At 65.2% G+C, this 109,431-nt stretch carries 121 protein-coding genes and 1 tRNA gene (2 of these 122 only partly in view); 64 read left to right on the plus strand and 58 right to left on the minus strand.

From position 1 onward, the window contains the following. On the minus strand, window positions 1-245 hold the beginning of the coding sequence (locus FJ418_RS11865; RefSeq protein WP_140865648.1) for a tyrosine recombinase XerC. The gene continues 694 nt to the left of window position 1, outside the view; 245 of the gene's 939 nt are visible here — the first part of the coding sequence; the start codon lies at window positions 243-245; its stop codon lies beyond the left edge, outside the window. A gap of 98 nt (window positions 246-343) precedes the next feature. Between FJ418_RS11865 and rimM the strand changes: the two genes are divergently transcribed. Continuing rightward, window positions 344-943: a ribosome maturation factor RimM gene (gene rimM, locus FJ418_RS11870; protein WP_140659924.1), complete on the plus strand. Its 600-nt coding sequence runs from the start codon at window positions 344-346 to the stop codon at window positions 941-943. Further along, on the plus strand, window positions 940-1,641 hold the full coding sequence (gene trmD, locus FJ418_RS11875) for a tRNA (guanosine(37)-N1)-methyltransferase TrmD (protein ID WP_140659925.1): 702 nt from the start codon (window positions 940-942) through the stop codon (window positions 1,639-1,641). The genes rimM and trmD overlap by 4 nt, the downstream gene beginning before the upstream one ends. On the opposite strand, the gene FJ418_RS11880 is transcribed toward trmD, so the two are convergent. Then, window positions 1,623-2,375 (minus strand): sulfite exporter TauE/SafE family protein, encoded by a 753-nt coding sequence (locus FJ418_RS11880; RefSeq protein WP_140646028.1) that lies wholly within the window; start codon window positions 2,373-2,375, stop codon window positions 1,623-1,625. The two genes, trmD and FJ418_RS11880, sit on opposite strands and share 19 nt — an antisense overlap. 358 nt (window positions 2,376-2,733) lie before the next feature. Here FJ418_RS11880 and rplS point away from each other — a divergent pair, with 358 nt between their 5' ends. From rplS to leuC, 7 genes are all read left to right on the plus strand, one after another. Then, window positions 2,734-3,270: a 50S ribosomal protein L19 gene (gene rplS, locus FJ418_RS11885; protein WP_140646029.1), complete on the plus strand. Its 537-nt coding sequence runs from the start codon at window positions 2,734-2,736 to the stop codon at window positions 3,268-3,270. Between the two features lie 390 nt (window positions 3,271-3,660). Then, window positions 3,661-4,080 (plus strand): organic hydroperoxide resistance protein, encoded by a 420-nt coding sequence (locus FJ418_RS11890; protein WP_140659915.1) that lies wholly within the window; start codon window positions 3,661-3,663, stop codon window positions 4,078-4,080. Continuing rightward, a complete protein-coding gene (locus FJ418_RS11895; RefSeq protein ID WP_140865650.1) occupies window positions 4,077-4,577 on the plus strand; it encodes a MarR family transcriptional regulator in 501 nt (166 codons plus the stop codon). Before FJ418_RS11890 ends, FJ418_RS11895 begins: the two co-directional genes overlap by 4 nt. Before the next feature lie 231 nt (window positions 4,578-4,808). Next, a complete protein-coding gene (locus tag FJ418_RS11900; protein WP_140865652.1) occupies window positions 4,809-5,606 on the plus strand; it encodes a transporter substrate-binding domain-containing protein in 798 nt (265 codons plus the stop codon). 260 nt (window positions 5,607-5,866) lie between these two features. Then, the gene (locus tag FJ418_RS11910; protein WP_140865654.1) at window positions 5,867-6,676 is read left to right on the plus strand and encodes an amino acid ABC transporter permease; all 810 of its coding nucleotides are present in this window, start codon (window positions 5,867-5,869) and stop codon (window positions 6,674-6,676) included. Window positions 6,677-6,798: 122 nt separating this feature from the next. Continuing rightward, window positions 6,799-7,449, plus strand: a complete 651-nt coding sequence (locus FJ418_RS11915; protein ID WP_140865656.1) for a methyltransferase domain-containing protein — start codon at window positions 6,799-6,801, stop codon at window positions 7,447-7,449. A gap of 557 nt (window positions 7,450-8,006) precedes the next feature. Further along, complete coding sequence (gene leuC / locus FJ418_RS11930) at window positions 8,007-9,416, plus strand: 3-isopropylmalate dehydratase large subunit (RefSeq protein ID WP_140865658.1); 1,410 nt, start codon at window positions 8,007-8,009, stop codon at window positions 9,414-9,416. A gap of 63 nt (window positions 9,417-9,479) precedes the next feature. Here leuC and FJ418_RS11935 read toward each other — a convergent pair whose 3' ends face one another. Continuing rightward, entirely contained in the window at window positions 9,480-9,785 is a 306-nt protein-coding gene (locus tag FJ418_RS11935) for a hypothetical protein (protein WP_140707157.1), read from the minus strand. A gap of 160 nt (window positions 9,786-9,945) precedes the next feature. On the opposite strand from FJ418_RS11935, the gene FJ418_RS11940 reads away from it, so the two are divergent. Further along, a complete protein-coding gene (locus FJ418_RS11940) occupies window positions 9,946-11,142 on the plus strand; it encodes a GGDEF domain-containing protein (protein ID WP_140865660.1) in 1,197 nt (398 codons plus the stop codon). A 28-nt stretch (window positions 11,143-11,170) separates the two neighbouring features. After that, window positions 11,171-11,392, plus strand: coding sequence for a hypothetical protein (locus tag FJ418_RS11945; RefSeq protein WP_140865661.1), 222 nt, complete (start codon window positions 11,171-11,173; stop codon window positions 11,390-11,392). Here FJ418_RS11945 and FJ418_RS11950 read toward each other — a convergent pair. Further along, entirely contained in the window at window positions 11,376-11,732 is a 357-nt protein-coding gene (locus tag FJ418_RS11950) for a hypothetical protein (RefSeq protein ID WP_140865663.1), read from the minus strand. The genes FJ418_RS11945 and FJ418_RS11950 overlap by 17 nt on opposite strands. Before the next feature lie 364 nt (window positions 11,733-12,096). Between FJ418_RS11950 and FJ418_RS11955 the strand changes: the two genes are divergently transcribed. The 8 genes from FJ418_RS11955 to FJ418_RS11990 all read left to right on the plus strand — a co-directional run bounded on the left by FJ418_RS11955 (window position 12,097) and on the right by FJ418_RS11990 (window position 18,143). After that, window positions 12,097-12,597, plus strand: a complete 501-nt coding sequence (locus FJ418_RS11955; protein WP_140865665.1) for a hypothetical protein — start codon at window positions 12,097-12,099, stop codon at window positions 12,595-12,597. Between the two features lie 226 nt (window positions 12,598-12,823). Next, window positions 12,824-13,246, plus strand: a complete 423-nt coding sequence (gene sdhC, locus FJ418_RS11960) for a succinate dehydrogenase, cytochrome b556 subunit (RefSeq protein ID WP_140684948.1) — start codon at window positions 12,824-12,826, stop codon at window positions 13,244-13,246. Continuing rightward, window positions 13,246-13,641 carry a succinate dehydrogenase, hydrophobic membrane anchor protein gene (sdhD, locus tag FJ418_RS11965; protein ID WP_140659903.1) on the plus strand — a complete coding sequence of 132 codons (396 nt, stop codon included), beginning with the start codon at window positions 13,246-13,248 and terminating at the stop codon, window positions 13,639-13,641. The genes sdhC and sdhD overlap by 1 nt, the downstream gene beginning before the upstream one ends. A 4-nt stretch (window positions 13,642-13,645) precedes the next feature. Then, window positions 13,646-15,481, plus strand: a complete 1,836-nt coding sequence (gene sdhA, locus FJ418_RS11970; protein ID WP_140865667.1) for a succinate dehydrogenase flavoprotein subunit — start codon at window positions 13,646-13,648, stop codon at window positions 15,479-15,481. A gap of 2 nt (window positions 15,482-15,483) precedes the next feature. Continuing rightward, complete coding sequence (locus FJ418_RS11975) at window positions 15,484-15,918, plus strand: DUF3052 family protein (RefSeq protein ID WP_140832512.1); 435 nt, start codon at window positions 15,484-15,486, stop codon at window positions 15,916-15,918. Then, complete coding sequence (locus tag FJ418_RS11980) at window positions 15,918-16,697, plus strand: succinate dehydrogenase iron-sulfur subunit (protein ID WP_140865669.1); 780 nt, start codon at window positions 15,918-15,920, stop codon at window positions 16,695-16,697. The genes FJ418_RS11975 and FJ418_RS11980 overlap by 1 nt, the downstream gene beginning before the upstream one ends. Before the next feature lie 7 nt (window positions 16,698-16,704). Continuing rightward, the gene (locus FJ418_RS11985) at window positions 16,705-17,514 is read left to right on the plus strand and encodes a nucleotidyltransferase domain-containing protein (RefSeq protein ID WP_140865671.1); all 810 of its coding nucleotides are present in this window, start codon (window positions 16,705-16,707) and stop codon (window positions 17,512-17,514) included. Beyond that, entirely contained in the window at window positions 17,511-18,143 is a 633-nt protein-coding gene (locus tag FJ418_RS11990; RefSeq protein WP_140865673.1) for a DUF480 domain-containing protein, read from the plus strand. The genes FJ418_RS11985 and FJ418_RS11990 overlap by 4 nt, the downstream gene beginning before the upstream one ends. A 12-nt stretch (window positions 18,144-18,155) precedes the next feature. On the opposite strand, the gene FJ418_RS11995 is transcribed toward FJ418_RS11990, so the two are convergent. The 3 genes from FJ418_RS11995 to FJ418_RS12005 form a co-directional block, all read right to left on the minus strand. Then, entirely contained in the window at window positions 18,156-18,629 is a 474-nt protein-coding gene (locus tag FJ418_RS11995; protein WP_181166908.1) for a hypothetical protein, read from the minus strand. Between the two features lie 64 nt (window positions 18,630-18,693). After that, window positions 18,694-19,107 (minus strand): hypothetical protein, encoded by a 414-nt coding sequence (locus FJ418_RS12000; protein ID WP_181166909.1) that lies wholly within the window; start codon window positions 19,105-19,107, stop codon window positions 18,694-18,696. Beyond that, window positions 19,104-19,256 carry a hypothetical protein gene (locus FJ418_RS12005; RefSeq protein ID WP_140658655.1) on the minus strand — a complete coding sequence of 51 codons (153 nt, stop codon included), beginning with the start codon at window positions 19,254-19,256 and terminating at the stop codon, window positions 19,104-19,106. Before FJ418_RS12005 ends, FJ418_RS12000 begins: the two co-directional genes overlap by 4 nt. Before the next feature lie 247 nt (window positions 19,257-19,503). Between FJ418_RS12005 and FJ418_RS12010 the strand changes: the two genes are divergently transcribed. Next, window positions 19,504-20,469, plus strand: coding sequence for an AraC family transcriptional regulator (locus tag FJ418_RS12010; RefSeq protein WP_140865675.1), 966 nt, complete (start codon window positions 19,504-19,506; stop codon window positions 20,467-20,469). A 27-nt stretch (window positions 20,470-20,496) separates the two neighbouring features. Here the strand turns inward: FJ418_RS12010 and FJ418_RS12015 are convergent, their stop codons facing one another. Beyond that, window positions 20,497-20,922 carry an OsmC family protein gene (locus tag FJ418_RS12015; protein ID WP_140646052.1) on the minus strand — a complete coding sequence of 142 codons (426 nt, stop codon included), beginning with the start codon at window positions 20,920-20,922 and terminating at the stop codon, window positions 20,497-20,499. A 218-nt stretch (window positions 20,923-21,140) separates the two neighbouring features. On the opposite strand from FJ418_RS12015, the gene FJ418_RS12020 reads away from it, so the two are divergent. From FJ418_RS12020 to FJ418_RS12030, 3 genes are all read left to right on the plus strand, one after another. After that, window positions 21,141-21,368: a hypothetical protein gene (locus FJ418_RS12020; protein WP_140865677.1), complete on the plus strand. Its 228-nt coding sequence runs from the start codon at window positions 21,141-21,143 to the stop codon at window positions 21,366-21,368. Beyond that, window positions 21,365-21,721: a YciI family protein gene (locus tag FJ418_RS12025; protein WP_140646054.1), complete on the plus strand. Its 357-nt coding sequence runs from the start codon at window positions 21,365-21,367 to the stop codon at window positions 21,719-21,721. Before FJ418_RS12020 ends, FJ418_RS12025 begins: the two co-directional genes overlap by 4 nt. Before the next feature lie 139 nt (window positions 21,722-21,860). Further along, entirely contained in the window at window positions 21,861-22,391 is a 531-nt protein-coding gene (locus tag FJ418_RS12030) for a hypothetical protein (RefSeq protein WP_140865679.1), read from the plus strand. A 202-nt stretch (window positions 22,392-22,593) separates the two neighbouring features. On the opposite strand, the gene FJ418_RS12035 is transcribed toward FJ418_RS12030, so the two are convergent. Further along, window positions 22,594-23,868, minus strand: a complete 1,275-nt coding sequence (locus FJ418_RS12035; protein WP_140865680.1) for a ubiquinone biosynthesis hydroxylase — start codon at window positions 23,866-23,868, stop codon at window positions 22,594-22,596. A gap of 103 nt (window positions 23,869-23,971) precedes the next feature. On the opposite strand from FJ418_RS12035, the gene tesB reads away from it, so the two are divergent. From tesB to xth, 7 genes are all read left to right on the plus strand, one after another. Then, the gene (tesB, locus tag FJ418_RS12040; protein WP_140646056.1) at window positions 23,972-24,835 is read left to right on the plus strand and encodes an acyl-CoA thioesterase II; all 864 of its coding nucleotides are present in this window, start codon (window positions 23,972-23,974) and stop codon (window positions 24,833-24,835) included. Window positions 24,836-25,083: 248 nt separating this feature from the next. Continuing rightward, window positions 25,084-25,422 carry a P-II family nitrogen regulator gene (locus FJ418_RS12045; protein ID WP_006327120.1) on the plus strand — a complete coding sequence of 113 codons (339 nt, stop codon included), beginning with the start codon at window positions 25,084-25,086 and terminating at the stop codon, window positions 25,420-25,422. Between the two features lie 94 nt (window positions 25,423-25,516). Beyond that, entirely contained in the window at window positions 25,517-26,806 is a 1,290-nt protein-coding gene (locus FJ418_RS12050) for an ammonium transporter (protein ID WP_281407567.1), read from the plus strand. A gap of 265 nt (window positions 26,807-27,071) precedes the next feature. Further along, the gene (locus tag FJ418_RS12055) at window positions 27,072-27,347 is read left to right on the plus strand and encodes a hypothetical protein (protein WP_140865683.1); all 276 of its coding nucleotides are present in this window, start codon (window positions 27,072-27,074) and stop codon (window positions 27,345-27,347) included. Between the two features lie 210 nt (window positions 27,348-27,557). Then, window positions 27,558-30,233: a DNA translocase FtsK gene (locus FJ418_RS12060; protein WP_140865685.1), complete on the plus strand. Its 2,676-nt coding sequence runs from the start codon at window positions 27,558-27,560 to the stop codon at window positions 30,231-30,233. A gap of 377 nt (window positions 30,234-30,610) precedes the next feature. Beyond that, on the plus strand, window positions 30,611-31,279 hold the full coding sequence (locus FJ418_RS12065; protein ID WP_140646060.1) for an outer membrane lipoprotein carrier protein LolA: 669 nt from the start codon (window positions 30,611-30,613) through the stop codon (window positions 31,277-31,279). Between the two features lie 142 nt (window positions 31,280-31,421). Continuing rightward, window positions 31,422-32,228: an exodeoxyribonuclease III gene (gene xth / locus FJ418_RS12070; RefSeq protein WP_140707126.1), complete on the plus strand. Its 807-nt coding sequence runs from the start codon at window positions 31,422-31,424 to the stop codon at window positions 32,226-32,228. Between the two features lie 118 nt (window positions 32,229-32,346). Here xth and FJ418_RS12075 read toward each other — a convergent pair whose 3' ends face one another. Beyond that, complete coding sequence (locus FJ418_RS12075; protein WP_140658663.1) at window positions 32,347-32,802, minus strand: cyclic nucleotide-binding domain-containing protein; 456 nt, start codon at window positions 32,800-32,802, stop codon at window positions 32,347-32,349. 243 nt (window positions 32,803-33,045) lie between these two features. Continuing rightward, on the minus strand, window positions 33,046-33,729 hold the full coding sequence (locus FJ418_RS12080) for a response regulator transcription factor (RefSeq protein WP_040991447.1): 684 nt from the start codon (window positions 33,727-33,729) through the stop codon (window positions 33,046-33,048). 84 nt (window positions 33,730-33,813) lie between these two features. Between FJ418_RS12080 and FJ418_RS12085 the strand changes: the two genes are divergently transcribed. Continuing rightward, window positions 33,814-34,410 carry a L,D-transpeptidase gene (locus FJ418_RS12085; RefSeq protein WP_140865687.1) on the plus strand — a complete coding sequence of 199 codons (597 nt, stop codon included), beginning with the start codon at window positions 33,814-33,816 and terminating at the stop codon, window positions 34,408-34,410. 73 nt (window positions 34,411-34,483) lie between these two features. Here the strand turns inward: FJ418_RS12085 and FJ418_RS12090 are convergent, their stop codons facing one another. After that, on the minus strand, window positions 34,484-34,744 hold the full coding sequence (locus tag FJ418_RS12090) for a hypothetical protein (RefSeq protein WP_140646064.1): 261 nt from the start codon (window positions 34,742-34,744) through the stop codon (window positions 34,484-34,486). A gap of 130 nt (window positions 34,745-34,874) precedes the next feature. Between FJ418_RS12090 and gcvA the strand changes: the two genes are divergently transcribed. Then, window positions 34,875-35,795, plus strand: coding sequence for a transcriptional regulator GcvA (gene gcvA, locus FJ418_RS12095; RefSeq protein ID WP_140865689.1), 921 nt, complete (start codon window positions 34,875-34,877; stop codon window positions 35,793-35,795). A gap of 10 nt (window positions 35,796-35,805) precedes the next feature. Here gcvA and FJ418_RS12100 read toward each other — a convergent pair whose 3' ends face one another. From FJ418_RS12100 to tsaD, 6 genes are all read right to left on the minus strand, one after another. Continuing rightward, window positions 35,806-36,231: a DUF1761 domain-containing protein gene (locus FJ418_RS12100; RefSeq protein ID WP_140865691.1), complete on the minus strand. Its 426-nt coding sequence runs from the start codon at window positions 36,229-36,231 to the stop codon at window positions 35,806-35,808. Between the two features lie 49 nt (window positions 36,232-36,280). Further along, window positions 36,281-36,979, minus strand: a complete 699-nt coding sequence (locus tag FJ418_RS12105; RefSeq protein WP_181166910.1) for a methyltransferase — start codon at window positions 36,977-36,979, stop codon at window positions 36,281-36,283. Beyond that, window positions 36,934-37,359, minus strand: a complete 426-nt coding sequence (locus tag FJ418_RS12110; protein WP_140646068.1) for an EVE domain-containing protein — start codon at window positions 37,357-37,359, stop codon at window positions 36,934-36,936. The genes FJ418_RS12105 and FJ418_RS12110 overlap by 46 nt, the downstream gene beginning before the upstream one ends. A gap of 94 nt (window positions 37,360-37,453) precedes the next feature. Next, entirely contained in the window at window positions 37,454-37,750 is a 297-nt protein-coding gene (locus FJ418_RS12115; RefSeq protein ID WP_140865694.1) for a YciI-like protein, read from the minus strand. A 17-nt stretch (window positions 37,751-37,767) separates the two neighbouring features. Beyond that, entirely contained in the window at window positions 37,768-38,784 is a 1,017-nt protein-coding gene (locus FJ418_RS12120) for an NAD(P)H-dependent glycerol-3-phosphate dehydrogenase (RefSeq protein WP_140865696.1), read from the minus strand. Next, window positions 38,781-39,866: a tRNA (adenosine(37)-N6)-threonylcarbamoyltransferase complex transferase subunit TsaD gene (gene tsaD, locus FJ418_RS12125; RefSeq protein WP_181166922.1), complete on the minus strand. Its 1,086-nt coding sequence runs from the start codon at window positions 39,864-39,866 to the stop codon at window positions 38,781-38,783. Before tsaD ends, FJ418_RS12120 begins: the two co-directional genes overlap by 4 nt. Window positions 39,867-40,079: 213 nt before the next feature. Between tsaD and hemC the strand changes: the two genes are divergently transcribed. From hemC to FJ418_RS12155, 6 genes are all read left to right on the plus strand, one after another. After that, the gene (gene hemC / locus FJ418_RS12130) at window positions 40,080-41,003 is read left to right on the plus strand and encodes a hydroxymethylbilane synthase (protein ID WP_140865700.1); all 924 of its coding nucleotides are present in this window, start codon (window positions 40,080-40,082) and stop codon (window positions 41,001-41,003) included. Window position 41,004: 1 nt separating this feature from the next. Continuing rightward, entirely contained in the window at window positions 41,005-41,718 is a 714-nt protein-coding gene (locus tag FJ418_RS12135) for a uroporphyrinogen-III synthase (protein WP_140865702.1), read from the plus strand. Between the two features lie 106 nt (window positions 41,719-41,824). Beyond that, window positions 41,825-43,291, plus strand: coding sequence for a COG4223 family protein (locus FJ418_RS12140; protein ID WP_140865704.1), 1,467 nt, complete (start codon window positions 41,825-41,827; stop codon window positions 43,289-43,291). Window positions 43,292-43,301: 10 nt separating this feature from the next. Next, window positions 43,302-44,870: a heme biosynthesis protein HemY gene (locus tag FJ418_RS12145; protein ID WP_140865706.1), complete on the plus strand. Its 1,569-nt coding sequence runs from the start codon at window positions 43,302-43,304 to the stop codon at window positions 44,868-44,870. A gap of 33 nt (window positions 44,871-44,903) precedes the next feature. Then, window positions 44,904-45,383, plus strand: a complete 480-nt coding sequence (locus FJ418_RS12150) for a TerB family tellurite resistance protein (RefSeq protein WP_140857881.1) — start codon at window positions 44,904-44,906, stop codon at window positions 45,381-45,383. A gap of 18 nt (window positions 45,384-45,401) precedes the next feature. Then, on the plus strand, window positions 45,402-46,118 hold the full coding sequence (locus FJ418_RS12155; protein WP_140865708.1) for a glutamine amidotransferase: 717 nt from the start codon (window positions 45,402-45,404) through the stop codon (window positions 46,116-46,118). Window positions 46,119-46,186: 68 nt separating this feature from the next. On the opposite strand, the gene FJ418_RS12160 is transcribed toward FJ418_RS12155, so the two are convergent. Continuing rightward, window positions 46,187-47,185 carry a membrane dipeptidase gene (locus tag FJ418_RS12160; RefSeq protein ID WP_140865710.1) on the minus strand — a complete coding sequence of 333 codons (999 nt, stop codon included), beginning with the start codon at window positions 47,183-47,185 and terminating at the stop codon, window positions 46,187-46,189. Then, a complete protein-coding gene (locus tag FJ418_RS12165; RefSeq protein ID WP_140865712.1) occupies window positions 47,182-48,630 on the minus strand; it encodes an aldehyde dehydrogenase family protein in 1,449 nt (482 codons plus the stop codon). The genes FJ418_RS12160 and FJ418_RS12165 overlap by 4 nt, the downstream gene beginning before the upstream one ends. 100 nt (window positions 48,631-48,730) lie before the next feature. Between FJ418_RS12165 and FJ418_RS12170 the strand changes: the two genes are divergently transcribed. From FJ418_RS12170 to FJ418_RS12190, 5 genes are read left to right on the plus strand one after another with little or no spacing between them, the layout of a single operon-like run. Continuing rightward, window positions 48,731-49,639 carry a LysR family transcriptional regulator gene (locus FJ418_RS12170; protein ID WP_140785489.1) on the plus strand — a complete coding sequence of 303 codons (909 nt, stop codon included), beginning with the start codon at window positions 48,731-48,733 and terminating at the stop codon, window positions 49,637-49,639. Window positions 49,640-49,654: 15 nt separating this feature from the next. Beyond that, on the plus strand, window positions 49,655-50,659 hold the full coding sequence (locus FJ418_RS12175) for an Ldh family oxidoreductase (protein ID WP_140865714.1): 1,005 nt from the start codon (window positions 49,655-49,657) through the stop codon (window positions 50,657-50,659). Then, entirely contained in the window at window positions 50,656-52,311 is a 1,656-nt protein-coding gene (locus tag FJ418_RS12180) for a hypothetical protein (RefSeq protein ID WP_140865716.1), read from the plus strand. The genes FJ418_RS12175 and FJ418_RS12180 overlap by 4 nt, the downstream gene beginning before the upstream one ends. Next, window positions 52,308-52,889, plus strand: coding sequence for a DUF3726 domain-containing protein (locus tag FJ418_RS12185; protein WP_181166911.1), 582 nt, complete (start codon window positions 52,308-52,310; stop codon window positions 52,887-52,889). Before FJ418_RS12180 ends, FJ418_RS12185 begins: the two co-directional genes overlap by 4 nt. Window positions 52,890-52,901: 12 nt before the next feature. Next, window positions 52,902-54,008 (plus strand): SAM-dependent methyltransferase, encoded by a 1,107-nt coding sequence (locus FJ418_RS12190; RefSeq protein ID WP_140865720.1) that lies wholly within the window; start codon window positions 52,902-52,904, stop codon window positions 54,006-54,008. A 121-nt stretch (window positions 54,009-54,129) separates the two neighbouring features. Here the strand turns inward: FJ418_RS12190 and FJ418_RS12195 are convergent, their stop codons facing one another. Next, window positions 54,130-54,396 (minus strand): hypothetical protein, encoded by a 267-nt coding sequence (locus FJ418_RS12195; protein ID WP_140646087.1) that lies wholly within the window; start codon window positions 54,394-54,396, stop codon window positions 54,130-54,132. A gap of 134 nt (window positions 54,397-54,530) precedes the next feature. Here FJ418_RS12195 and FJ418_RS12200 point away from each other — a divergent pair, with 134 nt between their 5' ends. Continuing rightward, window positions 54,531-54,761: a hypothetical protein gene (locus tag FJ418_RS12200; RefSeq protein WP_140865722.1), complete on the plus strand. Its 231-nt coding sequence runs from the start codon at window positions 54,531-54,533 to the stop codon at window positions 54,759-54,761. A 76-nt stretch (window positions 54,762-54,837) separates the two neighbouring features. On the opposite strand, the gene FJ418_RS12205 is transcribed toward FJ418_RS12200, so the two are convergent. From FJ418_RS12205 to FJ418_RS12235, 7 genes are all read right to left on the minus strand, one after another. Beyond that, on the minus strand, window positions 54,838-56,076 hold the full coding sequence (locus FJ418_RS12205; RefSeq protein WP_140707075.1) for an MFS transporter: 1,239 nt from the start codon (window positions 56,074-56,076) through the stop codon (window positions 54,838-54,840). Between the two features lie 158 nt (window positions 56,077-56,234). Continuing rightward, complete coding sequence (locus FJ418_RS12210; protein WP_140865724.1) at window positions 56,235-57,335, minus strand: aminotransferase class I/II-fold pyridoxal phosphate-dependent enzyme; 1,101 nt, start codon at window positions 57,333-57,335, stop codon at window positions 56,235-56,237. A 191-nt stretch (window positions 57,336-57,526) separates the two neighbouring features. Next, entirely contained in the window at window positions 57,527-57,988 is a 462-nt protein-coding gene (locus FJ418_RS12215; protein ID WP_140646091.1) for a MucR family transcriptional regulator, read from the minus strand. Window positions 57,989-58,196: 208 nt separating this feature from the next. Next, window positions 58,197-58,901 carry an ROK family protein gene (locus FJ418_RS12220; protein ID WP_140785481.1) on the minus strand — a complete coding sequence of 235 codons (705 nt, stop codon included), beginning with the start codon at window positions 58,899-58,901 and terminating at the stop codon, window positions 58,197-58,199. 16 nt (window positions 58,902-58,917) lie between these two features. After that, on the minus strand, window positions 58,918-60,294 hold the full coding sequence (gene zwf, locus FJ418_RS12225; protein WP_140865726.1) for a glucose-6-phosphate dehydrogenase: 1,377 nt from the start codon (window positions 60,292-60,294) through the stop codon (window positions 58,918-58,920). A gap of 13 nt (window positions 60,295-60,307) precedes the next feature. After that, the gene (gnd, locus tag FJ418_RS12230) at window positions 60,308-61,315 is read right to left on the minus strand and encodes a phosphogluconate dehydrogenase (NAD(+)-dependent, decarboxylating) (protein ID WP_140707067.1); all 1,008 of its coding nucleotides are present in this window, start codon (window positions 61,313-61,315) and stop codon (window positions 60,308-60,310) included. Between the two features lie 56 nt (window positions 61,316-61,371). After that, window positions 61,372-63,780 carry a glucan 1,4-alpha-glucosidase gene (locus tag FJ418_RS12235; RefSeq protein WP_140865728.1) on the minus strand — a complete coding sequence of 803 codons (2,409 nt, stop codon included), beginning with the start codon at window positions 63,778-63,780 and terminating at the stop codon, window positions 61,372-61,374. Window positions 63,781-63,976: 196 nt separating this feature from the next. On the opposite strand from FJ418_RS12235, the gene FJ418_RS12240 reads away from it, so the two are divergent. Genes FJ418_RS12240 through FJ418_RS12255 form a run of 4 tightly spaced genes read left to right on the plus strand, consistent with a single transcriptional unit; the run spans window position 63,977 to window position 68,433 of the window. Continuing rightward, window positions 63,977-64,993: an ABC transporter substrate-binding protein gene (locus tag FJ418_RS12240; RefSeq protein WP_140865730.1), complete on the plus strand. Its 1,017-nt coding sequence runs from the start codon at window positions 63,977-63,979 to the stop codon at window positions 64,991-64,993. Window positions 64,994-65,040: 47 nt separating this feature from the next. Next, window positions 65,041-66,504, plus strand: coding sequence for a sugar ABC transporter ATP-binding protein (locus tag FJ418_RS12245; RefSeq protein WP_140658697.1), 1,464 nt, complete (start codon window positions 65,041-65,043; stop codon window positions 66,502-66,504). 1 nt (window position 66,505) lies between these two features. Continuing rightward, entirely contained in the window at window positions 66,506-67,483 is a 978-nt protein-coding gene (locus FJ418_RS12250) for an ABC transporter permease (protein ID WP_181166912.1), read from the plus strand. A 2-nt stretch (window positions 67,484-67,485) separates the two neighbouring features. Then, window positions 67,486-68,433 carry an ABC transporter permease gene (locus FJ418_RS12255; RefSeq protein ID WP_140646099.1) on the plus strand — a complete coding sequence of 316 codons (948 nt, stop codon included), beginning with the start codon at window positions 67,486-67,488 and terminating at the stop codon, window positions 68,431-68,433. A 373-nt stretch (window positions 68,434-68,806) separates the two neighbouring features. Here FJ418_RS12255 and FJ418_RS12260 read toward each other — a convergent pair whose 3' ends face one another. From FJ418_RS12260 to FJ418_RS12290, 6 genes are all read right to left on the minus strand, one after another. Then, the gene (locus tag FJ418_RS12260) at window positions 68,807-69,733 is read right to left on the minus strand and encodes an IS110 family transposase (RefSeq protein ID WP_246683034.1); all 927 of its coding nucleotides are present in this window, start codon (window positions 69,731-69,733) and stop codon (window positions 68,807-68,809) included. 355 nt (window positions 69,734-70,088) lie between these two features. Next, window positions 70,089-70,622: an inorganic diphosphatase gene (ppa, locus tag FJ418_RS12265; RefSeq protein ID WP_140646100.1), complete on the minus strand. Its 534-nt coding sequence runs from the start codon at window positions 70,620-70,622 to the stop codon at window positions 70,089-70,091. A gap of 121 nt (window positions 70,623-70,743) precedes the next feature. After that, window positions 70,744-71,253, minus strand: coding sequence for a GNAT family N-acetyltransferase (locus FJ418_RS12270; protein ID WP_140865733.1), 510 nt, complete (start codon window positions 71,251-71,253; stop codon window positions 70,744-70,746). A 218-nt stretch (window positions 71,254-71,471) separates the two neighbouring features. Beyond that, window positions 71,472-72,110, minus strand: a complete 639-nt coding sequence (locus FJ418_RS12275; RefSeq protein WP_140785475.1) for a TPM domain-containing protein — start codon at window positions 72,108-72,110, stop codon at window positions 71,472-71,474. Window positions 72,111-72,116: 6 nt separating this feature from the next. Next, window positions 72,117-72,926, minus strand: coding sequence for a YgcG family protein (locus FJ418_RS12280; RefSeq protein ID WP_246683021.1), 810 nt, complete (start codon window positions 72,924-72,926; stop codon window positions 72,117-72,119). 203 nt (window positions 72,927-73,129) lie between these two features. Continuing rightward, window positions 73,130-73,777, minus strand: a complete 648-nt coding sequence (locus FJ418_RS12290) for a LemA family protein (protein ID WP_140658702.1) — start codon at window positions 73,775-73,777, stop codon at window positions 73,130-73,132. Between the two features lie 241 nt (window positions 73,778-74,018). On the opposite strand from FJ418_RS12290, the gene FJ418_RS12295 reads away from it, so the two are divergent. From FJ418_RS12295 to FJ418_RS12320, 6 genes are all read left to right on the plus strand, one after another. Then, entirely contained in the window at window positions 74,019-74,270 is a 252-nt protein-coding gene (locus FJ418_RS12295; RefSeq protein WP_140647049.1) for a hypothetical protein, read from the plus strand. A 12-nt stretch (window positions 74,271-74,282) separates the two neighbouring features. Then, entirely contained in the window at window positions 74,283-75,167 is an 885-nt protein-coding gene (gene pdxY / locus FJ418_RS12300; RefSeq protein WP_140865736.1) for a pyridoxal kinase PdxY, read from the plus strand. Continuing rightward, entirely contained in the window at window positions 75,164-75,928 is a 765-nt protein-coding gene (locus FJ418_RS12305) for a DUF429 domain-containing protein (protein WP_140865738.1), read from the plus strand. Before pdxY ends, FJ418_RS12305 begins: the two co-directional genes overlap by 4 nt. Window positions 75,929-76,075: 147 nt before the next feature. Next, on the plus strand, window positions 76,076-76,717 hold the full coding sequence (locus tag FJ418_RS12310; RefSeq protein ID WP_140647046.1) for a carbonic anhydrase: 642 nt from the start codon (window positions 76,076-76,078) through the stop codon (window positions 76,715-76,717). Window positions 76,718-76,727: 10 nt separating this feature from the next. Next, the gene (locus tag FJ418_RS12315) at window positions 76,728-77,144 is read left to right on the plus strand and encodes a nuclear transport factor 2 family protein (protein WP_140658706.1); all 417 of its coding nucleotides are present in this window, start codon (window positions 76,728-76,730) and stop codon (window positions 77,142-77,144) included. A gap of 81 nt (window positions 77,145-77,225) precedes the next feature. Further along, window positions 77,226-79,280, plus strand: a complete 2,055-nt coding sequence (locus FJ418_RS12320) for a M3 family metallopeptidase (RefSeq protein ID WP_140865931.1) — start codon at window positions 77,226-77,228, stop codon at window positions 79,278-79,280. Between the two features lie 4 nt (window positions 79,281-79,284). Here FJ418_RS12320 and FJ418_RS12325 read toward each other — a convergent pair whose 3' ends face one another. The 4 genes from FJ418_RS12325 to FJ418_RS12340 all read right to left on the minus strand — a co-directional run bounded on the left by FJ418_RS12325 (window position 79,285) and on the right by FJ418_RS12340 (window position 83,829). Then, the gene (locus FJ418_RS12325; RefSeq protein WP_140865740.1) at window positions 79,285-80,784 is read right to left on the minus strand and encodes a M81 family metallopeptidase; all 1,500 of its coding nucleotides are present in this window, start codon (window positions 80,782-80,784) and stop codon (window positions 79,285-79,287) included. Between the two features lie 24 nt (window positions 80,785-80,808). After that, window positions 80,809-81,633, minus strand: a complete 825-nt coding sequence (locus FJ418_RS12330; RefSeq protein WP_140659273.1) for a carbohydrate ABC transporter permease — start codon at window positions 81,631-81,633, stop codon at window positions 80,809-80,811. Beyond that, a complete protein-coding gene (locus FJ418_RS12335; RefSeq protein ID WP_140865742.1) occupies window positions 81,630-82,499 on the minus strand; it encodes a sugar ABC transporter permease in 870 nt (289 codons plus the stop codon). The genes FJ418_RS12330 and FJ418_RS12335 overlap by 4 nt, the downstream gene beginning before the upstream one ends. Before the next feature lie 100 nt (window positions 82,500-82,599). Beyond that, entirely contained in the window at window positions 82,600-83,829 is a 1,230-nt protein-coding gene (locus FJ418_RS12340; protein ID WP_140659275.1) for a sugar ABC transporter substrate-binding protein, read from the minus strand. Window positions 83,830-84,000: 171 nt separating this feature from the next. Between FJ418_RS12340 and FJ418_RS12345 the strand changes: the two genes are divergently transcribed. Genes FJ418_RS12345 through FJ418_RS12355 form a run of 3 tightly spaced genes read left to right on the plus strand, consistent with a single transcriptional unit; the run spans window position 84,001 to window position 86,732 of the window. Next, window positions 84,001-84,771: an SDR family oxidoreductase gene (locus FJ418_RS12345; protein ID WP_140865744.1), complete on the plus strand. Its 771-nt coding sequence runs from the start codon at window positions 84,001-84,003 to the stop codon at window positions 84,769-84,771. Between the two features lie 2 nt (window positions 84,772-84,773). Next, on the plus strand, window positions 84,774-85,841 hold the full coding sequence (ugpC, locus tag FJ418_RS12350; RefSeq protein ID WP_140865746.1) for a sn-glycerol-3-phosphate ABC transporter ATP-binding protein UgpC: 1,068 nt from the start codon (window positions 84,774-84,776) through the stop codon (window positions 85,839-85,841). A 9-nt stretch (window positions 85,842-85,850) separates the two neighbouring features. Then, window positions 85,851-86,732, plus strand: coding sequence for a MurR/RpiR family transcriptional regulator (locus FJ418_RS12355; RefSeq protein ID WP_140659278.1), 882 nt, complete (start codon window positions 85,851-85,853; stop codon window positions 86,730-86,732). A 430-nt stretch (window positions 86,733-87,162) separates the two neighbouring features. Here FJ418_RS12355 and FJ418_RS12360 read toward each other — a convergent pair whose 3' ends face one another. Then, window positions 87,163-87,474, minus strand: a complete 312-nt coding sequence (locus FJ418_RS12360) for a DUF167 family protein (RefSeq protein WP_140865748.1) — start codon at window positions 87,472-87,474, stop codon at window positions 87,163-87,165. Then, complete coding sequence (locus FJ418_RS12365) at window positions 87,474-87,773, minus strand: YggT family protein (protein ID WP_127876481.1); 300 nt, start codon at window positions 87,771-87,773, stop codon at window positions 87,474-87,476. The genes FJ418_RS12360 and FJ418_RS12365 overlap by 1 nt, the downstream gene beginning before the upstream one ends. A 168-nt stretch (window positions 87,774-87,941) precedes the next feature. Here FJ418_RS12365 and FJ418_RS12370 point away from each other — a divergent pair. From FJ418_RS12370 to FJ418_RS31890, 3 genes are all read left to right on the plus strand, one after another. Beyond that, window positions 87,942-88,017 (plus strand) — tRNA-Ala (locus FJ418_RS12370). A gap of 176 nt (window positions 88,018-88,193) precedes the next feature. Beyond that, entirely contained in the window at window positions 88,194-88,637 is a 444-nt protein-coding gene (locus FJ418_RS12375) for a hypothetical protein (RefSeq protein WP_140710919.1), read from the plus strand. A gap of 234 nt (window positions 88,638-88,871) precedes the next feature. Next, a complete protein-coding gene (locus tag FJ418_RS31890; RefSeq protein ID WP_181166913.1) occupies window positions 88,872-89,048 on the plus strand; it encodes a hypothetical protein in 177 nt (58 codons plus the stop codon). 447 nt (window positions 89,049-89,495) lie between these two features. Here the strand turns inward: FJ418_RS31890 and FJ418_RS12380 are convergent, their stop codons facing one another. The 12 genes from FJ418_RS12380 to exbB form a co-directional block, all read right to left on the minus strand. Further along, complete coding sequence (locus FJ418_RS12380) at window positions 89,496-89,990, minus strand: hypothetical protein (RefSeq protein WP_140865750.1); 495 nt, start codon at window positions 89,988-89,990, stop codon at window positions 89,496-89,498. A 96-nt stretch (window positions 89,991-90,086) separates the two neighbouring features. Further along, window positions 90,087-91,481, minus strand: a complete 1,395-nt coding sequence (locus FJ418_RS12385) for a multicopper oxidase family protein (RefSeq protein WP_140865751.1) — start codon at window positions 91,479-91,481, stop codon at window positions 90,087-90,089. Between the two features lie 130 nt (window positions 91,482-91,611). Continuing rightward, window positions 91,612-93,432, minus strand: a complete 1,821-nt coding sequence (locus FJ418_RS12390; protein ID WP_140865754.1) for an ABC transporter ATP-binding protein — start codon at window positions 93,430-93,432, stop codon at window positions 91,612-91,614. Continuing rightward, complete coding sequence (locus tag FJ418_RS12395) at window positions 93,429-94,373, minus strand: acetamidase/formamidase family protein (protein WP_140865756.1); 945 nt, start codon at window positions 94,371-94,373, stop codon at window positions 93,429-93,431. The genes FJ418_RS12390 and FJ418_RS12395 overlap by 4 nt, the downstream gene beginning before the upstream one ends. Then, window positions 94,363-96,006: an ABC transporter substrate-binding protein gene (locus FJ418_RS12400; protein WP_140647029.1), complete on the minus strand. Its 1,644-nt coding sequence runs from the start codon at window positions 96,004-96,006 to the stop codon at window positions 94,363-94,365. The genes FJ418_RS12395 and FJ418_RS12400 overlap by 11 nt, the downstream gene beginning before the upstream one ends. 34 nt (window positions 96,007-96,040) lie before the next feature. Next, window positions 96,041-96,961: an ABC transporter permease gene (locus FJ418_RS12405; protein WP_140710929.1), complete on the minus strand. Its 921-nt coding sequence runs from the start codon at window positions 96,959-96,961 to the stop codon at window positions 96,041-96,043. 13 nt (window positions 96,962-96,974) lie between these two features. After that, window positions 96,975-97,880: an ABC transporter permease gene (locus tag FJ418_RS12410; RefSeq protein ID WP_140647027.1), complete on the minus strand. Its 906-nt coding sequence runs from the start codon at window positions 97,878-97,880 to the stop codon at window positions 96,975-96,977. Next, window positions 97,858-98,460, minus strand: a complete 603-nt coding sequence (locus FJ418_RS12415) for an ANTAR domain-containing protein (protein ID WP_140659288.1) — start codon at window positions 98,458-98,460, stop codon at window positions 97,858-97,860. The genes FJ418_RS12410 and FJ418_RS12415 overlap by 23 nt, the downstream gene beginning before the upstream one ends. Further along, a complete protein-coding gene (locus tag FJ418_RS12420) occupies window positions 98,457-99,551 on the minus strand; it encodes a transporter substrate-binding protein (protein WP_140659289.1) in 1,095 nt (364 codons plus the stop codon). Before FJ418_RS12420 ends, FJ418_RS12415 begins: the two co-directional genes overlap by 4 nt. A 152-nt stretch (window positions 99,552-99,703) precedes the next feature. After that, on the minus strand, window positions 99,704-100,693 hold the full coding sequence (locus tag FJ418_RS12425; RefSeq protein ID WP_140865757.1) for an energy transducer TonB: 990 nt from the start codon (window positions 100,691-100,693) through the stop codon (window positions 99,704-99,706). After that, entirely contained in the window at window positions 100,690-101,193 is a 504-nt protein-coding gene (gene exbD / locus FJ418_RS12430; protein ID WP_140865759.1) for a TonB system transport protein ExbD, read from the minus strand. The genes FJ418_RS12425 and exbD overlap by 4 nt, the downstream gene beginning before the upstream one ends. 5 nt (window positions 101,194-101,198) lie before the next feature. Beyond that, complete coding sequence (gene exbB / locus FJ418_RS12435) at window positions 101,199-102,155, minus strand: tonB-system energizer ExbB (RefSeq protein WP_140865934.1); 957 nt, start codon at window positions 102,153-102,155, stop codon at window positions 101,199-101,201. A 404-nt stretch (window positions 102,156-102,559) separates the two neighbouring features. Here exbB and FJ418_RS12440 point away from each other — a divergent pair, with 404 nt between their 5' ends. The 3 genes from FJ418_RS12440 (at window position 102,560) to FJ418_RS12450 (ending at window position 104,601) form a co-directional block, all read left to right on the plus strand. Further along, on the plus strand, window positions 102,560-103,234 hold the full coding sequence (locus FJ418_RS12440; RefSeq protein ID WP_140786164.1) for an isochorismatase family cysteine hydrolase: 675 nt from the start codon (window positions 102,560-102,562) through the stop codon (window positions 103,232-103,234). Between the two features lie 129 nt (window positions 103,235-103,363). Further along, entirely contained in the window at window positions 103,364-103,678 is a 315-nt protein-coding gene (locus tag FJ418_RS32360; RefSeq protein WP_140865761.1) for an antibiotic biosynthesis monooxygenase, read from the plus strand. 8 nt (window positions 103,679-103,686) lie between these two features. Then, window positions 103,687-104,601 carry a sigma-70 family RNA polymerase sigma factor gene (locus FJ418_RS12450; protein WP_246683022.1) on the plus strand — a complete coding sequence of 305 codons (915 nt, stop codon included), beginning with the start codon at window positions 103,687-103,689 and terminating at the stop codon, window positions 104,599-104,601. An 11-nt stretch (window positions 104,602-104,612) separates the two neighbouring features. Here the strand turns inward: FJ418_RS12450 and FJ418_RS12455 are convergent, their stop codons facing one another. The 3 genes from FJ418_RS12455 to FJ418_RS12460 all read right to left on the minus strand — a co-directional run bounded on the left by FJ418_RS12455 (window position 104,613) and on the right by FJ418_RS12460 (window position 106,105). Continuing rightward, complete coding sequence (locus FJ418_RS12455; protein WP_140865765.1) at window positions 104,613-105,551, minus strand: LLM class flavin-dependent oxidoreductase; 939 nt, start codon at window positions 105,549-105,551, stop codon at window positions 104,613-104,615. 153 nt (window positions 105,552-105,704) lie between these two features. Continuing rightward, a complete protein-coding gene (locus tag FJ418_RS31895; protein WP_181166914.1) occupies window positions 105,705-105,860 on the minus strand; it encodes a hypothetical protein in 156 nt (51 codons plus the stop codon). Window positions 105,861-105,913: 53 nt separating this feature from the next. Beyond that, window positions 105,914-106,105: a hypothetical protein gene (locus tag FJ418_RS12460; RefSeq protein WP_140659295.1), complete on the minus strand. Its 192-nt coding sequence runs from the start codon at window positions 106,103-106,105 to the stop codon at window positions 105,914-105,916. A gap of 52 nt (window positions 106,106-106,157) precedes the next feature. Here FJ418_RS12460 and FJ418_RS12465 point away from each other — a divergent pair, with 52 nt between their 5' ends. Beyond that, a complete protein-coding gene (locus tag FJ418_RS12465; RefSeq protein WP_140865767.1) occupies window positions 106,158-106,925 on the plus strand; it encodes an SDR family oxidoreductase in 768 nt (255 codons plus the stop codon). 223 nt (window positions 106,926-107,148) lie between these two features. Here FJ418_RS12465 and FJ418_RS12470 read toward each other — a convergent pair whose 3' ends face one another. The 3 genes in view from FJ418_RS12470 to FJ418_RS12480 are tightly spaced (each overlapping or abutting the next) and all read right to left on the minus strand, a layout consistent with a single transcriptional unit that may run on beyond the window. Further along, a complete protein-coding gene (locus FJ418_RS12470) occupies window positions 107,149-108,093 on the minus strand; it encodes an ABC transporter permease (RefSeq protein ID WP_140865769.1) in 945 nt (314 codons plus the stop codon). Next, window positions 108,090-109,145: an ABC transporter permease gene (locus FJ418_RS12475; protein ID WP_140865771.1), complete on the minus strand. Its 1,056-nt coding sequence runs from the start codon at window positions 109,143-109,145 to the stop codon at window positions 108,090-108,092. The genes FJ418_RS12470 and FJ418_RS12475 overlap by 4 nt, the downstream gene beginning before the upstream one ends. Continuing rightward, window positions 109,145-109,431, minus strand: partial view of an ABC transporter ATP-binding protein gene (locus tag FJ418_RS12480; protein WP_140865773.1) — the 3' portion only. The gene runs 1,234 nt beyond the window's last position; only the last 287 of its 1,521 coding nucleotides appear in the window; the start codon falls outside the window, past its right edge; the stop codon is at window positions 109,145-109,147. The genes FJ418_RS12475 and FJ418_RS12480 overlap by 1 nt, the downstream gene beginning before the upstream one ends.

Below are 109,431 nucleotides of genomic sequence, written 5' to 3' on the forward strand. Positions count from 1 at the left end.
CCAGCGCCTTCATTGCGGCGCTTGGCGAGGAAGCCGCGCAAATCGGCGGGGCGCAGGTCGGCAATGTCCGAGATGCCTGGAGAGCAGCCGCGATGTTCGGTCAAGAAATGCAGGAACTGGCGGGTGTCGCGCTCATAGGCCTCGACCGTCTCCGGCGACAGCCGGCGCTCATGCGCCAGCGTCTTCAGCCAGGTCTGGCGCGCCGCCTGGAGGTCGGGTTTGGCCGGGATGAGGAATTCCTGCATGGCGGCAGTTTCGGGCATGCGGGTTAGGAAGCGGTGAAGAGGCGATCATTGAAATGATGGCCTCAGGAGGGTAGAGCAGGGCAAAGGAAGCGCCGCCGATGTCGAAGCTCGAAAACCCCGTACAGATGGCCGTTATCGGCGCCGCGCACGGCATCAAGGGCGAATTGCGGGTGAAGACCTTCACCGGGGACCCGCTGGCGCTGGCCGACTACGGTCCGCTTTATGCCAAGGATGGCCGCGCCTTCCAGATCCTGGACATCCGGCCGGCCGGCACGGTCGTGGTCGTGCGCTTCAAGGGCATCGGTGACCGCAACGCCGCCGAGGCTTTGGCCGGCACCGAGCTGTTCGTCGACCGCTCGGTGCTGCCCGACGACGGCGAGGAGGACGAGTTCTATCACGCCGATCTCATCGGTCTCGACGTCAGGGACGATACGGGCGTCATCGGCAAGGTCGTCGCCGTGCATAATTTCGGTGGCGGCGACATCCTCGACGTCACGCTTGCCGGCCGCAAGGGCGTGCTGATCCCGTTCACGCAGGCCGCCGTGCCGCATGTTTCGATCGCCGACGGATTCGTGGAGGTCAACCCTCAGGCGGCGGGGCTGGTTGAAGACGAAGAAGACGGCGAAGCGCCCAGGGATGCCGGCTTCGACCCGAAAGGCCGGCCGCGCGGACCGAAGGATGCCGGGGGCAACCGTTGAGCTTTGCCGCTTCGGTGCTGACGCTCTATCCGGAGATGTTCCCGGGCGCGCTCGGCCTGTCGCTGGCCGGCCGCGCGCTGGAGGCCGGCACCTGGTCGCTCGAGGCGATCCAGATCCGCGATTTCGCCGCCGACAGGCACCGCACGGTCGACGACACGCCGGCCGGCGGCGGCGCCGGCATGGTGATGCGCGCCGACGTGCTGGCCAAGGCGATCGACCACGCCGCGCCGCCGGGCGATGAGCGTCCAAGGCTGCTGATGAGCCCGCGTGGAAAACCGCTGACGCAGGCGCGCGTGCGCGAACTGGCCGCCGGGCCGGGCGCCGTCATCCTGTGCGGCCGTTTCGAAGGCGTCGACCAGCGGCTGATCGAGGCGCGGGGTCTGGAGGAGGTGTCGATCGGCGATTTCATCCTGTCGGGCGGCGAGCCGGCGGCGCTCGTGCTGCTCGACGCCGTGGTGCGGCTGTTGCCCGGCGTCATGGGCAATGCGGTGTCGGGCGAGGAAGAGAGTTTCGAGAACGGCCTGCTCGAGCATCCGCATTACACGCGGCCGCAGGAATTCGAAGGCAGACCGATCCCTGACGTGCTGATCTCCGGCAACCACAAGAAGATAGCCGAATGGCGGCGCGCCGAGGCCGAGAAGCTAACACGGGAGCGTCGGCCGGACCTCTTGGCAGCGGATCAGCCTTTGGTGAAATAGTAAAAGGCGAGGAACAGGCCGACGGCGACGACGAAGCCGCGCACGAGACCTTGCGGCACGCGCTTGGCGATCCAGACGCCGGCATAGCCGCCGAGCGCGCCGCCCGGGATCATGACGATCGCCTGCGGCCAGGCGACGACGCCGCCCGAAACGAAGACCAGGATGGCGATGGCCGCGATGACCACGGCCAGCATGTTCTTCAGCGCGTTGAGCCGGTGGTAATCGCCGGCTTGGGTCAGGCCGAGCGTGGCCAGCATCATCACGCCCATGCCGGCGCCGAAGAAGCCGCCATAGATCGAGGTCACGAACTGGGCGAGCGACCCGGCGAACGAGCCGACCCTGGCTTCGGCGCCGGGTTTGGGCGCCGGTTTCAGCCATGGCCCGGCGGCGAACAGCGCGGTCGCGGCGATCAGCAGCCAGGGCACCAGCGCGCGAAAGGACGGGTTGGAAAGCGCAAGCAGGATGAGCGAACCGACCAGCGCGCCGAAGGCCGAGATCACGCAGAGCAGCAGCGCCTGGCGCCAGAAATGCCTGATGTCGTCGATATAGGCCAGCGTCGAGGTGATGTAGCCGGGAAACTGCGTCACCGAGGAGGTGGCGTTGGCGACGATCGGCGGCACGCCGACCAGCGTCATGGCGCCGAAGGTTACGAAGGTGCCGCCGCCGGCGACGGCGTTGACCGCACCGGAGACAAAACCCGAGAGAAAGAGCAAGGCGGCATCGAAAAAAGTCATTTTCCCCGCTTAGGAAGCTTACAAGCCGCGCGCAACCCGGCACGGCCGCGGTAATGTGGGGCCATGGGGGCAAAAAATATGCCTCAAGGTCTTTTTTGATGCATGAGGCCGTGCCAGAACCGCTCACACTTCCTGGCGACATGCATTAGGGCGTGACAAAGCGGCAAAATGCCTGTATGTGCCCGCCCGAACCGGAAGAACGATCTTTCGGACCCGTCAACAAGTGCGGTGTAGCCGTCCCTGCCCGATGTTCCCCGATACAATTTGGGGACTGGGGGCATAGCCGAGCGGTCATTGGAACTGCAAGGCGAGCGTTGGACGCTCTGACTGTCGGAAGAACAAGAAGTGGATATTTGAGATGGATCTCATCCGTCAGCTCGAGGCCGAACAGGCCGCCAAGATCGAAGCCAAGCGCAAGCTGCCAGAATTCCAGCCGGGCGACACCGTGCGCGTCCAGGTGCGCGTCACCGAAGGCACCCGCACCCGCGTCCAGGCCTATGAGGGCGTCGTCATCGCCCGCGCCGGCTCGGGCTTCCAGGAGAATTTCACCGTACGCAAGATTTCCTACGGCGAAGGCGTCGAGCGCGTTTTCCCGGTCTACTCGCCGATGGTCGAGGGCGTCGAGATCGTGCGCCGCGGCAAGGTGCGCCGCGCTAAGCTCTATTACCTGCGCGACCGTCGCGGCAAGTCGGCTCGCATTTCGGAAAACACCGGCGTGCGCGCCCGCAAGCTGAACGACGAAGAGCGTGATGCTTTGGCCGCCGAGCGCGCCCGCATCGAGGCCGAGAAGGTCGCGGCCGCCCAGGCGCTGGCCGCCGAGACGGCCGCCAAGGAAGCCGCCGAGAAGAAGGCCGCCGCTGAGGCTGCTTCGGCCGAGGCCGCCTCCGCCGAATAAGGTTTCGTCGAAACAGGTTTTGGAAAGGCGGCTTCGGCCGCCTTTTTCATTGGGCGGAAGAGCCAGGGCTTTCGGCTCCCGATCAAGTCCTATCCTACCCGCTTTCTCGGACTGCATGTCTTGGCGATTGGCTGAAACATCTGAGCGTCGTCATCCACGGGCGGAGCAAGGAGCGCAGCGACGCGCGCAGACCCGAGGATCCATTCCGTGACTTTGAAGCACCGCTACGGTGCAGAATTCTGCTCCGTCGCACCCTACGACAGTGGTAACGGAATGGATCCTCGGTGCCTCTCATCCATCCTCACACAAGTGAGGGACGCACATCGCGGCTCTTGACAGTCAATTATCTTGTACACTAAATAATCGTGTACAAATCAAATGGAGACAAAAATGTCGGCACTTTACAGCACTCAGGCTCACGTCACCGGCGGCCGCAACGGTCACGGCGAGACGAGCGACGGCCTGCTCAAGGTCGATCTGGCGATGCCGAACGAACTCGGCGGCAAGGGCGGCGCCACCAATCCCGAGCAGCTTTTCGCCGTCGGCTATGCCGCCTGCTTCGAGAGCGCGGTGCGCTTCGTCGCGCGCCAGCAGAAGCTGCCGCTTGAGGACGCTTCGGTCACCTCCACGGTGAGCCTCTATCCGAACGACCAGGGCGGCTTCAGGCTCGGCGTTTCACTGGCGGCCGAGATCAAGGGACTTGATCAGGCGGGCGCAGAGGCGCTTGTATCCGAAGCGCACAAGATCTGCCCCTATTCCAATGCCATCCGGGGCAATATCGACGTGGCGCTCTCGGCAAAGGCTGCATGACGACGAAAACCGAAATCATGACCAAGCAAGCTCCGGCGCAGGGCGCCGGGGCGCTCGAGGTGCCGCGCCTCGACCAGCAGCTCTGCTTCGCGCTCTATTCGGCAAGCGGGCTGATGACAAAGCTTTACCGGCCGCTGCTCGATCCGCTCGGCCTCACCTATCCGCAATATCTGGCGATGCTGGCCCTGTGGCGGCATTCGCCGAGCACGATCGGCGAGCTCGGCGCAGCACTGGGCCTCGATTCGGCGACGCTGACGCCGCTGATCAAGCGGATGGAAGCCGGCGGCCTCGTCACCCGGCAGCGCGATAGCGCTGACGAACGCCGGGTGCTGGTCGAGCCGACAGCCAAGGGTGAAGCGCTGCGGGCGAAGATGAAGGACGTGCAGGAGGGACTGAGCTGCGGCATGCCACTAGAGCGAGCCGAGCTCAAAGCCCTGCACGGCACGCTGACGCGACTGGTCGCCGGATTGCGTGAAGCCACGGCCGATCAGGACTGATCGCCGCTAAGGCTGTCCTCGAAACCATCCCCCGAAGAGCATCGGATTGCGTGTTGGCCGGCTGCGTCAGCGCGGACCGGCTTGCAAGGCGCATGCGGCTCTATCTCTTTGTTTTTACGCAATTCCGAACGGAAAACCGCTTCACACTTTTCCTGGAATTGCTCTAAAGTCGGCACCGGATTTTTCCTGGCCGCGAGATTGCAGCGCGGCCTGCACCCTCGGAGATTTGTCATGACCAAGTCGAAACTGCTGCTGGCCGCCATGGTGGCCTGCCTTCTCGCGCCTGTCGCGGCGCTCGCCGACAATCTGCCCGATCTCGGCGGCAAAAAGGTCGTGGTGGTAACGGAAAACGCCTATCCGCCGCTGCAGTTCATCGACAAGAAGACCGGCAAGCAGATCGGCTGGGAATATGACGCGATGGACGAGATCGCCAAGCGGCTGAACTTCAAGGTCGAGTACCAGAACACCTCCTGGGACGCGATGATCCAGGCGGTTTCCGACAATCAGTACAACATCGGCATGACCGGCATCACCATCAAGGACGACCGCAAGGAGAAGGTCGACTTCTCCGACCCCTATATGCGCTCGGAGCAATTCATGCTGGTGCGCGGCGATGAAAGCCGCTTCACCGACGCCAAGACCTTCGGCGTCTTCAAAGACGGGCTGATCGGCGCCCAGCCGGGCACCACGCCCTTCTACACCGCCGTCTACAGCGTGCTCGACGGCAACGAGCAGAACCCGCGCATAAAGCTGTTCGAGACCTTCGGCGCGACCGTGCAGGCGCTGAAGACGGGCGACGTCGACGTCGTGCTCACCGACGGCACCGCCGGCCAGGGCTATGTCGATGCCTCCGAAGGCAAGCTGAAGCTGATCGGCGGGCCGCTCGGCACCGAGGATTTCGGCTTCATCTTCCCGAAGGGCTCGGACTTGGTGAAGCCGGTCAATGCCGCGATCGCCGCGCTCAAGGCGGACGGCACGTTCGACAAGCTCAACAAGAAATGGTTCCTCGATTACAAGATGGGGCAGTAGGCGCTGTTGTCGCGACGGCCGGCAAAGCTGCCAATCTCCCCCCTTGCGGGGGAGATGCCCGGCAGGGCAGAGAGGGGTGTGCAGGATCGCGACATTTCCGTTCTAAGCTTCTGCGAAGAGAATCCGGTCAGAGGCGGTGATCGCAACCAGTTGATAGGCCGGCGGGACAGCACCCCCCTCTGTCCTACCGGACATCTCCCCCACAAGGGGGGAGATCGGCAGCTCTTGCGAAGGCATCTATTCACCAGCGTTGGGAACTGATGCCACCCACATCATCCGCCAAATCCGAATTTCCCTGGTGGCTGGCCGCCGCCCTCGCGCTTGCTTTGGCCGCCGCCCTCGCCATTGCGTCCAGCGACCTCTATGCGCAAGTCTTCGCCACCGTCGCCAAGGGCATCGGCGTCACCATCTTCGTCACCGCGGTCGCTTTCGCCTTAGCCTCAGCGCTCGGGCTCGGCATCGCCCTGATGGCGCTGTCGGGGTCGCAATGGCTGCGGCAGATCGCGCGCTTCTATGTCGAGATCATCCGCGGCGTGCCGATCCTGGTGCTGTTGTTCTGGATCGCCTTTGCCGGCGCGCCGGCCTTCGTCGCCGCCTGGAATGCGCTGACCGCGCCGCTGCAGAGCGCCGGCCTGATCGGCGAACTGCTGGTGCGCGACGTGTCGCTGCTCTGGCGCGCCATCATGGCTTTGACCATCGGCTACTCGGCCTTCATCTCGGAAGTGTTCCGCGCCGGCATCCAGTCGGTCGAGAAGGGACAGATCGAAGCCGCGAAGGCGCTTGGGCTCAGCCGGGCGCAGCGCTTCCGGCTGATCGTGTTCCCGCAGGCGATCCGCATGATCCTGCCGCCGCTCGGCAACGATTTCGTCGCCATGGTCAAGGATTCCTCGCTGGTCTCGGTGCTCGGCGTCGCCGACATCACCCAGATCGGCAAGGTCTATGCCGCGGGCTCCTTCCGCTTCTTCGAGACCTATTCGATCGTCGCCTATATCTACCTCATCCTGACCGTCGGCCTGTCGCTGGCGCTGCGGACGCTGGAACAGCGGCTGCGCCGGCAGCATCAGCAATAGCGGGGGCGCCAAAGTCGGCGCTACCTCTTTGTTTCCCACGCAATTCCGGACGGAAAACCGGTTCCCACTTTTCCTGGAATTGCTCTACCTTGGTCACATGCATCCGGCGGAGGAGACGTCCCATGAATTTCGACAAGGCCAATGCGGCGCTGGACTCCGTCTATTCGGCCGACTCGCCGGAAGGACTCGCAAAGGCCTATGCCGACTGGGCTGCGACCTATGACAGCGAGACCGCCTCGCTCGGCTATCTCCTGCCTTTCCTGATCACCGCCTGGGTGGCGCGGCACGTGCCGGCGGGCGAAGGTCCGCTGCTCGACGCCGGCTGCGGCACGGGCCTGTCGGGGCCGTCGCTCAACGCTCTGGGCTATGGCGACATCGCCGGCCTCGACCTCTCCGACGACATGCTGAAGATCGCCGGCAGCCGCCAGGCCAACGGCAAGCCGGCCTATGGCGAGCTGAAGAAGGCGATGCTCGGCGGTCCGCTGCCTTGGCCCGACCGGCATTTCTGCGCCTTCTTCTCGACCGGCGTCTTCACCATCGGTCATGCCCCTGCCTCCGGCCTGCACGAACTGGTGCGCATCACCAAAAGCGGCGGCCACGCCATCTTCACCGTGCGCGACCAGGTTTTCGAGAGCGGCGGTTTTCAAACGGTGTTCGACGAGCTGACCCAGGCGAAGAGATGGCGGCTCGTAGAGCAAAGCCCGTGGTTCCGCTGCTACGCGATCGGCGACCCGGAAGCGCTGGTGAAGACATTCGTGTTCGAGGTGGTTTGAGCCGTGAGCTCGCCGATCTTGGCTCCCTTCCTCTCCCTCCGGAGGGGGGAGAGGTGGCGCTGCGAAGCAGCGACGGAGCGGGGGACGGCGGTGCTCAAATGCGCCGTCGCTAATAACTCGCCACCGGCCCCTATAAAGCCGAGGCATTGCTCGGTTTGAAATAACAATGGCCGAGCCAAGTCGACCCCCACTCCGTTTAGCTTCGCTCGCCACCTCTCCCCCGATCGGCGGGGGAGAGGAAGGGCGCGCGCTCGCCGACCTTGGCGCTCTGCCTTTGCCCTCCGAAGGTGTGGGAATGTGAGGGCGAGGAACAAGGTCCCAGCCGCTAATTGCCGAAAAGCCAAAACATTGCTATCTACGCCGCCATGGAAAAGCTTTTCAGCGATCCGGCCTATAAGGGCTTCGTGCTGCAGGACAGAAAGCGCCTGCCGTCGCGATTTGCCGCGCGGGTCTGCGGCGCGCTCACCTGCCGACTTCGCCGGGCCGACTGATCGAAGTCGCTTGCCGGCCGAAGCCACGCCAGCTTTTCCTATTCTCATATCGACGGATTTACGCACATGAGCGCACCGCGCACCCTCTACGACAAGATCTTCGACGACCACACGGTCGACCGCCAGGACGACGGCACCTGCCTGCTCTATATCGACCGCCACCTCGTCCACGAAGTCACCAGCCCACAGGCCTTCGAAGGCCTGCGCATGAGCGGCCGCAAGGTTCGCCATCCGGAAAAGACGCTGGCCGTGGTCGACCATAACGTGCCGACCTCGCCCGAGCGCAAGTTCGGCATCAAGAACGAGGAGAGCCGCATCCAGGTCGAGGCGCTGGCCAAGAACGCCAAGGATTTCGGCATCGAATATTATTCCGAGAACGATATCCGCCAGGGCATCGTCCACATCATCGGGCCGGAACAGGGTTTCACCCTGCCGGGCATGACCATCGTCTGCGGCGATAGCCACACTTCGACCCATGGCGCTTTCGGCGCGCTGGCGCATGGCATCGGCACGTCGGAAGTCGAGCATGTGCTGGCCACCCAGACGCTGATCCAGCGCAAGGCCCGGAATATGCTGGTGCGCGTCGACGGCCAGTTGCCGGAAGGCGTCACCGCCAAGGACATCATCCTCGCCATCATCGGCGAGATCGGCACCGCCGGCGGCACCGGCTACGTCATCGAATATGCGGGCGAAGCGATCCGTTCGCTGTCGATGGAGGGCCGCATGACGATCTGCAACATGTCGATCGAGGGCGGCGCGCGGGCCGGCCTGATCGCGCCGGACGAGACGACCTTCGCCTATGTCAAGGACAAGCCGCGCGCCCCGAAGGGCGCCGCCTGGGATGCCGCGCTCGCCTATTGGAAGACGCTGCAGTCCGACGAAGGCGCGCATTTCGACAAGGTCGTGGTGCTCGACGCGCAAAAACTGCCGCCGATCGTCTCCTGGGGCTCCTCGCCCGAAGACGTCGTCTCGGTGCAGGGAATCGTGCCCAATCCGCAAGAGATTGCGGACGAGAACAAGCGCACGTCGAAGATCCGGGCGCTCGACTATATGGGACTGACGCCGGGGACCAAGATCACCGACATCGCGCTCGACCGCGTCTTCATCGGCTCCTGCACCAATGGCCGCATCGAGGACCTGCGCGCCGCCGCCAAGGTGGTCGAGGGCAGAAAAGTCAATCCGCGCGTCAACGCCATGATCGTGCCCGGCTCCGGCCTGGTCAAGGAACAGGCGGAAGCCGAAGGCCTCGACAAGATCTTCGTTGCCGCCGGCTTCGATTGGCGCGAACCGGGCTGCTCGATGTGCCTGGCCATGAACGATGACCGGCTGAAGCCGCATGAACGCTGCGCCTCGACCTCGAACCGCAATTTCGAGGGCCGGCAGGGCTTCAAGGGCCGCACCCACCTGGTGTCGCCGGCCATGGCGGCGGCCGCCGCGATCGCCGGCCACTTTGTCGACATCCGCGACTGGAAGTAACAGCCGGCTGCGTCGATCAACAAAGGCCCGGACAGGACGTCCGGGCCTTTTGCTTTCAGCGCTCTATCTTCGAATGATCTCGTGAAACTCCTCGCGCCGGCCGGGCTCGTCGGCGGCGACGACCAAGGCCAACTGCCGCTCGTCGAAAATCCTGAACCACTCGTCCCACTCCACGAGCTCGTAGCCGCCGCTGTTGATCGAACGCTCCGGGCGGTCGGTGTCTTCATAGGCCTGCTGCCCAAAAACCAGCCGCAGCATGGGCTGCGTTCCCGCCTCGGGCGAGACGTCGACGATGGCCGGGAAGCCGGCGCGCGCCGCCGCCCAGGAGCGGATTTCATCGTGGTTCGTCAAAGTGATCGTGCCGGCCATCTCGATCGTCTCCCGTCTGGCGTCTCCTGTCTGGCCGGACAACGCCGCTCCGGCAGGCCGGTTCCGTGTGGCATGCGATGTGCTCGTCGGGGGCTTAACCGCTTGTTTGGGCTTAGGTCCTAGTATCTCCCCTGGGTAAGTTGGGGAAAGTCGCAGTCCTTTGGACACCGGTCTGCTCATAGCGCTGCTCAATCCGACGATAGCGCTGGCGCTTGGCGCCGCGTTCCTCGTGCTGTTTTCCTATCAGCGCCATCGCCCGTATCTGGCCGCGCTCGGCGCGAGCTACTGCCTGTCGGCGCCGGGTTTCCTGCTGCAGTATTTCACGCTTCCGATCGGCGTGGCGCTGACCAAGCTGGCTTCCAACATCTGTTTCACGATCGCGGCCTGCTGCCTCTCCAGCGCGATCGTCGCGCGCTACGGGCGGCGCGTGCCCTATGTCGGCATCGGTATCGTGACCGGAGGCGGGCTTGCCGCTTTCATCTGGTTCATGTTCGTCGAGCCGGACCTCACCTGGCGCGTGCTCGTCATGAATTTCGGCTTTGGCGCGCTCAGCCTGCTGGTCGCCGCGGAACTGAGAACGGTGCGCAACAACGGTCCGACCGAGAAAATCCTGTTCGCGCTGTCGCTGCTTTCCGGGCTGAACTTCATCGCCCGCACGCTGATCGTCGTCATCGCGCATGGACCGTTCCCCGGCTATGACGGCTTCTACGGATCGTCCTACTGGACGACGGCGCTGCTTTCGCACGCGCTGTTGTCGCTGCTGATCGCGCTTAGCCTGTTCACGGCCGCGGCGCTCGACGTGATGAGGGCGCTGAAGGCCGAGACCCATACCGATCCACTCTCGGGCATCCTCAACCGCCGCGGCTTCGAGGAGCGGGCAACCGTGTTGCTCGACCAGTGCGGCAAGGCGGGGTTTCCCGTCGCCCTGGTGCTTGCCGATCTCGATCATTTCAAGGCGCTGAACGACCAACATGGGCATGAGGCCGGCGACCGGGTGATCGCCGACTTCGCTGCCAAGCTGCGCTCCGCCACCGGCGCGCGCGGGGCCGCCGGCCGCATCGGCGGCGAAGAGTTCGCCGTGCTTCTGCCGCTCAGCGACCTGGGGGCGGCAAGGCTCTTCGCCGAAGCGATCCGCGCCTTCTATTCGGCCGGCGCGATCGAGGGCCTGCCGCCCGGCATCAGGGTGACCGCCAGCTTCGGCGTCGCCGCGCGAAGCGGCAGGGAAGGCCTGGCGCCGCTGATGCGGCGCGCCGACGAGGCGCTCTACAAGGCCAAGAAGAACGGCCGCGACAGCGTGCGGCTTTCCTATGAGAGACCTGAAACCGCCTTCGCTGCCGAGCCGCTCGCCGTCGGCTGATACATAAAGGCCCGGCGCAACCCCCTGCTTGGTCCAGAAGGCGATCGCAACGTTCGCGATTGCCCGAAGCTCCTGCAACTTCGTCATCCTCGGGCTTGACCCGAGCGCCGACTTCAGCCTGATGATCAACCTTCTCGTCGCCGGGCTGCCGGCGGCGGCATTCATGGCGGTTGTCGTCTATGACACCGGACGCGTGTCAGGCGCGCTGCGGCGGCGCCAAACGCCGACGATCTTCAACGGCAAGGGCTGAGATTGGGCATCTCGCCGTCGGAAAGCCCGTACATATAGGAGCGGCCCTTCACCAGCACCGGCGGCTGGTAGCAGCCGGGCGCGCCGGGTTCATCCGCATCGTCATAGACGACATCCGGCTGGCCGGCGCTGGTGAATTCGGAAAGCTTTTTCGCAAGCTTGCCCTCGCCGACGACGATGCGCTTGTAGCCGGCGGCGCTGTCGATGACGAGATTGCCGAAGGAATCGGCATAGACGCGGTCGTGATGGCGCAAGCCGGCTTCGGCCGGCGCGGCGATTGCCATGACAAGCCCTGCCAGCGCCGCGGCGGCAAGGCTTGCCCGCACTGAATTCGAACGCATGTCGCTCTCCCTTGATCGGCGCGACAGATCGCGCCTGGAATCCGGTTCGAATCGGAAATTAACTCTTTCTTAACCTTTGTTAAGAGGCGGGAGGCTTCCGGCACCGGTTCTTAAGGAACATGGTTAATTTTCGAGGGCCGGCTTGCCAGGCAACAGGGCGGTCGCAGTGCCGATCTGACTCCAGGTCACCTTGATCTTGCAACGTCGCGTGGCTACAGCGGTCCACCGTTTCACAGTAACGGCAAGCGGCTATCTCTTTGTTTCGACGCAATTCCGGACGGAAGGCCACGGCGAAGGCGCCGAACCCAACCGTTCACACTTTTCCCGGAATTGCTGTAGGGTGCCGCGCACGAAAGGGCAGCGTATGAGCTTTGGCCACACGGTTCGGGTCTCGATCATCATCCCGCTGCTTCTCGCGGCCGCGGCCTGCGTGCCGCAGGACGGCGCGCCCAAGTCGGCCGATGCCGCACCGCTGCCGGCTTCGCCTGCGCCGATCCAGCAGCCCGCCGCGCCAGCGGCAACGTCGATACCTGCGACGCCCCCAGTACCTGCGGCAGTGTCGGTCCCGACAGCGGCCAAGAGGCCCGCACCGCCAACCAAGATCATCACCGATCTTACGACGCCGCGATCCGGCATCGGCACGGCCACCTACAGGTGCGGCAATGGCGGCATGATCACCATCCAGAATCTGGGCAGCGCATTGCGCGTCATGCGGCCCGATGGCTCGGCCGAGGAGTTCGCCGCCTCGCCCGCCAACCAGAGCAGCCGCTACCAGGAAGCGGCGACGCATGACGCAATCGTGATCGACGGACGCGAGGCGCTGGTGATGAAGAGGGGATCCACCCCGCAGACTTGCAGAAGATAGCGCAGTTTGTTGCACTGCAGCGAACGCTGCGCCGGCTTCTAAACAGCCGCTAATCGATTGAAGCGCGCGGCCTCCAATTTGTCAGACTAAATGATGTTTCCAAAACGTTTTTCCGGCTTTGACGCGGTGCAAAAAGAGCATTAGAAACCGGCTGTCCGAAGCCATATATGAGGGCGGCAAACGCCGCATTCCCATCGCGGCTCCAGGATGCCGATCTGGGGGAGCCATGAGCAAATCACCAGCCACCCGCGCAGTTGCCAGACGTGAACGACCGCTCTCGCCGCATCTGACGGTCTACCGGCCGCCGATCACGATGACGATGTCGATCATCCATCGCATCACCGGCGGCGCGCTCTATTTCGGGACGCTGCTGGTGGCGGCGTGGCTGATCGCAGCTTCGAGCTCGCAAGCCGCCTTCGACTGGGTCAACTGGGCCTTCGGCTCCTGGCTCGGCCGGCTGGTTCTGTTCGGCTACACCTGGGCGCTGATGCACCACATGCTGGGCGGGCTGCGCCACCTTGTCTGGGACACCGGCGCGGGACTGGAAAAACACACCGCGTCGAGGATCGCCTGGGCGACGCTCGCCGGTTCGATCGTGCTGACGCTGCTGATCTGGATCGCCGGCTACATGGCGCGGGGAGCTTTCTGATGAGCGCGAACAATTCGGACATGCGCACGCCGCTGGCGAAGGTCCGCGGCCTCGGTTCGGCCCGCGAAGGCACCGGGCATTTCTGGCGGCAGCGACTGACCGCCATCGCCAACATTCCTTTGGTCCTGTTTTTCGTCGGCTTCCTGATCGCGATCAACGGCCATGACTACGCGGATGTGCGGGCGGCGCTTGCGAACCCGTTCGTGGTGGTCATGCTCGGGCTGGTGCTGATCTCGCCGCTTTACCACATGCGCATCGGCATGCAGGTGATCATCGAGGATTACGTGCATGGCGAAGGCCTGAGGTTGGCGCTGATCGCGCTCAACACCTTTTTTTGCGTGGCAGTCGGCGTCGCTTCGCTGTTTGCCCTGCTCAAACTCGCATTCGGAGGCTGACGTCTTGGCCAACGCAAATACAGCCAACACGGCTTCCGCCTACACTTTTGTCGACCATAAATTCGACGTCGTGATCGTCGGCGCCGGCGGCGCCGGCCTTCGCGCCACGCTCGGCATGGCCGAGCAGGGGCTGCGCACGGCCTGCATCACCAAGGTCTTCCCGACGCGCTCCCACACCGTCGCGGCGCAAGGCGGCATCGCCGCCTCGCTGTCCAACATGGGCCCCGATTCCTGGCAATGGCACATGTACGACACCGTCAAGGGCTCGGACTGGCTCGGCGATGTCGACGCCATGGAATACATGGTGCGCGAGGCGCCGGCCGCCGTCTACGAGCTCGAGCACTACGGCGTGCCGTTCTCGCGCACCGAGGAAGGCAAGATCTACCAGCGGCCGTTCGGCGGCCACATGATGAACTATGGCGACGGTCCGCCGGTGCAGCGCACCTGCGCCGCCGCCGACCGCACCGGCCACGCCATCCTGCATACGCTCTACGGCCAGTCGCTGAAGAACAACGCGCAGTTCTTCATCGAGTATTTCGCGCTCGACCTGATCATGGAGCCGGACGGCACCTGCACCGGTGTCGTCGCCTGGAACCTCGACGACGGCACCATCCACCGCTTCTCGGCCAAGATGGTGGTGCTGGCGACCGGCGGCTATGGGCGAGCCTATTTCTCCGCCACCTCGGCGCATACCTGCACCGGCGACGGCGGCGGCATGGCGGCTCGCGCCGGGCTGCCGCTGCAGGACATGGAGTTCGTGCAGTTCCACCCGACCGGCATCTACGGCGCCGGCTGCCTGATCACCGAGGGCGCGCGCGGCGAAGGCGGCTATCTCGTCAATTCCGAGGGCGAGCGCTTCATGGAGCGCTATGCGCCGTCGGCCAAGGATCTTGCCTCGCGCGACGTCGTCTCGCGCTGCATGACGCTGGAGATCCGCGAGGGCCGCGGCGTCGGCAAGAACAAGGACCACATCTTCCTGCATCTCGACCATCTCGATCCGGCCGTGCTGCACGAGCGGCTGCCGGGTATTTCCGAGTCGGCCAAGATCTTTGCCGGCGTCGACCTCACCAAGGAGCCGATCCCGGTGCTGCCGACGGTCCACTACAATATGGGCGGCGTGCCGACCAATTACTGGGGCGAGGTGCTCAACCCGACGGCCGAGCATCCCGACCGCGTGTCGCCCGGCCTGATGGCCGTCGGCGAGGCCGGCTGCGCTTCGGTGCATGGTGCCAACCGGCTCGGCTCGAACTCGCTGATCGACCTCGTCGTGTTCGGCCGCGCGGCGGCCATCCGCGCCGGCCAGGTGATCGACCGCAAGTCGGCGATCCCATCGCCCAACGAAGCTTCGGTCGAAAAGATCATGGAGCGCTTCGACAGGCTGCGCCACGCCAACGGCTCGACGCCGACGGCGGTGCTGCGCGAGAGAATGCAGCGCGCCATGCAGGAAGACGCCGCCGTGTTCCGCACGCAGGACTCGCTCGAGAACGGCTGCAAGCGCATTTCGGAACTCTGGGGCGAGCTCAAGGACATCAAGGTCACCGACCGCTCGATGATCTGGAATTCCGACCTCGTCGAGACGCTGGAACTGGAAAACCTGATGGCCAACGCCATCACCACGGTCTACGGCGCCGAGGCGCGCAAGGAGAGCCGCGGCGCGCACGCGCGCGAGGATTTCGACAAGCGCGACGACGCCAACTGGCGCAAGCATACGCTGGCTCATCTGAGCGAAGACGGCAAGGTGACGCTGACCTACCGGCCGGTGCACACCGAGCCGCTGCTGGCGGAAAAGGACGGCGGCATCAGCCTGGCCAAGATCGCGCCGAAGGCGCGGGTGTATTGACCATGGCATTGGCGACCACGGGATATTCCGGCACGCCCCTTCCGGCCAAGCTCGGCCTGAGGGACGGCATGGTCGCCGCCTTCATTGCGCTGCCTCCGGAGCTCGACGAGCTGACCGAGGCGGTGTCCTTTGCCGGCGTCGATCGGCTGTCCAAATGGTCGGCGATCTCGGGCCGCCGGAAATACGATGCCGTGCATGCCTTCACCCGGCAGCGCGCCGAGATCGAGGACGGCTTGGCCCACATCGAGACGGCGATCAAGCGCGACGGCATGGTCTGGGTTTCCTGGCCGAAGAAGGCATCGAAAGTGCCGACCGACGTCACCGAGGACGTCATCCGGTCGGAGGCGCTGAAGCGCGACCTGGTCGACGTCAAGGTCGCCGCCGTGAACGAAATCTGGTCCGGGCTGAAGCTCGTCATCCGAAAGGACCGCAAGTAATGGTCGAACTCACGCTTCCCAGGAATTCGAAGGTCCAGCAAGGCAAGACCTGGCCGAAGCCGGAAGGCGCCACGAACCTGCGCGAATACCGCATCTACCGCTGGTCGCCGGACGACGACGAGAACCCGCGCATGGACACCTATTTCGTCGACATGGACGATTGCGGGCCGATGGTTCTCGACGCGCTGTTGTGGATCAAGAACAAGATCGACCCGACGCTGACCTTGCGCCGCTCCTGCCGCGAAGGCATCTGCGGTTCCTGCGCCATGAATATCGACGGCTCGAACACGCTGGCCTGCACCAAGGGCGCCGAGGACATTTCGGGCGCGGTGAAGGTCTATCCGCTGCCGCACATGGCTGTGATCAAGGACCTGGTGCCTGACCTCACCAATTTCTATGCCCAGCACGCTTCGATCCAGCCCTGGCTGCAGACGGTCTCGCCGACGCCCGCCAAGGAATGGCTGCAGAGCCACGAGGACCGCGAGAAGCTCGACGGGCTCTACGAGTGCATCCTGTGCGCCTGCTGCTCGACATCGTGTCCGAGTTACTGGTGGAACGGCGAACGTTATCTCGGCCCGGCCACCTTGCTGCAGGCCTATCGCTGGCTGATTGATTCCCGCGACGAGGCGACGGGCGAGCGGCTCGACAATCTCGAAGACCCGTTCCGCCTCTATCGCTGCCACACCATCATGAACTGCGCGCAGACCTGCCCGAAGGGGCTCAATCCCGCCAAGGCGATCGCCGAGATCAAGAAGATGATGGTGGAGCGGCGGGTCTAGTCCCGCCATGTCCCTGTCTGCCGATTTTGCGCCGGAGGCGGTCGCGGCAATCCGTGCGCGCCTCGACACGGCTCGCGAGCAGGGCGCGCGAATCCTGTTCGCCATCGAAAGCGGTAGCCGCGCCTGGGGCTTTCCGTCGCCGGACAGCGATTATGACTGCCGCTTCGTCTATGTCCGCGCGGTCGCCGACCACCTGGTGCTGGAACAGGCGCGTGACGTGCTCGAATTTCCGCTGGAGGGCGAGATCGATGCCGGCGGCTGGGATCTGCGCAAGGCGCTGCTCTTGGCGCTCGGCGGCAATGCCGTCATCGTCGAATGGGCGAAGTCGCCGCTGGTTTATGAGGAGGTCGCGGGGTTTCGCCGGCGCCTGCTCGACCTGCTGACCGAAATCGTCGACCCGGCGAAGGTGTCGCGGCATTATCTCGGCCTCGCGCGCTCACACGTCGCCAGGACGGGAAGCTTCGCCGGCGAAGTAAAATTGAAGAAGCTGTTCTACCTGATCCGACCGATCGTCGCGCTGGATTGGATGGAGCAGCGCAGTTTCGCCAGTCTGCCGCCAATGAACATGGTTGATTGCCTGAACCAGACCGAGATACCGACGTGGGCTTCCAGCGAAATCCGCCGGCTGATCGAGAAGAAGCGCGAGACGCGCGAACTGGGCACCGGCCCTATCCCCGTCGAGATCGCGCGCTATCTCGAAGCGCGCTATGGTCATCATGAGATGAACCTGGCCGGTTCGGCCCGCGACGAGGCGCGACAGGTCCACAATCGCGCGCTCGCAACCGATTTCTATCGACGGGAGGCAGAAAGCCAATGACCGATCTCCCCATCCTCTCTCCCACCGAAGCCCGCGTGCTCGGCTCGCTGATCGAGAAGAAGGAGCTGACGCCGGACGTCTATCCGCTGACGCTCAACGGCGCGCACCAGGCGGCCAACCAGAAGACGGCGCGCGAGCCGGTCATGGCTCTGGAGCTCACCGAGATCCGGCGGGCGCTGAGCTCGCTCGAGCAGAAGGGCCTGGTGCGGCAGGCCTTCGCCTCGCGCGTCGAGCGCTACGAGCATCTGATGGCGCAGCGCTTTTCACTGACCACGCCGCAGATCGCGGTCATCGGCCTCTTGCTTCTGCGCGGCGCGCAGACGGCGCATGAGCTTCTGGCCCGCTCGGAGCGCATGGCGCGTTTTGCCTCGATCGAGGAGCTGCGCGACAATCTCGACCTGATGATCGGCCGCCGGCCGCCGCTGATCCAGCTGCTCGAACGCGCGCCCGGGCAGCGCGAGGAGCGCTATGTTCATCTGCTGAGCGGGCCGGTGGAAGCGGCAGCGATGGCGGCGCCCTGGCAGGCGGCAGCGTCAGCTTCGGATAGCGATCTCGAAGCGCGCGTGAAGGCGCTCGAGGAAGAGGTCGCGGCATTGCGCACGAAGATAGACGCGCTGGGCACCGGATAACAACCCGGCGTATCACCTCCTGTTGTAGATGCCGCTGGCCTCGCCCGTAGGGTCGACGAGCTGCAGTTCCCCTTCGTCCAATTGCCAGCTGAACGAAACCGGCTTCAGGTCTTCAGCGCCAAGTTTCCAGTTTCCGGTGAGGTCCGGCCGGCAGCCATTGAACGATTTGTAGGTTCCCGATCTCGGCGTAAGCACCAGCGTGGAACCGTCCACTCTTGCCGTGCCGGCCATCGACCTCAGCGACTGAACCTGACCGCAGCCTTCGACCAGCGAGGACTGAAACAGGCTGTATTCGGCACGACCGCCGACGCCGAATGTGAAGGTAATGCTGCCGCCGCTTCCCGGCGCGCAATCGCCGAGCGGGTTGCAATACTGGCCGGTCGCGGCCGCAAAACTCCACTGGCCTACGAGCGCCACCGGTATCGGGCCGCGATGCGAGCGGGTCGCCGGCCCGATTCCCTGGCCGAAGCCGTCGGTGGCTGCCAAGGCCAACGATCCCGCCAGCGCAGCCAGGCCAACAAGCCTCGCCCGCTCCAAACGCGAAAGGCCGTCAGCATCCTTTGCTCGCCACAAGCTGTTTCAGATAGGTGAGCCGGGTGGAGATGACCTGGTTGGCGATGGCCATCTTGCCGGCAGGCGCCATGCCGCCATATTTCTTTGCCGCCGGGCGCGCGCCTTGAGCCGCCGCATAGTTTGCCGTCAATTGACGCAATTCCGCGCAGGACATGCCGGCATATTTGGCCTGCTCCTGCGGCGTGATGACACCCGCCTGCGACGCGGCCGCGGAATCGGCGGCCGCCATGGTGCCGAGGCCGATCGCCGCCGAAAGCGGGTTCAACCCGCCGCCGCCGGCCATGGCGCCGACCGCGCCCATCGCAAGGCCGGCCCCCTGAGGGCTTGTGCAGCCGGCGAGAACGAAAAGGCCGACAAGCGACGATATCGGAAAGACAGGTCTCGCGGTCATGGCCGGCGCTCGCCAAGGCGAGGCGGCAGTTTCAGGTCGCGATGGTCGGCTGCGCCTTTGCCGAGCGCGAGAGACAAAAGGTAGACGCGAGGATTGAAGCCGGCTGACGACAATTGAGACAGCGTCTTGAACAGTTGCAGGTGATACATCGAACCCCCCTCGATCGTTTCCGAATGCGCTGCCGGCTTTGCCGAAGCGCGCCGCAAACTAGGCGAGGCCGGCGAGGGGCAGCTTGGACGAGGCGGCCCTTAAAGCGGCCAAAACGGCCCTGTATTGACGTTTCGGGAACCTCGGCGCATATCAGCGCGCCTCTGGAGCCGGTTCGTCCACAGCGAGAACCGGGCTCCAAAATTGGCGATGGTCCCGCGGGCCATCCGTCAGAGGCAGGGGGTGCCGATGACTGCGGCAAGGGGGCTGTCGGCTTCGTTCAGGCTGGTCACGGACATGGTCCCGGAGCGGGATCGTGTCGAGGTCATGCGCGAGGTCTATGGCCGCACGGTGCTGAAGGTCGATCTCGATCCGCTCGACCCGACGCATGTCGATATGCGGGTGCGCGCGCTGCCGGGGCTGGGCATCGCTACGGGCACCTGCTCGGCATTCCGGGTCTATCATTCGACGACGCTGATCGACAGCGACGATCTTGTCCTGCTCGCGGCACTGGACGGCGCAAGCGTAATGAAGCATCGCGGCCGTGAGGAGCCGGTCGGCGGTGGCCACGCGCTGATGATGAGCGGTGAAGAAGTCGGCCTCAACGTCATCCAGCCGGGCGGCATCCGCTTCGTCAATATGAGCTTTTCCCTCAAACAGCTTTCGCCGCTGATCGGCGATCCCGCGATCGCGCTGATGCGGCCGCTACCGACCGGCACCGGAGCGATGCGGCTGCTGATCGACTATGTCCATTCGGTCCAGGATGCGGGCGACGGGCTCAGCCCGGAAGAGCTGCATGTGGCGGCGACGCATATCTTCGATCTGGCGGCGCTTGCCATCGGCGGGACGAGGGACGCGGTGGAAATCGCGCGCGGGCGCGGCGTACGAGTGGCGCGGCTGCGTGCCATCAAGGCAGACATCATCGCCAGAGGCGGCGACCTTTCGGCCGAGGATGTCGCCAGGCGCCACCGGCTTTCGACGCGCTATGTGCGCAAGTTGTTCGAAAGCGACGGCACGTCTTTGTCGGAGTTCATGCTGCGCCAGCGGCTGCTGCACGCGCATCGCATGCTCTGCGACCCGCGCAACGCCGGGCGCAGCATCACCGTGATCGCGTTCGAGGCCGGCTTCAACGACCTCTCCTATTTCAACCGGGCGTTCCGGCGCCGCTATGACGCGACGCCGTCGGATGTCCGTGCCGCCGCTCTCAAGGGTTGACCGCCGAGGGCGACGCCGTTTCCCGTCTCACCCCAATTTCGCGTCCAACGACACCTTGATCGCGCCTAGCGCCTTCGACACCGGGCACTCGGCCTTGGCCTTCTCGGCCAGCTCCTTGAATTTCGCCGCGTCGATGCCCGGCACCTTGCCGACCAGGGTGATGGCGCTGCCGGTGATGCCGGTGCCGGGCACCAGCGTCACGACCGCCTTGGCGTCAAGCTCGGTGGCCGGCGTGCCGTTCTCGGCCAAAAAATGCGAAAGCTGCATGGCGTAGCAGCCGGCATGGGCGGCGGCGATCAGCTCTTCCGGATTGGTGCCGGACTTGCCGCTCTCGTCCTCGAAACGAGCCTTGAACGAATAGGGCGTGCCCTTCAAGGTGCCGCTCTGGGTGTCGAGCGTGCCCTTGCCCTCTTTCAGATTGCCTTTCCAGACGGCGTTTGCGGTGCGGTCCATGAAGTCCTCCTGGTCTGTCGGGGTTCTCGCCGGCAGGCGCCGGCGTTCCCTGTGACTATAGCGCGAGCGGGCCGGAAGACCATCCATGGCCTGGTATGATTGAGGTCGCGCGACGCGCTTCGAAAATTCTCCAAAAAAGCGCGTGCAAAAATGTCGGCTTTGATCTGACGGAAGCGTCCTGCGGGCGGCCACGGGTTCGTGGCCGGATGGAGGCTCGCATGGACAATCTGTTTTTCTCACTCTGGCGACGTTCGGGCGGCAAGCAGCAGCGCAAGGAGGACTTCTGGCTGGACCCGCCGCCATCCGGCTGCGGCCGGCTTTTGCTGGCGGTTGCCGTCATTGGGGTCGCCGCATGGCTTCTCGACCATGCCGCGGCAGTCAAAGGCGCGGCTGACACCGTCAAGACCGCATCCTATGGTTCATCGCAATACGGGAGCTCGAAATGAAATATGTGCTGCTGGTCTATGGCGAGGAAAAGGACCTCTTCGCGCTTACCCCGCGGGAATCGGCCAAGCTCGATGCCGATTCGCTCGCCTATGACAGGGAGCTCGACCGGCAAGGCAAGCTGATCGTCGCGCAGGCGCTGCAACCGGTGAAGATGTCGAAGTCGCTCAGGCGGCGCCAAGGCAAACGGCTGGTGACCGACGGGCCGTTCGCCGAGACCAAGGAGCAGCTGCTGGGTTTCCTCATGGTCGAGGCGGCGGATCTCGACGAAGCGCTGGCGATCGCCGACCGCGTTCCGCTGGCCGAGTTCGGCACCGTCGAGGTCAGGGCGATCTACGACATACCGGGGTCATAAGCCCGGTATGGATCCGGCGCGATTGGCGCTGTCCCTTGCGCGATCATATCTTCAGCGTTTCTTCACCTGTCGCAACCGTTGCGTGTTGAAGCAGGGCCGCGCTTCTCTTATTGTCGCCGCGATTTCGGGGGAATTCGGCATGCCTTTCCTGATCGCCATCCTCGGCCTGCTCGGAGCGGCCGCCATCTGGTGGTACCGGCTGAAATATATGAGCGACGCCGCGCGCGAGGTCGCCGATGTCGTCGGACGCGTCCAGGGCAACATCCGCCGCAAGAAATTGCGCAACCAGGCCGCGCTCTCGCCGCTGACGGCGATCGACGATCCGGTGGTGGCGGCGGCGACGCTGATCACCGCGATCGTCTCGGAGCACGGCCCGGTCCTGCCGCAGCGCGAGGCGGTCATCCGCGAGGTGATCGCGCGGATCGCCGGGAATGCGAAGAAGACCGACGAGGCGGTCGTCTACGCCAAATGGGCGGCTTCTCAGGTCGACGACACGACGCTCGTCATCGACAAGCTGGCGCCGTTCCTGCGCGAACGCCTCGATCCGCATGAGCGGGACGACCTGCTCAGGATGCTGGGCCGGGTCGCGCAGGGCGGCGGGCAGAGCCTCAAGATCGCCGACCAGCGGATGCTGAGGTTGCGGCAGAAGCTGGGCTTCGAAGTGAACTAAAGCGCGTCGCGCTGAAGCGGATTCAGGCGACGCGCTTCAGGTCGTTGCTTGATGCATGTCGTTGTCGCAAAACCGAGGTCACTTTTGCGCGACATGCATTAAGCCGAAGCTGCCGCGGCCGGATCGCCTGCCTTCATGATTGGCCGAAACGCCTCTCGCCTCGTCATTCTATGTTGAAAGGCCTAGGCCAGTCGCCAAACGCTCAGATCGCCTCGCCCTTCAACAGTCGTGGGGTTTCGCCGGAGAGGCCCGAAGCCTGGCGGATGAAGAATTCTTTCAGCCTCGGCATGCGCTCGACCAGCCCTAGGCCGAGATCGCGTACGGCGCGCAGCGGGCCGATGTCGTTGGAGAACAGCCGATTCAAAACGTCGGTGGTGACGCCCATCTGCAGCGTGTCGAAGCGGCGCCATTGCTGGTAGCGCTCGAGCACGTCGAGCGCGCCGATGTCCTGGCCGAGCCGGTCGGCCTCGACCACGACTTCGGCGAGCGCCGCGACATCCTTGAAGCCGAGATTGAGGCCCTGGCCGGCGATCGGGTGGATGCCGTGCGCGGCGTCGCCGGCCAGCGCGAAGCGCGGCGCGACAAAGGCGCGGGCGAGCGTCAGGCCGAGCGGCCAGGCGCGCGGCTTGTCGGCGACGCTTATTTCGCCGAGCTTCAGGCCGAAGCGCTGCTCCAGATCGTGCTCGAAGACGAACTCGTCGCCGTCGACCAGCGCCTTGGCATCTTGCGTGCGCTCCACCCAGACGATCGACGAACGGTTGGTGCCATCCTTGTCCGGCTTCAGCGGCAGCGTCGCGAACGGGCCGGCCGGCAGGAAATGCTCTTCCGCGCGGCCGTTGTGCGGGCGCTCATGCGCCACCGTGCAGACGATGCCGGACTGGCCGTATTCCCATTTGACGGTCTTGATGCCGGCCATGTCGCGCAGCCTGGAGTTGACGCCGTCGGCGGCGACCAACAGCCGCGCCTTCAGCGTCGCGCCGTCGGCCAAGTGCACGGTGATGCCGGCGCCGTTCACATCGAAGGCGCTGACCGCCATGCCTTCGATGATGTCGATGCCGAGCTTTTCGGCGCGGCGGCGCAGCGCGCCGTTCAGGTCGCGGTTGGCGACCATGTGGGCGAAAGGCTCGCCGGGCGCCACCTCGCCGTCGAAGGTCAGGAACACCGGACGCACCGGGTCGGCGGCGCGCGAATCGGTGATGATCATTTCAGTGATCGCCTGCGCTTCCGGCGCGATCTCTTCCCAGACGCCGAGCTGCTCCAGCATGCGGCCGGCCGCCGCCGCCATGGCCGAGGCGCGGCCGTCGCGTTGCCAGACGCCGGCGGGGGCCGCGTCGACGACGGCGATGGCGAGGCCCGGCCGCGCCTGCTTCAGCGACACGGCCGCGGTGAGGCCGACATAGCCGGCGCCGGCGATGAGCACGTCTAGAGCTTCGCCCTTTCCATTGGCCCCTGCTCCGTCCGGCTTGCGGTCGACCATGGCATCATCCTTTCACGGCTTCGGCCGGCCGCCGCTTGCGGCCTTGACTGCCCGCACGTCCTGTCCGAAACCGGCCATGGCACATACTCGAAGGATTTCAAACATGACAGCGGCCATGGACGAGCTTCTCGACATTCTCGACCTCGAACAGCTCGAACACAATCTGTATCGTGGTCGCAGCCCCAAGGTCGACTGGCAGCGGGTGTTCGGCGGCCAGACCATCGCCCAGGCGCTGGTCGCCGCGCAGCGCACCGTCGAGCCCGAACGTCACGTGCATTCGCTGCACGGCTATTTCATGCGGCCGGGCGATACCAAGCTGCCGATCGTCTACGAGGTCGACCGCATCCGCGACGGCGGCTCCTTCACCACGCGCCGGGTCGTTGCGATCCAGCATGGCCAGGCGATCTTCTCGCTGGAGGCTTCCTTCCAGCAGGACGAGGTCGGGCTCGAGCACCAGCTGCCGATGCCGCGCGACGTGCCGGCGCCCGACACGCTGCTCACCCAGCGCGAGCTGCTCGGCAAGTTCGGCGAGGCGGTTCCGGAAGGCATCAGGCGCTACTGGGAGCGCGACCGGCCGATCGAGATGAAGCCGGTGATGCTGAAGCACTACACGAGCCGCGAGAAGCTGGAGCCGCAGCAGAACATCTGGATCCGCACCACCGGCCCGGTGCCGGAAAACCGCGCGACGCAGGCGGCCGTGCTCGCCTACCTCTCCGACATGACGCTGCTCGACACCTCGACCTTCGCGCATGGCCGCGCCATCTTCGACCGCGACATCCAGGCCGCCAGCCTCGACCACGCCATGTGGTTCCACCGCAGCCATTCGCTGGACGACTGGATCCTCTACAACCAGGACAGTCCGTCGACCCAAGGGTCGCGCGGCTTCACCCGCGGCTCGCTGTTCGCGCGGGATGGAACGCTGATCGCCTCGGTCGCCCAGGAAGGCCTCATCCGGCTCAAACGCTGAGCCGGCTTCAAAGTCTGCCTGCTAAACGCGCTTTTTTGATTTTATGCCTATTTTATAGGCAATGGCTCCGCCATGCCTGTGCGCGAATGATGTGCACAGGCCACCCATTCTGTTTGTTTACAACAGGTTAACACCCTGCTTCGGCAACTGGCACGGAGCTTGAATCCTATGGGGCACTCTCCGGCTCTCCTCGGGATCGGTGAAGGTGTGCAAACGCGGGGGACCGCAACAGCAAAGGGTGAAACCTTATGAAAATCGTGATGGCAATCATCAAGCCGTTCAAGCTCGACGAGGTGCGCGAAGCGCTCACCGCCGTCGGCATCCAGGGCCTGACCGTCACCGAAGTCAAAGGCTACGGGCGTCAGAAGGGGCATACGGAAATCTATCGCGGCGCGGAATACGCAGTCAGCTTCCTGCCCAAGATCAAGATCGAGGTCGCCGTCGGCGCCGACATGGTCGACAAAGCCGTCGAAGCCATCACCGCGGCCGCCAAGACCGGCCAGATCGGCGACGGCAAGATATTCGTCTTCGGCATCGACCAGGCGGTACGCATCCGCACCGGCGAAACAGACACCGACGCGCTCTAAGCGGCGACCATCCATTCCAACGGAGAGTTCAATGAATATTCCTTCCACCTTGAAGACGACGGGACGCGCGGCCGCTTCGCTCGCGCTCGTGGCCATGAGCACCGTCGCCGCCATCGCGCAGGAAGCCGCCCCGGCAGCCACCGCCGCGGCGCCCGCCGCGCCGGCACCGGCGCTCGACACCGGCAACACCGCCTGGATGCTCACCTCGACGGCGCTGGTGCTGATGATGACCATCCCGGGCCTGGCGCTGTTCTACGGCGGCATGGTGCGTAAGAAGAACGTGCTCGCCACCATCATGCAGAGCTTCGCCATCACCTGCCTGGTGACCGTGCTGTGGTTCATGTTCGGCTATTCGCTGGCCTTCACGACCAATGAATCCGCCAGCTTGAATGCTTATATCGGCGGCTTCTCGCGGTTCTTCCACCATGGCATCACCGTCTCGACGCTTTGGCTGCCGGGCGTCTCGAACATCCCCGAGTTCGTCTTCTCGATGTTCCAGATGACCTTCGCCATCATCACGCCGGCGCTGATCGCCGGCGCCTTCGCCGAGCGTATGAAATTCTCGGCGCTGCTTATCTTCATGGGCTTGTGGCTGGTCTTCGTCTATGCGCCGATCGCGCACTGGGTGTGGGGCGGCGGCTTCCTTGGCGCGGCCGGCGTGCTCGACTTCGCCGGCGGCACGGTCGTCCACATCAACGCCGGTGTCGCGGGCCTGGTCTGCGCGCTGGTTCTCGGAAAGCGCGAAGGCTACGGCACCACCAACATGGCGCCGCACAACCTGGTCTATTCCGTCATCGGCGCCTCGCTGCTGTGGGTCGGCTGGTTCGGCTTCAACGCCGGTTCGGAACTCGCCGCAGACGGCCTCGCGGGTGCTGCCATGATGAACACGCAGGTCGCCACCGCCGCCGCGGCGCTGGCCTGGATGTTCGCCGAATGGATCGTCGCCAAGAAGCCTTCGGTTCTCGGCATCATCTCGGGCGCCGTCGCCGGCCTCGTCGCGGTGACGCCGGCTTCCGGCTTCGTCAACCCGACCGGCGCCTTCATCGTCGGCATCATCGCCGGCGTGGTCTGCTACCTCTCGGCGGTCAAGCTCAAGCATGCGCTCGGCTATGACGACTCGCTCGATGCCTTCGGCGTGCATGGCATCGGCGGTATCGTCGGCGCCCTGCTCACCGGCGCGCTGGCCGATCCGGCCATCAACGCCCTTGGCAAGAACGCTTCGGTGGGCAAGCAGCTCTACGGCATCGTCTTCACCATCCTGTGGACGGCGATCGCCACCTTCGTGATCCTCTACATCGTCAAGGCCCTGGTCGGCCTGCGTCCGTCGACCCAGGAAGAGGTGGAAGGCCTCGACGTCACCCAGCACGGCGAAGTGGTGCCGTAAGGCCGTCTTCGTCAGGGGCCGGCGGATCCTCCTCCCGCCGGCCCGAATTCCTCCCAAGATCCCGTCGTGACGCTCCCCAAAGGGGCTCACGCCTTGAGGCCCGGAACAACCTTCCGGGCCTCCTTTTTTGTTCAGCGCCAGCCAGGCGAAGTTTCGATCACATTCACTTGATCGAGCCTGCGTGAAACATCGAACCCTCAGGTTCCGTAATGGGATAGCGAGCGTCATCCAGGCGTCCGCCAAACAAGAGGGAAGGAACCAACCGATGAACTTCAAGAATATCTTCCTGGGAGCAATGGCTCTTTCGATGGTCAGCGGCGTTGCACTTGCCGGGGCTCTCGACGAGCCGGACAACATGGCCCCGTTCTTCACCGATTCCAGCATGAAGACCATGAAGCCGGAGGCCGACTTCAAGGCGGCCTGGGCTTCGACGTCGAAGGACAAGCAGGACATGATGATGAAGGAGTGCCAGGACGCGGCGATGAGCAAGCCTCACGCCGAATTCTGCGCCAACCTCAACATGTATGCCGGTCACAAGTGATTGCGCGAGGTCAGGTTCCGGAAGGGCCTGATCTTCTCGGCGTTTGAAGACAGGGAGGTGGCGGGCCGCGAGGCCTGCCATCTTTGTTCGAGCCGAGGCCCGGTAAAGGGCCATGGTTAATGCGGCCTTAACCTTCCCCCCGATAGTCTGGCGTTCGAATCTGCCGGAATGCGCCATGCGCCCGGCCAGGCAACGATCACGGGGAAGAGCATGCGTTCAGGCGCCTCAGCACCGCTCGCGCTGACCGATACGGGGCACGGCATCCAGGCATTCGCGCGGCGTCAGGTCGGGCGGCTGGTCGGCGCCGGGCTGTTCCTGTTCACCGCCTTCGGCATCGCGGCCTTGGCCACATGGAACGTCGCCGATCCGAGCTTCTCGCACGCCACCAGCAATGTCGTCACCAACGCCATGGGCTATGCCGGCGCTGTGTTCGCCGACCTCGCCATGCAGTTCTTCGGCCTTGCCGCCGTCGCCGGGCTGGTGCCGGCGGTGATCTGGGGCTTCCTTCTGTGTTCCGCGCGCGGGGTCGACAAATTGCCGAAGCGCGGCTTCGCGTGGTTCGGCTTTGCGCTCACTGCCGCGGCCATCGCCGGCTGCGTGACGCCGCCAAACACCTGGCCGCTGCCCACCGGCCTCGGCGGCGTGTTCGGCGACATGGTGCTGAAAATCCCGGGCATCGCGGTCGGCGGTTATCCGAAAGGCCTGTTCGCCAGCATCATAGCGGTCATCCTCGCAGCGCCGATGTTGTGGCTGTTCGCCTATGGCTCGGCGCTGATCGCGCGCAAGAACGGCTTTGCCGTCATGGAGCGCGCCGCTCGCCCCGATCCGCGCGAGCAGGACGAGATGCTGTTCGACGAGGATGAGGACGAGGGCGACGAAGGCATCCTCGCGCTCGGCGCCATTACCCATTGGTGGCTGTCGTTCAGGGCCTTCCTGCATCGCCGCGCCGAGCGCCGCAGGCGGGAGCGCGACGAATTCGAACCGCCGATGGAACCGAAGGCCAGCGCCTGGCGGCGCGCCGCCGAGCGTGTCGAATCGGCCGAGTTCGCCGAAGCCCGCATGAGCCCCGGCGGCCGCGCCCGCGTCGAGCCGGAATTCTTCGCCGCCATGGTCAATGACCGAAGCGTTTCAGTCGATCCGGCCGACCAGGATATCTTCGACGACGAACAGGACGAAGACGTCTACCTCGACGATTTCGACGACGAAGCGCCCGCGCAGCGGCGCGGCGCAGGCGCCAAGGTGCAGAATTTCCGCTCCGATGCCGCCACCCGCGTCGCGGCGCCGGCGGCGCGCCCCGTGCCGGGCGCGCGCGTCCAGCGCGAGGCGCAGACCTCGCTGATCGGTTCCGATACGTTCGAGATGCCGTCGCTGCATTTCCTGTCCGAGCCGAAGAACGTCGCCAAGGATCCAAGCCTGTCGAAGGACGCGCTGGAGCAGAACGCGCGCCTGCTCGAAGGCGTGCTGGAGGATTTCGGCGTCAAGGGCGAGATCATCCATGTCCGCCCCGGTCCCGTCGTCACGCTCTACGAGCTGGAGCCGGCGCCCGGCATCAAGTCCTCGCGCGTCATCGGCCTTTCCGACGATATCGCCCGCTCGATGAGCGCGATCGCCTGCCGCGTCGCCGTCGTGCCCGGCCGCAACGCCATCGGCATCGAGCTGCCCAACGCCAAGCGCGAGACGGTCTATCTCAGAGAGATCATGGCCAGCCGCGATTTCGAGACGACCAAGGCGAAGCTCGCGCTGGCGCTGGGCAAGACCATCAATGGCGAGGCGGTCATCGTCGACATCGCCAAGATGCCGCACGTGCTGGTCGCCGGCACCACCGGCTCCGGCAAGTCGGTCGCCATCAACACTATGATCCTGTCGCTGCTCTACAGGCTGACGCCGCAGGAATGCCGGCTGATCATGATCGACCCGAAGATGCTCGAACTCTCGGTCTATGACGGCATCCCGCATCTGCTTACGCCGGTCGTCACCGATCCCAAGAAGGCTGTCGTCGCGCTGAAATGGACGGTGCGCGAGATGGAGGACCGCTATCGCAAGATGTCCAAGGTCGGCGTGCGCAACATCGACGGCTTCAACGCGCGCGTCCAACAGGCCGAGAAGAAGGGCGAGAAGATCTCGCGCACGGTGCAGACCGGCTTCGACCGCCAGACCGGCGAGGCGATCTACGAGACCGAGGATCTCGATCTCGAGCCGATGCCTTACATCGTGGTCATCATCGACGAGATGGCCGACCTGATGATGGTGGCCGGCAAAGACATCGAAGGCGCGGTGCAGCGCCTGGCGCAGATGGCGCGCGCCGCCGGCATCCATGTCATCATGGCAACGCAGCGCCCGTCGGTCGACGTCATCACCGGCACCATCAAGGCCAATTTCCCGACCCGCATCTCCTTCCAGGTGACGTCGAAGATCGACAGCCGCACCATCCTTGGCGAGCAGGGCGCCGAGCAGCTGCTCGGCATGGGCGACATGCTCTACATGGCCGGCGGCGGCCGCATCCAGCGCGTGCACGGCCCGTTCGTGTCGGACGACGAGGTCGAGAAGGTCGTCGGGCATCTGAAGCTGCAGGGCGTGCCGGAGTATCTCGACGCCATCACCGAGGATGACGAGGAAGACGACGAGGACGGTCCGTCGGGCAAGGGCGGCTCCGGCGGCGGTGGCGGCGGCAATTTCGAGGATTCCGACGATCCTTACGACCAGGCCGTGGCGGTGGTGCTGCGCGACGGCAAGGCCTCGACCAGCTACATCCAGCGCAGGCTCGGCATCGGCTACAACCGCGCCGCCTCGATCATCGAGAAGATGGAGAAGGAAGGCATTGTCGGCGCGGCCAACCATGCCGGCAAACGCGAAATACTGGTGCCAACCGAAGAGGACAAGTTCTAGGGTTTGTCGATATTCAGGTGAGGCCGGCCTCCAAATGGCGGCTTCCTGCGCTTCCGGTGCTCATGTACGAAAATACGCTCCGCTCCGGCCTTCGCCGGCCGAAGCTCTCATAAGTGTCTCCGCTCTATGAAGGCTACGGTCGGCGTAGGCCGGTTCTCGGAAGTCACCATTTTCGTCTCGGCCTGACCTGAATCTCGACAAACCCTGGCCCGGCGAGACGCCGAAACGGGTCGGCAAGCAACTTGAAATCACCTTGCGCGTTTGTGCGATGGGCTGTCGCCCGCGCATATCCGGCGGATCTGTCGCGCACCCGCCAAACTTAAGCCCTAGTGGGAGTCCAGAAACTGCGGCAACACGAATCACAGGAAGCGACCGGCATGAAGACCCAGACAGAATTCGCCATCACCCGCCGCCAGGTCCTCGGCCTCGGCCTGATGCTTGGCGGAGCCGCCGCTCTCAACCTCGTGCCGGGCTACCAGCTCGTGGCCGCGGCGCAGGCCGCCGTGCCGCCGGCGGCGCAGAAGATCGCCGACCATTTCTCCTCGGTGAAGTCGATGAGCGGCGAGTTCGTCCAGTTCGGCCCGAAAGGCGAGCAGACCGGCGGCAAGTTCTTCCTCGAACGCCCGGGCAAGATCCGCTTCAACTATGACGGATCCTCGAACTTCCGCGTCATCTCCGACGGCAAGTCGGTGGTGATCCTCAACAAGAAGCTCAACACCTCCGACCTCTATCCGCTGTCGAAGACGCCGCTGAAGCTGCTGCTCGACGACCGGATCGATCTCTCCGGCGGGCGCGTCAAGGCCATCAAGGAAGAGGACGACCTGACCACCATCAAGCTTTCCGACAAGTCGGTCTTCGGCAATGCGATGATCACCATGATGTTCGACCCGAAGACCTATGATCTGCGCCAGTGGACGATCACCGATGCTCAAGGCAAGGACACCACGGTGATGATCTTCAACACCAAGGAAGGCGTCAGCTTCCCGCCGGACACGTTTGCCATCGACTATACCGCGAACCGCGAGCTGAATACGAAAACCAGATAAGCTCTTTCTCCCCGTTTACGAGGAGAGATGCCCGGCAGAGCAAAGAGGGGCAGCGCTGACCTTGGCCGTTGTCGCTTAGCTTGTTTTTGTCGCGCTTGGCTGGCACTAGTGCGGCGACTTTCGCCGTCCTGGATTCCGCCGCATGCCCTTCACCATCGCCACCTGGAACATCAACTCCGTGCGCCTGCGCATGCCGATCGTCGAGCGGCTCCTGAAGGAGCACGCGCCCGACGTGCTGTGCCTGCAGGAGACCAAGGTTCCCGACGAGCTGTTCCCGGAAAAAGCCTTCCGCAAGGCGGGCTACGAGCACATCCTGTTCCACGGCCAGAAAGGCTATCACGGCGTCGCCACCGTCGCCCGCCGTCCGATCGAGCTGGTCGAGAAGCGGCGGTTCTGCGAGATCGACGACAGCCGGCATCTGTCGGTCAGGGTGCAGGCGGGCGGCAAGTCGGTGCTGGTGCACAATTTCTACGTGCCGGCCGGCGGCGACGAGCCGGACCCGGAGATCAACCGCAAATTCCGGCACAAGCTCGATTTCGTCCATGAGATGAACGGCATGCCGGCGAGCCAGGACGAGCTATCCGCGTCGATCCTGGTCGGCGACCTGAACATCGCGCCGCAGGAGCACGACGTCTGGTCGCACAAGCAATTGCTCAACGTCGTCAGCCATACGCCGGTCGAGACGACAAATTTCGAGGCGATGCGCGAGGCCGGTGGCTGGGTCGACCTGATGCGGCTCAACGTGCCCGCCGAGCAGAAACTCTACACCTGGTGGAGCTACCGCGCGAAGGACTGGGAAGCCTCCAACAGGGGGCGCAGGCTCGATCACGTGTGGTCGTCAGCCAATCTGGTGCCGAGCTTCACCGGCTACGAGATCCTGCAAGCGGCGCGCGGCTGGGAGAAGCCGTCCGATCATGTGCCGGTTATTGCACGGTTCGACCTGGATTAGCGTGGGACGGCGGGAGGGGCGCCTGCCTTTGCGGTCGTCATTCTAGGGCGGAGCAAGGAGCGAAGCGACGCGCGCAGACCCTAGAATGACGAAGGCGCTCTCTGGCCGACGCCTACCGCTACCCCGTAAACCGCGGACCCAATTCCTCGATGCGGGCGATCATCTGCTGAAATTCTTCCAGGATGCGCGCGTGCAGTTGCACGGCGAGGTCCGGATACTCCTCCAGGATGCGGCGGAACATCTTGCGGCTCAGCCGGATCACTTCCGAATCGACCGCAGCGGAGGCGCTGGTCAGCCGGTTGGTGTCGGCGATCAGCGCCAGTTCGCTCAGCATGGTGCCCGGGCCTGCCGTACCGATCGGGACGCGTTCACCGCCCAGCTCCCGATAGAGTGCGATCAAGCCGCTGACTACAATGTAGGCAGAGTCAGCGACGTCGTCCTCGCGGTAGAGCTTATGATCGGCCTGGAGCACAGTGGTCTCGGCGCCGAAGGCGAGCAGGCGCAGCTGTTCCTGCGTGAAGCCCTGGAAAAGCTTCACGCTGGACAGGATTTGGATGTCGTCATCCAGCGCCATCCTAGCTGTGTCCCCGAGCGGTCAGTCCAGTCCCTCCTTTGGAGCGGCGCGCCCTCCTGGGCGCGCGAGAAACGCTCCACCGTGCATCGTGCGATGCGTGCAACGAGCCGATCCATCACCCTCCAGCACCAGGATCGCACCCGAAGCGGTCCCGCCCCGACCGCTCATTCCGTCTGTTTCGGCTCAATTCCGGACGGAAAACCGCCTCACACTTTTCCTGGAATTGCTCTAGATCATGAATGTTTAAGGAACCAGCTTGTAGCCGCCGCTTTCTGTCACAAGAATTTCGGCATTGGAAGGATCGCGCTCGATCTTCTGGCGCAACCGGTAGACATGGGTCTCCAGCGTGTGCGTGGTGACGCCGGAATTGTAGCCCCAGACCTCTTCCAACAGCACATCGCGCGTCACCACCTTCTGGTCGGCGCGGTAGAGATACTTGATGATCGAGGCTTCCTTCTCGGTCAGCCGCACCTTGGCGCCGCGCGGATCGATCAGCAGCTTCTGGCTGGGCTTGAACGTATAGGGGCCGACGGAGAAAGTCGCGTCCTCGCTCTGCTCATGCTGGCGAAGCTGGGCGCGGATGCGGGCTAACAGCACGGCGAAGCGGAAAGGCTTGGTCACATAATCGTTGGCGCCGGCCTCGAGACCCAGAATCGTGTCGGAATCGGTGTCATGGCCGGTCAGCATGATGATCGGCGCCTTGTAGCCGCCCTTGCGCAGGATTTTCACCGCCTCGCGGCCATCCATGTCGGGCAGGCCGACATCCATGATGAGCAGGTCGACGACGCCGCCGCGCGCCGCGGCAACGCCTTTTGCGGCGGTCGATTCCTGCTGGACGTCGAATTCTTCGTAGAGCGCCAGTTGCTCGACCAGGGTGGCGCGCAGGTCGTCGTCGTCATCGACGATCAGGATGGTGCGTGATGTCATGGATCAATCCGTTGTTTTAAAATGAATATTCAGTTGACCTCCCCCCATTTATGCGGAAGCTCACCGGCGCAACAGCCGATCACAGTGATTTGTTCCGTGAGACAATCATACAAGAAAAAACGCGCGCGCAATGAGGCGGCCGCATTTTTGCCGAAAGCCTTGCGTGTTTTGGTCGTGCGGGCACGGCCCGGCAATCCGGCGCAGGGGTTCCTGCAGGCCGGCAAAACATTGTTTCCCTGCGCTTTGGGGCGCGGCGGCATCACCGCCAACAAGCATGAAGGGGACGGCGCGACGCCGTTGGCGTCGATGCGCATCCTGTCAGGCTATTTTCGCGGCGATCATTTCGCGGGCGGGCGCAGGACGAGGCTGCCGATGGCGCCGATCGGTCCGGATCTCGGCTGGTGCGAGGTTCCGGACGACCGCAATTACAACCGGCCGGTGAAGATCCCTTATGGCGCGAGCCATGAGCGGATGCGGCGCGGCGACCGGCTCTACGATGTCTGCCTGGTGCTCGACTGGAACATCGCGCCACGCCGACGCGGCCGCGGCAGCGCGATCTTCTTCCATCTGGCCCGGCCCGGCTTCACGCCGACGCAAGGCTGCGTGGCTGTGACGGCGCGGACCATGGCAAGGCTGCTTCCGTTGCTGTCGGACAGGACGGTGGTGCGGGTAGTTAGATAGGCAGTAGGCAGTAGGCAGTAGGCAGTAGGCAGTAGGCAGTAGGGCTCTCTTTCTATTGCCTACTGCCTAATCCCTACTGCCTCTTTCCCGGTTTCTGCCAGCCCGTGCCGAGCAGGCCGATCTCGCGAAGCTCCCGGTCCATCGCCTTTGCCACATCCCGGCGCCCGGCGCCGATGTCGCGCAACTGGCTGCTGGAGAGGTCTTCGACCGACTCGTGCGGCAGTCGGGCGGCGACCCGGGCCTGGCGCAGCCAATCGCGTGCCGAACGCAGCCAAAGGGTGAGGCCGGAGGGGCGTTCCAGGGAGGTGCAGGACTTCAGGGCGATCTCAGACATGGCTCTATCCGTGTTCTCCGGATATCAAATCCGGTTTGATAGTGTTTCGATGAAGCCATGATGCTGGATTGAAAAACAAACGGGAAACGAGTAGTTCTTTTCCGATCGTCAAGTTTTATTTGGAGATCGCATGTCCAAGCTGCTGCCGGGAACGCGTGCGCTGCGGACGTTCGAAGCGGCAGCCAGGCATCTCAACTTCACCCGCGCGGCCGACGAGCTCGGCCTGACGCCAGCAGCGGTCAGCCACCAGATCAAGGAAATCGAGGATCAGCTCGGGCTGGTGCTGTTCACGCGCACCAGCCGCACCATCCGGCTGACGGAGGCAGGCAATGTGCTGCTGGAGGCCTCGGTCGATGCGCTTGACCTGCTGAACCGCGCCGTCAGCCGCGCCCGCAAGATGACCCGCGGCACGGCGCTGCTGAAGGTGACGCTCGACGCGCAGTTCGCGACGAAATGGCTGATGCGCCGCGTCGACGACTTCCGCAAGCAAAAGCCGGGCATCGAGCTGCGCTTCGACATCACCTACGATGTCCGGGATTTCGACCTCGACGACGTCGATGTCGGCATCCGCTTCGGCGCCGGCAAATATCCGGGGCTCTGCGCGCATCGGCTGTTCGAGAACATCATCATCCCGGTGTGCAGCCCGGCACTCCTTGCCTCGGGTCCGCCGCTGAAGGAGCCGCGCGATCTCTTCAACCACACGCTTGCGCATATCGAATGGTCGCGGCAGGGCGTGACATGGCCGAACTGGCGCATGTGGATGCAGGCGGCCGGCGTCGACGATTTCGACGACAGCCGCACCCTGGTCTTCGGATCGTCGACCGACGCCACCCAGGCGGCGCTCGACGGCAACGCAGTGGCGCTGGCCGATTTCGCCATGGTGGCAAACGACCTTTCGCAAGGGCGGCTGGTGCGCCCTTTCGAGCTCGGCATCAAGGTCGCGCCGGACTTCGCCTATTTCCTGGTCTACCCCGAGGCCGCGAAGGACGACGCGCGCATCGCCGCCTTCCGCGAATGGCTTACCGAGGAAGCGGCGAGGACGCCGACATAGACTATTATGGTCAGCCCGCGGGGGCGGCGGGTGCGCCGAACCAGCCGATGACGGCGCCGATGATCAGCATCACGCCCAGCCAGTGGCCGGCATCGATCAGTGTCAGGGCCCAGCCGAAGCCCTCGTAGCGGTGGTTGACGGTGAGCGTGGTGGCGATGAAGCCGAGCCAGAGCACGAAGCCGAACAGCAGTCCCGCGATCGGGTTGGGCTCGCCGCCGGTTATCGCGCCCACCACCAGTGTCAGGACAAGCGCCATGATGAGCTCGGCGACGAAGCTGACGATGAAGGGAACGGCCGAGCGTTTCATGGTCGCGGGGTCGAGCTTGGCCGCCTTCAGCCAGGGCTTGCTCAAGCCCATGTACCAGGCGGCGCCGAACAACCATGCCACGGCAGCGGCGGCGATCACCGCCAGCCAGTTCACGACCGAAAAATCCATGCTTTCCCCTCCAAGTCGATAGCGATGGAACGCTTGTTCGGCCATTCCGTCAAGCAAGGCGCCAGACAGTCGTGCGCTTGACCTCGGCGTCCTCCAGCACGCGCGTCACAGGAACCTGGTAGACGGCCAGCGATTCCAACCCGATCCTGGGGAGATAGGCGCGACCCGGATCGCCGACGAGGATCTCGGCGCCGCGCGCGTTCAGGGATTTGAACCAGGGCAGCAAGCTGTCGGCGAAAGCCTTGTCGTAGAAGACGTCGCCGGCAAGCACGACGTCCCAGCCATCGTCGGAGCCGACACAATTCGTACCGAGGATTTGCGCTTCGACGGCGTTGGCTTCGAGGTTGAGCGCGATCGCCGTCTCGCAAAACGGATCGATGTCGGCGGCGATCACCTTTGCCGCGCCGGCTTTCGCCGCCGCGATGGCAACGAGGCCGGAACCGGAAGCGAAGTCGAGCACCCGTTTGCCGCGCACGGTTCCGGGATGGTCGAGCACATAGCGGGCGAGACCCTGGCCGCCGGCCCAGGCAAAGGCCCAGAAAGGCGGCGGCAGGCCGATCTCGGCCAGCTCCTCTTCGGTGCGCAGCCACAGATCATGCGCCTCGTCGGCGAGGTGCAAAAGCACTTCCGGCACATGCGGCGGCGCCATCAGCGCCGTGTTGTCGAGGATGAATTTTTTCGCGCTCTTCGGTGTGAGCTTCGTCACGGCGCCGGGTTGAGTTCGGCCATGCGGCAGACCTCTTTCCATTCGGCCGGCGTCACCGGCTGAACGGAAAGCCGGCCGAGCCGAACCAGCGCCATCTCGGCGAGCTTGGGATTGGCCTTGACCTGTTCCAGCGTCACCGGCTTCGGCACGTCCTTGTAAGCGCGGATGTCGACGCATTCCCAGCGCGGATCGTCCGTCGTGGTGTCGGGATGGGCCAGCGCGCAGACTTCGGCGATGCCGACGATGTCGAGCCCCTCATTGGAATGATAGAAGAAGCCGAGATCGCCAATCTGCATCGCCTTCATGTTGTTGCGGGCGGCGTAGTTGCGCACGCCGTCCCACTGCGTGCCGGCCTTGCCCTTGGCCTTCAGCGCATCGAAGGAAAAGACCGAAGGTTCGGACTTGAACAGCCAGTAGTTCATATTTCTTGTCCCGTTGCCATTGTCGGCGCGCCATGCTCGGCGTTGCCGTCTATGCTTACTCTCTCGCCGGCGCGGCGGCGAGAGCAGCGAACGATCATGCGCCGGCAGGCTTCTGGAACACCCAGTTCCACGGACGGATGTGGACGCTTTCGAACAGGCCGGCCTTGGCGTAGGGGTCGGCGGCGGCCAGGGCTTGGGCGCCAGCCATGTCCGGTGCCTCGATCATCACCAGGCTGCCGTCCGGCTTGCCGTCGGCGTCGAGGAAGGGACCGGCAAAGGCAAGCTTGCCTTCGCTGATCAGGCCTTCCAGGAAAGCCGCATGCGCCGGCCGCGTGTCGACGCGCAGCTGCAGGCTGCCGGGCTTGTCCTTGCAAATCAACGCAAACAGCATTTTTCAACTCCGATGGTTCAGATGTCGGTTTCGGTCTTGAGCGGGCGTGTCATCAGCGCGGTCACCGCCTGGCCGATGGTTATCTTACCGTCGAGGATGGCGGCGACGGCCGAGATGATCGGGGCCTCGATGCCGCGCTCGGCGGCGATTCGGGCGGCAATGCCGGCCGTCGGCACGCCTTCGGCCAGCGGCAGGCCGGCAAGCGGCTTGCCCTGGCCCAGCGCCAGGCCATAGGCAAAGTTGCGCGACTGCGATGACGAACAGGTGAGCAAGAGGTCGCCCAGGCCGGAAAGCCCCATCAGCGTTTCCGGCCTGGCACCGAAAGCGGCGCCGATGCGGCGCAATTCGACGAAGCCGCGCGTCACCATCGCGGCCTGGGCGCTGGCCCCAAGCCCGGCGCCGGTGACGGCGCCGGCGGCAATGGCAAAGACATTCTTCAGCGCGCCGCCGATCTCGACGCCGATCAGGTCGTCGCTCGAATAGCAGCGCAGGTTCTCCGCCGAGAAGCGCGCGGCGAGCTCCGCTGCAAGATCGCCTTCGCGAGCGGCAACCACGACTGCCGTCGGCAGGCCGCGCGCGACATCGCTGGCGAAACTCGGACCGGACAGTGCCGCGACCGGATTGCCCGGCAGGCTTTCAGCGACGATCGCCGATAGCAGCGCGCCGGTGTCGCGCTCGATGCCCTTGGCGCAAAGCACCAGCGGCGCTCCCTGAGGCACATGGTTGCGTGCATCGGCCAGAACCGCGCGCAGCGACTGCGCCGGCGTCACGGCGAGCACGCAGTCGGCGCCGTCGAGCGCCGCGGCCATATCGCTGGTAGCGGCGATGCCCGGCGCGATCCGGATGCCGGGCAGGTACCGCGGGTTCTCGCCGCGGGCGACGGCAGCGACGGTTTCGGCGTCGCGCGCATAGAGCCGGACGTCATGGCCGGCGCGCAGCATGGCCAGCGCCAGCGCCGTGCCCCAGGCGCCGCCGCCCAGCACCGCAACGCGCCAGCTGCCTGATTGCTTGCCGCTCGTTCTCTTCGCTGTCATGCCTTGGCCCCGCGTCGGCCCGAGCCGACCAGGGGCATGGAAACGCTGTCGAGCGGCCAGCGCGAACGCGGCACGAAATCGGCGGTGTTTTCGTCGGCGATGCCGGCGCGCAGCCGCTCGATGCCGGCCCAGGCGATCATCGCCGCATTGTCGGTGCAGAGCTTTTGCGGCGGCGCGACGAAGGCGAAGCCGGCTTGCGAACAAAGCGCTTCAAGCGTTGCCTTGATGGTGCGGTTGGCGGCGACGCCGCCGGCGACGACCAGCGCCGGCTTCGCCTGGCCGGGGAATTCCTGGCGGAAGCGGACAAGCGCGCGCGCGACGCGGTCGCCCAATGCGTCGGCCACCGCCGCCTGGAAAGAGGCGCAGATATCGGCGACATCCTGGTCGCCCAGCGGCGCGATGGCGGTTGCCGCCTGGCGCACCGCCGTCTTCAGTCCCGAGAAGGAGAAATCCGGCTGCGCCGAGCCCTTCATCGGGCGTGGGAAGGCGAAGCGGCCCGCATCGCCGCTGGTCGCGGCCTTCTCGACATTCGGCCCGCCGGGATAGGGCAGGCCGAGCATCTTGGCCGTCTTGTCGAAGGCTTCGCCGAGCGCATCGTCGATGGTCGTCGCCCAGCGCTGGTAATCGCCGACGCCGCGCACCGCGACGATCTGGGTGTGGCCGCCGGAGACGAGCAGCAGCAGATAGGGGAAGTCGAGACCGTCGGTCAGCCGCGCCGTCAGCGCATGGCCTTCGAGGTGGTTGATGGCGATCAGCGGCTTGTTGGCGGCGGCGGCGATCGCCTTGGCGGTCATCAAGCCGACGATCAGCCCACCGACCAGACCCGGCCCCGCCGTCGCGGCAATCGCGTCGACCTCGTCGAGCGAGACCGACGAGTCGGCAAGTGCTGCCTCGATGATGCCGTCCAGCGCCTCGACATGGGCGCGCGCGGCAATCTCCGGCACGACGCCGCCGAAGGCCGCATGCTCCTCGATCTGGCTGAGCACGATGTTGGACAGGATTTCGGGCGCGGAGCCGCCGTCCAGCGCCACCACACTGGCCGCCGTCTCGTCGCAACTCGTCTCAATGCCCAGAACGCGGATCAATTGGTCGCTGTCCAGAAAGATTGTGTCGCCGAAGGTCTGTCGATATTCAAGTGATGCCGGCCTGCAATGGCGGTTTTCTGCGCTTCCGGTGCTCACGTACCCAAAAGTACGCTCCGCTCCGGTTCTCGAAACCCACCATTTTCGGCTCGGCCTGACCTTGAATCTCGGCAGACCTCGAGTTCACTCGGGGGTTATCACGGACCGCGCGCCATGCAAACTTTGAAAATCGGAACACGCGGCAGCCCGCTGGCGCTCGCCCAGGCGCATGAGACGCGGGCGCGGCTGATGCAGTCGCATGGGCTGCCCGAGCAGGCATTCGAAGTGATGCCGATCTCGACCAGCGGCGACCGCATCCAAGACCGGCCGCTGTCGGAAGCCGGCGGCAAGGGCTTGTTCACCAAGGAAATCGAGGAAGCGCTGCTCGACGGCCGCATCGACATCGCCGTGCATTCGTCGAAGGACATGCCGACGGTGCTGCCCGACGGATTGGAGCTTACCACGTTCCTGCCGCGCGAGGACGCCCGCGACGCCTTCATCGGCAAGAAGGTGAAACGGATCGCCGACCTGCCGCATGGCGCGATCGTCGGATCGTCGTCGCTTCGCCGCCAGGCGCTGCTTCGCCGCATGCGGCCGGATTTCGAGGTGGTGATGTTCCGCGGCAATGTGCAGACGCGGCTGCGCAAGCTGCACGAAGGCGTCGCCGAGGGCACCATCCTCGCCTATGCCGGGCTGAAGCGGCTCGGGCTCGAACATGTCGTCACCGACCTGATGCCGCTGGAGGCTTTCCCGCCGGCGCCGGGGCAAGGCGCGATCGGCATCGAAACGCGCATCGGCGACCGCGACGTCGAGAAGATGCTGGCGGCGATCCATCACGTGCCGACCGGCCAGGCGCTGGCCTGCGAGCGCGCCTTCCTCGCCGCGCTCGACGGCTCGTGCCGCACGCCGATCGCCGGCCACGCGACGGTCTTGGGCGAGAAACTGTCCTTCGCCGGACTGATCATCTCGCCCGACGGGACGGAATCGCATGAGGTCCGGCTGGAAGGCGAGGCTGCGGACGCGGCGGAGATCGGCCTCGACGCCGCGCGGACGGTTCGCGCCAGGGCCGGCGCTAAATTCTTCGACGGCTGGGCCTGACATGGTCCGCGTCCTGGTGACGAGGCCGGAGCCTGGCGCGTCGCGCACGGCACGACGCCTCGAAACCTTGGGATTCCGGCCGATCCTGCTGCCATTGACCGAGACGAGGACATTGCCGGCCGAGGCGACCATCGGCGCCGAGAGCGTCGCGGTCGCCGTCACCAGCGCCAATGCGGTGCGGCATGCGCCCGGGGCGCTGATCGCGGCGCTTGCGAGCCTGCCTTGCCACGCGGTTGGCAAAAGGACGGCCGAAGCCTGCCGCGCAGCGGCGTTCCTCTCCGTCGCGGAAGGTCCGGGTGACGCCGAAGCGCTGGCCGACGCCATCGCCGGCGGCCTTGCCGGCAAGGCAATCGTCTATCTGTGCGGCCGCGTCCGCTTCCCGGTATTCGAGCAGCGGCTGGCGGCGGCGAGCGTGCATGTCCAGGCGATCGAGACCTACGACACGACAGGGATCGACTATGGCGATGCCGACGTGGTCGCTCGCCTGTCGCGCCATCCGGTCGAGGCGGCGCTGCTCTATTCGGCCAAGGCCAGTGCCGCGCTGGTCGACCTGGCAACGCGGCCAGCCCTGCAGCATCTCTTTGGAAAAACAGAATTTTTAGCGCTTTCGGCGCGTGTCGCCGAGCCGCTGCAGGGGATCGTCCGTCAACCGATCCGCATCGCATCCAAGCCCGAGGAAGATGCGCTGCTGGCGCTTTTGTCGCTGCCCTGCTGAGCCGCGTCATCACACCGCCCCCTTTTCACCGCTTGGTGATGTGCTAGAGCATCCTGACGCTCTGGACCCATTGATCCATCCTCAAGCCATTTTGCGGAGCCCAAGCATGGTCAAGACGCCGAAGATGCGACATTCGAAGACCCGGCGCGAGCCGGTGACCATCGAACTCGAGCCCGGCGCCGTCTCGCGAATCACCGACGAGGATGCCGCCAAGGCCGAGGCCGCGCAGACCGACGAGGCGAAGGCGCAAGAGGCCGCCGCTGCTTCGCAGCCGGAGGCGCCGGAGGCGCTGGAAGAGCCGATCCATGCCGAGCAGGCCGATATCGAGCCGTGGGAGCATAGCGACGCCGCGCAGGCGGCGGCCGACAGGCCCGAGGCCGGCAAGGACGAGCCGGAGGCGCCGTACCCCGGCGGTTCCGATGCGCCGAAGAGTCAGTCCAAGGGCTTCGAGTATAATTTTGAGGACGCCTCCGCGCCCGGCGCCGGCGCCTCCACAGCGAAGCCAAGCGAGACACGGAGCGAGGATCGCGTGCCGCAGCCTTCGCGCAAGACCGGCGTCAACGCCATCGCCGCGGGCGTCATCGGCGGCGTGATCGCGCTTGCCGGCGCCGGCCTGCTGCAGGCGGTCGGCATGCTTGGCGCGCCAGGCTCGGGCGGCGGATCCCTCGATGGCGTCAATGGCGAGATCGCTTCGCTGAAGAGCGAGATCGCGGCGCTGAAGGAAAGCGGCGACACGGGTGCGTCGGCCAAGGTCGACGGCCTTTCATCGGCGCTCGACCAGGTCAAGGCCGATGTAGCGGCGCTGAAATCCTCGGCCGGACAGAGCGGCGACGGCGCCGCGCTCAAGGCGCTCGGCGACAAGGTCGGCCAGATCGAGACGGCTGTCGCCGGCCTGCAGAAGAACGGCAGCGTGGCGCCCGTCGATCTCGGGGCGCTCAACGAGAAGATCGCCGGGCTCGACGCGCTGGTGAAATCGACCGGCGACGCGGCCAAGGCCGAGGACGGCCGGGTCACGGCGCTGGAACAGTCCGTGTCGCAGCTTTCCGGCAAGGTCGAGGCGCAGGCCTCGCAGCCCAAGATCGCGCTGGCGATCGCGGCCTCGGCGCTGAAGTCGGCGCTCGATCGCGGCGCGCCCTTCGCGACCGAGCTCGACACCTTCGCGGCGATCGCGCCGGACGCGCCCGAGCTCGCGGCGCTGCGCTCCTATGCCGAAAAGGGCGTGCCGACCCGCGCCACGATCGCTTCGGAGGCCGATGCGGCCGCCAATGCCATGGTCGAGGCGGCGACACCGGTCGACCAGAATGCCGGCTTCTTCCAGAGCCTGGTGTCGAGCGCGGAATCGCTGGTCAAGGTACGGCCGGTGGGGACTATCGAAGGCAAGGGCGTGCCGGAAACCGTCGCCCGCATGGAAGTGGCGGTCAACCAGGGCGACTACGCCAAGGCGCTCGGCGAATACGATACACTGCCCGACGCGGCAAAGGCGGCCGGCGCCGATTTTGCCGGCAAACTGAAGGCGCGGCTGGACGTCGAAAAGCAGCTCGAAGCGCTGATTGCCGGCGCGACGAAGACGTGAGGACGACAAGATGATCCGCCTCCTCGTCTTCCTCGCCGTCGTCTTCGCGCTGGGACTGGGCTTCGCTTGGCTGGCCGACCGCCCGGGCGACATGATCGTTACCTTCAACGGCTACCAGTACCAGATCACGCTGATGGTGGCGGCGGTGGCGATCGTCGCCGTGGTCGCCGCGGTGATGATCGTCTGGTGGCTGATCAAGTCGCTGTGGAACAGCCCCTACACGATCTCGCGCTATTTCCGGGTGCGCCGCCGCGACCGCGGCTACCAGGCGCTGTCGACGGGCATGATCGCCGCCGGCGCCGGCGACGGCGCGCTGGCGCGCAAGAAGACCAAGGAGGCGGTGAAGCTGATCAACTCGGATCAGGAGCCGCTGATCAATCTGCTCGACGCCCAGGCCTCGCTGCTCGAAGGCGACCATAAAGGCGCGCGGGAAAAGTTCGAGCGCATGCTCGACGATCCCGAGATGCGGCTGCTCGGCCTGCGCGGGCTCTATCTCGAGGCCGAGCGCCTCGGCGACCGCAATGCCGCGCGCCACTATGCTGGCCGTGCGGCGGCGGTTGCGCCGCAGCTTGCCTGGGCGGCGGAATCGACGCTCGAGGAGCTGACCGAACGCGGCGACTGGGACGGCGCGCTGAAGCTGGTCGAGGCGCAGAAATCGACAAGGCAGATCGAGCGCGACGCGGCCAACCACCGCCGCGCCGTGCTGCTCACCGCCAAGGCGCAGGCGCTGGTCGACAGCGACCCGAACGCGGCCCGCACCGCGGCGCTCGAAGCCAACAAGCTGGCGCCGGATTTCGCGCCGGCGGCAGTGATCGCCGCCGATCTGGTTATCCGGCAAAACGACGTGCGCAAGGGCTCCAAGATACTGGAGGCCGCGTGGAAGGCTGAGCCGCATCCGGATATCGCCGAGCTCTACACCCATGCCAGGCCGGGCGATGCCGTGCTCGACCGCCTCAACCGGGCGAAGAAACTGCAGGAATTGAAGAAGAATCACGCCGAGTCGTCCATGACCGTGGCGCGGGCGGCGCTCGACGCGCAGGATTTCGCCACCGCGCGGCGCGAGGCGGAGGCCGCGATCCGCATGGATCGCCGCGAGGGCGCCTATCTGCTGCTCGCCGATATCGAGGAAGCCGAGACCGGCGACCAGGGCAAGGTGCGGCAGCTGCTGTCGAAGGCTGTGCGCGCCCCGCGCGATCCGGCCTGGGTGGCGGACGGCGTCATCTCCGAGCGCTGGGCGCCGGTGTCGCCGGTCACCGGCAAGCTCGACGCCTTCACCTGGCGCGCGCCGATGGAACGGCTTGGCCAGCTGATCGACAGCGAGACGGACGTTGCGGTGCCGGCGATCACCGCCGCGCAGCCCGCCGCACCCGCTGAAAAGGCGATCGATATTGTTGCCGACGCGCCCGCCGAGAAGCCGGTGCCGGCGAATGGCGGCGAGAGGGACGCGGCCGTTGCGGAAGCCGTCAGCGAAGCTGAAACCACCGGACGGGGTTCGGAGTTACCGCCTTTGCCGGACGATCCGGGTGTCGCGCCGGAAGAAGAAGCGGAAAAATCGCCGCGCCGGTTTCGTTTGTTCTGAGGTCGGGTTTTGGCGGGCAGGGAAAAGGTGTCGATGTTCGAGCGTGTGTTGTCCTTCTTGAGAGATTTGCCGGCTGCCGGCCATGCCAGGCCGAGCGCCGACGATCCGCGCGTCGCGGCCTCGGCGCTGCTCTACCATGTGATGAACGCCGACGGCGTGCGCCAGGACGTCGAATGGGAGCGGTTCAAGGAGATCCTGGCCGAGACCTATTCGGTGAGCGGCGAGGAGCTCGACGCGCTGGCCGCGGCCGGCGAGCGCGCCGACAATGAGGCGATCGACCTCTACGCCTTCACCAGCGTGCTCAAGCGCGATCTCGACGCCGAGGCGCGCAAGGCCTTCATCGGCCTGATGTGGGAAATCGTCTATGCCGACGGCGAGCTGCACGAGCTCGAGGACAACACGGTCTGGCGGGTCGCCGAGCTGATCGGCGTCGAGCGCCATGACCGCATCGAGGCGCGCCAAAAAGCGGCGGCCGAGGCGCCCGGCGCGCGGGGCAAGTCGAGCGACGAATAACAGGACCCTTCGCCTTCCATGCCATCAAGACCGAGGCCGAGACCAAAAATCCTGATCGTGCTGCATCAGGAGAATTCGAGCCCCGGCCGCGTCGGCCACATGCTCCTGGAAGAAGGCTTCGACCTCGACATCCGCAGGCCGCCGCTCGGCGACGGGCTGCCCTGCACACTGGATGACCATGCCGGGGCCGTGGTGTTCGGCGGGCCGATGAGCGCCAATGACGAGGACGAGTTCGTCCGCCGCGAGACCGATTGGCTGGAAATCCCGCTGAAGGAGAACCGGCCGTTCCTCGGCATCTGCCTCGGCGCGCAGATGCTCGCCAACCATCTCGGCGGCAAGGTCGAAGGCCATGGCGAGGGCCTGGTCGAGATCGGCTGGTATCCGCTGAAGGCGACCGACGCCGGCAAGAAACTGCTGCACTGGCCGGAGATGGTCTACCAGTTCCACCGCGAGGGCTTTTCGCTGCCCAGGGAAGCGACGCTGCTGGCGACAGCGGAGACCTATCCCAACCAGGCTTTCCGCTATGGCGAGAATGCCTGGGGCATCCAGTTCCATGGCGAGCTGACCCGGGTGATGATGCAGCGCTGGGTGGTGCGCGGCGCCCATCGCTTCGAGCTGCCCGGCGCGCAGCCCGGCCGCGACCATCTCGGCGGCAGGCTGATCTGGGACATGCACCTCAAGCGCTGGCTGAGCGAGTTTTTGGCGCTGATTTTTGGTAGGCCGGCCGCGGGGTAGAGCAAAACCGATTGCCCTGAACGGTCGAGCTTGACCCGAAGACGACTTACGCCTGCCGAGGCGCGCGCCTATCTGCTCGTTGCCTGCGAATCCCGAGCGGAAGGCAGGCTGGCCTCGAGGAAGCGGTGCCAGGCGCCGCCGAGAACCAGCGCGGTTTCGGCCTCACCGAATCCGGCCGGGAGAAGACCTTCCGACAGCTTCGCAAAATCGAGGTTCGATCTGAACCAGGATGGCTGACCCGGAAAGCTCGCGGTCGCCTGGATCTCGCGGGTCCAGCGGCCCTCGCGCATCCAGCGCACGACGCTGTCGGGCTGGTCCTGGCAGAGATCCGAGCCGATGCCGAGATGATCCGCCCCCATGATCCCGGCCGCTTCGGCAGCCATCTTTCCGAACTGCTCCAGCGTGGTGTCCGAGCCGTTCGGGAGGTGCAGCGGATAGAGCGAAAGGCCGAGCAGCCCCTCCTTTGCGCGCAATGCCTGCAATACGGCCCTGGAGACATTGCGGTTGCTGTCGCGCAGCCAGCGCGGATTGGCGTGGCTGATGACCACCGGCCGCTCCGAGAGCGCGATCGTTTCCAGCGCGGTCCGCTCGCCCCCATGCGACAGATCGATGATCATGCCGAGCCGGTTCATCTCGGCGATGGCCTCGCGCCCCATCCGCGTCACACCGCTGTCCTCCTTCTCCATCCAGCCGCAGCCGAGCAGCGACTGGTTGTTGTAGGTGAGCTGCATGAAGCGGATGCCGAGATCGAAAAGCATCTCGATCAAGCCGATGTCGTCCTCGATCGGCATCGGGTTCTGCAGGCCAAGCAGGATCGCCGTCCGGTTCGTGGCCCGCGCCCGCTCGATGTCGCCGGCATCGCGCGCCAGAAGGATCAGGTCCTCATTGTCGCGAAGCCAAGTGCGCCAATCGACGAGATGGCGCACTGTCTCGCGAAAACCTTCGTGATAGCCGACCGTGGCATGAACCGCGGTCAGCCCGCCCCGGCGCATCTCCTCGAAAATTTCGCGCGACCAGTTGCAGTATTGCAGCCCGTCGATCAGCACTCGCGGCGCGTCGCTGGTCATTCGGCCACGCCCGCGTGGATGTAGGACGTCTTGACCTGCGTGTAGAACTCGACCGCGGCGCGGCCCTGCTCGCGCGGGCCGTAGCTGGAGGCGCGAACGCCGCCGAACGGCACGTGATAGTCGGTGCCGGCGGTGGCCAGGTTGACCATGACGCAGCCCGAGCGCGAGGCGTGGCGAAATTTCGTCGCGCGCGCCAGCGAGCGCGTGGCGATGCCGGCCGTCAGCCCGTAAGGCGTGTCGTTGGCCAGCAGGATCGCCTCGTCGAGATCGTCGGCGGCAATGACGCAGGTTATCGGCGCGAACATCTCCTCCTGGTTGATGCGCATGCGCGAGCGACCGTTGAGGAAGACGGCAGGCGCCATGTAGTGGCCCCGATGCGCCAGGTCGAGCGCTTCGCCGCCGGTCGCAAGCTCCGCTCCTTCGTTTATGCCAAGCGTCACATAATCGAGATTGGCCGAGAGCTGCTCGGCACTGACGACCGGCCCCATCTGGACGCCGGCCGCAAGCGCATGGCCGACCTTGAGGGCTTTGGTTTTCACCAGCAGCTTGTCGACGAAGGCGTCGTGGATCGGCCGATGGACGATCAGGCGGGACGCCGCCGTGCATTTCTGCCCGGTGCCGCCGAAGGCGCCGCTCACGGCAAGGTCGACGGCACGGTCGAGGTCGGCATCGTCCATGATCACGAACGGGTTCTTCGACCCCATTTCGAGCTGCAGCTTCACGAACCGCGCAGCGGCCAATGCCGCGATGCCGGAACCGACGGCGCCGGAGCCGGTGAAGCTCAACCCTTGTATGTCGGCATTGGCGGCAAGCTCGCGGCCGATCGTCGACCCCGAACCCATCACAAGATTGAACAGGCCTTTCGGGATCGCCTGCCGGCTGATGATCTCGGTCAGCGCCCAGGCGCTGGCCGGCGTGACGCTGGCCGGTTTCCAGACCACGGCATTGCCGAAGGCGAGCGCCGGCGCGATCTTCCAGGACGCGGTGGCGATGGGGAAATTCCAGGGCGATACGATCGCGACGACGCCGAGCGGTTCGCGCTCGGTCAGCACGTCGACGCCGGCCCTGACGGAATCGGCCGAGGAGCCGAGATTGCGCAAGGCTTCAGCCGCGAAATAGGTGAAGAACTGGCCGGCGCGATAGACCTCGCCGACGCCCTCGGGAAGGGTCTTGCCCTCCTCGCGCGAAAGCAGTTCGCCGAGCTCCTTCGAGCGCGCCATCAATTCGCGACCGATGGCGTCCAGAACGGCGGCTCTCGCTTCGAGCCCGGCCGCGGCCCATTCCCGTTGCGCGCCTTGCGCCGCCGCCACGGCGTCGTGGACGTCGGAAGGCCGCGCCTGGGCAAAGCGCCCGACGATGTCGGTCACGTCGGAGGGATTGACGTCCTCGACCCAGTCGGCGCCGTCGCGCCATTCGCCTGCAACGAAGTTCTGACCGTTCAGCATCGTGTTCGACCTGCATCAATTCGGTTGACAACGACCTAACCAATGCTGTGAACTTCAATCAAGCTCAATTTTTGGCACAAATGTTCAGGCAAGCTTAACAGTGACCAAAACCATCAGCCTGACCGGCATGCGCAGCTTCGTCGCGGTCTGCGAGACCGGCGGCGTGCGCGCCGCCGCCGATCAGATCGGCCGTACCCCGTCGGCCGTGTCGATGACCTTGAAGCAACTGGAAGACGATATCGGCGCGCCATTGTTCGAGAGCGAGCGCAAGGGCGCGCTTTCGCCGGTCGGCCGCATCGTGCTCGACGAGGCGCGCGCCATGATCGCGCATTACGACCGCGCCTGCCTGGCAATGACCAGCTATGCGGCGGACCGGCAAGGCCGCTGCGACGTTGCCAGCGTGCCTTCGGTCGCCGTCACCTTGCTGCCGCGCGCGATCGCCCAGCTTCGCGCCGAGGGCAGCCGGTTCGACATCCACGTCCGCGACAGCGATTCCAGCGCCATCGTCGACGCAGTCGAAAACGGCATGGTTGAAGTGGGCCTGTGCGTGCTCGCGACCAGGCGGCCGCAGCTCAGTTTCGAGCCGCTGTTCCACGAGCCGCTCGATTTCGTCTGCCCGAACGATCATCCGCTGGCAAAATCCAAGCGCCCGCTGAAATGGTCGCAACTCGAGGGCGAGAGCTTCATCCGCAATGGCGCGGCCACGGCGCTAGGGCTTGCCGAGACCGAGGCGCTTGCCGCCGGCTCGAAACTCACCGCGACCAATGTGAGCTCCAATTTGGCGATGGTGGAGGCAGGGCTCGGCGTCACCATCCTGCCCCGGCTCTGCCGCTGGAAAAGCAGCCATGACGTGCGCTTCGTTCCCCTTGCCGATCCGCGCTCGAGCCGTACCGTCGGCTGGATCGCCAAGGAAGGCCGGAACCTGCAGCCGGCGTCGCTGCGGTTCATCGAATGCATTCGCCTACAGACGCAGGCGAGCGAAGGAGAGTTCGGCTATGCGGCGGCATGATTGGCGGATGACCGGATGACGCGCCTGACGCAAGCCCGCATCGAGACGCTCGCCCGCACCGCGCTGCTGCGCCATGGCGCAAGCGAGCGGCAGGCCGAGGCGCTCGCCGCAGCCATCGCGGCAGCCGAACGCGATGGCCTGAAGTCGCATGGGCTGATGTACCTGCCGATCTATTGCGAGCATTTGACCTGCGGCAAGGTCCTGGGGCAGGCCGAACCGCGCCTGACGCGTCCGGCTCCGGCGGTCGTCGCCGTCGATGCCGGCAACGGCTTTGCGCACGCGGCAATCGCCACCGGCATGCCGCCGCTGATCGAGGCGGCGCGCTCGCAAGGCGTGGCGGCTCTTGCCATTCGCAACTCCTACAATTGCGGCGCGCTCGGCTATCACACCGAACGTATCGCCCGGGACGGCCTGGTCGGTCTGGGCTTCACCAACGCGCCGGCCTCGATCGCGCCCTGGGGCGGCCGCAAGGCGGCGCTGGGCACCAATCCGTGGTCGCTGGCCGTCCCGGACGGGCACGGCGCCGCGCGCTTCGTCATCGACCAGAGCGCCAGCGTCGTCGCCAAGAGCGAGGTCATCAAGCGGGCCCGCGCCGGCGAGCCGATCCCGCCCGGCTGGGCTTTCGACGCAAGCGGCGAGACGACCACCGACGCCGGCGAAGCGTTGAAGGGCACGATGGCGCCGGCGGGCGGCTACAAGGGCGTCGGCTCCGCGTTGCTGGTGGAGATCTTTGCCGCGTGCCTGACAGGAGCCAATCCGGGGCTGGTCGCCAGCCCCTTCTCCGGCACGGCCGGCGGCCCGCCTGGAACCGGCCAATTCTTCTTGGCGGTCTCGCCCGAAGCGACATCGGCCGGGACATTCGCGGGCAATCTGGAAACCGTCGCCGGCGCTTTCACCGGCGATACCAGGCTTCCGGGCACAAGGCGCTTCGGCGCGCGCGAACAGAACACCAGAGACGGCATCGAGGTAGCGGCGGAAACGCTTGCCACCTTGGAAAAGCTCGCAGGGACCGCCGCATGACGGCGATCGCGCTGCGCCCGCCCGAGATCGTCATGCGCCTGCAGCGGCTGGGCGCCGCGCATCCGACGCGGCTCAGTTTTCTGCGCCAGCTGATCCGCCGCGCCACCAGGGAGAAATGGCAAGTGCGCAAGCACCTGTTCGATCTCGACGACCAGGGATTCGGGCGCGCGGTCTATGCGGTTGAGACGCCGGCAACGACCTACAGCCTGGTCGCGTTCTCGACCCCGCTCGACGACGAGAAGCGGTCCGACCGGGTGATCGCGCAGGCCTGGGACACGAGCTACGTGCTTTACGACGGATTGCCGGACGCCGCCGAAATCGCGCGGCTGGAGGCAAATGCGCCGCTGCAGGAGGCAGGCCGCTACACCAGAAGCGAACTCGTGCTGGCGCGTGCCAACAAGAGCGTGCGGCTGTTCGAGGAAGTCGCCGCGGCACTGGCACAGGGACGACAGCCGCACGAGGAGCAGTTGCTCGGCGTCGGCTATCTGCTGCGCACCACGGCGGTTTACGGCAATGGCAAGTTCGGCATCGCCGATCGCGACGAGATCGCAACACGGCCGGAGCTTGCGGGATCCTTCCAAGCGGAAATGCTCACGGTCTGGCTGATCCGATCCTTCACGCTCGATCTTGTCGACCACATCGCCTATCGCCGCAATCCGGCCGGCGCGGCAAGGCTGGCGCCGGATTTGCGCCGAGCGCTCGGCGTGGGCAATGCGACGGGACTCGGGATGGCGCCGTTTCTCGTGCGCCATCCGTTGTTGACGCATAGCTGGTTCCTGGCCCGCGAAACCGCGCTGGCGCGGGTGCGCGCCGAACCGCAAGCCGGCGCGCCGGAACGAGACGTTTTCTTGAAGGCGCTCGCCGATCTGCGGCAGCGCGTGGCTCGCTGGCACAGCGACGATGCCCGCCAGGCCGCCGCGACCTTGTCGCTGGCCGCCGATCTCGACGCGCTGGCCGAAAACCTCGACCGGCTTCTGGCGCAGCCCCGCCCCTGGGATGCGCTCTATCGCTTCGCCGAAGAGCATTTGTCGCTCGAGGGGCAGGAGGCCTGCTTATCGCTGATCCTCGAGCCGCACGGTGCCCTGATTGACGAACTCGGCGACACGATGCAGGCCGACGAGACGCCCGGCCATGCCATTGACGGCGCCATGAGGTGCGCCTCGCTTCGTCAGGCGCTTGTCGACTCCTATTCCTGGGCGGCCAAGGTCGACTTCGCTGAGCCGTCCGCCAACGCGCGCTTCTGGTATGTCTCGGCGGAGAAGCTCGAGCCCCGGCTCGGCGAACGCTTCGAGGAGGACGGCGCCGATCTCGAACAGCCCTTGGCCACCGCGCGCGACGCTCTCAGCCTGGCGGCCGCGCTGGCGCAGGAGCCACCCACGGCCAGTGTCGCGGACTTCCTGCTGCGCCGGCCCGAATGGCGCCACGCGGTGCGGCGCGCCCAGATTGTCGCCAGGTTTCCCTATGCCGAGATCCACGACAATCTGATCGGCGCCGACTTGCGGCCCATCGACATCTTGCGCGCGAAGCTCGCTTTCTTCGGCGCGCGCAGCTTCGATCCGCGCTCCGACCGCTGGCTGCGGATAGCGCTGTTCAGCGGCGAGCCCCTGATCGAGGACGTCGCCGCCATGGCGCCGGCAGGAGAGGCGGCGTGATCGACCTGTCGCTCAACGAGGTGGAAACGCTGAGCACCAAGGCGGCGCGGGGCGCCGGATTTTCATGGGGACTGGCCGAGGATATCGGCCGCGCGGCACGCCGGATTGCCGTCGAGGACGACAAATGGGGCGTGGTCATGCTGAGCCTTGCCGAAAACGCGCAGTCCTTCGCGGCGCCCGACCCTGCCCGCGCGGCGCGCTGGCGAAAAGGCGAGGCGGACAAGCCGGCCGAAACGCCGCTTTGCCCGATCCGAACCGCGGCTTTGCTGCTCGACGATCCGCTTCCAGCGAGCGCGCTGCCGCTGGCGATCATCGGTGTCGGCCTGCCTGTCTGGCTCGACGCCATGCTGCGCCGCTCGGCCATGCGCATGGCGCGGCCCGTGGGGCCGGTGACGCGCGCCGATGTCGTCATCGAACGTCGCCCCGAAATCGGGCAGCGGCCGGCCGCGGGCCGGCGCGGCGCGATCGACGAGCGGACGCTTGCGGCGCTCAATTCCTTCGCCGCGAGAACCTATGTGCCGGAAAGCGAAGGGTCGCGTGTGCGTGGTGCCGGCGGCGGCCGGGTGGACGACGAATAAGGGGAGAAAAAAATGAGCGCAGCCGACGGCCAGAAGATCGCCATGCGCGGAGCGGGTTATTACTCGGCCAACACCGTGGGCGCCAAATACGTCATCGACAAGGTCGGCGATCTCGTCGTCGAGGCCGTCGCCGGCATGCCCCGGCTGGCCGACGGCCAGCCATTCGCCATCGCCGATTTCGGCGCGGCCGACGGCGGCACCTCGATGGACATGATGCGGCGGCTGGTCGGCGCCGTTCGGGAGAGGGAACCGGACCGGGCGATATCGATCACCTACACCGACCTGCCCCACAATGATTTCTCGACGCTGTTCCGGCTCAGCCAGGGACTGCTTGGCACCTCGACGGAGGTTCCGCTGGCCGAGACGCCCGGGCTCTACATCTTCGGCAGCGGCACCAGCTTCTATCGGCAGATCGTGCCGGACAATTCGCTCTCGTTCGGCTTTTCCGCCACGGCGATGCACTGGATCAGCAAGCGGCCCTGCATGATCGCCGACCATGTCCAGGCTGTCGGCGCGACCGATGCCGAGCGCGCGCAGTTTCGCGCCCAGGGGCTGCGCGACTGGGAGACGATCCTGCTTGCCAGGGCGCGCGAGCTCAGGTCGGGCGGCAGGCTGGCGCTGGCCAATTTCTGCGTCGACGAGGAAGGGCGCTATCTCGGACACACGACCGGGGTCGATATGTTCGACGGCTTCGCGCGCCATTGGCGCGATCTGGCTCGGGCGGGGCGGATCAGCGAGACGGAATATGTCAACGCGACGTTCCAGCAGTTCTACAAGACGCCGGGCGAGTTCGCGGCACCCTTCCGCGATCCCGCTTCGCCGGTGTCGCAGGCCGGACTGAGGCTGGAAAACATCTTCACCATGGTGACGCCGTGCCCCTATGCCGAAGCCTTCCGTGTCCATGGCAATGCGCAGACCTTCGCCAGGGCCTATGTGCCGACGCTCCGCTCCTGGTCGGAAACCGTCTTTGCCAACGCGCTCGACCCGTCGCGTCCCGCGGCCGATCGTTCCGCAATCGTCGACGCTCTTTACGGCGCGTACGAAGCCGATGTCGCGCGCGCCCCCGAAGGCCATCGGATGGACTACGTCCACTGCGTGACGGAGATCGTCAAAGGATAAGTGGTACCTGTGCGCCCCGGCCTTGCGCCTGGTTTCGGTCGTGGGACGTCAAGGAGGCCACGCCGAACTTCGCGCCGCTCGGTATCAGGTGCTTGTGCGAAATCCCCGGGGTTAAAGAATTTCAAGGCACTGGTTCAGCGGTAAGTTCCTGTATTTTCCCGAGGAGATTTTTGACAAGCAGCTGGTAGACGCGCGTGAGTTCGTCCGGTGATAATTCAACTCTGATGTCGTACTTGCCGGAATAGTTCACCTGCAGATCGACGGTTCCGAACAGCGTCGTTGCGCCATCGCGAATGTCGGTCGCCACGGCCATGTTCGCCAATGGCTGATCCAGCAGAATGACGCCTGGTTCTCCGGGATGATTGTGCGTCGTCGTGCGTATTTTCACAACGTAACCCTCCTGTTAGGCCCTGCCCAAAATAGAAGCCATCCCCTCAAAACGCGAGGAACAAAAATGGATGGTATCGGCGCGGCCACGAATCTGTGTTATGCGCCGCCCGATCAATCAAAGGACGACACCCTGTGAACGAACTGACCGTGGCCGAGGCGACCGAAAGCATCTACGCCTCACTCCGAGCGGACAATGCCGACCTCGATACGCATATCGCGGCACTCAAGGCAGCGCTGGCACGAGAGGGGAAAAAACAGGCGGTGTTCGATCCAACCAGGTTGGTGCAGAACAACCGCGCCGGCCGTAAGTTGATGCAGGCCTATTTTCGGCAGCGCGGCGTTAGCGTCAGCTTTTCGGTGTAGAAGCTGCTCCTATCTCATTGAGCGGCGGCGCCTGATTGGCCCGAGCCCGGACCAGCAGCCTAGATCCAGAACGCGGTCAATTCCGGCTGTTGAGGTGCTGTACCTGGCGCAGCGCCGGGAACAGATAGGCCCACAGGCCGGCGACGGCGATGGCGCCGATGCCGCCGATCACCACGGCGGGAACCGTCCCGATCAGCGCCGCCATCGTGCCGGCGCGGAATTCGCCGACCTCGTTGGAGGCGCCGACAAAGACCTGGTTGACGGCGTTGACGCGGCCGCGCACCTCGTCCGGTGTCCAGAGCTGGATCAGCGTCTCGCGGATATAGACGCTGAACATGTCGGTGGCGCCGAGCAGGGCGAGCGCCACGATCGACAGCCAGGTGATGGTCGAGACCCCGAACAGCACGGTGAAGGCGCCGAATAGAGCGACGAAGCCCAGCATGATCTTGCCGGCATGGTCGCGGATCGGATGGCCGGCAAGCCAGACGGCGACGCAGATGGCGCCGATGCCCGGCGCCGAGCGCAGCAGGCCGAGCCCCCAGGGGCCGAGCTCCAATATGTCGCGCGCATAGACCGGCAGCAGCGCCGAGGCGCCCGACAGAAGCACGGCGAAAAGGTCGAGCGAGATCGCGCCGAGCACGATCTTCTCGCCCCAGATATAGCCGAAGCCGGCAAACAGCGTCTGCATCGTCGGCTTGTCGGTGGCCGTCTGCTGGGCGGGCTTGGGAATGGTGAAGATGAGCGCGGCCGCGGCGAGCATCAGCACTGCGGCTGTAGCGTAGGCGACTTCCGCCGAAACGCCGTAGAGCAGGCCGCCGGCGACCGGGCCGACGATGGTCGCCGTCTGCCAGGCCGACGAGTTCCAGGCGATCGCGTTGGCGAAATCCTCCTGCGGCACCAGATTGGCGAACAGCGAGGACGAGGCCGGGCCGTAAAAGGCGCGGGCGATGCCGAACATCACCAGCACGATGAAGATCGGCAGCGGGCTGGTCAGGCCGCGCAATGTCAGAAGCAGCAGGGCCAAGGCGCAGCCGGCCTCGACCAGAGTCGCCAGCGTCATGATCAGGCGGCGGCCGAAGCGGTCGGCGACCACGCCCGTGACCAGGACCAGAAGCAGCGAAGGCAGGAACTGGACGATGCCGACAATGCCGAGGTCGAACGGGTCGCGGGTCAGGTCATAGACCTGCCAGCCGACGGCGACCGACACGATCATGGTGGCGAAGGTCGTGAGGAAGCGCGCCGTCCAATAGCTGAGGAACGGGCGGTGGCGGAAAGCAGCGTAGCGCTGCTCCGGCGATATTTGTTCTGCGGTCATGGAGGTAGGCCCCGTTTCGAAAAACATTGGCCAGCGGGGCACTTCCCGAATGGGCGCTGTTCTGGCCAATGAAACTTAATAAAGTTCGCGGCGCATATGCTTCAAAATCGAGTTTGGATCAAGGGCTTTTGGACTTTTCAGCCGATTGCACGAGGAAGTTACCGCCTTAGAGCAGCCGAGATGGCCGCCAACCCGCCGCGCAACTCCGCTTCCTTCGGCCAGCCGAAGCCGAGGCGGAAGAAGCGTTTCGGCATCTCGAACCAGTGGCCGGGACCGACATAGGTGCCGTGCTCCTCCAGCAGCCTGGTGTAGAACTTGTCGAGGTTGAAGCCGGCATCGACGTTGAGCCGCGGGAAGCCGACGACACCACCTTGCGGCCGCACCCAGTCGACGAGAGGCTCGCCTTCGATCCAGGCCTGGACGATGTCGCGGCGCCTGGCCATTTCGGGCAGAAGCGAGGCGAGAAAGGCGTCACGGCTTTCGAGCGTGGCGCGCGCGATCGCCTCGTCGATGACGCTGCCGCAGATGCCGATCTGCTCCTTGGCGGCGAGGAAGGTTTCCTGCAGTTCCGGATCGCGGGTCACCAGCCAGCCGATGCGGATGCCCGGAATGCCGAACGCCTTGGACAGCGAGCAGACGCTGATCGCGCTTGGGCTGAGCGAGGCCGCCGCGGGCAGGCGTTCGCCGTAGGAGAGGTCGCGATAGGTCTCGTCGACCAGCAGCCGGCACTTGTGATGTTCGGCGAGCGTAATCAACGCGTCGAGATCGGCGCGTGTCATCATCGTGCCGGTCGGGTTGTGCGGGCAGGTGACGCTGATCAGTTTCGTGTTCGGCCGCAGCTCTGCCTTCACACGGTCGATGTCGACGGCAAAGCCCTGGTCGAAATCGAGATCGACATAGGAGATGGCGCAGCCGATCGCCTTGGGTGTCTCGATGTTGGTGGCATAGTTCGGCCGCACGACCACGAGATGGTCGCTGGCCGAAAGCAGCGCGGTGGCGATGATGAATAGCGCGCCGGCCGCACCCGCTGTCACAAGAACATCGTCGGGAGAAAGGCCCCTGTCGTGCCCGGCGATCAGCGCCCGCAAGTCCTTGTCGCCGCGATGCTCGCCATAGAACAAGGTGAGGTCGGGCAGCGCGAGGCCGATGTCGGACAGTTTCTGGTCGGCGATCGAGCTTTCGGAAAGGTTGTAGCGGATGCGGCCGTAGCCGTATTCCTCCGGCGCTTCCTTCTCGATCACCATCCTGGCGTAGTTCATGGCTATGTCCCCCAGCGGTTGATCGTTCATGGAAACGACAAACCGATCGTCCTGTTTGCAATTCCGGACGCTTCACGCTTTTTCCTGGAATTGCTCTGGTCTCCGGCCGTATCCAAGCCATAAAAGCAGGAAGCCTGCCAAGGCGGATTCCTCGGCAGGCTTGCTTAAACCATTGGTGCAGGCGCGTTATTTCAGGCCGTCGCCTTGGCCTTCCTGCCCTTTGCGGGCTTCGCCGGCACCGGTTCCGCCTTGCGGCCGAGGCCGATCGACTTGGCGAGCTGCGAGCGCGACGCCGCATAGTTGGGCGCGACCATCGGGTAATCCACGGGGAGGCCCCATTTGGTGCGGTAGGCTTCGGGCGTCAGGCCGAAATGCACGCCGATATGGCGCTTCAGCGATTTGAACTTCTTCCCGTCCTCGAGGCAGATGATGTAATCCGGCGTCACCGAGCGCCTGGGATTGACGGCGGGAACCGGCGGGGGTGCCGCGGGCTCCGCCGGCCGGCTTATCCCGCCGATCGAGGAGGCGACGCTGGCGATCAGTTCGCCCAGGCCCGAAGCAGGCAGGCGGTTTTTCGCGACATAAGCCGATACGATGTGAGCGGTGAGTTCGAGCAGGTCGACTTCCCTGGCTGTGCTGGTGTCCTCGTCCACGTAGTCCCTCCATATTGCCGCAAGGCCGCGAAAACGCTGCGGTCTTCGCGGTGTGTAATGTCAAAGCGCCGCGAGCGTTGTTTTGCGAATCCGGAAAGGTGCTTGGCGCCGCAGGCCCGCGAATTCCTAGTCGGCAAATCTGCGCGACGCAATGATCTGTCGTGTCATTACACGCTGTTTTGAACAATTATACTGAAATGTAACAATATCAGACGATCAGCGCCTTGTCGCGCCATAGTCGAAATCCACCCGCGAAAGCGCGAGTGTTGTCGCCGCGCCGGGATTTTTCAGGCAATTCATCGAGCTTGTCGACATTGCCGCCGCCGATCACGACATAGTCCGGCTGCAAGGCGGCGCGAAGCCTGTCGACCACGTCGAATACGTATTTGCGCCATCTCTTCTTCCCGCGCTTTACCAAGCCGCGCTCGCCGACATAATCCTCGAAACTGGCGCCTTTTTTGTAGGGCAGGTGGGCAAGTTCCATGGGCTGCCCGACATTCTTGATGATCATGGCGGCGCCCAGGCCCGTGCCAAGGCCGAGGAAGAGCATGCGGCCGCCGTCATAGCTGCCGATCGCCTGCATCAGCGCGTCGTTGACGAGCTTCACCGGCTTGCCGAAGGCGGCGGTGAAATCATAGCCGTTCCAGCCCTTGCCGAGATTGAAGGGGTCGAGCGAGGGCTTGTTGTCGCGCACGGGACCGGGATAGCCCATCGAGATGACGTCGTAGTCCAGGTCCTCCGCCAGTTTCTTCACCGAAGCGACGACCTGGTCAGGGGTCAGGCTCGGCCCGGACGCGACGCGGCGCATCTCGCCGCCGGCGCTGGTGAGGATTTTTACATGCGAGCCACCGACATCGATGGCGAGCACGATCGGATCGCTGCTCGCCGCGGCGGTTTTTGCTGTCTTCGCCATCCCGTCCTCCCCGAAGTTACTTGCTCGGATTGATCCAGCCATCGGGCGGGCCGAAGCCGTTCATGGCATTGGCCGGCCCCCAGGTCTTGGGCGCATAGATTGCCGGCGCCGTGGTGTCGCCGAGCACCGGGCCGACGATGCGCCAGGCAAGCTCTGCCGCGTCCTGGCGCGTGAAGAGCTGGCCGTTGCCGTTCATGGCGTCGCCGATCAGCCGTTCATAGGGCGGCATGTCGCCCTTGGTGTCGTCGAGCGCGGTCAGCTCAACCTGCTCACCGATCATGTCGTCACCGGCGACCTTGCGCTGGGCGCCGATCGAGATCGCCACCTGCGGGTCGATGCGGAAGCGCACATAATTGGCGTCGCCCGGCTTGATCGGATCGAAGACGTCGAGCGGCGGCCGCTTCATACGCACGATCACCTCGGTGGCATGCACCGGCATGTTCTTGCCGGCGCGGATGAAGAAAGGCACGTCCTGCCAGCGCCATGTGTCGACGAAGAAGCGCACCGCCGCGAAGGTCTCGACCGGCGAGTTGGGCCTGACGCCCGGTTCGGCCAGATAGCTGTCGAACTGGCCACGCACGACATCGCCCCTGGTCAGCGTGCGAATGGCGCGCAGCACCTGCACCTTCTCGTCGATCAGGTCGTCGGCCGAGCGGCCGACCGGCGGTTCCATGGCCAAAAGCAGCAGGATGTTGAGCAGGTGGTTCTCGATCACGTCGCGGATGCAGCCGACATCGTCATAGAATTTGCCTCGGCCCTCGATGCCGAAATCCTCGGCCATGGTGATCTGGACGCTTTCGACGAAGTTGCGGTTCCAGATCGGCTCGAGGAAGGCGTTGGCGAAACGGAAATAGAGCAGGTTCTGGATCGCTTCCTTGCCGAGATAGTGGTCGATGCGGAAGATCGACTGTTCGTCGAACACCAGATGCAGCACCCGGTTCAGCCAGCGCGCCGACTGCAGATCGTGGCCGAACGGCTTTTCCACCATCAGCCGCGCGCCGCGCGCGGTGCCGGACTGCTCCAGTCCTTGGACGACGGTTTCGAACATAGTCGGGGGGACGGCCATGTAGTGCAGCGGCCGCTGCGCGGAACCCAGCGCCGTCTTCAGCTTCTCGAAGGTCGCGCCGTCGCGGTAGTCGCCGCTGACATAGCGCAGCAGCGAGGCGAGCTTGGCAAAGATCCTGTCGTCGATCGAACCCAGCGCCGTGACGATGCCGTCGCGGGCGCGGTCCACCAGTTTGGGGAGTTCCCAGGGGTCGAAGGCGACGCCGATCACCGGCTCGGTCAGCGTCCCCTTGGCGACCATCTGGTAGAGCGCCGGGAAAATCTTCTTGTGCGCAAGGTCGCCGGTCGCTCCGAAAAGCACCAGCGTGTCGGACCTCTCCTGGCTCATGCCGTTTCTCCCCTCACGCCTTCGGCTTTTCGATATGGCCGCCGAAGGCGTAGCGCATGGCGGACAAAAGCTTGTCGGCGAATTGCGATTCGCCCTGCGAGGAGAAGCGGTCGAACAGCGCCGAGGACAGCACCGGCGCCGGGACGCCGGTGTCGATTGCCGCCTTCAGCGTCCAGCGGCCTTCGCCGGAATCGGAGACGCGGCCGCCGAACTGGGCGAGCGCCGGATCGCTCTTCAACGCGCCGGCGGTGAGATCGAGCAGCCAGGAGCCGATGACGCTGCCGTGCCGCCAGACCTCGGCGACGGCGGGCAAGTCGACGTCGAACTGGTAGTATTGCGGGTTTTCCAGCGGGCTGGTCTCGGCGTCCGCGGTGCGCTGCCTTTTGCCGGCATTGGCCGACTTCAGGATGTTCATGCCCTCGGCATAGGCGGCCATGACGCCGTATTCGATGCCGTTATGCACCATCTTGACGAAGTGGCCGGCGCCGCTCGGCCCGCAATGGAGATAGCCGAAGGGCGCCGTGCCGGCATCCTTGGGCGGGTTGGCGCCCGCATCGGCGCCTGGCGCCAGCGTGGCGAAGACCGAATCGAGATGCTTAACCGCATCGTCGGGGCCGCCGATCATCAGGCAGTAACCCCGCTCCAGGCCCCAGACGCCGCCGCTGGTGCCGACATCGACGAAGTTGATGCCTTTCACCGCCAGCTTCGCCGCCTGGTCGACGGCGTCGTGGTAGTAGGAATTGCCGCCGTCGATGATGATGTCGCCCGGCTCCATAAGTGCTGCGACCTGGTCGACGATCTTGCCGGTGATCGCGGCCGGCAGCATCAGCCAGGCGCAGCGCGGCTTGGCGAGCTTGCCGACGAATTCCTCCAGCGAGGCCGCGCCAATGGCGCCGTCCTTGACCATGCCGGCGACGCTTGCCGAATTGATGTCGTAGACGACGCATTCATGGCCGTCGCGCATCAGGCGCCGCACCATGTTGGCGCCCATCCTGCCCAGTCCCATCATTCCGATCTGCATGGTTTCATCCCGATTGCTTGAGGAAAGGAGAAATCTACTGGCCCTGTTGCGTCGATTTATGACGCGTCGATGCCGACGCTGAAGTCGACATTCTCCCAACGCATCGCCCCGGGCCAGAAAAAAGTGAAGACGATGGTGGTTCCCGGCCGCAGGCGGCTAACGGGCAAATCCACCAGATGAATGCCGAACGCATTTTCGGCCGTCCTGCTGTCCTGCACGGTCAGCCATTTGTCGCTGCTCCAATGGACGACGCCGGGCGCCGACAATTCGACGCGAAGGGCCTTGCCGGCGGGAATGGAGCGGATCTTGTTGTTGAAGCGCCATATCCGCAGCGGCGAGACCGTCCTGCCCTTGATGTAGCGCTCGACGCCCTGCGGCGGCAGGTCGAAGACGGCGCCGTCGCGCAGCGAGCGCAACAGCTTGATGTGCTCAGCATGCGCCCAGACCAGCGGCATGGCGCTGCCGGAAGGGGCGCCCAGCCGCAATTCACGGTCCGGCATGTCCGGGCGATCCCAGACCTGTTCCGGCAGAAGGCCGCCGACGCCCGCCGAGCGTTCGAAAGTCTCAAGCAGTTGCGCCGCTTTGTCCTTGCGGCCGGCGGCCAACTCGTAATGGGCGCGCTCGCCGGCAAGCAGCGGCCACGGCCGCCCCCGGCCGGTGCCGTCGAAGGGTGCCCCGTCCTCATGCTCTCCATAGCCGTCGCCGGTATAGCGGTACCAGAGCGGCCCTTGCGGCAGGTCGCGGCGCAGCTCGGCGTCGATCGCCTTGACGGTGTTGAGGATGCGCGGATCGTCAGCGGCTCTGAGCCCGAAACGCACCAGCGCCAGGGCATCCGGGCTGATGATGGCCTCGGCCGGTCTGTCGGTATCGGCCGGCGGCCGGTTCTTGATCGGCACGAAGCCGTCCTTCGGCGACGCGGCGCCGCCATCGTCGGGCGGGGCGATACGGACATAATAGCCTTCGATGCCCGCCCTGGCGCTTGCCGGGGTGCCGGTGACATAGGTCCAGCGCTCGATCTGGTCGTTCCAGCAATCGGCGATCTCGCGCAGGTAGTTTGCCGGCTCATTTTTACCGGAGGCGTCCAGCATGTCGGCAGCTGCGAGCAATGCGGCTATTTCCACGGCCAGCGTGAACGGGCTGTAGCCGGCGTCCTCTTCCCAGCGATCCTCGCCGGTGACCGGGCCGTTGCGCACGACATAGGCGGCCGCGTTCTCGATCATCGCCAGGAAGTCGGCGAGCTTCGACTTCGGCAGGTGACCGGCGCGGCGCAACGCATCGGCAAGCAGCAGCGGAAAGGCGCATTCGTCCATCTGGATGCCGGGCCAATAGGCGGTCCCGTCGGACCAGCAATTCTGCGGCCAATGGCCGTCCGGCTGCTGGATCGAACGCAGATAGGTGAGGATCTGCAGCGCCTGCCTGCCGTCGCCGGCGGCGAGGAAGCCGCCCGCCGTCTCGACCAGGTCGCGCGGCCAGACGAGGTGATAGCCGCCGAGATCGTCGTCGCCCTTGTTGAAACCCCAAGGGATCGACAGGCTGGCAACGGCGGCGCCAAGCCTGGCGATCGACAGATGCGTCGCCAGCACCGCGCTGCTGACGCGGTAGGCGTTCAGACCGGAGGCGGCGTGACGGTCGAGTCTTTCCAGCCCAGCCTGGAATTTCCGCCAGGTCTCGACATAGGTTTTCGCAGCCGGCTCGAAGCCCTGTTTCAGGCTTGCAAGCGCAAGGTCGGCGGCTTCCTCAGGCGAAGCGCCGAAGCCGAGCGCCAGCAAGGCGGCCGACTTGCCGGCCGAAAAGCCGATCTCGCCGGTCAGCGCGACATTGCCGTCCTCGGCCACCCGGCTTGAGGGATCGAGCGCGCCGTTGTCGTGCAATTGCTGCCAGCCGTCGGAGAAGCCGACATAGCCGGCCGAGCAGGCGCCCCAGGGCAAGGAGGAGGCGAGCGCAAGCGATACGCCGCGTCCGGTGGCGAAAAGAATGCGCTGTCCCTTGTGCTCGCCGATCCAGGCGGTGTTGCCCATGCCGGCATTGACGAGATGCGGCGCCAGCAGCGCGTAGACGCGGTAATCGGCAGCCTGGCCCTTGAGGACGGTGAAACTAGTTTCCTGCAGCAGGGCTGCTCGTTTCGGATCCGTAACAATGCGCTTTTCAATCCTGTAGGCACCGTCGGAAGCAATGTTGGTCAGCCGGTAGCCAGGGACACCGTCCTCGAAAGGTTCGACGGTGTGGGCCGCATCGCGCTTCTCTTCGGAAAAATAGCCGCCGGGACCGGTCACGACCAGCCCCAGGTCACGCGTGCAGGCGCTGTCGAGGCGCGGATAATAGATCTCGTTCAGAATGCCGTGACTGATGGTGAACCAGAGCGGGCTTTTTGCCGAAAGCGCGGTGCCGACACCGCTTTTGGCGCTTGATGTCCAGCGTGCCGGTATTCCAGGCGCGCCTCGAGCAACGGTCGGCGTCACTGCCATGCAATCTGTCTCCTGCCCGTGTTCCTAGACCATGACGCGGCGGCTTATCAATCGTCGCACCGCAAGTTGATCGACGGCGCCAAGGCTTTGCAGTTGACAGCTTGCGGTTCGTCTGAATTTGTCTGACAATAGATAAAAAACAGGGACTGCACGTAACGATCATCAGGCAATATCAGCAACCTCGGGAGGAACCGACATGAAGAAACTGCTCGTATTGGGTGCATTCGCGGCGATGCTCGCCTCGGGCACCGCGCTTGCCGACACCAGCGGCAAGAAGATCGCCTTCTCCAACAATTATGCCGGCAATTCGTGGCGCCAGGCGATGCTCGACAGCTACGGCATCGTCACCAAGAAGGCGGTCGACGACAAGATCGTCGCCGCAGCGGACGTCTTCACCACCGCCGACAAGGAAGTGCCGACCCAAGCCGCGCAGGTGCAGAACCTGATCCTGCAGGGCTATGACGCCATCGTCATCAACGCCGCCTCACCGGATGCGCTCAACGGCGCCATCAAGCAGGCCTGCGATGCCGGCATCACCGTCGTCTCCTTCGACGGTACTGTCACCGAACCCTGCGCCTACCGCGTCGTCGTCGACTTCAAGGACATGGGCAAGCAGGAAGTCGAGCAGATGGCCAAGTTCCAATCCAAGGGCGGCAATCTGCTGGAAATCCGCGGTCTCGCCGGCACCTCGATCGACGATGCCATCCATGCCGGCATCCTCGAAGGCGTCGCCGCCCATCCGGAGTTCAAGATCGTCGGTTCGGTGACCGGCGACTGGGACCAGACCACGGCGCAGAAGGCGGTGGCGACCATCCTGCCGTCGCTGCCCGATGTCGTCGGCATCGTCGACCAGGGTGGTGACGGCTATGGCGCCGCGCAGGCCTTCGCCGCAGCCGGCAAGCCGCGCCCGACCATCATCATGGGCAACCGCCAGGACGAGCTGAAGTGGTGGAAGGAGCAGAAGGAAAAGGACGGCTACCAGACCTGGTCGGCCTCGATCGCGCCCGGCGTGTCGACGTTGGCCTTCTGGGTGGCGCAGCAAGTGCTCGACGGCCGCAAGGACATCCCGCACGATCTTCTGGTGCCTTATCTGGCCTTCACCCAGGACGATTTCGAGGCCGCGCTGCCGAACATCAAGGAAGGCGGCGTCGCCACCCACGAATACACGCAGGAAGACGCCATCGCGGCCATCAAGGCCAACATCAAGCAATAGTGGTGGGCAGGTTGCCGCCCGCATCGCCAACCGGATAAAAGTTGAGGATGCTCCAGGCTATTGCAGATATCGTCAGACTGGACGGCGCCGAAAAGCATTTCGGCGCCGTCCGGGCGCTTAACGGCGTCGACTTCCATGTCGGCGCCGGCGAATGCGTCGGGCTGGTCGGGCATAACGGCGCCGGCAAGTCGACGCTCATGCATATGGTGGCCGGCACGCTGCGGCCGGATGGCGGGCAGATCGCCGTGCGCGGCAATCAGGAGGCAAGCTATTCGGTGGCGCGAGCGCTCGAGCTCGGCATACGCTGCGTGTTTCAGGAATTGTCGCTCTGCCCCAATCTCAGCATTGCCGAGAACACGCGCATCAACCATCCCTCGCTCACCGGTTTCGGCTGGCGGCGCAAGGCCGCGGATCTGATCCGCGCCAAGCTCGATGAGATCTTTCCCGACCATGGCATTTCGGCGGATGACATTGCCGGCGACCTTTCGATCGGCAGGCGGCAGATGGTCGAGGTGGCGCGCGCCTTCACGCTGACCCGCGAGCCGCTGCACCTTGTCATCCTCGACGAGCCGACCTCCTCGCTCGATGCGCATACGGCGGGGCAGTTGCTTTCCTTCGTGCGCCGCTTCGTCGAAAAGGGCGGCAGCTGCATCCTGATCTCGCATGTGCTGGGCGAGGTGTTGCAGAACGCCGACCGCATCGTGGTGATGCGCGACGGCAAGGTGGTCGCGGCGGATGCCGCCAATGCCTTCGATCGCGATAAGCTGGTCGCCGCCATGGGTGGCGCCGAAGGGCATCACAAAGCCGCCGCCGAGGCCCGCAAGAGCGAGCCTGGCGCGCTCAGGGTTCGCGCGCGCCCGGCCAGGCAGCAGGACGGCAAGGAGCTGGTCGCCCGCGCCGGCGAGATCATCGGGCTTGCCGGCCTTGCCGGGCACGGCCAGACGGACCTGCTCCTGGCCATATTCTCGGCCGCCTCCCGCGCCAGGGCCGGCATCGAGGTGACGGCGCCGGTGGCGCTGGTCGCCGGCGATCGTCAGTCGGACGGCATCTTTTCGCAATGGTCGATCGCGCAGAATATCGGCATCCGCTCGCTGGCCAGGCTGCGCAACGGCCTGCTGATCTCGCCGCAGCGCGAGGCCGAGCTCGCCGAATTCTGGAAGCAGAAGATCGGCATCCGCACGCCGGACATGAACAACAACATCTTCTCGCTGTCGGGCGGCAACCAGCAGAAGGCGCTGTTTGCCCGCGCGCTCGGCTCCGACGCCGAGATCGTGCTGATGGACGACCCGATGCGCGGCGTCGATATCGGCACCAAGCTCGAAGTCTACGACCTCGTGCGCGAGGAGGCCGCCAAGGGCCGCACCTTCCTGTGGTACACCACCGAGACCGAAGAGCTCGACAATTGCGATCATGTCTATGTCTTCAAGAACGGCCGCATCGTCGCCAATCTTGGGCGCGACGAGCTGACGGAGGAAAAGATCATCCAGTCCTCGTTCGGCGATGCGGCCTGAGATGACCGCGATCGCTCCCGGCACGCTCCCGAAATCCTCGCCGCGCGGCAACGCCGCCCGGGCGCGCCTGCTGCGCGGCCTCTTGCCGGCTTTGTCGCTGGCGCTGGTGCTGATCGCGATCGCCTGGCTCAATCCGCGCGCCATCAGCTATTTCGGCTTCAACCTGATGCTCAACCTGGCGATCCCGATCGCGCTGGCGACGATCGCGCAGATGTTCGTCATCGCCGGCAACGAGCTCGACCTGTCGATAGGGACGTTCGTCGGGTTTGTCGGCTGCGTGACTGCAACTTGGCTTAGGGATGCGCCGCTCATCGGCATCGTGGTTCTGCTGGGATCGATCGGCGTCTATGCCTTGCTCGGCGCGCTGATCCACCTGCGCAATTTGCCGTCGATCGTTGTCACGCTCGGCATGAGTTTCGTCTGGCAGGGGCTTGCCATCCTGGTCCTGCCCAAGCCGGGCGGCAAGGCACCGGACTGGCTGCTTTCGATCATGTCCTTCAAGCCGCCCTACATCCCGTTTCCGATCCTTGCCGCGCTGCTGATCGCCGCGGTCGTGCATTTCGGCCTGATGCGCACCTCCTATGGCGTGATCCTGCGCGGTTCCGGCGGCAACGCCGCGGCGCTGAGGCGCGCCGGCTGGTCGCTGCTCCGCACCAAGGTCGTGCTCTTCGCTCTGACAGGCCTGTTCGGCGTGCTTTCCGGCATGGCGCTGATCGGCATCACCACCTCGGCCGACGCCAATATCGGCAACGGCTACACACTGCTGTCGATTGCCGGCGTCATCCTCGGCGGCGGCGAGTTCGTCGGCGGGCGCGTGTCGCCGATCGGCGCGGTGCTCGGGGCGCTGACGCTGGCGCTGGCCGCATCACCGCTCTTGACCTTCATGCACATCCCGCCCGACTGGCAGGTGGCCGCCAATGGCGCGATCCTGATCATCGTGCTTGCCGCGCGGGTGCTGATCAGCCGCAGGGAGAGGTAGCGATGGCCTCGCTGCGTATGGTGCTTGAAAAACCCTGGATCTGGTCCTTCGTCGGCGCGCTGGTCGTCTGGCTGGCAACGATCGTCTTCACCGGCGGCTATGGCGCCGGCGGCATGGTCACGGCGGCGCTCTCGCTTGCCGTCTTCACCGTCATCGTCGGTGTCGGCCAGATGTTCGTCATCACGCTGGGACCCGGCAATGTCGACCTGTCGCTGCCGGCCAATATCGGGCTGGCCAGCGCGGTCGCGATGAAGGTGATGGGCGGCAGCGATGCCATGATCGTCGTCGGGCTGCTTGCGGCACTTGCCTGCGGTGCCGCGATCGGCGCCATCAACTACCTGCTGATCTGGGCGCTGCGCATCCCGCCGATCATCGCCACGCTGTCGGCGAGCTTCATCATCCAGTCGGTCGACATCAGCTATGGCCGCGGGTTGCAGATCAAGCCACCGCCGGGTTTCGCCGACTTCACCAACTGGCAGGTGCTGGGCATTCCGGTGCTGGCGATGCTGACGGTGGTCTTCACTATCGGCGCCGCACTTGCGCTGCAGCGCATGATCTACGGCCGCTCGGTGCTGGCGATCGGCCAGAACATCCGCGCCGCCTGGCTCGCCGGCGTCCATGTCGGCCGCATCCGCTTCCTCACCTACACGCTGTGCGGCGCGCTGGGCGGCATCGACGGGGCGCTGCTCGCCGGTTACTTCCGCGGCGCCAATGTCGACATCGGCAACGAATACCTGCTGGCCTCGATCGCGGTCGTGGTCATCGGCGGCACCTCGGTCGCCGGCGGCAAGGCCAACGTGCCGGGCGTCTGGGGCGCCGGCCTGTTCCTGGTGCTCTTGCTCACCATGCTCAACACCTTCGGCGTCAGCGCCGGCGTGCGGCTGGTGCTGACCGGACTGATCATCGTCGGCGTCATCACGGCGGCCGGCGGCGAGAAGGCGGTGCGCTAGAGCGTTTCACCGTTTCACGGAAACGGCGAACCGCTCTATCTCTTTGTTTTGACGCAATTCCGGACGGAAGGCTACGGCGAAACCGCCGAACCTAACCGCTCACTTTTCCTGGGATCGCCCTAATTCCCCGACACAGGGATTTTGAAAGGTTGCCGTTTGTCTTGGCGCAAGATTTCCGTTCATGTCCGTGAAATCAGCGCAAACGCCGGGGATTGGTTGAAGCCGCCGCAACCTCGTCATTCTATGGCGGAGCAAGGAGCGAAGCGACGCGGCGCAGACCATAGAATCCATTCCGTGACGTCAAGGCGTCGCCACGGTGCAGAATTTTGCTCCGCTGTACTCCCTGGTGAAGGTAACGGCATGGCAACTGTGTTCATGCGAATGCGGTTTTATCGCGCATGATGGCGTTGAGGACGACCAGGAGCTTCCTTGCGACGGCGATGATGGCGAGCTTCTTGGAGCCGGAGCGGGCAGCAAGTGCGCTGTAGAAGGTCTTGAAGCGCTCACAGGTTCTAATGGCGGTGAGGGCTGCCATGTAGAGAGCGCGGCGCACGCGTGATCGCCCGCCCTGGATCTGGCTCCTGCGGTTGAGCTTGCCGCTTTTGTTGTCGAACGGGGCAAAGGCCGACCAGTGCCGCGATCGCCTTGGTGAGCGCTGGCCGAGCTCGGGCAGGAGCGCCAGCAGCGAGAATGCGCCGACCTTGGAGACACCGGGCACGGAGACCATGAGCGAATAATCGCGGGCGGTGTCCTCGGCTTGGCGAATGACTTCGGCAATCTGGCTCTCGATCGCCTTGATGCGCGTGTCGAGGTAGGCGATCGTTTCTTCCAGATCGGCAATGACGATCTCATTGAAGGCCTCGGCGAGGTGCTTCTTCGCCGTTGCCCGCATCTCGACCAGTTGATCGCGGTAGCGGGCAAGCGATTGAAGCCGCTCGACTTCTTCGCGCGGCGCCGGCTCGGCCTCAGGATTATAGCGACGGCCGTAGTCGCTCAGCATCCTGGCGTCGAGAGGATCGGTCTTGGCCCGCCGTCTCGTCGACTTGGCATAGTGGTGGGTATGCGCTGGGTTGTGCCGCGAGAACGGCACGCCGGCCTTGGCCAGCGCATGGCGCAGAAGCCGGTCATGGACGCCTGTCGCCTCCATGACGACGAAGTCCCGACTGGGATCAAGGCCCGCCACATACGCCGCGATCGCGTCGGCCTGGTTGTCGATGCGCCGAAGACGGCCACTTGTCTCATCAAAAAAATCGAGCCACTGCTTTGAGATGTCGCAGCCGACATAGTTCTGGGCTATCATGTCCACGCCTCTTCCTGTGGTGCGGGGTCTGGCTTGAAACAGCCCCGTGCAACTGTTCAGGTTGATGGTTCACCGGTGGGAAGGGACCGGGCCATGCCACGGCCTGTCCGAAAGGACGACCAGGATTCATTCGGTCTCCTTCCCACTTCAAACCATACACCAGAACCAACACACAGGATTCTAGGGTCTTCGCGACGGAGCTTCGCTCCTGCTCCGCCCTAGAATGACGATCGCGATGGGCGTTTCGGCCAATCTCGAACGCATGCACCTGACAACACAAACAAAGTCGACCGGTCAAAATCCCCGTGCAGTGCCACTGAGCAAACGGTCTTCCGTACGGGATTGCGTTGAAGGCCTACTTTGCCGCCTTTGCCCGCTCGATCGCGTCGACGATCATCTTCTTGGCATATTTGGAGTCGTGCCAGCCCTCGATCTTGACCCACTTGCCGGGCTCGAGATCCTTGTAATGCTCGAAGAAGTGCTGCACCTGCTGGCGCGTGATTTCCGGCAGATGCGTGTATTCGGTGACGTTCTCGTAGCGCAGCGTCAGCTTGGGCGAGGGAACGGCGATCACCTTCTCGTCCTGGCCGGCATTGTCTTCCATGATCAAGACGCCGATCGGCCGAACATTGATGACGCAGCCTGGCACCAGCGCGCGCGTGTTGCAGACCAGAACGTCGATCGGGTCGCCGTCGCCCGACAGCGTGTGCGGCACGAAGCCGTAATTACCGGGATAGCGCATCGAGGTGTGCAGGAAGCGGTCGACGAACAGCGTGCCGGCCTCCTTGTCCATCTCGTATTTGATCGGCTCGCCGCCGATCGGCACCTCGATGATGACGTTGACGTCGTCAGGTGGGTTCTTTCCGGTCGCAATCGCTTCGATACGCATGGTCTATCCCTCTCTCGATTCCAAGACCGATAGCGGGCGAAACGTCATGGTGCAATGCGGTGAATAGCACTGAACGCTAATGAAAGCGCACAGTTTGTGATGGCCTGTAACTTAGGCGACGCTAGTCATTCCAGACGAAGGCGACCTTCTTCAGCGCCTTCTGCTCGAAGACCTCGACGCCTTCGGCGATATCACGGCCGCCATTGCCGGCATAGAAGGCCAAGGCGTTGTGGTTGTCTTCCAGCGCCCAGACCACCAGGCCACGCAGGCCATGGTCGGCGAGCCGGGCCTTGGCCGCCTTGAACAGGCGGCTGCCGAGCCCGATGCCCTGATATTCGGGACGCAGGTAAAGCTCGTAGATCTCGCCCTGCTGGCGGAGCTCGCGGGCGCGGTTCTTGCCGATCGTGGCGTAGCCGGCGACCGTCCCGCCGATCTCGACCACCAGCACGGTGGCGGCGCGGCGAATCGCGTTGGCCCACCAGTCGACGCCGCGGCGGTTGATCATCGAGGTCAGCGTGCGGTGCGGGATGATGCCGGAATAGGCGCCGCGCCAGGCCTGCTGGTGCACGTCGGCAATGGCGCTCGCGTCGCGCGGCTCTGCCTTCCGGATGTCGATCGTCAGCGTGTTCATGATTGGTTAACCATAAACCCGCATCGGCTGATTGCAAAGAGTCCGCCAAACCCCTTCGACGCTTTCGCACAGGCGAAAGGCGCGTGGGCGGACAAGGCGCCTAGAGCCGGATGATTTCAGGTCGAATCGACCTGAAATCTGAATCCGTCTCTAAATCCGAGAGATAGAGCATGATGTCGCCCGAAAACCGCTTCACACTTTTCGGCATCATGCTCTGATCAGATTTCGACAAGATGATCGTCGAGCTCGTTGGCGTCGCCTTCCGTCACCGGGAAATGCTCGGCGAGCACCGCGCCGACCGTGCCGATGGCCTTGACGAAGCCGTCGGGCAGCCGGTCGTCGCCGGCATGCTTCGTCAGGTCGCGCACAACGCCGTCCCAGACATGCTGGCCGACCTTGGCATCGATGCCGGAGTCGGCGACGACCTCGGCATAGCGCTCCGCGATGGAGACAAAGATGAGCACGCCCGTGCGGGCCTGCGTACGGTGGACGTTGCGGGCCAGGAACTGTTTCATCGCATTGGCGTGCGCCGCCTGATAGCGCAGCCTTCTCGGCACGAAATGAATGCGCAAGGCGGGCAGAAACCAGAGCAAGGCGAGGACCGAGGCCTGCGCCAGCACTTGTGCCAGGACGAAATGCGGCAGCCGGATGGTCAGCCACAAGCCCTCCAGCCCGTAGGCGACGGCAAGGCTGGCGATGAACAGGCCGATCGTCGTCGTGAACGCAGCCGGAAAGAAGTAGCCGTCGCTGGCTCGAGCGACGACGCAGTAGATCTCGCCGTCGGTCCTCAACTCGGCCGTCCGGATCGCCTCGGCGATGCGGTCATGGTCCTCGGCGCTGATCGATCGCGTTGCCATGATGCCTCACCAGCTTCCCGAGGAGCCGCCGCCACCGGACGAGCCGCCGCCACCGGAAAACCCGCCGCCGCCGCCACCCGACGACCAGCCTCCGCCGCCCGACGACCAGCCACCGCCACTCGACGAGGAGGATCGCCGGCCAGGCTCGAAAGTCATGCCGAGCCAGCGGTAGCGGCCGGGTCCGATCTTCTGGCCGAAGATCGGCGGCAGCACCGTCATCGCGATGCCGCCGAAGAAGATCAGCGCCCAAATGGTGATGAAGATGGCGAAGAACAGGTCATCCGCGTTGAACGGCGCCTGCTCGTTGCGCTTGCCGCGCGCTTCGAGCTCCTCCGGATTGCCCTCCAGCACCATGATCATGTCGTCGACAGCCTTGGTGATGCCGCCGGAGAAATCGCCGGCGCGGAAGGCCGGCACCATGTCGTTCTCGATGATCAGCTTGGTGTGCAGGTCGGTGAGCGTGCCTTCGAGACCATAGCCGACCTCGATGCGCATCTTGCGGTCGTTGGGCGCCACCAGGAGCAGCACGCCGTTGTTTTCCTTGGCCTGGCCGAGCTTCCAGAAGCGGAACAGCCGGTTGGCGTAAGGCTCGATCTCCTCGCCGCCGAGGCTGGGTATGGTGGCGACGACGATCTGGTCCGAGCCTTTTGTCTCGAAGTCGGCAAGTTTCTGGGTCAGCGTCGCGCGCGTGCCGGCATCGATGATGCCGGCGTTGTCGACGACGCGGCCGGTCAGCGCGGGAAGGTCGGCGGCGAGGGCGGCGAGAGGGAGGAGGAAGAGAGCGAGCAAAACACCGGCGAAGGCGCTCCGGCACACCCCCCTCTGGCCTGCCGGCCATCTCCCCCGCAAGGGGGGAGATTGGACTTCAATGCGGTCTTCGCCAATCGCCAACGTTGCAGGAGAGGCGTCGGCAAGGAAGCTGCTAATCTCCCCCCTTGCGGGGGAGATGTCCGGCAGGACAGAGGGAGGTGTGAAGGAACTCAAGGCCTGCAAGCTCGATTAAATTTCAGTCGAGGCTCTCACCCGCCCTGCTTGGTGGTGCTCGTGCCGAAATCGACCTTCGGCACCTGCATCTTGTCCTCTTCCACCGTGAAGTTGGCGTAAGGTTCGTTGCCGCGGAACCACAACGTCGCCCACAGCACGGATGGGAAGGTCTTCAGCGTCAGATTGTAGTCCCTGACCGCCTGGATGTAGTCGCGCCGCGCCACCGCGATGCGGTTCTCGGTGCCTTCGAGCTGCGCCTGCAACGCCAGGAAGTTCTGGTTTGCCTTGAGGTCGGGATAGGCTTCCGACACCGCGATCAGCCGCGACAGCGCGCTGGTCAGCCCGGCCTGGGCATCCTGGAACTTCTTCAGCGCCTCGGGATCCTTCAGCGTGTCGGGCGTCACCGTGATCTGCGTCGCCTTGGCGCGCGCCTGGACGACCGCGTCGAGCGTATCCTTTTCATGCGAGGCATAGCCCTTCACCGTCTCGACCAGGTTCGGGATCAGGTCGGAACGGCGCTGATACTGGTTGAGCACCTCGCTCCAAGCCGCCTTGGCGTTCTCTTCCGCCGTCGGAATGGTGTTGTAGCCGCAGCCGGCAAGCAGCGGCAGCACGAAAGCCATCATCAGGAAGGCAGGCAGATTGCGGAAGACGGAAGGTGGTGAGAGGCGCTCTGTAATCATGGTTGGTCCCTCGACAGAAGTTGCATGCGAAGCATTACCACAATCCACGCGTAAGAAAATGTCCGGCCGATGACGCCGATTCCGACGCGGGCGCGAGCCACTGTGAATAGTCGAGCGAACAGGATTCCCTCTCTTTGTTTGACGCAATTCCGGTCGGAAGGCTACGGCGAAGTCGCCGAGTCTAAACGCTTCGCACTTTTCCTGGAATTGCTCTAAGCTCCGGGCAGGAAAGGGCAATTGCATGGCCGAGCGCCGGGACGACGAGACCGAATCGCGCCGCATCCTCGAACGCGTGGCGCGCGAGACGGCGCCGGGCGGCGCGTCGTTCATCGCACGCACGGCGAAGGACGCGCGCGACCGTGTCACCGCCGCCGACGCCGACCGCGCCGATCCCATCGAATATTGGGGAACCCGCATTGGCCGAACGCTCGGTTTCGTCATTGCCATTGGGCTATTGGCCTGGCTGGTGTATGCCGCCACACGTGGCGGCTAGGATTCAGATTCCATGAATGCAGAAAAAACCGACGCGCCGCGCGCGGTCATCGTCATCTCCAGCCATGTCGCCCGCGGTTCGGTCGGCAACCGCGCCGCGGTCTTTGCGCTGGAGACGCTGGGTTTCCCGGTCTGGGCGGTGCCCACCGTCATTCTGCCCTGGCATCCGGGCCACAGCCGGGCCACGCGCATCGTGCCGCCGCTCGATCAGTTCAAGGCGCTGATGGCCGATCTCGAGCGCGCGCCCTGGCTGGGCGAGGTCAGGGCCGTGCTGTCGGGCTATCTCGGCGAGGCGGGCCAGGCGGAAGCCGTCGCTTCGCTGGTCGCCGCCGTCAGGGAAAAGACGCCGAATGCGCTTTACGTCTGCGACCCGGTGATGGGCGATTCCGGCGGGCTCTACGTGCCTGAACCGACGGCCGTTGCCATGCGCGACAAATTGATGCCGATCGCGGATATCGCGACGCCCAACCGCTATGAGCTGGAATGGATGGCGGGCGCGCCGCTGCCCGACATCAAGGCGGTGACGGCGGCGGCGCTTCATGCCGGCCCTTCGACCATGCTGGTGACCTCGGCACCCGCCATGATGATGGGCGGCACCGGCAATTTCCTGCTCGACGGCAGCCAGGCGCTGCTTGCCGAGCACCGCGTGATCGAGAAGCCGCCGAATGGGCTCGGCGACCTGACGGCCGCCGTCTATCTGGCGCGCGTTCTCTCCGGCCAGGCGCCGGTCAAGGCGCTGCAATCGACCACCGCCGCGGTCTACGAGATCCTCGCCCGCACCGCCAAGCGCGGCGGCGACGAGCTGCAGCTCGAAACCGACGCGCAGAGCCTGTCGCATCCGATGGCCATGGTGCAGCTGCGCCACCTGCTGCATCCGGGGCGGGACAAGCGGGCGTGACGCCAGACGGCGGCCTGGCCGGCGTCGACGGCTGCAAGGCCGGCTGGATCGCCGTCCACCGCCAAGCGGGCGTCGCGCCGTCGGTTTCGGTCTTCCCGAGCTTCCAGTCGCTGCTCGACGCGCTGCCGAATGCCACCATCGCCGTCGACATGCCGATCGGCCTGCCGGATTTTTCGCGCAAGGGCGGCCGCGGGCCGGAAGCGCTGGTGCGGCCGCTGCTCGGGGCGCGGCAATCGAGCGTGTTCGCCATCCCCTCCCGAGCGGCGCTCTATGCCGACACCAGCGACTTCACCACGGTCGAGGCCTGGTATGCGGCGCACCGGCTGGCAAGCGCGGTGGCGATGGAGACCTCCGACCCGCCGCGCGGCGTTTCGATCCAGGCCTTCGGTATTTTCTCAAAAATCCGCGAGATCGACCAGTTGGTGATCGCACGGCCCGATTTGCGTCGCCGCATCTTCGAATCGCATCCGGAAATGGCGTTCTGCCGGCTGAATGGCGGCACGGCGATGGCCTTGCCGAAGAAGATCAAGGGCGCGGTCAACCCGGCCGGCATGGAGGAGCGCAAGGCGCTGCTTTGCCGGCATGGCTGCGAGAAAGCCTTTCTCGACCAGGCAGCGCCGCGAGGCGCCGCGAGCGACGACTTCCTCGATGCGGCGGCGATGATGCTGATTGCCGGGCGGATCGCCAGCGGCAAGGCGCGACCGTCGCCCGATCCGCCGCTGGCCGACCGTTTCGGCATCCCCGTTGCCATCTGGGCGTGACGCATATCGGGCCGAGCCATGATTGCCGCAACGATTGCGACGCAGCGATCCGCAATTCGGCATTGCCCGCGACCGGCTTTTGCCGTTAGAGCCTTTTTCCATCGCAACGAGCTGCCGCCTCAACCCCCGGAAAGGCTCTAGCCGCCAATGCCCCATCTGCCCGAGCACCTGCTGAACGGCTACCGCAACTTCATGACCGGTCGCTATCCTACCGAAAGCGACCGCTACCGCTCGCTGGCGCGGGAAGGCCAGGCGCCGGAGACGATGATCGTCGCCTGCTGCGATTCCCGCTCGGCTCCGGAAGCGATCTTCGACGCAGGGCCGGGCGAGCTCTTCGTGCTGCGCAATGTCGGCAATCTGGTGCCGCCCTACGAGCCGGACGGCGAGTTCCATTCGACCTCGGCCGCGCTCGAATTCGCCGTGCAGAGCCTCAAGGTGAAGAACATCGTGGTGATGGGACACGGCCGCTGCGGCGGCATTCGCGCCGCGCTCGACACCAATGCGGCGCCGCTGTCGCCCGGCGATTTCATCGGCAAATGGATGAGCCTGATCGCGCCCGCCGCCGAGACGGTGGCTGCCAGCACGATGATGACGGCGACGGAGCGCCAGACGGCGCTGGAGCGCATCTCCATCCGCTATTCGATCGCCAATCTCAGGACCTTTCCCTGCGTCTCGATCCTCGAAGGCAAGGGACGGCTCTCGCTGCACGGCGCCTGGTTCGACATCTCGACCGGGGAGCTCTGGGTGATGAACAAGGACACCGGCGATTTCGAGCGGCCGGAGCTGTGACGGAGGGATAATGCCCCGGAGCCGGTGGAAGGTCTTTCTCGCGGCGACGCTGCTCATGTCCACGATCGCCCGCGCCAGCGCCGATGACGGCGCCATCATCGACCGCTGGTACTCGGCGCTGCTGGTCGCCGACCGCACCGAATTGTCCGACCTGCTTGCCGACGATGTGCGCATGAAGCTCGACGACATCGGTGTCGTCCAGACCAAACAGGACTTCATCGCCTCGATCGACGAATGGCAGGGCGCGGTCGCGGGCGCCGCGATCCGCCACCGCGTCGAAAGGAGCGAGAACGGCGAGACCACGGTGCTCGCCTGCTACGACTTCCCCAGCAACGACACGCTGATGCGCGAGACCTTCACCGTCGCCGGCGGCCGCATCGTCGCCAGCACCCAGACGGCGGTGGCGCAGGATTGCAGTGCCTATTGAGGCGAAGCCCGAGTTGCGCCGTACGCGACACCGCCCTACATCCGGGGCTGCCCTCCGCCTATCGAAACTCCCCGATTGGATCTGCCCATGTCAAAAACCGTCGATCTCGCCGCCCATCCGCTGACCGTCTGGCAGGGGCCGCTCGGCCTGCCGGATTTCTCGCGCGTCGGCGACAATGATTTCGGACCTGTCTTCGATGCGGCGCTCGAGGCGCATCAGGCCGAGATCGACGCGATCGCCGGCAACAGCGAGACGCCGACCGTCGAGAACACGCTGGCAGCGCTCGAACTCGCGGGTGAGGCGCTCGACCATGTCTCGTCAATCTTCTGGTGCCGCGCCGGCGCCCATACCAACGACACGATCCAGGCGATGGAGCGCGAGGTTTCGCCGAAGATGTCGCGGCATTTCTCGGCGATCTCGATGAACGAAAAACTGTTTGCCCGCATCGACGACCTTTACCAGCGGCGCGACAGCCTCAAGCTCGATGCCGAAACGCTGCGCGTGCTGGAGAAGACCTGGAAGGGCTTTGTCCGGTCGGGCGCGAAACTCGACGCCCATGGCAAGAAACGGCTCGCGGCCATCAATGAGGAGCTTTCCTCGCTCGGCACCAAATTCGGCCAGAACGTGCTGGCCGACGAGCGCGACTGGGCGCTGTTCCTCGACGAAGCCGATCTTGCCGGCCTGCCCGATTTCCTGAAGAGCGCCATGGCCGAAGCGGCCGAGATCCGCGGCCAGAAGGGCCGCTATGCGGTGACGTTGTCGCGCTCGATCTATGAGCCGTTCTCGACCTTTTCCGAGCGCCGCGACCTGCGCGAGATCGCGTTCAAAGCCTTCATCATGCGCGGCCAGAATGGCGGTGCCTCCGACAACACCGATGTCGTGCGCGACATGCTGAAGCTGCGCGCCGAGAAGGCGAAGCTGCTGGGCTACGGCTCGTTCGCGGCGCTCAAGCTCGACGATACGATGGCCAAGACGCCGAAGGCCGTGCACGACCTGCTCGATCCTGTGTGGGAGAAGGCGCTCGAAAAAGCCGCCGCCGACCAGAAGGAGCTGGAGCGGCTGGCAACCGAAGCCGGCAGCAACGAGAAATTCGCGGCGTGGGACTGGCGCTTCTACCAGGAAAAGCTGCGCGCCGAGAAATTCGCATTCGACGAGGCGGAGCTGAAGCCCTACCTGCAGCTTGAGCGGGTCATCGAGGCCTGCTTCGACGTCGCCACCAAACTGTTCGGCATCACCTTCGAGGAGAAGAAGGGCATCGCCGCCTGGCATCCCGATGCGCGTGTCTTCGTGGTCAAGAATGCCGACGGCAGCGAGCGTGGCCTGTTCCTGGCCGACTATTTCGCGCGGCCCTCAAAACGCTCCGGCGCGTGGATGAGCGCGCTGCGGTCCGGCTACAAACTCGGTCATGGCGCCAAGCCGGTCATCTACAACATCATGAATTTCGCCAAGCCGCCGGCCGGCGAGGCAGCACTTCTGTCGGTCGACGAGGCAAAGACGCTGTTCCACGAGTTCGGCCATGCGCTGCATGGCATGCTGACCGACGTCACCTGGCCGTCGGTTTCGGGCACGTCGGTCAGCCGCGATTTCGTCGAGCTGCCTTCGCAGCTATACGAGCATTGGCTGACGGTGCCCGCGGTGCTGGAAAAGCACGCGCTGCACGTCAAGACCGGCAAGCCGATGCCGAAGGCGCTGCTCGACAAGATGCTTGCCGCCCGCACATTCGGCGCCGGCTTCGCCACGGTCGAGTTCACCGCCTCGGCGCTGGTCGACATGGCCTATCACGCGCGGCCGGACGCGCCTGCCGAGCCGCTTCGATACGAAGCCGAGACGCTTGAAAAGCTGCATATGCCCGACACGATCGCGATGCGCCATCGCACCCCGCATTTCGGCCATGTCTTCGCCGGCGACGGCTATTCAGCCGGCTACTATTCCTACATGTGGTCGGAAGTGCTCGACGCCGATGCCTTCGCGGCTTTCGAGGAGACGGGCGATCCCTTCAACCCGGCGCTCGCCGAGCGGCTGCGGAAGAACATCTATGCCGCCGGCGGCTCGAAGGACCCGGAAGAGCTCTACACTGCGTTTCGCGGCAAGATGCCTTCGCCCGAGGCGATGATGGTCAAGCGCGGGCTGGTGTGATTGGCTAATCTCCCACAAGGGGGGAGATTGGCAGTTTCCACGGATCCGCGACCCTCGGCCAGATCGGCCTCGTCAGCTTCCTGTAATCCGTCTTTGCCGGATTGCTCGGATAGGAACTCGGTGCCGCGACGTAGATGATCTCGGCGGCGATCGGCGCGAAACCGGCGTAGAAATGGTTGGTCGACTTGATCAGCAGGATGTCTTTCGCCAGCGGATCGATGCCGACGTTGGAAAAGATATCCGGCTCGAAGGTCTGGGTGCGGTTGGTGTTCAAGATGATTTCGACCTCGGTGCCTTCGATGCGCACAACGGCCGAAGGTCCCAGCGTCACGCGGCTCGGGCCGAAGCTCTGCCAGCCCTCATTGGTGGTCCTCAGAACCGTGACGCGGGCGTCGATCGGCTCGCCGGCCTGAGGCCCGGCCTTGCCGCCGAAGCGCAGGTCGATGACGGCGCCTTCGCCGGCCGCGTGGCAGAAGGTGACCGCGATCGGATCCCAGATCGTCGCCACGCCGACCTTGTCGATTCCGCGCGAAAGCAGCTCGCGCAGCACGATGGTGCCGTCGCCCGGCACGCCGCCGCCCGGATTGTCCCAGATGTCGGCGATCACGACCGGCTTGTCCTGGCGCTCGGCCCGCACAGCCAGCGCCTGCTCTATGCCTGCCGAGGCGGAAAGCATCGTCATCGCCGTCTCTTCACGCAAGGCGTAGAGTTCGCGCCCCAGCGTTTCCGCGAGCTTGTCGCCCTTTTCCTTGTCGTTGTCGGTGACGACCAGGATGCGCGTGCCCATCTCCGGCACGTCGGCGGCCATGAAGCCGTGGATGACCGAGACCGACAGCACGCCGTCCTTGCCATGCAACGCCTTGATCCTGTCGACGAAGGAGCGCATCGGCTCGCGGCTGGTCGGCAGCACCTGGATCATGCGGCAGTCGAAGGTCGAGATCACCGGCTTGATCTCGCCGCGCGCCGCGGCAAGGCCAAGCTCGACGACGTGCTCGCCGCGCTCGTAGAAATCGGTGTGCGGGAATTCGAGGAAATAGGCCATGACATTGCAGGCCGCGACGCGTTTCGGCGTCAGGTGGCTATGCGGATCGAACTCGGAGGCGATCACCACCTTTGGGCCGACGATGGCGCGCACGCGTTCCAGCAGATCGCCTTCACAATCATCATAGCCTTGCGCGACCATGGCGCCATGCAGGCCGAGGATTACCGCATCGACCGGCAGCGCGGCCTTGAGCTGATCGAGGATCTCGTCACGCAGCGCCTCATAGGTCTGCCGCTGCACGAGGCCGCCGGGCTCCGCCCAGGTGGCGGTGCCTTCGATGACCGTCAATCCTTCCTTGGCCGCGCGTTTGCGCAAAGCCACGATCGGCGAGGAGCAGAGCGTCGGCGTCTCCGGGTGCTTGCCCGGACCGGCATAGAAGGCCATCTCGAACGAGGCCCGGTCGGTCGGCACCGGCGAGAAGGTGTTGGTTTCCGTCGCCAGCGAGGCGGTGAAGATGCGCATGAACGCTCCGTAGCGGAATATCGGCTATTTGACGGCGCCGAGCGCCAGTCCGCGGACCAGATAGCGCTGCAGCCAGATGAAGAGGATCGCCACCGGCAGTGTCGCCAGCAGCGTGGCCGCCATGACATGGTGCCACTCGATCGTATAGCGGCCGGCGACCAGCGAGAAAACCTGGATCGGCAGCGTGTAGCTTTCCTGGCTGCGCAGCATGGTGAGCGCGACGACGAACTCGTTCCAGGCGTTGATGAAGGTGAAGATCGCCGTCACGGCGATCGCCGGCAGGCAGAGCGGCAGGAAGACCTTGCGCAGCGTCAGCCAGCGGCCGGCGCCTTCCATCCAGGCCGCTTCCTCGAGGTCGCGCGGAATGGTGTCGAAATAGCTCTGCAGCATCCACACCGTGAAGGCGACATTGAAGGCCATGTAGATGAAGCCGAGCGCGGTGGTCGATTCGACCAGGCCCCAGGCGGCCATCAGCCGGAACAGGCCGAGCACCAGCACGATCGGCGAGATCATCTGCGAGATCAAAAGGAACTGGCGGAACGCGCCATGGCCGGCAAAACGAAAGCGCGACATCGCATAGGCCGCCGGCACCGAGATCAGGATGGCACCGATGGTCGCCAGCGCCGAGACATAGAGCGAGTTGACGAGGGCCTGGCCGAAGCCGGTCGCCACCCACATGTCGGCGAAATTCGACCAGCGGAATTCGCTCGGCCACCAGGTCGGGGTGAGCACCTCCGTGCGCGGCTTGACGGCGGTAAGGAACATCACGGCGAAGGGAAAGATCGTCACCACGATCAACGGCAAAAGCAGCAGCCAGGCGATGATGGTGCGTTTCAGCTTGCTGGTCATGCGCGCTGCTCCCGCATGGCAAGCCGCACATAGATCATGGTGAAGACGAGCAGGATGGCGAACATCACCAGCGACACCGCCGAGGCTTCGCCCAGCTTACCGATGCGGAAGGCGAGCTTGTAGAGATGCGTGACCAATATGTCGGTCGAGTTCGCCGGCCCCCCTTGAGTCATCACCCAGATGATCGGGAAGGAGTTGAACACGTAGATGGTGTTGAGCACGATCGCGATGTTGATGAAGGGTTTCAAGAGCGGAAAGGTGATCTCGCGGAACTGCTGGAAAGGCGTGGCGCCCTCGAGTGCCGCGGCCTCATAGAGATCGTCGGGGATCGAGGACAGGCCGCCGAGGAAGATCGTGGTGGTGAAGGGTACCGTCACCAATATGCCGATCAGCACCTGCATCGGGAAGGCGGTCTCGGCGCTCGCCAGCCACTGGATGTTCTGGCTGATAAGGCCGAGCTTCATCAGCGCCGAATTCAGCATGCCGCTCTCGCCGCTGAGCGCCCAGCGCCAGACCACCGCGGTCATGGTCAGCGACACTGCCCAGGGCAGCATGATGATGACGCGGGCGAGGCCGCGGCCATAAAAATCCATGTTGAGGATCATCGCCACCGGGATCGACAAAAGCAGCGCGCCGCCGACCACCAGTACGGTCCACAGCCCGGTGCGCCAGAGCGCCGCGACGAAATCGGGATCGGCGAACAACTCGGCGAAGTTGGCGAAGCCGCTGAACTCGCGCAACTGGCCGAAGCGGTTGACGTCATGTGTCGAGATCTGCAGCAGGTCCCAGACCGGCCAGAAGATCACCACCGCCGCCAAGAGCAGGCTGGGGAGCGTCAGCAGATAGGGCAGGATCCGGCTTTGCATCGGCTGGATGGCACCGTGTTGCGGTGAATATGACTTGCCGGGGAGGTGTGGCGCGCTCCGACGGGGTGGAGCGCGCCACGGGGCGCAGGGAGATACGCCCTTATTTCTTCTTCAGCACGGCGTCGGCCTTGGCCGCCGCGTCCTTCAGGCCGGCCTCGGGGTCGCCGCCGAGATAGATCTTCTGCATGGCGTCCGAAGTGATCTGGGCGATCTCTTCCCAGCCGGGGATGACCGGCGCGAAGCGGGCGTCGGGCAAGAGCGCGGTAAAGGCGGCGAGGTCGGCGTTGTTGACGTAATAGTCCATCTTCGCCTCTTCCTTGTTCACCGGCAGGAAGCCCTCGCCTTGCGTGAACTTGGCGCGCTGCTCCTTGGTGAACAGGAAGTCGAGCAGCTTCCAGGCCTCGTCCTTGTTCTTGGAGTTCTTGAACATGATGATGCTATCGGTGACGCCATAGGTGCCGCGCGCGCCGGTCGGGCCGGCCGGGATGGCCGCGACGCCGTATTTGAGGTTCGGCGCTTCTTCCTTGATCTGGTTGGACAGGAAGGGCGCGGTGATCATCATGCCGACCTTGCCCTGCTTGAACAGGTTCTGCACGTCCTCGCGGTTGTTGGAGGTGACGCCGGGTTCCGTCAGGCCCTCGTCGATCATCGACTTGTAGAGCTTGGCGGCTTCCAGCGCGCCGGGCGTGCTCAGGCCGGACGTGCCGTCCTTGTTGAGGATCTCGGTGCCCTGCGACCACATCGCATAGTAGTAATAGACGTCGGTCTCGATCTCCTTGCCCTGCAGGCCGAAGCCGAAAGCGCCTTGAGCCTTGATCTTGCGGGCGTCTTCCTGCAACTCGGTCCAGGTCGCCGGCGGCTTGGCGATACCGGCTTTCTCGAACAGCTCCTTGTTGTAATACATGGCGCGCGCGGAAGCCGCGATCGGCAGGCCGTAGGTCTTGCCGTCCATGATCGAGGGCTGCAGGAAGGTGTCGATGAAGCGGTCCTTGAATTCCGGCTTGATGTAGCTGTCGAGCGGCTCGGCGACATCCTGCTGGACGAAGTCGATCAGCCAGCGCGTGCCGATGATCGAAAGGTCGGCATTGGTGCCGGCGGTGATGTCGGTGGTGAGCTTCTGCAGCAGCACATCCCACGGCACCACTTCATACTTGATGGTGATGCCGGGATTGGCCGCCTCGAATTCCTTCTTCACTTCCTCGAAATAGGGGCCGGTCTTGGCGCTGTATTCGGCGACGGTGACGCGCACCTCGCCGGCACCGGCAGGTGCGGCAAAAGCCAGCATGCTCATTCCGGCCAACAGGCCGACAGTCCATTTCGCAAGGCTCATCTGATCTCTCCCATTGATGCACGTTGGCGCCTGGACCCTTGGGGCCCAGGATTTATGTTACTTTCCTACATTATCCATCATTTCGCGTCATGCAAGCGGATTATCATGTTGCTTAATTACATTTGCTTGGTTAGCCTGCCGGTTTAAAATGAGGGTGGAGGAGCGGGCAAATTGGGTTCGAAAGCCGAGTTCGAAGGCAAGACAATTGTCGTCACCGGCGCCGGCGGCGGCCTCGGTTCGGCGATCGTTGAGCTCATGGCGGAGCGCGGCGCGCGAATCGTCGGCTGCGACCAGTCGACGGAAGCGCTGGCCAGCCCGCATATCGCGTCGCGCCATGTCTTCAACCTGCTCGACCGGGCCTCGATCGAAGCGGCGATCCCCGCGCTGCTCGACAAGGACGGCGTCCCCGACATCCTGATCAACAATGCCGGCTGGACGCGCGCCGAGACCTTGAAGGCGCTGACGGCGGACAAAATCGAGCAGGAGCTCGACCTCAATTTGACCGGCGTGATGACTTTCGCCGATCCGCTGATCAAGGCGATGGCCGGGCGCGGTTCGGGCAGCGTCGTCTTCATCTCCTCGGTCAACGCCATCGCGCATTTCGGCAATCCGGCCTATGCTGCGGCCAAGGCCGGCATCAACGCCTATGCCAAATCGGTCGCGGTCGAGCTCGGCCGTGCCGGGTTGCGGGCCAATGTCGTGTGCCCGGGGTCGATCCGCACCGCCGCCTGGGACCATCGCCTGGCCAAGGATCCCGAGATCCTCGGCCGGCTGCAGCGGCTCTATCCACTCGGCCGCATCGTCAACGCACGGGAAGTGGCCGAAGCCGTCGCCTTCCTTGCCTCCGAGCGCGCTTCCGGCATAACAGGTGCCGTGGTGCCCGTGGACGCCGGACTGACGGCCGGCTACCTGCCTTTCATCGACGACATATTGGGAGCGTGACCATGACCGACGTCCAGTTCCGCAACCTGTCGAAATCCTTCGGCCAGCACAAAATCCTCGAGGACATCAACCTCGATATCCGGACCGGCGAGTTCGTCGTGCTGGTCGGCCCGTCCGGCTGTGGCAAGTCCACCCTGCTGCGCATGCTGGCGGGGCTGGAGGCGATTACCTCCGGCGACCTCATCATCGGCGGCACGCGCGCCAACGAGCTGCCGCCGCAGAAGCGCAACATCGCCATGGTGTTCCAGTCCTACGCGCTGTTCCCGCATCTGAAGGCTGCGGAAAATATCGGCTTCGGCCCAAAGATCCGCGGCGAGAACCGCGCCGCGATCGACGACAAAGTCAAGAAGGCGTCGGGCGTGCTCAACCTCTTCTCCTATCTCGACCGCTATCCGCGGCAGTTGTCGGGCGGCCAGCGCCAGCGCGTCGCCATGGGCCGCGCCATCGTGCGCGAGCCTTCGGTCTTCCTCTTCGACGAGCCGCTTTCCAATCTCGACGCGCAATTGCGCGTGCAGATGCGCACCGAGATCAAGGCGCTGCACCAGCGGCTGAAATCGACAATCGTCTACGTCACCCACGACCAGATCGAGGCGATGACCATGGCCGACCGCATCGTCGTGATGAATCGCGGCCGCATCCAGCAGGTCGGCCAGCCGCTGGAGCTCTACGACCGGCCGGCCAACAAATTCGTCGCCGGCTTCATCGGCTCGCCCTCGATGAGCTTCGTCTCCGGCGCGCTCAAGACGGCCGGAGCCAAGTCCTGGTTTGAAACGACGAGCGGCGGCCGCCTGGCGCTCTCGGGCGAGGCAGCTTCCGGCGGCGACACGGTCGAGGCCGGCATCAGGCCCGAGCATTTCGTGGTTGGCGCCGGCGACGACGCCATCGCCATCAAGGTCGATGTCGTCGAGCCGACCGGGTCGGAAACCCATGTCTATGGCTCGGTCGGCGACGACACGGTGCGCGCGGTGTTCCGCGACCGGCTGCAGGTAAAGCCGGGCGACCGGCTGCCGGTGAGCGTCGACCCGCGCAACATCCACCTCTTCGACAAGGCGACGGGCCTGCCGCTCTGAGATGATGACATGAAGACCCCGGCCGACATCATCACCCGCCTGCAATTGATGTCGCAGGACGGCACCAAGTCGGATCGCCGGCTAGCCGGGCTGGTGCTTTCCGACCTCGATTTCGCCTCCAAGGCGGCGATCTCGGAGATCGCCGCGCGCGTCGGGGTCAGCGAGCCGACCGTCACCCGCTTCTGCCGCAATCTCGGTTGCGAGGGCCTGCGCGATTTCAAGTTCTACTTGGCGCAGGCGATCGCCATCGGCGGCCAGTATCTGTCGCCGGAGCCGCTCAGCCGCGACGCGCGCGAGCAGCGCATCGCCTCGGCGATAACCGAAGCGGCGATCGCCGCCATCCAGCGCGCCAGCGAAAACCTCGACATGACGACGCTGATGGATGTCGCCGCCCGCATCGCCGCTTCCGGCAACGTGCTGTGCATCGGCTCGGGCGGCATTTCCTCGATGATGGCGACCGAGATGCAGAACCGGCTGTTCCGGCTCGGCCTGTCGGCGCTCGCCCAGATCGACGGCCAGCTGCAGCGCATGTATGCCGCGGTGGCGACGCCCGAGACGACGCTGGTCGCCTTCTCGGTGTCGGGCTATGCGCGCTCGGTGATCGAGGCGGTCGAAGTGGCCCAGCAATATGGCGCCGCCACCGTCGCCATCACCGCGCCGGACTCCGCGTTGGCAAAAGCCGCCGACACGGTGATCCTTTTGCAGTCGGTCGAGGACGGCAACATCTACAAGCCGACCTCGTCGCGCTACGCGCTTTTGGCCATCCTCGACATGATCGCCACCACGGTGGCGGAATCACGCGGCCCGAAAGTGCTGGAGAATTTGCGCCGCATCAAGCAGAGCGTGAACACGCTGAAGGTGGACGATCCGAGGCTGCCGCTGGGGGACTGAGCGGTTGCAGTGGCTTGCGCCGTCAGCGCTGGCGATCCCTCGCGCCCTCCTCTGGCCGCTACTCTATGCACATCTTCTGTGACAGGCGCGACTGATCAGGCCGAGGCTTGATTGCCAGGTGGTTCCCCCAATCCGTCGCTGCTTCGCAGCGCCACCTTTCCCCCCTCCGGAGGGAAAGGAAGGGAGCGTTGCTGGACGGGCGTTGACGGCAAAAGGCTTGGCGCCTTTCCTCTACCCCGTCGATCGGGGGAGAGGTGGCTCGGCGAAGCCGAGACGGAGTGGGGTCGATCAGCGCTACATTAGCCAATGCATGCGCCAAGCTGCCATACACGCTATCGCCAAAGGCCAGCCGCCTGGAAATGTGTGCATGCTGTAGCCTCTGTCCGGCAGGACAGAGGGGGCGCCGTCCCGCCTGCATCTCAAATTTAGATTATCCGATCAGAGCCTCGACGCTTTTCGCCAGCTCGGCCCCATCACCCACTATCCGCAGCGTCTTCAGCCGCGAGGTGCCGCCGGCAACCACCGAAACGCCCGACACTGGTACGCCCAGCGCCTTGGCCATCATCCGTTCCAGCGCTTGATTGGCGGCGCCGTTCTCCGGCACGGCGCGCACGCGGGCTTTAAGGTGACTGCGGCCATCGGCGGTGGTCTCGACGCCGTCGATCCGGTCGAGCGCCGCCTTCGGCGTCAGCCGCACGTAAAGGTCGATGCCGTTCTCGCGCAGCCGGAACGGCGGGCTCATCAGCCGCCGGTCACGACCCAGGACCAGACGGTGGTGACGAGAAACTGCCGGATGAAGAAAAGGATCAGAAGCAGGATGATCGGCGAAATGTCGATGCCGCCAAGATCGGGCATGAAGCGGCGGATCGGGCGCAAGGCCGGATCGGTCAGCCGGTAGAGCATGTTGCCGACGGAACCGACGAACTGGTTGCGCGAATTGACGACGTTGAAGGCGTAGAGCCACGAAAAGATCGCCGAGGCGATGATGATCCACCAGTAGATATCAAGCGCCATGACGATGGTCTGAATAAGGGCGATCATGCCGGTCTCCAAATTGTCGCCGACATGTAGCCATTGCTAGGCGTGCGGGCAAGGCCCGCGGGGCTTGCCGAGCGGGCAAAGGCCCGCCGGCCTCGGCGCATGGCGTCAGGCCATCGTTTCGCCTTGACATCAAACGGCCGCGACCGATACAAGCCCATCCGCTGGAACGGGGCTGTAGCTCAGCTGGGAGAGCGCATCGTTCGCAATGATGAGGTCAGGGGTTCGATCCCCCTCAGCTCCACCAGCCGGCACAAGCCTGTGCTTCTCATCGCTTCCGCCTTCCTCGCTCAGCATTTTGTGACCGCCGGATTTCGGGCGCGTGCCTGGAACCAATGGTGGGGCAAGACGGTTCAGCTATACTTTTGAAGCTGATATGCCCCCGCCGGCTGGGTAAGCGGCGATGCTCGAGGAGTTTCCACCATGCAGATTTCGTCCAGGTTCCGTTCCGTCGCGGTCGCGGCAATCGCCGCCGCGGGCGTGAGCATAACCAGCGCCGCGCATGCCGACAGCGGCACGATCCGCTTTTCCGTCTACAAGGCCGCCTTCTTCATCGGCGGCTCCGGCGGCGAAGGCACGCTGACCTTCCATGGCAAGCGCTATCCGATCTCGATCGGCGGCGTCTCGGGCGGCCTCGCCTTCGGCGCGTCCAAGACCTATTTCCAGGGCAGGGTGCGCCACATCCGACGCGCCAGCGATGTGACGGGCGTCTACGGCGCAGCCGGCGGCGGCGGCGCGCTCGGCAGAGGCGCCCAGGTGATCGTCATGACCAATGACAAGGGCGCCCAGCTCGAGCTTACCGGCCGGCAGGTCGGCCTGCAGGTCAACGCCGATCTCAGCGGCATCAGCATCGCGCTGAAGAGGTAGGAGGCAGGAGCTCCGTCCGTTAATCCTGGATGGGTCGGATCCGCCGAACGCAGAGGTCCGGCCCCCTTTCCACACATATGTCACCGGCCAAGATCATTCGCATACGCATGTTTCCAAACCCGTGAGTTTGGAAACGATCGGCCATTTCGCGCGCCATTGCCGCGAAACGGACCGGGCGCATTCATCCCGCATCCGACGGCGCGACGCCGTCTCAACGGAACAGGGGAATGCGAAATGTCCATGCTTGGAAATCTCGGCCGCTCCATCATGCGCCAGCATAACGACGCCAAAACCAGAAGCCTCATGAACAGCCTGTCGCCCGAGCTGCAGAAGGACATCGGCTGGGAGGCCGCGCAGGGCACGCGCGAAAAGGCGCGGCTCGCGCGGATCGTGTTCGCCGGCACGCGCTGAGCAGCCCTGGCCCTTCGTTTCGAACGCGACGGGGGCTTTTTCCGATCCCGGCCCGCCACGCCCTACGACAGCGACATGTCAGCCATTCCAATGGAGGAAATGCCAATGTCAGTGCTTGGAACCCTGCTTCATTTCACCCGCGCGGTTGTCCGCGCGCATAACAACGCCAAGGTCCGAAACCTGATGGATGCGCCTCGGGCGCAGGCTGAAGCCGGCGCGGAAAGGCCCGTCACGGACATCGAAAGGCGTTCCTCGCGGCGCGACAGACGATCGAAGTAACGGTCGTCGTTTCAGCGCCGGGCAGGGCCTTCTAAAGGACGCGGCTTCGATGCGCAGGCAGACCGAGCATCTCGGCCTGGCGGAAAGAGCTGTCAGCAAGCGGGACAGCAATGCCCGCATCCGATGTCCGAGAATATCCGCTCGCAACGGTGTATCGCTTAGCCCCGCCTATCGTGATGCTGCCGGCCCTTTGTAATGGCGTTGGCGCGCATAGGCCACGCAGGCGTCCACCGTGCTGACACAGAGTGCATCGCGGCTGTTCGGCAAGTTGTTGTCGCCGGCATAGGCGACCTCGGCGACGTGGCCGTCGAGCATGCGTATCTGCGTGTTGCAATAGCCGCCGGGAGCAACATTGACCGATCCGCCGACAGCAGGAATCGGGCCTGCGGTCAAGGTCGGCACCGCAATGCTGAGATTGCCGCGTTGCACGGTGCGCTGGTAGGTCCAGATCTGACCGGACGAACCCACATCGGCCGTTGCGGTCGGAAAGCCTGCGCACATGCGAATGTCGGCCTCGCTGAGGCCGACCATTTCCCTGCGGGCCGCGGCAGCGGTGACGTCCTCCTTCGCGAGCCGCGACGTATCGTCAGGGATGACACAGGACGACAGAAGGGGGAGGCCTGCCGCAAGAAGGGCAAGTTTTCGAATGCGCGAAGATGTCATGCCGTCGGTCGGAGTTGCGTGTTGCCCGGCCTGCCCAGTTGGCTACCTAGGCAATCGAGCGGCGGGGTCAACCCGCCTCGCGAAAACGAGACGGCTTCAGGTTACCCGCAGATAGCTCGTCATGCCGGTCTTCTGGTGCTCGATGATGTGGCAATGCAGCAGCCAGTCGCCGGGATTGTCGGCGACGAAGCCGAGCTGCACCTTCTCGTCGGGCTGGATGAGATAGGTGTCGGAGACCAGCGGCTGGACGGCTCTGGTCGAGGACGACAGCACCTTGAAGCTCATGCCGTGCAAATGGATCGGGTGCGCGTGCGGGGTGAGGTTTTCCATGTCGATGACATAGCTCTGGCCGAGCTTCAGATCGGCGAGCGGCGCGGTGGGGTCTGGCGTGTCGCCCGGCCACGGCACCTTGTTGATCGCCCAGAAACTGTAGCCGAGCGAGCCGCAAATGCTGTCGGCCGCAACGTTCTCGGCCGTCGCGCTGAGCGCCAGCGGAATGCGCTTGGCGCCGGCAAGGTCTACCTCCGCCACCGGATTGGCTTCGAGCGGGCCGAGATCGCGCAGATCGTGCTTGAGCGATTCGCCGACCGAACGCAGCGTCGCCAGGATTTTCGGCTTGGTGCCCCGGACGTCGCGCAGGCTGACGATCGCGCCCTCCTCGTCGGGCATGCGGATGGCAAGCTCGAGCCGCTGGCCGGGTCCCAGTTGCAGGGCATCCGGCGTAAACCGTTGCGGCACCGGGTTGCCGTCGAGCGCTATGACCGTCGCCTCGGCGCCGTCGACGCGGAAGGCATAGATGCGGGTGACGTCGGTGATGGCCGCCCTAAGCCGCACCAGCCCGCCGGCCGGCGCATCGAATTGCGGCTGGTCGAGCCAGTTGGCGGTGCGCACCGTGCCGAAGGTGCCGGCCTTGGCCGCGTCGCGCGGCCTGAACGGCGCGATGAACTGGCCGTCGTCGCCAAGCCGCCAATCGCGCAGGTTGACGACCATCTCGACATCGAAGACCGGGTCGTTCGGGTTCTCGACCACAATCACGCCGGTCAGGCCGTGACCCATCTGGATCAGCGTGTTGCAATGCGGGTGGTACCAGAACGTGCCGGCGTCGGGCGGCGAAAACGCGTAGTCGAAACGGTCGCCCTGATAGACATAGGGCTGCACCAGGAACGGCACGCCATCCATCTTGTTGGGAACGCGGATGCCATGCCAGTGGATGGTCGTCGGATCGTCGATGCCGTTGATCAGCCGTGCGGCGAACGGCTCGCCCTTCCTCATCCTGACCACCGGCGGCATGCCGGCTTCGCCGTAGGTCAGCACATTCTTCGTCGGCTCGCCGTCCATCAGTTGCGCCTCGATGCTCGCGGTCTTCAGGACCAGCGGCTCGGGCTTCGGCGCCGCCCAGCCGGCAAACTTGCCGGCGGCCGAGAGGCCGATACCGGCCGCGCCGGCGGCCGCGGCGCCCTGCAGGAGTTTGCGGCGTGTGAGGACCGACATTGGAATCCCGAAACAGATGAGTGGCGGTCTCAGGCCTTATCATCATTCGGGCACATCCCGAAACGGACAGATCGCCGCCCGCAAGCAAGATCGGTCCCAGGCCGGAATGCGGCCAGCTGCGTGGCTCCGATCAATCTCCGACGGCGGCGAGATGCCCGCCGCCGAAATCCTTGAGCACAAGTTTCGGCACGGTTTCGCCGATCCGCCGGGTCGCGCTTGGAATTTCGCGGTCGAGACGGGAAAAGCGTGTCCGGCGTCGTGACGGATCGGGAACCGGCACCGCCTCGATAAGCCGCCGCGTGTAGGGATGGCGCGGGTTGGAAAAGACCTGGTCGCGGCTACCGATCTCGACGATCTGGCCGAGATACATGACGGCGACGCGGTCCGAGATGTTCTCGACCACCGCCATGTCATGCGAGATGAAGAGATAGGCGACGCCGAATTCGCGTTGCAGCTCCTTCAAAAGATCGAGCACGCGCGCCTGCACCGAGACATCGAGAGCCGACACGCTCTCGTCGGCGATGATCAGCTTCGGCCTTAGCGCCAGCGCCCGGGCGATGCAGATGCGCTGGCGCTGGCCCCCAGAGAATTCATGCGGATAGAGCTCCATCTGTGCTGCCGACAGGCCGACCCGCTCGAACAGGGCAGCCACTTGGCTCTGGCGTTCCTGCCGTGAGCCGATGCCGTGGATCAGAAGCGGCTCGGCCACCAGATCGCCGACGCGCATGCGCGGATCGAGCGAAGCGTAAGGATCCTGGAACACCATCTGCACGTCGCGGCGCACCGCCTTGCGCGCGTCGCCGCCAAGCCCGGAGAGCTCGCGGCCGCCGATCGTCACGCCGCCCGTATAGGGCACGAGGCCGGCCAGCGCCTTGGCGGTGGTGGACTTGCCGCAGCCGGATTCGCCGACCAGCGCCAGCGTCTCGTTGGGCGCGATCGAGAAGCTGACGCCCTCGACGGCGTGGACCCGCCGGTTGACGCGACCGAAGAAGCCGCCGCGCAGGTCGAAGCGGACATGGAGGTCGTTCACCACCGCCACCTTGTCCTGACCGGTTGCGCCGGCTGCCCCTCCCGTGGCGCGCCGACCAGCGCCCGAGCCGATGCGCGGAACGGCGGCCAGCAATTCTTGCGTATAGGCGGCCCGCGGCCTGGCGAAAATGTCGGCGGTGGCGCCTTCCTCGACCATGCGGCCGTTGCGCATGACGATGACCCGATCGGCCATTTCAGCGACGACGCCCATGTCGTGGGTGATGAGGATCACGCTGGTGCCGTGCTGGCGCTGCAGGTCGCGCAGCAGCTCCAGCACCTCGCCCTGGACCGTGACGTCGAGCGCCGTCGTCGGCTCGTCGGCGATGAGCACGTCGGGCTCCAGCGCCAGCGCCATGGCGATCATCACCCGCTGGCGCATGCCGCCTGACAATTCGTGCGGAAACTGCTTCAGCCGGCTTTCGGCTTCGGAAATTCGAACCGCCTTCAGCGCCTCGACCGCGCGCCGTTGCGCCTCGGCGTGGGAAAGGCCGGTATGCGCTTCGATCGATTCGGTGAGCTGCCGGCCGATCGACAGCACCGGATTGAGCGAGGTCATCGGCTCCTGGAAGATCATGGCGATGCGATCGCCCCGAATGTCGCGCATGCGGCGCTCGTCGAGCGCCGTCAGTTCGATGGCACTGCCATCCTTGTCGAAGAGCCGGATTGTCCCGGAAGCGATGCGGCCGGCCGGCTGAGGCAGGAGCTGCATGATCGCCAGCGCCGTCATCGACTTGCCGGAACCGGACTCGCCGGCGATGCACAGCGTCTCGCCGCGTCTGAGCGACAGCGACAGGCCGGACACGACTTCGCGCTCGCCGTCCTCGCCGCGCACGCCGACGCAGAGGTCGGTGATTTCGAGCACCGGCCCCGCGGCCGCCTTTGCGGCGGCGTCAGCGTGTTCGTCGACCACGACTGCGCTCATTCGAAGACGCAGCGCGGGAAGTAGAACGACACCACCCAGTTCGGCATGTCGACGATCTCGCTGATCCTGAGATCGCCGCAGACCGAGACCAGCATGTAGGCATCGACCGGGTCGAGCTTGTAACGGGCGGACAGCAGGTCGACCATCTGGCTGACTGCCTCTCTGGCCCCGGCCATCAGGTCCGGTCCGATGCCCGTCGTCACCTCGTAGCCCTTGGTGTCGAGATGCCGCGTCACCGGGCCGGACGTGGTGAAACGCGGCGTCTTCAGCCGCGCGTCCTTCACAAGGTCGAGCTTCAGCACGACGTCCATCGGACTCTCGATCGCCGTGCCGCATACCTCGCCGTCGCCTTGCGCGGCATGGGTGTCGCCGATCGAGAACAGCGCGCCCGGCACTTCCACCGGCAGATAGAGCGTGGTGCCCGCGGCAAGGTCGCGGATGTCGAGATTGCCGCCGACACGCCGTGGCGGCACCACCGAATGCAGGCCCATCTCGGCCAACGCGTTGCCGATGGTGCCGGCGAACGGTTTCAGCGGCACGCGGGCGTTCTTTCCGAACAACGCCGGCTCGAGCGAGCCGGCGTGGTATTTCCAGATGTTGAGCGCCGGTTCCTTGAAGTCGTCGGCGAGCAGGCCGAAGCCCGGGATGTTCGCCGTCCAGCCGAAGCCGGACGGTTTGAACATCTCGATCGTCACCTTCAGCGCATCGCCGGGCTCGGCACCCTCGACGAAGATCGGCCCGGTCACCGGGTTGACCTTGGAGAAGTCGAGCCGGGCCACGTCGGCGACCGTGCTGTCGGCCTGGAGCTGGCCACCCGCCGCATCTAGGCACTGGAACTCGATCGTTGAACCGGGCGCCACCCGTTCGGCCGGGGCGAAGGAATTGTCCCAGCCGAAATGGTGATGGCGCCCGTGGATGGTGTAGTCGCAGTTACTGCACATCTTTCACATACACATTGTCGTAGTTGATCGGGATATGGACCGGGTCGACATAGAGATTGTCGGCGCCGCCCATGCGAGCTGATTTCAGCGTGAAGCGCTGCTCGTTGAAGACCGGCGCCCAGGGCGCGTCCTCCATGATCTTGTCATAGATCGCGCTCCACATCTTCTCGCGTTCCTCGGACTTGGCCGGGTCGACGACGGAATCGGCCTCGGCCGCCTTGGCGTCGAGATCCTTGTTGCAATACCACGACCAGTTCCAGCCGCCGGGCACCGCGCCGGCGCAACCGAGGATCGGGCCGTAGAAATTGGAGGGATCCGGGAAGTCGGCGATCCAGGCCATGCCGCCCGACCAGATCATCGGCGCGCCGGCCTTGTCGCCGCCGGCGGCGATCACATTGGCCTGGGCCAGCGACTGGATGCTGGCCTTGATACCGATGGCCGCCAGATCCTGCTGGATCGCCTGGGCGATGCGCGGATTGGGATCGGTGTTCATGGCGAAGAGCTGCGTCTCGAAGCCGTCGGGATGGCCGGCCTCGGCGAGCAGGGCCTTGGCCTTGGCGACGTCATAGGCATAACCCTTGAACGCCTTGTCGTAGCCGGGCATCGAGGGCGGCAGCGGCTGGTTGGCCGGCACCGCGCGATTGTTGATCATCTGGACGATGCGGCCCTTGTTGATCGCCATGTTGACGGCCTGGCGCACCTTGACATTGTCGAAGGGCGCCATGGTGGTGTTCATGGTGACGTAGCCGGTGTGCAGCTGTCCGCCCACCACGACGCGGGCCTTCTGCTCAGGATCGTTCATCACCTCCTGGAACTTGGCCGGCGGAATGCCGTCGCCGGGGACGTCGATCTCGCCCTTCTGCAGGCGCAGCAGCGCCACGATCGGCTCCTGGCCGATCTCGAAGGTGATCTTGTCGAGATGCGGCAGGCCCTTGTGCCAGTAATCGGGATTGCGCTCGAAGACGATGCGCTGGCCGAGCGTCCATTCGGCGAGCTTGAAGGCGCCGGTCCCGACCGGATGCTTGCCGAAGTCGGCGCCGTATTTCTCGACCTCCTCCTTCGGCACGACATGCGAGAAGTTGATCGCCATGACATGCAGGAAGGTGGCGTCCGGTCGGGTCAGCTCGAACTTGATCGTGTAGGGGTCGACCACGGTGACACCGGAGAGGCTGTCGGCCTTGCCGGCGGCGACATCGTCGTAACCCTTGATCGAGCCGAAGAAGCCAGCGCCAGGGCTTTGCGTCTTCGGGTTGGTGACGCGGTCGAGCGAATATTTGACGTCGTCGGCGGTCATCTCGCGGCCGTTATGGAACTTCACGCCATGGCGCAGCTTGAAGGTGAAGGTCTTGCCGTCCGGCAAGATCTCGTAGCTCTCGGCGAGGTCGGGCTTGAGCTTTGTGGTGCCGGGCTCATAGTCCATCAGCCCGTCGAACAGGCTCTTGATCATCGACCAGTTTTGCCAGTCATATCCGATCGCCGGGTCGAGGGTCGCGACATCGTCCTTGTAGGTGATGGTGATGGCGCCGCCCTGCTTGATGTTCGGGTCGACCGCGTCTTCGGCGCGCGCGTTTGCCATGCCGAGCATCAGCGCCAGCGCCGATGCCGCGACGGTGGATGCGAGAAACTTTTTCATTTTTATGTTCCCTTTCTCTGTTCGGGTTTCATTTTCATCTGAGTTTAATCCGGGGGTCTATGAAGGGGGCGATGATGTCGGCCAAAAGGTTGCCGAGCACGATGGCGAAGGCCGAGACCAGGGTGACGCCCATGATGATCGGGATGTCGACGCGCTGGATCGCCTGCCAGGCGAGCTGGCCGATGCCCGGCCAGCCGAACACGCTTTCGACCACCACGATGCCGCCCATGAAGACGCCGACGTCGATGCCGATCATGGCGACGACCGGCAGGATGGCGTTGGGCAGCGCGTGACGGAACAGGATGGCGCCGCGCGCCAGGCCCTTGGCGCGGGCGGTTCGCATATAGTCCTGGCGCAGCACGTCGATCATCGACGATCGCATCATGCGCGCGTACCAGCCGGCGCCGAGTATGCCCATGGTCAGCGACGGCAGCACGAGGTGGCGCCAGCCGCCGTAGCCGCCGATGGGGAACCAGCCGAGCCTGACGGCGAAGACGTAGAGCAGCAGCAGGCCGACGACGAATTGCGGCGCCGAGACGCCGACGAAGGAGGCGACCATCAGGGTCTGGTCGGTGGCGGTGCCGCGCCTGACGGCGGCGATCAGCCCCATGGTGAGGCCGATCGCCAGCTCGCACAGGATGGCGCCGACCATCAGCAGCAGGCTGGCCGGCAGCCGCGAGACGATGAGTTCGGTGACTTCCGAGCGCTGGATGTAGGAGCGGCCGAGATCGCCACTGACGAGCCTCGTGAGATAGTGCCAGTACTGGACGATGAAGGGCTGGTCGAGGCCGAGCTGGCGGCGGATGTTCTCCACCGTTTCGGGGGTGGCGCTGCGCCCGGCGATCTGGCGCACTGGATCGGCCGGCAAAAGATAGAGCAGCGCGAAGGTGATCAGCGAGACGCCGAGCAGGATGAGCAGCGACTGGATGAGCCGGCGGCCGAGATAGGCAATCATGATCGACCCCCCATTATTCCCGCCCTCTTTGCGTCGGGTCGAGGATGTCGCGCAGCGCGTCACCGATCAGGTTGAAGGCCAGCGCCAGCGCCAGGATCGCCGCGCCGGGGAAGAACACCAGCCAGGGCGCCGCCTGGAAATAGGTCTGGTTCTCGAAGATGATGTTGCCCCACGACGCCGTCGGCGGCTGCACGCCGATGCCGAGATAGCTGAGCGTGGCTTCGAGCAGCACCGTGGTCGAGATGCCGAGCGTGCCCCAGACGATGATGGTCGGCAGGAGATGCGGCAGGATGTGGCGGCTGAGAATACGCGGCGCGCTCGCCCCTATCGTGCGCTCGGCATCGATGAACTCGCGCTCGGAGAGCGACGAGGTTTCGGTGTAGATGACGCGCGCGGTCTGCACCCAGTTGACCAGCGCGATCACCATGGCGACGATCCACAGGCTCGGCTCGAACACCGCCGCCAGGCAGATGGCTAAAAGCAGCGCGGGAAAGGCCATCATCAGGTCGGTGAAGCGCATCAGCGCGCTGCCGATCCAGCCCCGGAAATAGCCCGCCGTGACGCCGACCAGCGTGCCGATCAGAAGCGCCACGCCGTTGGCGACGATGCCGATGATCAGCGAGGTGCGCGCGCCGAACAGGATGCGGGTCAACAGGTCGCGGCCGAGCAGGTCGGTGCCCAGCCAGAACTTGGCGTTCGGCGGCAGCGGCGAGCCTTCGAGCGTCAGGCCGTCGAACATCTGCTCGTTGGGATCGTAGCCGGTCAGCCATGGGGCGAGGATGGCGCCGGCGAGCACGATGGCGATAATGAACAGCCCGAGCAGCGCCAGCGGCCGCCTGACCAGCCGGCGCCAGACGCCAGCGCGCGGCTTTGCCGGCATCCGGCCCGTCGAAAGGTCAGGCGCGATGGGATTGGTCATCGCCGCCCTCCGCTTCGGTCATCGCCACGATGCGCCGGGCCGCTTCCTCGACGCTGATCTGCCAGTTCATCGCCAGCGATCTGAGCTGCGCGTAGGCGCGGTCGTCGTCGCTGCCTTTCGACAAAGCCGCGACCGCGCGCACGATGGTCTGGCGCTCGCCGACCCGCTGGCGCAGCGACGCGATCTCGCCGGCAAGCTGCCTGCGCGCCTCGAAACTCTGCCGGGCGATCAGCAGCGCGCTGTAGACGCCGGCGGTCCCGACCGGTTTCAGCAATTGCGCATCGGCCTTGTGCGACAGCGCCCATTCGATACGGCCCGGCGCCTCCGAGCCGATCAGCGCCACCAGCGGCATCGGCGCCTCGCCGGGCTTCCACGGGAACTGCTCGTCGAAGCCGAGGTCGGCGTCGAAGAACACGAAATCCGCTGCCAGCGCCTCCGCCGGCAGATGCGGCCAGCACTCGACCGCCGCGAGGCCGATCGCCGACAACTGCCTGGTGATCGCCTGCACCGTGGTGTGCGGACGATGCAGCACGAAGGCCTTGGCGCCGCCGAGATTGGGGATGCGCGCGGCGCGGCTCACGACACCACCCTGAGCCGCGGACGGCCGAAGACTTTGGCCGGATCGTAGCGCGAAAGATAGGGGTCGGGCGCCACCTCTTCCTCGCGGCTCACCACCTCGAAGAAGCCGTCGGCAATACGCCCGATGATCACCGGCAGGGTCGCATGCTGGGTGTGCGGATCGATGGCGATCGGCCCGAGGCGGGTCGCGAAGCGGCGCTCGGCGAAGGCTTTCGAGAATTCCGCCGGGCCGGCGTCCGGGTTGCCGGCAAGCACGTCCGCCATCACCTGCACCGAGGCATAGGCGGAGGCTTCGAAGGACGAGGCGAAGGCGGCCGGGCGCGGCGCGAAATAAGGCCCGGCCGACAGATGGCCCTTGCCCGTTTCGCCGATTGCCGGCAGCTCGCCCTCGGTGAGATTGCACGAAATCACCGGGCAGGCGCCAGGCTTGAAGGCCGCATCCTCTCGTCCCAGGTCGCGATAGGCGGCGAGGAAAGCATAGGACGAGGTGCCGATCAGGTTGTTGAGGATGAAATTCGGCCGCGTGACGCGGATTTCGTCGATCAGGCGCGAAACGCCGGTCTCGCCGATGCGCAGATAGCGTTCGCCGAGCACCTTGCCGCCGGCGTCGGCGATCAGGTCGCGCGCGACGCGGTTCATCTCCCAGCCCCATATGTAGTTCGAGCCGAGCAGGAAGCCGTTGGCGCCGAAACGCGGCGCGACATGAGCCATCAGCGGCACCAGATGCTGGTTCGGGCAGGCATGCATGTAGACGACATGCTCGTTGGCCTCGAAGCCTTCATACGGGCAGGCATACCAGAGCATGCCGCCCGCCTTCTCCAGCACGGGAATGGTCTCCTTGCGGCTCCAGGAGGTGATGCAGCCGACGACATGGCGGGCGCTGCTGGTGCGGAAGATGTCTTCGCAGAGCGTCGCGTAGCGGTCGGCGTTGCTTTGCGGATCGCGCTCGACCGGGACGAGCTCGATGCTTTGCGCGCGATCGGCGTTGATGTCGGCGATCGCGCGCATCGCCCCCAGCCGGCAGGCGTCGGAGACGAGCTGATAGCTGCCTGACCGGGAATAGAGGATGCCGATCTCGATACGTCGTTTCAAGCAAGGCCCCAAAAATGAAAAAGCCTCGCAGCCAGCGCCGGATGGGCGAGGCATACGAGGCATTCTTGCCGCCCGGCGACCAAAGCCGGTATTTTCGTCGAGCTACCCTATTCCCTACCGTCCGTCAGTCAAGCCTGAAAGTTGAAGGCCATCTAGTCCCGCAGGCTGAAGACGAAGGGCGCGGTGCGGGTGACGCGCGCGCCGAGTTCGGCCGGCGGGGCCGGCACGGAGGCGCCCTGCAAGGACGCGAGCGCCGCGCGGTCGAGATCGCCGTCGCCCGAGGATCGCGCCAGTCGGGCCGAGACCACCCTGCCGGAGGTGTCGACCGTGAAGGTCACGCTCGGCGTGCCCTCGGCCCGCCTGGAGCGCGCCGCGCTCGGATAGCGGGTGTGCCGCCTGATCCATGCAGCCAGGGTGGAATTCCAGCGCGACGGGCCGACGCTGGAGCGCGGCGCCGCATCCGAGGACCGGGGTGCTGCCGCCTTCGCCGCCGCCTTGGCGTCGATGCTGGCGGTGGTCGTCGCCCTGGGTGGAGGCGCCTTTTCCTTCCTGACCCGTTCTTTCGGTTTTCCGACCGGTTTCTTCTCGGCCTTCTTCCTGGGTTCTGCCGGCTTTTGCACCTTCACCTCCGCTTCCACCGGTTTTGCTTGCGGCAGCGGAATGACGACGTCCGGGGCGATCGCCTCGACAGGATCCGGCACGGCCTCGTCCAGCGGCTTCTGCTCGCTCAGCGCGGCAATAGCCTGTTCCGCCGGCGCGGCCTGCTCGGCTTCTTGCGTATCGTCGGCATCGGATGGCTGTTCGGTCACGGGCTCGGCCTGTTCCACCGCCGGCACCGGGTCGGTTGCCGGTTTTACGTCGACGGGCTTTTCCGTGTCCGCCGCATCGGGCGGCTCCGGTGTCACCATGTCCAGCATCGCCGCCTCTTCCGGCACGGTGGGCGCGATCACCAGCGGCGCCATCTCGACCGCCAGCGCCGGCGGCGGACCGCCATCCTGCATCTCGGCGAAACTCAGGTTCTGCACCGCATAGGCGACCGCCACATGGGCGGCCAGAATGATCGCGGCGGCGCTCGTCCACCGGCCGGCCTCACGCGCGCCGAAGCGCGGCTGGGAAATCCGGGAAAGGGCGGCGACCGTCATGGCGCCGAGTTTCCGCCCGGCGCCGGGACGAGGTTCGCGCCGGCCGCGGGCATTTCGGGCACGGCCCGCCCGCCGGCATCGCCAGCTGTTTCGAGGCCGACCAGCGCGACCTTGAGATAGCCGGCGCGGCGCAGCAGGTTCATGACTTCCATCAGGTCGCCATAACCGACCGTCTTGTCGGCGCGCAGGAAAATGCGTGTCTGCTTGTCGCCCTTGGTGCGGCTGTCGAGCACGCCGGCAAAGGCCGGACGGGGCACGCCGTCATTGCCGATCGCCAGCGTCAGATCGGTTTTCAAAGTCAAGAACAGCGGTGTCTCGGGTCGCGCCGCCGGCGTTGCCGTCGATCCGGGCAGGTCGACATTGACGTCGACGGTCGCGAGCGGCGCCGCCACCATGAAGATGATCAACAGCACCAGGATGACGTCGATGAACGGCGTGACATTGATGTCGTGGCTTTCCTCGAGATCGTCGCCGGCAGTCTCGCGAATCCGCGCCGCCATCGCCGTTACTCCGCAGCCATGGCCGTTGCCGGCGGCACGGTGCGGAAATCGAGGTCGCGGCTGACCAGCCGCTCGACGCCGGCTGAGGCGTCGGCAAGGATCTGCCTGTAGCCGGCTATCGAGCGCGCGAAGACGTTGTAGATGACGACCGCCGGAATGGCCGCGACAAGACCCATGGCGGTCGCAAGCAGCGCCTCGGCGATGCCGGGCGCCACGACCGCCAGATTGGTGGTCTGCGCCTGCGAGATGCCGATGAAGGCGTTCATGATGCCCCAGACGGTGCCGAACAGGCCCACGAAGGGCGCCGTCGAGCCGATGGTGGCGAGCAGGCCGGTGCCGCGCGACATGCGCCGGGCCGCCGCCGCCTCGATGCGTGAAAGCCGGGAGGCGACGCGCTCCTTCAGGCCGTCGCCGGAGGCATGGTCGAGTGCCCCGGCCGAAAGCGCTCTTTCTTCTTCCGCCGCCCGCATCAGAAGCGCGGCCGGCCCGCCGCTGTGGCCAAGCGCGCGGCCGGCCTGCATCAGCGTCGCGGCGTTGCCGATCGCATCGGCGGCGCGGCGCGCCCGCAGCTTGCCGCCTAAGACCTCCAGCGACTTGGCGAGCCAGATGGTCCAGGTGACGAGGGAAGCGAAGGCCAGCCCCACCATGACCGCCTTCACGACGATGTCGGCATTCATGAACATGCCCCAGGGCGAAAGGTCATGTGGCAGCGCCAGCGAGATGGAGCGCTGTTCGCCCGTGGCGCTGTTCAGGGCCGGCTGGATGCCCAGTTCCACGGGCGTGGCGACGGGCGCCTGCGCCGCCGGCATTTGCGGGGCGGGAGCGACGGGTGCTTGCGCCGCCGGAGCCAGCCCGAGGGGCGCCTGCACGGTGGGCGCTGCCGGCTGTTCCTGCGCCTTGGCGAGGCCGGCCGAAAGAATGAGGGACGCGGCCAACGCCGCGAAAAGACCGTTTCGGGACAAGGCTCGTCCTCGCTTCATCATTGCACATATCTGATCGGCTGGACGGGTGGACTTGCCCGAGCCGTTGTGGCCGACAAGGCCGTAGACTCGCGAACGGTGCAGATCGAGCGAGACCGGACCGAGCAGCGTGCGTCCGCCGACGGCGAAGCGCACGGCGTCGACATGAAAGGCTGTCCAGCTCCGGCCAACATCCGCCTCCAATGCAGCGGCCGTCATCCAAGGCAGGTGCCAGGCGGCCAATGCTGGTTAACTATGAAACATGACTTTGCAAGTCAACTATAAAGGTGACTGCAGTTATCAACAATGCAACGCGTTCCCCAATATCGGTTCGGCACGCTGCAAGGTCTGGACGGCATGGCAGTTGCTGGGCACGATGCGCGCACAACAACCAAGGCAGGCGGCCGATGATCAAGGCGGTACCCTTCGACTTCCCCTATGACGGCAGGCTGGTGCCGCAGCATACGGCGCTGCTGGTGATCGATCTGCAGGAGGATTTCCTGTCGCCGAACGGCTACTTCGCCAGGAAGGGCTACGATCCATCGCCGCTGAGAGCCATCCTGCCGGCGGTCAACCGGCTGATCGAGGCCGCTCGAACCGCCGGCCTAACCATCATCCACACCAGGCAGGGCTATCGCGCCGACATGGCCGACATGACGCCTTACGAAAAATGGCGCCGCAAGCGGGCTGGCCTCGACGGCACCGATGTCCTGCTGCGTTCCGGCCCGGGCTTCCAGATTTCCGCCGACATCGACGTGGCGCCGCAGGACATCATCATCGACAAGACCTGCAACAGCGCCTTCACCTATACGGATCTGGAGCTCGTTTTGCGGGCGCGCGGCATCACACATCTCCTGTTCACCGGCTGCACGACGGATGTCTGCGTGCACACCACATTGCGCGAGGCCTGCGACCGCAACTTCCAGTGCCTGACGATTGCGGACGCCTGCGCCAGCGGCGACCAGTATGCGCACGAAGCAGCGCTGCATATGGTGACGGTGGAAGACGGGGTCTTCGGCGCGCTAGCGGACTCGGAGGCGGTCATTGCCGCGTTGCGGCAGCTCGCGGGCGCAATGCGTTGAGGATTTCGTGGTTCCATCGTATTTTTTTCACCCCCACCGTTCCGTTTTCGATTCCGGCTTCGTCTTGAGGGTCGTAACAGGTGCGGGAGCCGCGACGGCCTCCGCCATCAGGACAAACGGAGCCAAGCCATGTCGACCACAGTGACCCTGATCAACGTCTTCACCGCCAAGCCGGGCAAGCAGCAGGAACTCGCCAAGACGCTTGCCGAGGGAACGAGGGCCTTCTTCAGCAAGCAGCCGGGCTCGCTGTCGTCGTCCGTGGTCGTCGGCGGCGACGGCAGCAAGGTCGCCAACATCTCGCAATGGCGCTCGGCCGACGACATCGCCGCCTTCCGCGCCGATCCCCGCTTCGCCGATTACATGAAGAGCATCGTCGAGCTGGCCGCCGGCGAGAGCATGATGGGTCACACGACCTATTCCCATACGGGCAGGATCGAAGACTAGGAGGTTGCGTGACCGGTTCGCAGGATCAGTCCGTTGCGGTGACCGAAACCAGGCTTCGCGCCTTCGAGCGCGATGCCGCTTTGCTGCGAGCCAAGCTGCACCGCTACGCATCGCGCATGGTCGGATCGGTCATCGATGGCGAAGACATCGTCCAGGAGGCTTTGGCCAAAGGCTTCGTGGCGATCAGGAATGGCGACATGCCCGACAAGACCGAACCCTGGCTGTTTCGCATCGCGCACAACGCGGCGCTCGATTTCCTGCGCCAGCGGACCCGCTTGCGTGGGCGCGAAAGCGAGGTCGAGCTCGACATGATCGCCGACGAGAATTCGGCGCTGGATGCGCGCATGGCCGCCGAGGCGAGCCTAGCCGAGCTGATGCAACTGCCGCCGGCGCAAAGATGCACGGTCGTGCTGAAGGATGTGCTGGGACACAGCCTGGAGGAGATCGGCGAAATCCTCGAAACCTCCGACACGGCGATCAAGGGCGCGCTGCAGCGGGGCCGCGAGAGCCTGCGCAAGCTGGCGGCCGCGCCGCGCATGGCGCCGCCCCACCCGGCGCTCGACCGGCAGGACATGCGCCGTCTCGGTGACTATGTGGCCGCCTTCAACGCCAGGGACTTCGATACCTTGCGCGGGCTGCTGGCCGAGGACGTCAAGCTCGAACTGGTCAACCGCCTGCGCGCCGATGGCAAGGAATATGTCGGCAATTACTTCGGCCGCTATGCCGACGAAACGCATTGGCATTTCACGGCCGGACTTGTCGAAGGCCGGCCCGCCATCCTGGTCACCAGTCCGGAGCGTCCGGGCGGGCCGCCGCGCTACTTCATTCTCATCGATTGGGAGAACGGCCGGATCGCCGGCATCCGCGATTTCCTGTTCGCGGATTACGTCATGGACGGCCTGGATTACTCATCCCAGCCGTAGGGAGGCCGGCGTTAGCGAAGGTGGATCTCAGGGAAGGTCTGGGACGCAAGGATCCCTGGTTGCGGAACCTCCACCTCGCGCCGCGCCAGCGAATTCGCGACCAGCGTGATCGTCTCGCGCCCGATGCGGGCGATCTCGCTTGGGCGGTCGATGCCACCGATCATGAATTCCTCGATGCCAAGCGCCGCGTAGGGCAGCAGTGCCAGGGCAATCCGCGCCGGCGGCCCGGCAAGCTCGACCGCCTTGTGATCCGGAGTGCCCGTCCGGCCGTCCGGGTGAATGCGGACAGGCAGCGCGAAGCGCAACCTGCCGGCGCGGCCATGTTCCGCCGCGGCGCCGCGCACGCGCTGCATCAGTTGCGCGACCTCATCCGGGGAGCCGGCGGCGAGCTCGAAGACATCGGCATGCTTTCCGACGACCTTCAAGGCCATGCCGGACTGCCCGCCGAGACGGATGGCGAGGTCGGCGCCATGCGGCCCCTTGCGCGGCACGAAGCCGCCGCGGACGCTGTAGAAGGCGCCTTCATGGTCGAAGGGCCTGTCGTTCGACCACAGGCGCTTCAACAGCACCAGATACTCGTCGATGCGCTGCCACACCACGCTGTGGCCAACGGGCCGGGCCTCGGCGTCGCTGTCCTCCAGCGGTTCGCTCAGCATGCGAAGCGACAGGCGGCCGCCGCTTTTGCGGTCGAGCGCCGCGAGCTGCCTTGCCGCCACCGTCGGTTCGATAACGCCGGCCCAGTGCGTTAGCACCACCTCAAGCGAGCCGGTGCGGTCGAGCGTCTGCGCGGCGATGTCCATATTGGTAAGTAGGCCTGCGGGGTCATCCACCACCAGCTTGCGAAAACCGGAATCCTCGATCAGCGACAATTTGGTCGCCGTCTCGGCGAAATCGTAGAAGAAGCTGCCATTGGCAGGCTTGCCTGGAACATGCGTGAACTCGATCGGCATTGCCATCTCCTCCATCACGTTGGCTTGCCCCGCTTCAAAGCCTTCTAATCAGACCTGAGACGCAGACGCGCGACGACGCCCTGGCGCCCGGCCAGTTTTCCACTCCGATTATTCGACTCAGATTGTTTGACGGCGGGTCTCGGCCGCCTTGGATCAGGGGATCAGCCCCAGGATCACCGCGCCGGTGAACACGAACGCAAGCGCGAAGACGAGATAGGCGAAGGTGCCGCCATAGGCGGGCCTCCAGCTCTGATCGGCAGTCAGCCTTTGCCCCTTGCGGGCGGCCTGGGCGTTCTGGCTATAGGACATATCGACCTCCGTCACGGCCATTAATCTATAAAGTTAGTAGACTTTGTCGATTGTTATTTTCGGGCGATTCCTGGAATGAATTTTTTTAAAGAGGACGGATCGTGGTTTTTCATACTCGCAGCGCAGGCGATGTAGCCGATATCGGGACATAGGCAATCTGGCCGAACGGGTTGAAAATCGGCCGTTTTCGCGGCGTTCATAGGCGCAATATCCAGTCGCTCGAAGGTCTTGGCCGCCTCGCGCATGACGGATAGCATCGCTTGGGCCGATATGGGCGGCACTGAAGGAGCAATAAGAATGGGTGGAAGGCTGGCGGGCAAGGTCGCTATCATCTCGGGCGGTGCGACGGGCATGGGCGGGGCGGCTTCGGAATTGTTTGCCGCCGAAGGCGCAAAGGTGGCAATCATCGACCGCAACGGCGAGGCGGCCGGCAAGACCGCCGCGGCGATCCGGGCGCGGGGCCATGTCGCGGAGCATTTCGTCGCCGACGTTTCGGACGAAGCACAGGTCGAAGCGGCGGTGAAGGCGGCGACGGCGAAGCTCGGCCCGGTCACGGTGCTGTTCAACCACGCCGGCACCATCGTCATCAAGCCATTCCTGGAAACAAGCCTGCAGGAATGGGACTGGCTGCATGCCGTCAACGTGCGCTCGATGTTCCTGATGACGCGCGCGGTGCTGCCGGGCATGATCGCCGCCGGCGGCGGCTCGATCGTCTGCACATCGTCGATCTCGGCCGTGGCGGCGACGCCGAACGAAGTGCTCTACGACACCACCAAGGGCGCCTGCCACATGTTTGCCCGCGCCATCGCGGTGGAGTTCCGCGACCGCAACATCCGCTGCAACGCCGTCTGTCCCGGCTTCATCCGCACGCCGCATGGCTTGCGCGAGGTGGCTGATCTCGGCAAGCTCGGCGTCGACGTCTCGGACGCGGCGATGGCCGCGCAGCAGGGCCGCATCGGCGAGCCGGAGGAAGTGGCGAAGGCGGCGCTGTTTTTGGCCAGCGACGAATCGAGCTTCGTCAACGGCGCGCATCTGTTCGTGGACAATGGGTTTACGGCGATCTGAGGCCAGCTTGGCGCCTTCCTCTCCCCCGTCGATCGGGGGAGAGGTGTCGAGCGTAGCTCGACGGAGTGGGGGTCGACCCTTGGCGCGGTGCCGAAATACTCTTGCGCCTGGGCCCCATTTCAATATTCGTTGGCGACGGTTGCAAGGTGGTTCCCCCACTCCGTCGCTGCTTCGCAGCGCCACTCTCCCCCCTCCGGAGGGAGAGGAAAGGACGCCTGCTCCTCTACCGCTCCTCCCGTCGAAACGGCTTCAGCAGCGCCGATGGCGCCACAGCGTTGCGCGACATGAAAGCCATGGCGACGATGGTGAAGATGAAAGGCAGCATCAGGAACGCTTCGTAGGGGACGTGGCCGAGGCCGCTCGCTTGCATCCTGAGCTGCAGCGCGTCGACGAATGCGAAGAGCAGCGCGGCGCCCGCCGAGCGCCAGGGATCCCAGCGGCCGAACACCACCAGCGCGATTGCCACCCAGCCACGGCCGGAGACGACGCCGAAGGTGAAGGCGTTGAACTGCGCCATGGTGAGGAAGGCGCCGGCAAGGCCCATCAGCGCGCCGCCGAGGATCACCGCCTGAAAGCGCGTGGCGATCACGCTGACGCCGGCGGAGTCCGCCGCGCGAGGGTTCTCGCCGACCATGCGCACGGAAAGCCCCCATGGCGTGCGGTAGAGCACGAAGGCAGCGAGCGGGACGGCGATGATGGCGAGATAAACGAGCGTGAACTGGTTGAACACGGCCGGGCCTAGAACCGGAATGTCCGAGAGCAGCGGGATAGCCACCGGCTTGAAGCCGGTAATGCTCGGCGGCACCGATTGCTGGCCGAAGATCAGCCGGTAGAGGAAATAGGCAAGGCCGGATGAGAACAATGTCACGCCGATGCCGCAGACATGCTGGCTGAGGCCGAGTGCCACCGTGAACAGCGCATGCAGCGCGCCCATCAGCATGCCGGTCAACACCGCGACAAGCACGCCCAGCCACAGGCTGCCGCTCAGGCTGGCGGCGGTGAAGCCCGCCATCGCCGACAACAGCATGATGCCCTCGATGCCGAGATTGAGCACGCCTGCGCGCTCGGAAAACATTTCGCCCAGCGTGGCGAAGGCGAGCGGCGTGGCGATGCGGATGATGGCGGCAAGGAAGCCGACCTGGAAAATCTGCTCGAACACCGCGCTCATGTTTGCGCTCCCACGCGGCGGATGCGGTAGGCGGTGAAGAGCAGCGCCACCAGCATGGCAAGCAGCGCCGTGCCCTGGATGACGTCGCTGAGGAAGGCCGGCACGCCGGTCGCGCGCGACATCGCCTCGGCGCCGGTCATGACAGCGGCAAGGAAGATCGCCGCCGGCACCACGCCGAGCGGATTGAGCCTGGCGAGCATCGCAACGACGATGCCGGAATAGCCATAGCCCGGCGAGATGTCGCTCATCACCTGGAAGTGCACGCCGCCGACCTCGCCAACGCCGGCGAGTCCCGCCAGCGCGCCCGAGAGCAGAGCTGTCGACAGCAGCACGCGCTGCACGTAGATGCCGGCATAGCGGGCGGCTTCAGGATTCTCGCCGGTGACGCGGATGCGGAAGCCGAGCGTGGTGCGCGCGATCAGGAACCAGCACAGCGGTGCCGCGATCAACGCCACGACGACGCCGAGATGCAGGCGCGTGCCTTCGATCAGCACCGGAAAATTGGCCGCGTCCTCGATCGGCGGCGAGATCGGGTAGCCGCTGAACGTATCTTTCCACGGTCCCTCGATCAGCGCCATCAGCGCGTAATAGATGACCGAGTTGAGCAGCAGCGAGCTCACCACGTCGTCGACCTTGAATTTTACGCGCAAAGTGGCGGGAACCAGCGCAACAAGCGCACCTGCCGCGGCGCCCGCCAGCGCCATCAACAGCATGGCGAGATAGCCCGGCATCGGGATGGCGCCGACGAAGCAGCTTGCCACCGCGCCGGCGAGAAGCTGCCCTTCGGCGCCGATGTTCCAGAATTTGGCGCGGAAGGCGATGGCCACGGCAAGGCCGGTGAAGATCATCGGTGCAGCGCGCACCAGGGTTTCCGTGATGGCGTAGCTGTCGCCGAGCGAGGCGGACAGCATCACGCCATAGGCTTCGACCACGCCGGCGCCGGCGATGGCAATCAGGCCGCTGCACAGGATGAGCGTCGCGGCGATGGCCAAGAGCGGCAGCGCGAGATTGAACCAGGCCGGTGTCGAGGTGCGGGCTTCGAGGCGAAACATCAGGCCGCCTCCTCGGTGTGCCCTGCGCCGGTCATCATCAGGCCGAGCCTTGCGACGGTGGCATGCGCGCTGGGAAGCGTGCCGGCGATGCGGCCCTCATACATCACCGCGATGCGATCCGAGAGCATCAGCAATTCCTCAAGGTCCTCGCCGATGACGATGATGCCGCAGCCCTTGGCGCGCATGGCCAGGAACTTCTCGTGGATGAAGCGGGCGGCGCCGATATCGAGCCCGCGCGTCGGCTGCGAGACGATCAGCACCTTCGGGTCGAAGGCGAGCTCGCGGG

The sequence above is a fragment of the Mesorhizobium sp. B2-8-3 genome (assembly GCF_006440815.1).
Lineage (GTDB): Bacteria > Pseudomonadota > Alphaproteobacteria > Rhizobiales > Rhizobiaceae > Mesorhizobium.

Coding starts and splice junctions, on each gene's coding strand:
- rimM (WP_140659924.1), top strand. CDS start 344: ATGTCGAAGCTCGAAAACCCCGTACAGATGGCCGTTATCGGCGCCGCG.
- FJ418_RS11880 (WP_140646028.1), bottom strand. CDS start 2,375: ATGACTTTTTTCGATGCCGCCTTGCTCTTTCTCTCGGGTTTTGTCTCC.
- rplS (WP_140646029.1), top strand. CDS start 2,734: ATGGATCTCATCCGTCAGCTCGAGGCCGAACAGGCCGCCAAGATCGAA.
- FJ418_RS11890 (WP_140659915.1), top strand. CDS start 3,661: ATGTCGGCACTTTACAGCACTCAGGCTCACGTCACCGGCGGCCGCAAC.
- FJ418_RS11895 (WP_140865650.1), top strand. CDS start 4,077: ATGACGACGAAAACCGAAATCATGACCAAGCAAGCTCCGGCGCAGGGC.
- FJ418_RS11900 (WP_140865652.1), top strand. CDS start 4,809: ATGACCAAGTCGAAACTGCTGCTGGCCGCCATGGTGGCCTGCCTTCTC.
- FJ418_RS11910 (WP_140865654.1), top strand. CDS start 5,867: ATGCCACCCACATCATCCGCCAAATCCGAATTTCCCTGGTGGCTGGCC.
- FJ418_RS11915 (WP_140865656.1), top strand. CDS start 6,799: ATGAATTTCGACAAGGCCAATGCGGCGCTGGACTCCGTCTATTCGGCC.
- leuC (WP_140865658.1), top strand. CDS start 8,007: ATGAGCGCACCGCGCACCCTCTACGACAAGATCTTCGACGACCACACG.
- FJ418_RS11935 (WP_140707157.1), bottom strand. CDS start 9,785: ATGGCCGGCACGATCACTTTGACGAACCACGATGAAATCCGCTCCTGG.
- FJ418_RS11950 (WP_140865663.1), bottom strand. CDS start 11,732: ATGCGTTCGAATTCAGTGCGGGCAAGCCTTGCCGCCGCGGCGCTGGCA.
- FJ418_RS11955 (WP_140865665.1), top strand. CDS start 12,097: ATGAGCTTTGGCCACACGGTTCGGGTCTCGATCATCATCCCGCTGCTT.
- sdhC (WP_140684948.1), top strand. CDS start 12,824: ATGAGCAAATCACCAGCCACCCGCGCAGTTGCCAGACGTGAACGACCG.
- sdhD (WP_140659903.1), top strand. CDS start 13,246: ATGAGCGCGAACAATTCGGACATGCGCACGCCGCTGGCGAAGGTCCGC.
- FJ418_RS11975 (WP_140832512.1), top strand. CDS start 15,484: ATGGCATTGGCGACCACGGGATATTCCGGCACGCCCCTTCCGGCCAAG.
- FJ418_RS11980 (WP_140865669.1), top strand. CDS start 15,918: ATGGTCGAACTCACGCTTCCCAGGAATTCGAAGGTCCAGCAAGGCAAG.
- FJ418_RS11985 (WP_140865671.1), top strand. CDS start 16,705: ATGTCCCTGTCTGCCGATTTTGCGCCGGAGGCGGTCGCGGCAATCCGT.
- FJ418_RS11990 (WP_140865673.1), top strand. CDS start 17,511: ATGACCGATCTCCCCATCCTCTCTCCCACCGAAGCCCGCGTGCTCGGC.
- FJ418_RS12000 (WP_181166909.1), bottom strand. CDS start 19,107: ATGACCGCGAGACCTGTCTTTCCGATATCGTCGCTTGTCGGCCTTTTC.
- FJ418_RS12005 (WP_140658655.1), bottom strand. CDS start 19,256: ATGTATCACCTGCAACTGTTCAAGACGCTGTCTCAATTGTCGTCAGCC.
- FJ418_RS12010 (WP_140865675.1), top strand. CDS start 19,504: ATGACTGCGGCAAGGGGGCTGTCGGCTTCGTTCAGGCTGGTCACGGAC.
- FJ418_RS12015 (WP_140646052.1), bottom strand. CDS start 20,922: ATGGACCGCACCGCAAACGCCGTCTGGAAAGGCAATCTGAAAGAGGGC.
- FJ418_RS12020 (WP_140865677.1), top strand. CDS start 21,141: ATGGACAATCTGTTTTTCTCACTCTGGCGACGTTCGGGCGGCAAGCAG.
- FJ418_RS12025 (WP_140646054.1), top strand. CDS start 21,365: ATGAAATATGTGCTGCTGGTCTATGGCGAGGAAAAGGACCTCTTCGCG.
- FJ418_RS12030 (WP_140865679.1), top strand. CDS start 21,861: ATGCCTTTCCTGATCGCCATCCTCGGCCTGCTCGGAGCGGCCGCCATC.
- FJ418_RS12035 (WP_140865680.1), bottom strand. CDS start 23,868: ATGGTCGACCGCAAGCCGGACGGAGCAGGGGCCAATGGAAAGGGCGAA.
- tesB (WP_140646056.1), top strand. CDS start 23,972: ATGACAGCGGCCATGGACGAGCTTCTCGACATTCTCGACCTCGAACAG.
- FJ418_RS12045 (WP_006327120.1), top strand. CDS start 25,084: ATGAAAATCGTGATGGCAATCATCAAGCCGTTCAAGCTCGACGAGGTG.
- FJ418_RS12050 (WP_281407567.1), top strand. CDS start 25,517: ATGAGCACCGTCGCCGCCATCGCGCAGGAAGCCGCCCCGGCAGCCACC.
- FJ418_RS12055 (WP_140865683.1), top strand. CDS start 27,072: ATGAACTTCAAGAATATCTTCCTGGGAGCAATGGCTCTTTCGATGGTC.
- FJ418_RS12060 (WP_140865685.1), top strand. CDS start 27,558: ATGCGTTCAGGCGCCTCAGCACCGCTCGCGCTGACCGATACGGGGCAC.
- FJ418_RS12065 (WP_140646060.1), top strand. CDS start 30,611: ATGAAGACCCAGACAGAATTCGCCATCACCCGCCGCCAGGTCCTCGGC.
- xth (WP_140707126.1), top strand. CDS start 31,422: ATGCCCTTCACCATCGCCACCTGGAACATCAACTCCGTGCGCCTGCGC.
- FJ418_RS12075 (WP_140658663.1), bottom strand. CDS start 32,802: ATGGCGCTGGATGACGACATCCAAATCCTGTCCAGCGTGAAGCTTTTC.
- FJ418_RS12080 (WP_040991447.1), bottom strand. CDS start 33,729: ATGACATCACGCACCATCCTGATCGTCGATGACGACGACGACCTGCGC.
- FJ418_RS12090 (WP_140646064.1), bottom strand. CDS start 34,744: ATGTCTGAGATCGCCCTGAAGTCCTGCACCTCCCTGGAACGCCCCTCC.
- gcvA (WP_140865689.1), top strand. CDS start 34,875: ATGTCCAAGCTGCTGCCGGGAACGCGTGCGCTGCGGACGTTCGAAGCG.
- FJ418_RS12100 (WP_140865691.1), bottom strand. CDS start 36,231: ATGGATTTTTCGGTCGTGAACTGGCTGGCGGTGATCGCCGCCGCTGCC.
- FJ418_RS12105 (WP_181166910.1), bottom strand. CDS start 36,979: ATGGAAAGAGGTCTGCCGCATGGCCGAACTCAACCCGGCGCCGTGACG.
- FJ418_RS12110 (WP_140646068.1), bottom strand. CDS start 37,359: ATGAACTACTGGCTGTTCAAGTCCGAACCTTCGGTCTTTTCCTTCGAT.
- FJ418_RS12115 (WP_140865694.1), bottom strand. CDS start 37,750: ATGCTGTTTGCGTTGATTTGCAAGGACAAGCCCGGCAGCCTGCAGCTG.
- FJ418_RS12120 (WP_140865696.1), bottom strand. CDS start 38,784: ATGACAGCGAAGAGAACGAGCGGCAAGCAATCAGGCAGCTGGCGCGTT.
- hemC (WP_140865700.1), top strand. CDS start 40,080: ATGCAAACTTTGAAAATCGGAACACGCGGCAGCCCGCTGGCGCTCGCC.
- FJ418_RS12135 (WP_140865702.1), top strand. CDS start 41,005: ATGGTCCGCGTCCTGGTGACGAGGCCGGAGCCTGGCGCGTCGCGCACG.
- FJ418_RS12140 (WP_140865704.1), top strand. CDS start 41,825: ATGGTCAAGACGCCGAAGATGCGACATTCGAAGACCCGGCGCGAGCCG.
- FJ418_RS12145 (WP_140865706.1), top strand. CDS start 43,302: ATGATCCGCCTCCTCGTCTTCCTCGCCGTCGTCTTCGCGCTGGGACTG.
- FJ418_RS12150 (WP_140857881.1), top strand. CDS start 44,904: ATGTTCGAGCGTGTGTTGTCCTTCTTGAGAGATTTGCCGGCTGCCGGC.
- FJ418_RS12155 (WP_140865708.1), top strand. CDS start 45,402: ATGCCATCAAGACCGAGGCCGAGACCAAAAATCCTGATCGTGCTGCAT.
- FJ418_RS12160 (WP_140865710.1), bottom strand. CDS start 47,185: ATGACCAGCGACGCGCCGCGAGTGCTGATCGACGGGCTGCAATACTGC.
- FJ418_RS12165 (WP_140865712.1), bottom strand. CDS start 48,630: ATGCTGAACGGTCAGAACTTCGTTGCAGGCGAATGGCGCGACGGCGCC.
- FJ418_RS12175 (WP_140865714.1), top strand. CDS start 49,655: ATGACGCGCCTGACGCAAGCCCGCATCGAGACGCTCGCCCGCACCGCG.
- FJ418_RS12180 (WP_140865716.1), top strand. CDS start 50,656: ATGACGGCGATCGCGCTGCGCCCGCCCGAGATCGTCATGCGCCTGCAG.
- FJ418_RS12190 (WP_140865720.1), top strand. CDS start 52,902: ATGAGCGCAGCCGACGGCCAGAAGATCGCCATGCGCGGAGCGGGTTAT.
- FJ418_RS12205 (WP_140707075.1), bottom strand. CDS start 56,076: ATGACCGCAGAACAAATATCGCCGGAGCAGCGCTACGCTGCTTTCCGC.
- FJ418_RS12210 (WP_140865724.1), bottom strand. CDS start 57,335: ATGAACTACGCCAGGATGGTGATCGAGAAGGAAGCGCCGGAGGAATAC.
- FJ418_RS12220 (WP_140785481.1), bottom strand. CDS start 58,901: ATGGCGAAGACAGCAAAAACCGCCGCGGCGAGCAGCGATCCGATCGTG.
- zwf (WP_140865726.1), bottom strand. CDS start 60,294: ATGAGCCAGGAGAGGTCCGACACGCTGGTGCTTTTCGGAGCGACCGGC.
- gnd (WP_140707067.1), bottom strand. CDS start 61,315: ATGCAGATCGGAATGATGGGACTGGGCAGGATGGGCGCCAACATGGTG.
- FJ418_RS12235 (WP_140865728.1), bottom strand. CDS start 63,780: ATGGCAGTGACGCCGACCGTTGCTCGAGGCGCGCCTGGAATACCGGCA.
- FJ418_RS12240 (WP_140865730.1), top strand. CDS start 63,977: ATGAAGAAACTGCTCGTATTGGGTGCATTCGCGGCGATGCTCGCCTCG.
- FJ418_RS12245 (WP_140658697.1), top strand. CDS start 65,041: ATGCTCCAGGCTATTGCAGATATCGTCAGACTGGACGGCGCCGAAAAG.
- FJ418_RS12250 (WP_181166912.1), top strand. CDS start 66,506: ATGACCGCGATCGCTCCCGGCACGCTCCCGAAATCCTCGCCGCGCGGC.
- FJ418_RS12255 (WP_140646099.1), top strand. CDS start 67,486: ATGGCCTCGCTGCGTATGGTGCTTGAAAAACCCTGGATCTGGTCCTTC.
- FJ418_RS12260 (WP_246683034.1), bottom strand. CDS start 69,733: ATGATAGCCCAGAACTATGTCGGCTGCGACATCTCAAAGCAGTGGCTC.
- ppa (WP_140646100.1), bottom strand. CDS start 70,622: ATGCGTATCGAAGCGATTGCGACCGGAAAGAACCCACCTGACGACGTC.
- FJ418_RS12270 (WP_140865733.1), bottom strand. CDS start 71,253: ATGAACACGCTGACGATCGACATCCGGAAGGCAGAGCCGCGCGACGCG.
- FJ418_RS12275 (WP_140785475.1), bottom strand. CDS start 72,110: ATGGCAACGCGATCGATCAGCGCCGAGGACCATGACCGCATCGCCGAG.
- FJ418_RS12290 (WP_140658702.1), bottom strand. CDS start 73,777: ATGATTACAGAGCGCCTCTCACCACCTTCCGTCTTCCGCAATCTGCCT.
- FJ418_RS12295 (WP_140647049.1), top strand. CDS start 74,019: ATGGCCGAGCGCCGGGACGACGAGACCGAATCGCGCCGCATCCTCGAA.
- pdxY (WP_140865736.1), top strand. CDS start 74,283: ATGAATGCAGAAAAAACCGACGCGCCGCGCGCGGTCATCGTCATCTCC.
- FJ418_RS12310 (WP_140647046.1), top strand. CDS start 76,076: ATGCCCCATCTGCCCGAGCACCTGCTGAACGGCTACCGCAACTTCATG.
- FJ418_RS12315 (WP_140658706.1), top strand. CDS start 76,728: ATGCCCCGGAGCCGGTGGAAGGTCTTTCTCGCGGCGACGCTGCTCATG.
- FJ418_RS12325 (WP_140865740.1), bottom strand. CDS start 80,784: ATGCGCATCTTCACCGCCTCGCTGGCGACGGAAACCAACACCTTCTCG.
- FJ418_RS12330 (WP_140659273.1), bottom strand. CDS start 81,633: ATGACCAGCAAGCTGAAACGCACCATCATCGCCTGGCTGCTGCTTTTG.
- FJ418_RS12335 (WP_140865742.1), bottom strand. CDS start 82,499: ATGCAAAGCCGGATCCTGCCCTATCTGCTGACGCTCCCCAGCCTGCTC.
- FJ418_RS12340 (WP_140659275.1), bottom strand. CDS start 83,829: ATGAGCCTTGCGAAATGGACTGTCGGCCTGTTGGCCGGAATGAGCATG.
- ugpC (WP_140865746.1), top strand. CDS start 84,774: ATGACCGACGTCCAGTTCCGCAACCTGTCGAAATCCTTCGGCCAGCAC.
- FJ418_RS12355 (WP_140659278.1), top strand. CDS start 85,851: ATGAAGACCCCGGCCGACATCATCACCCGCCTGCAATTGATGTCGCAG.
- FJ418_RS12360 (WP_140865748.1), bottom strand. CDS start 87,474: ATGAGCCCGCCGTTCCGGCTGCGCGAGAACGGCATCGACCTTTACGTG.
- FJ418_RS12365 (WP_127876481.1), bottom strand. CDS start 87,773: ATGATCGCCCTTATTCAGACCATCGTCATGGCGCTTGATATCTACTGG.
- FJ418_RS12375 (WP_140710919.1), top strand. CDS start 88,194: ATGCAGATTTCGTCCAGGTTCCGTTCCGTCGCGGTCGCGGCAATCGCC.
- FJ418_RS31890 (WP_181166913.1), top strand. CDS start 88,872: ATGTCCATGCTTGGAAATCTCGGCCGCTCCATCATGCGCCAGCATAAC.
- FJ418_RS12380 (WP_140865750.1), bottom strand. CDS start 89,990: ATGACATCTTCGCGCATTCGAAAACTTGCCCTTCTTGCGGCAGGCCTC.
- FJ418_RS12385 (WP_140865751.1), bottom strand. CDS start 91,481: ATGTCGGTCCTCACACGCCGCAAACTCCTGCAGGGCGCCGCGGCCGCC.
- FJ418_RS12390 (WP_140865754.1), bottom strand. CDS start 93,432: ATGAGCGCAGTCGTGGTCGACGAACACGCTGACGCCGCCGCAAAGGCG.
- FJ418_RS12395 (WP_140865756.1), bottom strand. CDS start 94,373: ATGTGCAGTAACTGCGACTACACCATCCACGGGCGCCATCACCATTTC.
- FJ418_RS12400 (WP_140647029.1), bottom strand. CDS start 96,006: ATGAAAAAGTTTCTCGCATCCACCGTCGCGGCATCGGCGCTGGCGCTG.
- FJ418_RS12405 (WP_140710929.1), bottom strand. CDS start 96,961: ATGATTGCCTATCTCGGCCGCCGGCTCATCCAGTCGCTGCTCATCCTG.
- FJ418_RS12410 (WP_140647027.1), bottom strand. CDS start 97,880: ATGACCAATCCCATCGCGCCTGACCTTTCGACGGGCCGGATGCCGGCA.
- FJ418_RS12425 (WP_140865757.1), bottom strand. CDS start 100,693: ATGACGGTCGCCGCCCTTTCCCGGATTTCCCAGCCGCGCTTCGGCGCG.
- exbD (WP_140865759.1), bottom strand. CDS start 101,193: ATGGCGGCGCGGATTCGCGAGACTGCCGGCGACGATCTCGAGGAAAGC.
- FJ418_RS12440 (WP_140786164.1), top strand. CDS start 102,560: ATGATCAAGGCGGTACCCTTCGACTTCCCCTATGACGGCAGGCTGGTG.
- FJ418_RS32360 (WP_140865761.1), top strand. CDS start 103,364: ATGTCGACCACAGTGACCCTGATCAACGTCTTCACCGCCAAGCCGGGC.
- FJ418_RS12455 (WP_140865765.1), bottom strand. CDS start 105,551: ATGCCGATCGAGTTCACGCATGTTCCAGGCAAGCCTGCCAATGGCAGC.
- FJ418_RS31895 (WP_181166914.1), bottom strand. CDS start 105,860: ATGTCCTATAGCCAGAACGCCCAGGCCGCCCGCAAGGGGCAAAGGCTG.
- FJ418_RS12460 (WP_140659295.1), bottom strand. CDS start 106,105: ATGCGCGAGGCGGCCAAGACCTTCGAGCGACTGGATATTGCGCCTATG.
- FJ418_RS12465 (WP_140865767.1), top strand. CDS start 106,158: ATGGGTGGAAGGCTGGCGGGCAAGGTCGCTATCATCTCGGGCGGTGCG.
- FJ418_RS12470 (WP_140865769.1), bottom strand. CDS start 108,093: ATGAGCGCGGTGTTCGAGCAGATTTTCCAGGTCGGCTTCCTTGCCGCC.
- FJ418_RS12475 (WP_140865771.1), bottom strand. CDS start 109,145: ATGTTTCGCCTCGAAGCCCGCACCTCGACACCGGCCTGGTTCAATCTC.